Origin of the sequence: Saccharopolyspora gregorii (assembly GCF_024734405.1) — a bacterium.
In the GTDB taxonomy this organism is placed as follows: domain Bacteria; phylum Actinomycetota; class Actinomycetes; order Mycobacteriales; family Pseudonocardiaceae; genus Saccharopolyspora_C; species Saccharopolyspora_C gregorii.
Window position 1 is genome coordinate 1,777,783 of the sequence record NZ_CP059556.1, and the last position, 115,343, is coordinate 1,893,125.

Consider the following 115,343-nt stretch of genomic DNA (forward strand, 5'->3'; position numbering starts at 1 on the left):
CCGCTGACGGGTGAACGGATCGGATCCGCCGGGTCCGGTCCGCGTGGTCAGTCCTCGTTGACCGCGATGGCGGCCGCGGGGCACAGCGCGGCCGCCTGGCGCGCGGCGTCCTGGTGCTCCGGGGCGGGGAAGGCGTCGAGCAGGACCACGACGCCGTCCTCGTCGCGCTGGTCGAACACGGCCTCGGCGGCCAGCACGCACTGGCCGGCGCCGATGCACCTGTCCTCGTCGATCTCGATCTTCACGGCGTCCTCCTCGGTGGTGGGGGTTCCGGCGCCCGCTGGGCAGTCAGCCGACTGAAGGCTACGCTAGCATTTAAGTCAGACGCCTTTCTTAAAGAGGATGCGATGCGAGCCGACGACACCACCTGCCCCGTCACCGGGCACGCCACCGACCCCCTGCCCTTCCCCTTCCCGCTGCCGACCGCCCTCGAACCCCCGCCGGAATGGCGCCGGTTGCAGCAGGAGTGCCCGGTGGCCCGGGTGCGCACCGTGATCGGGGAGGACGCGCTGCTGCTGACCCGCTACGAGGACGTGCGCGCGATCCTCGCCGACCCGCGGTTCACCCGCAGGCCCCTCGACGGCGCCGAGGACGGCTCCTTCCCGAACACCATCGCCCAGGGCGAGGGGCACCTGCGGTGGCGGCGGCTGCTGAGCCGCTCGTTCACCGTCAAGCGGATGCGCGCCCTGCAACCGCGGATCGCCGGCATCGCCCACGAGCTGATCGACGAGATGCTCCGGCAGGGAGCCCCCGCCGACCTGCGCACCGCGCTCGGCTTCCCGCTGCCGGTGTACGTGATCTGCGAACTGCTCGGCGTGCCCGCCGCCGACCGCGCCAAGTTCGCCCACTGGTCCGACCACATGCTCAACCTCACCCGGTACACCGAGGACGAGGTCCGCGCCTCCGGGCAGGAGCTGTGGAACTACCTGGCCGAGCACGTCCGCGCCAAGCGCGCCGAACCCGGCGACGACCTGCTCTCCGAGCTCACCGCGATCAGCGACGCCGACGACGGCAGGCTCTCCGAGGCCGAGCTCATCGCCACCGGCCAAGCCCTGCTCATCGCCGGGCACGAGACCACCGCCAACATGATCGGCAAGATGGCCGCGATGCTGCTGTCCCGCCGGGAGCGCTGGGAGAGCCTGCTCGCCGACCCCGCGCTCGTCGACCCGGCCGTCGAAGAGGTGCTGCGCTTCGACGCGAACCTCGGCAGCACCGGCATGCACCGGCACATCACCGAACCCGTCGAGATCGGCGGCACCACCATCGAAGCGGGCAGCACCGTGCTGGCCCTCATGCAGGCGGCCAACCGGGACGAGGACGCGTTCACCGACGCCGCCGAGATGGACCTCGCCCGCACCCCGAACCCGCACCTGACCTTCGGCGCCGGACCGCACTCCTGCCTCGGGCAGTCGCTGGCCCGCGTCGAACTGCGCACCGTGCTCGGCGCGCTGCTGGAACGCGTGCCCGGCTTGGAACTGGCCGTCCCCGCCGACGACCTGCGCCGCCGGGAAGGGCTCCTGGTCGGCGGGCTCGAAGAAGTCCCGGTGCGGTGGTGAGAAGATGACCGCCGTGGACGCTCGACCCGCGCGGAACCGGACCGGCGCGCGCCCCGGTGCCCGCCGGGAACGCGCCGACGCCACCCGGGCACTGCTGCTGCGCACCGCGGAACGGCTGTTCGCCGAACGCGGGCTCTCCGAGGTGTCCAACCGGCAGATCGTCGACGCCGCCGGGCAGGCCAACAACTCCGCGCTGGCCTACCACGTCGGCACCCGCGACGACCTGCTGCGCGCCATCAGCGCCTCGCACAGCGAGCCCATCGTGCGGCACACCGGCGAGATGCTCGCCGCGGCGCGCGGATCCCGCGACCCGCGCGAGCACGTCGCATGCATGGTGCTGCCGTACGTCCGGCACCTGGCGAGCCTCGGCAACCCCAGCTGGTGCGCCCGGTACACCGCGCAGGTCGCCACCGACCCGGTCGTGCGCAGCGGGCCGATGCACGCGCCCGAGATGGAACCGCTGCTGGCCGAGGCGAACGCGGCCCTCGCCGAGCACGCCCCCGAACTCCCGCCGGAAGTCGCCGCGATCCGCCGCGACACCGCCCGGCTCGCGGTCCTGCACACCTGCGCCGAGCAGGAGCGCGCGGCCGCGGCCACCGGCATCCCCGCCGACTGGGAACTGGTCGGCACCGCCCTCACCGACGGCCTCACCGGACTGCTGCTGGCGCCCACCGGCGCCACGCCCCGCTGACCGCCGTCCGCTGACACCTCCCGCCACCACGGGCGCCGCGCGCTGCCCGGGAACAGGACTCCCCGTGAACGACCAGAACACCGACGCCCCGGCCCGCCCCGGGCTGCGCCGCCCGCTGCCCCCGGAGCTCGTCCAGCGCGGCGACCTCCCGTTCGACCCGCCCGCCGGGCTCGACCGGCTCCGCGCCGACGGGCCGGTCGCGCCGATCACCCTGCTCAACGGCGCCCGCGCGTGGATGGTCACCGGCTACCGCGAGGCCCGCGAAGCGCTCGGCGACACCCGGTTCAGCTCCGACCGGTTCCGCCACCGCGACGCGCTGCAGCTCACCCCGGAGGAGGTCGCCGCGGGCGGTTGCCCGCACGCCGCCGCGCAGGCCCCGGCCAAGCACGGGCTGTTCATCTTCATGGACCCGCCCGAGCACACCCGGCTGCGCCGGATGCTCATCGGCCAGTTCACCGTCCGCCGGATGCGCGCGCTGGAGGCACGGGTCACCGAACTGGCCGTGGACCTCGTCGAGGGGATGAGGGCGCGCGGGAACAGCGCCGACCTCGTCGCCGACTTCGCGCTGCCGCTGCCCTCGCTGGTCATCTGCGAGCTGCTCGGCGTCGACTACGCCGACCGCGACCGGTTCCAGCGGGACGCGGCGATCTCGCTGAACATCCAGGCGCCCGAGCAGGAGCGGACCGCGGCCTCGGGGCGGCTGCGCGAGTTCATGCGCGGCCTCGTCGCGGGCAAGCGCACCGCCCCCGGCGACGACCTGCTGTCCGGGCTGGTGCACGGCGACGCCGATCCGGCGCTGACCGACGACGAACTCGTCGACATCGCCACCACGCTGCTCACGGCGGGGCACGAGACGACCGCGAACATGCTCGCCCTCGGCACCTTCGCCCTGCTGGAGCACCCGGAGCAGCTCGCCGCGCTGCGCGCCGACCCGGCGCTGATCGACGGCGCCGTGGAGGAGCTGCTGCGCTACCTGTCGGTGCTGCACCTGGGCATCAGCCGGGTCGCCACCGAAGACCTGGAGCTCGGCGGCGTCCGCATCCGCGCGGGCGAGACGATCCTGGTGTCGGTGCCGGAGGCGAACCGGGACGCCGAGCAGTGGGACGACCCCGGCGAGCTCGACGTCACCCGCGGGCGCGGCGCGCACCTGTCGTTCGGGCACGGCGTCCACCAGTGCCTCGGTCAGCAGCTGGCGCGGGTGGAGATGCGCATCGGCTACGCCGAACTGCTCGACCGGCTGCCCGGGCTGCGCCTCGACGTCCCCGCCGCGGAGGTGCCGCTGCGCACCGACATGGTCATCTACGGGGTGCACCGGCTGCCGATCAGCTGGGACTGATGTGCGGCGGGCCACGCGCCCGCGGTGGCTCAGGACAGGTGGCGGGCCGCGCCTGCGGCGTGCGCGTCGGCCTCGTCGGCGGGGGCGAGGTCGGCGCCCGCGGCCGCGAGGTCGATGCGCACCAGCGCCGCGGCACCGCGCGCGGCCCCGGCGGCCAGCGCGGCGGCGGTGAGCGCGTCGCCGCGCAGCGCCGGTGCCGCCTCCGCCGCCACCTCGCCCGCCAGCGCCGCGACCTCGGCGGCGAGTTCGGCGAGCCGGGCGGGCGGACCGGCCGCGCCCGCCAGCGCCTCGGCGAGCGCCGCCGCCCGTCCCGGGTCGCCCGCCGACCGGCGCTGCGCCGCCAGCACGTCCTGGTAGGCGTCCGAATCGGCCCGCGCCAGCTCCACGGCCCGCTGCCGCAGCGCCTCGGCCCGCGAGGCCCGCGACGCGTCCCGCCGCAGCCGCGCGCACATCGCCAGCAGCCCGGCCGCCGCCGCCGTGGTCACCGCGCCGACCACCCCGCCGGTGGCGGACGGCGTCGGCGCGGCCACCTCGTCCAGGAACTCCCGCACGCTCGCGTCGAGATCGGTCAACTCAACCCCACGACCCGGCCGTGCTCGTCGATGTCGATCCGCTCCGCCGCCGGGTGCGAGCCCAGGCCGGGCATCGTGCGCACGTCCCCGCAGATCGGGTACACGAACCCGGCGCCCACCGAGGCCCGCACCTCCCGCACCGGCAACGTCCAGCCCGTCGGGGCGCCCAGCAGCTTCGGGTCCGAGCTCAGCGACAGGTGCGTCTTCGCGATGCACACCGGCAGCGAACCGAACCCGCTCGCCTCGTAGTCCCGCAGCGACCGCTCCGCCGCGGGCGCGTACGACACGCCGTCGGCGCCGTACACCCGCCGTGCCACCGTCTCGATCTTCGTGCGGAGGTCGGCGGAATCCGGGTACAGCAGCCGGAACCGGTTCGGTTCCGCGGCCGCCTCGACCACGGCCTCCGCCAGGTCCTTCGCGCCCTTGCCGCCGTCGAGGAAGTGGCTGCTCACCGCGACCCGCGCGCCCGCCGCCTCCGCCACCTCGCGGATCGCGGCGTGCTCCGACGGGTGGTCGGTGGGGAACGCGTTCACCGCCACCACCGGCGACACCCCGTGCAGCCGGATGTTCTCGATCTGCTTGCGCAGGTTGTCCGCGCCTGCGCGCACGTCGTCCGGGTTCTCCGCCAGCAGCTCCGGCGGCAGCGGCCTGCCCGCCACGATCTTGTGGTTGCCGGAGTGCGCCTTCAGCGCCCGCACCGTCGCCACCAGCACCGCGGCGTCCGGGCGCAGCCCCGAGCTGCGGCACTTGATGTTGAAGAACCGCTCGGCGCCCATGTCCGCGCCGAACCCGGCCTCGGTCACCACGTAGTCCGCGCAGCGCGCCGCGATCCGGTCGGCCACCACCGAGGAGTTGCCGTGCGCGATGTTGCCGAACGGGCCCGCGTGCACGAACACCGGAGTGTTCTCCGTGGTCTGCATCAGGTTCGGCTTGATCGCCTCCCGCATCAGCACGGTCATCGCCCCCGCCGCGCGCAGCTGCTCCGCGCTGACCGGGGTGCCGTCGCCGGTGTACCCGACGACGATGCGGCCGAGCCTGCGCCGCATGTCGTGCAGCGAGTCCGACAGCGCCAGCACCGCCATCACCTCGCTGGCCGCGGTGATGTCGAAACCGGTCTGCCGCGGCGTGCCGTCGGAGGCGCCGCCGAGTCCGGTCACGATGGAGCGCAGGTCCCGGTCGTTGACGTCGAGCACCCGCCGCCAGGTGATCCGGTTCGGGTCCAGGCCCAGCCCGTTGCCCTGGTGCAGGTGGTTGTCCACCATCGCCGACAGCAGGTCGTGCGCCGCGGTCACCGCGTGCACGTCCCCGGTCAGGTGCAGGTTCAGCGCCTCCATCGGCACCACCTGGCTGTAGCCGCCGCCCGCGGCACCGCCCTTGATGCCGAAGGTCGGGCCCATCGAAGGCTGCCGGATCGCGACCGCCGAGCGGTGCCCCAGCTGCTTCAGGCCCTGGCCGAGGCCGACGGTCGTGGTGGTCTTGCCCTCGCCGAGCGGGGTCGGCGTCACCGCGGACACCAGCACGTACTTGGCGCGCGGCCGGTCGGCGAACTCCTCGACGGCGTCCAGGGACACCTTCGCCACCTGCCTGCCGTACGGCTCCAGCAGGTGCGGGCCGATGCCGAGCTGCGCGGCCACCTCCTCGATCGGGCGCAACGCGGTGGCCCGGGAGATGTCCAGATCGGACGGGATGCTCATGCGGGGACCTCCTGGAGCCGGGCCACGGCGTCGTCGCGCCACCGAGCGGTCCGGCCGATCTCGTCGAACGTGAACAGGTGCCACCCGGCGATGCCCGGGGCGGGCTCGTCCAGGTGCGCCGACAGGCCGTCGACCAGCGCGTCCGGGGTGTACGGCACGAGCAGCCGGGTCACCACGCCGTGCTGCTTGCGCAGGAACCGCAGCGATTCGCCGAGCCCGATCTTCATCGACACCCGCAGCAGCTTCGTCACGTCCACCGCCCCGGGCAGCCCCACGTGCACCGGCAGCAGCACGCCGCGGTCGCGCAGCTCACCGAGCCAGCGGGCGATCCGCTGCGGGTCGTAGCAGATCTGCGAGACCGCGTAGTCGGCGTGCGGCGCCTTCGCCGCCAAAGCCCCGATCGTGACCGCGTCGGTGAGGAACGCGTGCCGTTCCGGGTAGGCGGTGATGCCGACCCGGCCGGGCCGCCGCCCCAGGTCCTCGATCGCCCGCAGCAGCGCGAGCGCGTCCGGGAATTCCCCGGCGGGCTCGGGGGAATCGCCGCCGACGACGAAGATCTCGTCGCTGCCCAGTGCCGCCGCCCGGTCGAGCAGCGCGGCGAGGCGGGCCCGGTCCGGGATGGACCGGGCCGCCAGGTGCGGCACCGCGTGCAGCCCCGCCGCCGCCAACCGCTCGGCCGTGTCCAGCGTCGCCTCGGGCCCTTTGGCGGGGGAGGCGGTGACGGTGACGGTGCTGCCCGCGGGCAGCACCCGCGCCCGCTCGGCGGCTCCGCGCACCGGCAGCACTTCGAACCTGCTGCGGAGCAACGTCTCCCGCAGCCGCTGCGTGCTGGTGTCCATCAGCTCGACCTCCGCCCGGTCACGCCGTCGCCGTGCGCTCGAAGCGCTTCGGGATCTCCTTGTTCGGGTCGTGGAACGGCTTCTCCACCACCAGCGCCTCCTGCGGGCCGTGCTGGGTGTGCACCACCAGTTCCGTGCCCGGCTCCTGGTAGGCGACCGGCACCATCGCGAACCCGATGTTGGCGTCCAGCCGCGGCGAGCGGCAGGCGGAGGTGACCTCGCCGATGCGCAGCCCGTGCGGGTCGTGCACGTCGAACGGTTCGATCATGCTGCCGTCGTTGAACGAACCGACGCCCGGCCCGCCGATGCGCACCCCGACGAGCTTGCGCGCCACCCCTTCCTCCTTGATGCGGGTCAACGCGTCCTTGCCGATGAAGTCGGCCTCCTGCGCCAGGTCCACCATCCACGTCTTCTCGAAGCCGTAGCCCGCCTCGAACGGGTTCGTCTCGTAGGTGATGTCGCAGCCCCAGGACAGGATTCCGGCCTCGATGCGGCGGATGTGGCACGGTCCGATCACCTGCATGCCGTGCGGGCGACCGGCCTCCCAGATCGTCTCCCACAGCTTCACGCCGTCCCGGGTGGCGTCGTGCAGGTAGATCTCGTAGCCGAGCTCCGCGGTGTAGCCGGTGCGGGAGACCACCACCCGCATCCCGTTCAGCTCGCGGTCCACCGCGTAGTAGTAGGGAACGTCCAAGATGGACTCGCCGAACAGGTCCACCATCACGTCCCGCGACTTCGGCCCCTGCACCTGCACCGGGCCCACGTCCGGTTCGCGGATCCGCACGTCCATGCCGAGGTTCTGCGCCAGGCCCTTCGCCCACAGCAGCACGTCGCTGTCGGCCAGGGACAGCCAGAAGTGGTTCTCGCCCAGCCGCAGCAGCACCGGATCGTTGATGATGCCGCCGTCCGCGGCGGTGACGAACACGTACTTGCACTGGCCGACCTTGCACTTGGTCAGGTCGCGCGGCACCAGCATGTTGGTGAACTCGAAGGCGTCCGGTCCGGTGATCTCCACCTGCCGCTCCACGCCGACGTCCCACAGCGTCACGCCCTCCAGCAGCGCCCAGTACTCGGCGATCGGGTCGCCGTAGTGGCGCGGGTGGTAGGTGTGGTTGTAGACGCTGTAGAGGCTCACCCCGTGCTGCCGGGAGGCGTGGAAGAACGGCGACTTGCGCAGCCTGGAGTACTGCAGGATTCCCGGGTTCGGATTCACGGTCATGAGCGGCGCTCCTTCTCGGTGGGTGGTGTCGAACGGCCCGGGCGGTGGCCCGGGTCGCGTCGTGCGGGTGGTGCTCAGGCGCGCATCCGCGCCATCTCGGGGTCGAAGACCGGGTCGGCGACGACCTCGGCCGGATGTCGGCGGTCGAAGTACGCCACCCGCAGCCGGGTGCCCGCCTCGGCCAGCTCGGCGGGCAGCCACGCGTAGGCGAGGCTCATGCCGGTGCTGTGGCCGTAGCCCGCGCTGGTGGTGAAACCGACGGCGTCGCGCCCGGTCTCGGTGAACACCGGTTCGGCGCCCATCAGCACCTCGCCGTCGGTGACGTGCAGGCAGCACAACCGCCGCCGCACCGGCCGGTCGCGGCGCCGCAGCAGGGCGTCACGGCCGATGAACTCGCCCTTCCCGGGTTTGACGGCGAACCCGAGACCGGCCTCGTCGGGGTCGTGCTCGCTCCACACGTCCGCGCCCCAGGCGCGGTAGCCCTTCTCCAGCCGCATCCCGTTGAACGCGGCCCGGCCCGCGGGGAAGATGCCGTGCTCGGCGCCCTGCGCGAGCAGCAGGTCCCACAGCCGCCTGCCGAACTCGGCGGAGGTGTAGAGCTCCCACCCGAGTTCGCCCACGTAGGACAGCCGCAGCGCGGTCACCGGGACCTCGCCGACGAACAGCCGCTTCGCCCGGAAGAACCGGAATGCCTCCGCGGAGACGTCCACGTCGGCCAGCGGCGCCAGCACGTCCCGCGCCCGCGGGCCCCACAGGCCCAGGCAGCAGGTCCCGCCGGTGATGTCGCGGACGGAGGTGGTGTCGTCGGCGTGCGCGCGCAGCCACGCGACGTCCCGCGGGCCGTTGCAGCCGACCTGGAACTCGGTCTCGGACAGCCGGGCCACCGTGATGTCGCCGCGCACCCCGCCGTCGTGCTGGAGCAGCAGCGTGTAGGTCACGTAACCGGGGGCGCGGTCCAGCTGCCCGGTGGTGAGGCGTTGCAGCAGTGCGAGCGCGCCGCGCCCGCTCACCTCGGCCCGTGCCAGCGAGGTCATGTCGAACAGCGCGACCCGCTCGCGGGCGGCCTGGTGCTCGGCGGCGGCGATCGGCGACCGGTAGCGGCCCGCCCACTCGCCCGGGAGCACGATTTCCCGCCCCGCCACGAGGAATTCGTTGGACTCGTACCAGTGCGGGCGCTCCCAGCCGTTGGCCTCCAGGAACACCGCGCCGAGCCGCTCCTGCCGCTCGTGGAACGGGCCGGTGCGCAGCGGGCGGGGCCGCGCGGGCGGCTGCTGCGGGTGCACCACGTCGTAGACCTCGCGGAAGCTCTGCGCGCTGCGCTCGGCGACGTAGGCGGGGCTGTGCGCGAAGTCCTCGAAGCGGCGCAGGTCGGCGGCGCGCAGGTCGATGCCGGGCGCGCCGTCGCTCATCCACTCCGCCATCGCCCGGCCCACCCCGGCGGAGTGCGTGATCCACACGGCTTCGGCGACCCAGAACCCGGCGACCTCCCGCGACGGCCCCAGCACCGGCATCCCGTCGGCGGTGAACAGGAACAGCCCGTTCATGCCCTCGGCGAGTTCGGTGCGGCGCAGCACCGGCAGCAGCTCGCAGGCGTCGTCCCAGGACCGCTTGAAGTCCTGCGGGGTGAACGGGTGCACCGAGGACATGCCCGCCCAGCCGCCGCCCCCGGACGGTGCCTCGGTGCCGTCGCCGGTGGTGCTCGCGATGTCCTCGGCGCGCACCGGGATCACCCGGTGCCGGTAGGTGCCGATGCCGTAGCGGTCGTGGACCTGCCGGAAGTACATCGAGGCGTCCTGGTGCCGCAGCACCGGCTGCGCCACCTCGGGCCCGGCCGCGGCACCGAGCCCGGCGACCGGGCCGGTCACGGCGTACTGGTGCGCCAACGGCCGCACCGGGATGGACACCCCGGCCAGCGCGCCGACCTTCGGGCCCCAGATCCCCGCGCAGCACAGCACCGATTCGACCTCGAACTCGCCGCGGTCGGTGCGGACCGAGCGGACCCGGCCGCCGGTCACGTCGAAACCGGTCACCTCGGTGCGGCCCTGGAACCGCACGCCGAGGCGTTCGGCGGCGCGGGCCATCGCGGCCGCGGCCCGGACGGGTTTGGCGACGCCGTCGCCGGGGACGTGCAGCCCGCCGCGGATCCGGGACGCGTCGACCTGCGGGATGCGGTCGGCGACCTCGCGCGGGCCGACGAGTTCGGCGGGCACGCCCCACGCGGCGGCCAGCCCGCGCTTGCGCTGGAGGTCGTTCCAGCGCTCCGCGGTGGTGGCGACCTCGATGCCGCCGACCTGGTGGAAGCAGGGTTCGCCGTCGAACTCCGCGGCGCCGAACCGCTCGACGGTGTACGCGGCCAGCCGGGTCAGCAGTTCGGAGGCGTTGGTCTGGAACACCAGCCCGGGCGCGTGCGAGGAGGAACCACCGGTCGCGAACAGCGGCCCTTGGTCCACGACGAGCACGTCGGTGATCCCGGTGCGCGCGAGGTGGTACGCCGCGGAGCAGCCGACGATGCCCGCTCCGACGATGAGCACTCGTGCCCTGCCGTCCATGTGCCGCCCCCTGGCTCATGACGCTGGTTCCGGGGCCGAGGCGGACCGGTGGCCGGCTCGGTCCCGCTCGCGGCCGGTCGAAGTGGTCCCGGAACGATCCGGGGCGGTTGTTGCGCTGTTCACAACCGGCTGCGATGTACGCAACACTGCGCCCGGACGGCGGGGCGCGTCAAGCACACGGCAGGGCGAATTCCCTTGGTGTGATCGGGTTTTCCCGTGCGCCGCCGCGACGCGCCGAGGTTCGCCGCCGGCGTGCCGGAGCGGCGCGCGGCCGGTGTGCGCGGTTCGCGAGCGGCCGGCGTTCCGAGGTGCCCCGGGTGGGGGTCCGCCGCGGCCGTCCGGTCCCGTAGCGTGGCCGCCGGCGGACGATCCGAACGGCCCCGGGCCGGGTTGTTGCGTAATCAGCAACACCGTGTATCGTTCGAGGCGGCAATTCTCCGGCAACGAATACGGGTTGAACCGTGGTCAACGCAGGACGATCCAGCAACGGTGAACGTTCCGGCGCCCTGGTGCAGTCGGTGGACCGGGCGGTAAGCGTGCTGGAACTGCTGGCCCGCCACGGCGAAGCGGGCATCACCGAGATCGCCGGCGAACTCGGCGTGCACAAGTCCACCGCCTCCCGGCTGGTCAGCGTCCTCGTCTCCCGCGGTCTCGTCGAACAGCTCGGGGAACGCGGCAAGTACGTCATCGGCTTCGGCATCGTCCGGCTCGCCGGCGCCGCCACCGACCGGATGGACCTCTCCCGGCTCGGCCGCCCCTTCTGCGAATCGCTGGCCGAAGAGCTCGGCGAGACCGTGAACATCGCCGTCCGCGACGACGAAGTGGCCATCAACATCAGCCAGGCCCGCGGCACCGCCTCCGTCACCGCGCACAACTGGGTCGGCCAGCGCACCCCGCTGCACGCCACCTCCAGCGGGAAGGTGCTGCTGGCACACGCCCCCGCCGACGACCAGGACGCGCTGCTCGACGGCGAACTCGCCCAGTACACGCCGCGGACCGTCACCGACCCCGGCGAACTGCGCGGCGGCTTCGAGCTGATCGTGCGCGACGGCTACGCCACCAGCTACGAGGAACTGGAGCTCGGGCTCAACGCCGCCGCCGTCGCCGTGCACCGGCACGACGGCGAGGTCGTCGCCGCGCTCAGCGCCTCCGGGCCGTCCTACCGGTTCTCCCGCAAGCGGATGCGCGAGGTGATCGGCGCGATGACGGTCGCCGCGAAGGAGCTCTCCGGCCAGCTCGGCTTCCTGGAGGAATGACCGGGACGCCTCGGCGGGGGCGTCATTCCCGCTGCAGCATCACGTCCTCCAGGTCCAGTTCGTGCAGCACCCGGCGCAGGACCACGTCGTCGATGCGGCCCTCGTCGCGGAACCGGACGAACACCTCGCGCTCCGCGGCGAGCATCTCGGCGCGCAACCGGCGGTACGCGGCGCCGGGGCTCTCCCCGACCTCCTCGGCGGAACGGCCCAGCCGTTCCCACGCCCGGTTGCTGCGCCGCTCCGCGGACCGCCGCAGGTGCTCGGCGACCTCGTCCGGCGGCGGATCGTCCGCCGAGAGCTCGTCCAGCCGCCGCCGCGCCGCCAACGCCGCGTTGTGCGCCGCCTCCGCCTCGGCCAGCGCATCGGTGTAGCGCTCCCCGCCGCGAACGCCGAGCGCGCGGATCACCCACGGCAACGTCAGCCCGTGCAGCAGCAGCGTCCCCAACGTCACGAAGAACGCCAGGAACAGCACCTGCGGCCGCTGCGGGAACGGCGCCCCGGTCGAGGTGAACTGCGGGATCGCCGCCGCGGCGGCCAACGACACCACGCCGCGCATCCCCGCCCAGGACACCACCGCGCCGTACCGCCACGGCGGCGCCGGACCGCGGCGCAGCAGCAGCTCCGGCAGCTGCAAGGTCGCGAACACCCACGCCGCCCGCACCAGCACCACCGTCGCCGTCAGCGCGGTCCCCACCAGCACCAGCGGCACCAGCTGCCCGGCCACGCCCTCGGTGACCGAGCGCAGCTGCAAACCGATCAGCGCGAACACCAGCGCCTCCAGCAGGGTGTCCGCGGACAGCCACACCGCCCGGTCCTGCAACCGCACCGAGGCGCTGCCCGTCGGCGAGCGCTGCCCCAGGTACAGCCCGGCGACGACCACGGCCAGCACCCCGGACGCGTTGATGCCCTCCGCCAGCAGGTACGCCGCGAACGGCACCAGCAGGCCCAGCGCGCTCTCCAGCACCCCGTCGGCCAGCGCCCGCCGCGCCCGGTGCACCGCCCAGCCCACCAGCCACCCGACGGCGAGCCCGCCGATCGTCGCCAGCAGGAACACGCCCACCCCGGCGAGCAGCGTGTACCCGGTGCCGAGCACGGTGGCCACCGCGACCCGGTACGCGGTGAGCGCGGTGGCGTCGTTGACCAGGCTCTCGCCGCTGAGCACCGTCATCACCCGGCGCGGCAGTCCCAGCCTGCGGCCGATGGAGGTGGCCGCCACCGCGTCCGGCGGGGCCACCACGGCGCCCAGCACCAACGCCGCGCCCAGCGGCATCGCGGGCACCAGCCACCACGCCACCAGTCCGATCGCCAGCGTGGTGACCAGCACCGCGCCCAGCGCCAGCGAGCCGATCGGGCGGGCGTTCGCGCGCAGGCCGATCGTCGACGAGGTCAGCGCCGCCGAGTACAGCAGCGGCGGCAGCACCAGCACCAGGATCAGCTCGGGGTCGATCGCGTAGTCCGGCACGCCCGGCACGAACGAGAGCGCGAGCCCGGCCAGCACCAGCACCAGCGGCTCGGAGAGCTCCCACCGCCGGGCGAGCGCGGTGATCACCAGCGCGACCGCGAGCAGCACCATCAGGTCCGGGAACTGGTGCATGCGGCTGCGTCTCCGTCCTGGCGGGCTTCGCGGTCGACGGAAGTGTAGGGATGATCGACGGGTGCTGCGCCTCGTCGCGTTCCCGGCGCCGGCGGGTCAGGAGCGCCGGCGGGTCAGGAGCGTCGGCGGGTCCGGAGCGCTGGCGGGTCCGGAGCGCTGGCGGGTCCGGGGCGCTGGCGGGTCCGGGGCGCTGGCGGGTCCGGGGCGCGGCCGGGCATGGTGGGGCCATCGGACGCGGAACCCGGGAGGCGGCGATGGCCGGTTGCGAGCACCTGGAAGCGGCGGCGGACCGGCGGCCCGAGCCCGGTTCCCGCTCCGGCTGCGAGGACTGCGCGCGGCTGGGGCTGCACGAATGGGCGCACCTGCGGATGTGCACCGAGTGCGGGCACGTCGGCTGCTGCGACTCCAGCCCGCGGCAGCACGCCACCGAGCACCACCGCGGCACCGGTCACCCGGTGATCCGCTCCTTCGAGCCGGGCGAGGCCTGGGCGTGGTGCTACGTGGACGAACGCCTCGGCTGAGCGGGCACCTGCCCGTCCTCGGCGGTCCCGAACCGGCGCCGGATGGCCGCCGCGAACTCGGCTTGCCCGGCCGCGTCGAACAAGGTGGCCAGCCTGTCCGCGAGCCGGTCCCGGTCGGCGTCCTCGTCGTCCGAGCTGAGTTCGTCGAGCAGCCCGCGCACGTGGTCGATGGCGGTGTGCTCGGCGTCCGCGGGCAGCTCGGCCCCCGCGGAGAGCTGCCCGTAGGAGAAGAAGCGCCCCGAGTCGAGCGTGCCGCCGAACGACAGCGAATCCCCGGGGAACGGCAGCCCGTTCGGGAACGGCGCCTGCCGCGACGACGGCACCAGGTGCCGGAACCGCTCGTCGATCTCGGTGCCGTTGGCGGCGGCGGACAGCTGCGCGAGGGTGCCGATGAGCTCGGCGGCGCGCTCCACGTCGTTCTCGTTGCGCGCCAGCCACCACACCACGGCGCTGCCGGTGTCCTGCAGCACCTCGTCGGCCAGGTAGGCGCGCTTGCTGCGCTCGTGGTCGCGCTCCCGGTGCCAGAGCTGCTCGTCCTTGCGGACCTCCGCGAGCCGGTGCAGCCGGTCCACGTCCTGCTCCGGCAGCACGAGCGTCACGTCCGCGGCCCACACCTCCACGTGCCCGTGCGGGTCGCGCTGCACCGCGCCGAGCGCGCCCGCCAGCTTGTGCGCCACCACCTCGGCGCCACCGGGGTGCTCGGTCGCGGCGATCTCCCTGGCGCGGGTGAGCAGCACGTCCACCGCCAGGCCGGCCGGGTTCTCGTGCGCGACCCCGACCGCGTCGGCGGGGCGCCGCCACCACGCGGTCGCGCCGAACACGAACCGGTAGTCGGGTTCGGAACTGGGCAGCGGCACGTCCCGCAGCAGCCGCTGCCGCGGCGGTTCCGGTTCGGGTTCGGCGGGGACCGCGGGCCGCTGCTGCTGCACGACCAGCGCCTCCCGCAGCTGCTCCTGCTGGTGCAGCCGCACCAGCCGCCGGGCGTAGGCCGCGACGCCCGCCAGCAGCGCCGCGCTGCCGAGCAGCCACGCCCACCACGGCCACCGCAGCGCGAGCACCACCACCGCGGGCACCAGGACGGCGCCGCAGGCGAGCGCGGCCAGCAAGATCTTGTTGTCGCGGCTCATCGCTCCGGCCATTCCGCATCGATCGCTAACGGGCGCCGACAACTGTATGGCGCGCGATCTTCGCGGCGGTACCCGGCGACCGGGGGAAGCGCGCCGCCCGGTGTAACCGGATCGGTCAGCGGGTAGCCGCAGAGCGTGACGACGGGCTCCGGGGGTGGGCGATGAAGCACGCGACGAAACCTGCGCCGCATCCGGTGCACACGGTCCACCGGATCGGTGCCGTGCTGCTGGGACTGGTGCTGTGGGCGTTCGGAGTGCTGGGGCTGCTGCGCGGCCTGGACTTCTTCACGACCAGCGGGCAGCCGGTGCTGGGGCTGTCCAGCAACGGGCTGCTGGCGGTGATCTCGCTGGTGGCGGGCGCGGTGCTGATCGGCTGCGCGGCGTGGGGCGGCAGGCAGGCCTCGACGGTGACCACGTTCATCGGGGTGCTGTTCCTGCTGTCCGGGCTCGTGCACCTGGCGGTCCTCAACTCGCCGTGGAACCTGCTGGCGTTCCGGCTGCCGAACGTGTTCTTCAGCCTCGTCGCCGGGCTGGTCCTGCTGTGCACCGGGCTCTACGGCCGCCTGTCCGGCGGGCTGCCGCCGGACAACCCGTACCGGCGGGAGCACCCGATGCGCACCCGCCGTCCCGACCCGGAGGAACAGCTGGCCGACGCCCGCGGCGGTGAGCCGGACGAGGACGAGCAGCGCTACCGGGAGGCGGAGATCGCGATGGGCGAAGGCCACCCCACGCCGGAGCAGACCCAGATCGTGCTGCGCGACCAGGCGCGGCGCCGCGCCGTCGAACGCGCCCGCGCCCGCCGCCGCACCGAGGGCGGCCGCGCGTGATCCTGCCGTGGCTGTGGCGCTGGCCGCCGGGACTGCTGCTGGCGGCGGTGCGCGAGCTGACCAGCGACGTGCCGGTGCACCTGGTGGACCGCGTCGAAGCGGTGCGCCCGCCGCCCGCGCCCGCCGACTGCACCGGCCTGCAGCTGCCGGAGGACGGCGTCGGCCCGCTGTTCCACCGCCGGTACTCCGCGGAGATCCAGCTGCACCTGTGCACCGCCGCCGACGTGATGGCGCTGTTCGTCGCCGCGCCCGACCGGATGGTGCCCGGCGAGGTGGCCCGCTTCGAACCCGAGGGCGACCACGCGGACCTGCGCCCCGGGGACGACCTGGTGGTCCGGATGCCCGGCCCGTGGGACGGCCCGGTGCGGGTGCTGGACGTGACGCCGACGTCGTTCCGGCTCGCCACCCGGCCCGGCCACCTGGAGGCGGGGCAGATCGAGTTCCGCGCGGACGACCGCGGAATGCGGATGCTGTTCGAGATCGAGTCCTGGGCGCGCAGCAGCAGCCGCGCCGCCGACGTGCTCTACGACCGGCTGCGGTTGTCGCGGCGGTTGCAGGCGTACCTGTGGGTGCGGTGCTGCGCGCGGGTGTGCGCGGTCGCGGGCGGGCGGCTGGTGGACGGCGTGGAGATCTACACCGGGCGCGACGAATCGGTGGTGGGGGAGCGGGTGTGACCGGACTGCGCTGCGACGACGACCCGCGGTTGCTCCGGGAGCTGGCGCGGTTCCGGGACCTGCCGGTGAACTTCGACGTGGCCGCGGTGGACCCGCTGGACCCCGGCCCGGAGTGGACGGTGGACGACCAGCGGCGGGAGCTGCCCGCGGAACCACCGGGACCGCCGCTGGTCGGTGGCCCGTGGGAACGGGCCTGCGCGCTGGTGCGGGACTACAAGTTCGCCGACCCGACGCTGGTCTCGCGCGCGTGCCGCTCCACCCGGGAGCTGGAGCCCGGCGCCGATCTGCTGCTCGAAACCTCCTTCCACGGCTTGGTGTTCCGGCTGCCGTGCCGGGTCGGCGGCATCACCGACACCACCCGGGACGGGGTGCGGGTGTGGGGCTGGAACTACCGCACGCTGCGCGGGCACCTGGAGCAGGGGCAGATGGACTTCCTGGTGCGCAAGGACATCGCCACCGGCACCGTCGAGTTCCAGGTGCGCGCGTTCTCCCGGCACGCCCACATCCCGAACCCGGTGGTGCGCCTCGGGTTCGCCGTGTTCGGCCGCAGCACCCAGCTGCGGTTCATCCGCGGCGCTGGTCACCGGATGGTCGAGCTGACCGAGCCAGTAGCGCGGCGAGCCGATCGCAATCCGCGACCGTGACCGTCACCGCCGGATGCCGCAGCAGCCCCAGCGGCTCGATGCCCGGCACCGGTTCGACGAAGCGCACGCACAACCCGCGTTCCCCGTTCGTCGCGCAGGTCAGGCCGCCGTCGGCCAGCGACACCCGCGCCGGGCCCGCCGTCCGCCACGTCCAGAACGGGCCGGTGACCGCGGTCCCCGCCACGTTGGCCCGCTCGGTGCGCACGCACCACGGCCCGAACCGCACGGTGAGCTCGCGGTCGCCGACCCGGACCCACGTCGTCACCGGGGTGATGCCGAACGGCAGCGCCGGGATCCGGTGCGCCCGGTCGAACCGGAACGGGAAGCACTCCACGGTCTGCGACTCCACACCCGCCGGATACCCCGCCCCGCCCGCCTCCACTCCAGGTCAGCGTGGCGTCAGGGCTTGCGGGCGACGGCGGCGGCGAGGCAGCGGGCCACCGGCGGCAGCGGCGTGCGGCGCGGGCCGTCCGGCCACCAGTCGTCGGCCACCACGAGACCGGGGGCCAGCGGTTCCAGCCCGGCCAGCATCGCGCCGATCTCCGCGCGGGTGCGGAAGAACCCGGTGCCGAGCCCGGCGCGCAGCATCTCCTCCACCAGCCGCGCCGGCTCCCCGTCCGCGTCCTCCGGGTCGAGGAAGTGGCTGAACGCCACGAAGGATCCGGCGGGCAGCGCCTCGACGTACTCGCCCACCAGGTCGGCGGCCGACCTGCCGCCCCGCTCCTCGTCGTAGTGGTGCAGCGTGCCGACGTGCAGCAGCGCCAGCGGACGGGTGAGGTCCAGCTCGTCCCGGACGATGCGGGACCCGAGCACCTCGGCCGGCCGGTGGATGTCCGCGTCGAGGAAGTGGCTGCCTTCCTGGTCGGCCAGCAGCGCCCTGCTGTGCGCGGCGACCGTCGGATCGTTGTCCACGTAGACCACTTGCGCTTCCGGGACGATGCGCTGGGCGACCTGGTGGGTGTTCTCCGCGGTCGGCAACCCGGATCCGCAGTCGAGGTACTGGTCGATGCCCGCTTCCCGGGCGAGGAAGCGGACGGCGCGCACCAGGAACCGGCGGTTCGCGACGGCGAGGCTGCTCGCCTCGGGCACCGCGTCGTTGATCCGGCGGGTCAGTTCGCGGTCGACCTCGAAGTGGTCCTTGCCGCCGATCGCGCAGTCGTAGACGCGCGCCGCGCTCGGCCTGCTGGTGTCGATGGTGTCCGAGGGCTCGACCGGAACAGGCATGGTCTCCTCGCAGCGGCGTCGACTCGATGATCAACGCCACTGTAGTGGCAACCACCCCTGCCGGAAGTATTCCGGCGAACGGACCTGTCCGGTGCTCCGTTCAGCGCAGCGGGCTGCTCCGGCGGAGCGAGCGCACGAAGCGGGACCACTGCGCGGAGCTGGTGGCGAGGTGCCCGCCCGCCCGGTCCTTGGTGTCGCGCACCGCGGCCCCGCCCCCGGGCAGCCGCCCGACCTCCACGCAGTTCGTCTCCTGGCTGCTGTGCGAGGACTTCCGCCAGCCGCGCGGCGCCGAGCTCACGCCGGGACCTGCTCGCGGGCGGCGATCTCGGCGATGAGCTTGCGGGAGTCCTCCCGGCTCAGCGCGATCCGCTCCAGCTCGTCGCGGGCGGCGCGGAACGCGCCCACCGAATCGTCGTCCTGCAGGAACGCCGAGGAGCGGTGGTGTTCGAGGTGCACCACCGGGTCCGCCTTGGCGAATTCGAGCAGCACGAACGGTCCGGCGTGCGCGGGCGTCCAGCCCGCCGCCGACGGGATGATGCGGAGTTCGACGTTGTCCCGCTCGGAGATCTCGTCCAGGAAGCGCAGCTGGTCGTGCAGCCCGCCGGTGCGCCCGATGGGCTGGTGCAGCACCGATTCGAGGATCAGCGCGGTGTACTTCGCGGGCGAGCGCTTGCGGGTGATGGTGTCGCGGCGGCCCTGGCGCATCGCGACCCGCTTGTTGGCCTCCTGCTCGGGAACACCGGTGGCCATGATCGCCCGGGTGTACTCGGCGGACTGGAGCAGGCCGGGCATGAGCAGCGGTGCCACGTCGGTGATCTTCGTGGCGGTGCGTTCGAATTCGAGCAGGGTGGCGAGCTGGTCGACGCCGCCCGCGGCCCCGGGGGCCTGCGAGGGCGCCGGTTCGGCGGCGGCTTCGCGGGCGAGCTTGAGCATCCGGGACCGCGCGGTGCTGCTGACGCCGAGCACCACGCACACGGCTGAGATGGATTCGGCGGACGGCACCCGGTCGCCGTGCTCCCAGCGGACCAGGACGGAGTGCGAGACGTCCAGGATCGAGGCGAGCCCGCGCAAGGTGTGCCCGCTCTTGCGGCGGGCGTCGCGCAGTTCCGCGCCGAGCACGTAGGCCCGCGGTCGTGGTGGAGTTGCGGTCATGTCGCTGAATGCTAATCCATTGTCCGCGACAACGGCGATCATCCGAATGAGTCATTGCTGCCAGGTCTCGGTACCTGGCATTCTGCTTTTCCTCCTGATCGGGAACGGGCCGAATTCGCCGCCGGCCCGGCGGGTCCGGTTCCGCGAGTCCCGTCGCAGCAGTTCGGAGCGCCTGCGCGTGCCGCGGGGAATGCCGTCCTGAAAGGACTTCCGGCGCTCTCCGGCCGTGCCGTGGCCCCGGTCCGGCGGGATGCGGGTGCGGCCGGTCCGCGGAATCCGATGCGTCCGCTCCGTCGCGGCGGCCGACCGGGGTGGTGCAAGTATTCCCACTGAATTCCGCACTGTTGCGGAATTCAGCGGGAACGTTGCATTGCCTTCCGCCTCATTTCCGGTGCCGCGAACTCACCCGCGCGGTCGTGGAATGCGCGGGGGCAGCCGGCTGCCGAGGTCGGCGAACACCTCGGTGTTGAGGTGGTAGGCGAGCCGCACCTCGGCGATGATCCGCCGCTGCTCGCGCTCGTCCCAGCCCGCGGTGTCCAGCAGCAGCCGGTAGGCGTTGCGCACCCCGGCGCTGCTGGGCACGTCGTCGAAGGTGAGGAACGCGAACCCCTTCCCGTCGGGCGGGTCCAGGCTGCGCCGCATCGCCGAGCGGATCAGCTTGCCGCCGGAGAGGTCGGCGAGGCACCGCGTGTAGTGGTGCGCCACGAACCCGCCCGGCCAGTCGAAGCACACCTCCCGCAGCCGCGCGCAGTAGCGCTCGGTGGCCGCGCTGGGCGCGATGACCTCCCGCCAGTCCGGCCCGAGGTAGTAGTGCAGGTCGGTCTCCAGGTGCGGCAGCCTGCGCAGCCGTTCGCTGACGAACGGCCCCGCGACCACGTCGCTGCGCATGGCGTCGGCGGCCTGCTCCAGCACGGAGTAGGCGAAGTAGTGCTGGCCGAGCATCACGGCGTAGGCGTCGGCTTCGAGCTCCCCGGCGAGCAGGGTCCGCAGGAACGGCAGGGACTGGACGTGGTCGTGGTCGGCGCGGGTGCCGGACCGGAGTCTGGCGGCGAAGTCACTGCGTACCGGTTGCTGTGCGGGCGAGGACACTCGAACCTCCGGGCAGTTAGGTAAGGCTTACTTAATCTCAGGGATCGTGGCACGCCGCGGGCCCCGATGCCAAGAGGTGGTCGCCACTCCGCCCGGAGCGGTGTCAGCTGCGGCCCTCGCGCCAATAGCCCATGAACGCCACGCAGCTGCGCGGCACCCGGTGGTCCTGCACCAGCACCCGGCGCAGCCGCTTGATCACCGCCGCCTCCCCGGCCAGCCAGCCGTAGACCTCGCCGCCTGCGGTGTCCGGTTCGGGCACCTCCCAGAGCGTCGTCGTGTCCACGTCCACGTCGTCCAGGCCGGCCTCGGAACCGCCGCGCGAGCCGAGTTCGCCGAGCGCGCCGGTCACCGATTCCTCCAGCAGCGACCCGATCGGCGCGGTCCCCTCCGGCCGCTGCCGGATCAGCCAGCGGACCTCGACGCCGCTCGGCGCGCGCCAGGTCTGGACGTCCTCGGCCGTCGGTACCTCCGCGCAGACCACGCCGCGCGAGTCGGCGGGCAGCGCCTCGACGATCGCGGCCATCGCGGGGACCGCCGTCTCGTCCCCGGCCAGCACCAGCTGCCGGGCCGTCTCCGGCGGGGACCACTCGCAGCCCCACATCCGGCCGCTGCCCGGCCGGTCCGGGCCGAGCAGCAGCGCCTCGTCGCCGGGGGCGGCCGCCGCGGCCCAGGCGGAGGCGGGGCCGCTGTGGCCGGAGTCGACGCCGTGCAGCACGAAGTCGATGTCCAGCTCGAACGGGTCCTCCCGGTAGGCGCGCACGGTGTAGGTGCGCAGCGTCGGGCGGATCTCGTCCGGCATCGCCTGCCAGCGCGGGTACCAGCCGTCGCCGCCGGGCATGTCGCTCAGCGGCCTGCCGGGCTGCGGCAGGATCAGCTTCACCCGCTGGTCGTCGCCGCCGATGCCGAAGCGGTGCAGGTCCTCACCGGTGAAGGTGATCCGCACGAAGCTGGGGCCGAGCCGTTGGGCGCGCGCCACCCGGGTCCGGAACATCACGTACTGGGGGCGGCGCACTTCGGTCCGCTCGGCCATCTCGCACCTCTTCTGCCCATCGACTCGACTGACCCGTAGGCTAGCCTAACCTCATACTGAGGGGAGATTCGCTGATGGTGAGCAGGACGCGCGCAGCCGGGTTGCTCGTGGCGGTGGCCGCGCTGGCGGGGTGCTCGGCGCCCGCGCCGCAGGACGCGGCGGGCGGCTGGAGCTTCGTCGACGACCGCGGGGTGCCGGTGCGGCGGGACGAGGTGCCGGAACGGATCATCGCGCAGGTCTCGGCCGCGGGCGCGTTGCACGACTTCGGGGTGCCGGTGGTCGGCACCTTCGGCCCGCTGGTCCGCGACGACGGCAGCACCGAACCGGAAGCGGGCAGCGTCGACCCGGCGGCGGTCACCGACGTCACCGGCCCCGGGTACGGGGAGCTGAACCTGGAATCCGCGGCCGGGCTGCGCCCCGACCTGCTGGTCAGCGGCAAGTACGCCGAGTTCGACGGGCTCTGGCACCTGACCGCCGAGCAGGAGGAGAAGGTGCGGGCGTTCGTGCCCACCGTCGGCGTCGAGCAGTCCGGGCGTTCGCTGCCGGAGACCATCGGCGCCTACAAGGAGCTCGCCCGCGCGCTCGGGTCCGATGTGGACTCGGAGCGGATCCGGGCGGACCAGGCGCGGTTCGACGCCGCCGCCGACCGGCTGCGCGGCATCGGCGCCCGGCTGCGCGCGGAGGGGCGCAGCATCCTGGTGGTCGGCGGTACGAAGCAGGAGTTCTTCGTCGTGGTGCCGGGCCGCAACCCGGACCTGGACTACTACGTGCGCGAACTGGGCCTGCCGATCCGGACCCCGGCGCACCCGGACACCGCGGGCGGCGGCTACTTCGAGCGGCTGGCGTGGGAGAACGCCGGTGCCTACACGGGCGACGTGCTGATGTGGGACACCCGCGAGGCCTCGCTGCCGCCGGAGCAGCTCAAGCGCAACCCGGTGTTCGCGGCGCAGGAATCCGCGCGGGCGAACCGGTTCGTCGAGTGGGACGCGGTCGCCCCGTTCAGCTACGCGAGCTACGCGGACATCATGACCCGGCTCGCCGACCACCTCGAAGAGCAGTCGCCCGCCGCGAACTGACGCCCGGCCGCGGTCGACGACACCGGCTACCGCCGGGACATCAAAGCACCGGCCAACCTCCAGGAAGGCCGCCATGCGCTGGCCCGGCGGATCTTCCACGGTCAGCGCGGCGAACTGCGGCAGCGCTACTACGAAGGCATGGAAGATCAGCTCGGCGCCCTCGGCCTTGTGCTCAACGCGATCGTGCTGTTCAACCGCGAACGACTAGCTCTTCGGTTCCGGTGTTCGCGCGTTGTTCAACGCTGCCAACACCGGAGCCGAAAGCAAGTCAAGCGAGGTGGTAGTCAGGGTGCGGCTGCTGGAGTCGGCCTCGCCCAAGGACGAATAGCCCCGCTCAGTCGAGGTAGTTGCTCAGCTTGATCAGGTTTTTGTCGGGGTCGCGCAGATGGAGGCTGTAGATCGGGCCGAGTGCACCGGTATGGCCGACCGGGCCCGCCTCGATGTCCATCCCCGCCTGCTCCCTGAGCTCGTCGATCAGGAGCAGCACCGGGGTGTCCACGACGAAGCACAGCTCGGCGGTGCCCGGAGCGGGGTGGACGGCCGAAAACACCTCGGTATCCTCTCCGGCCACGCGTAGGTCGATCTTGCTGTGGCCGAAGGTCAGCGCCGTGCGACCGTTGTCGGAGGTAGCCACCCCCATGCCCAGCACCCGGGTGTAGAAATCGATCGTGGCGTCCTGGTCGGCGACGGTCAGCACCAGGTGGTCGAGTCGGTCGATGCGCATGAGGCGCGGCCACGTGTCGGCTGCGGTCACCTGGTGGAGCGGTGCATCGTCGGGGCGAGTATGAGGTGCCGGCTCGGTGTCCTGGTATCCCTGTTCGTGGATGACATCGTGGGTTTTCCATCGGTTGAAGGCATCTCGAGCGCTTGCTACCAGGGCACCGAAGCTGGGGTACGGCGAAGGATAGGAGCCGTCGCCAGTCGCCCACTCGTACGCGGTCCATTCCCCGTTCGGCCCGATCGTGGTCGGGTCCAGCAGCCAGTAGACAGCGCAGTCGGACCAGTCTGACACCATCAAGCACGGCTTGACCTGCTCCACGAGACCCTCGAGCCCCGCCTCGGTCCAGGCGGTCAGCAGTTCGGGATCTTTCTCAGCGAACCAACCGATCTCGTCGATCCGGAACAGCTCGCTCAACTCGGGGTCGATGTCGCGCCAGCCGTTGCTGGCGAGCAGGAAGTTGCGGTAGCTCGGCGGCAGCCGCACATCCAGGCGTTTCTCGGCGCCACGGAGGGCCTCCTCACTGGCCGGTTCGTAGCCCAGCCACCGATTCTCCCGCTGGACGTCGTCGAGGCGTGCCGCCTCCTCATCCGTGGCCATCCGCAGATAGTCATCGCTATAGCCGCGGAGGAACTGCTGCCACTCGAGCAACGTCACCGGCACACTCTGGCTCATGTTCCTGATCATGACAGTGGCCGGGTGCAGCCACTGTCGCCGACTGTGTGAATTGGGGCGACGGGGAACCTCGCGTGCACGGTCGGCTCCGAGACCGAGTCAGCTTTGTGCCTTCATCGCCGCCTGGCCGCCCGGAACCCGGCCCTGCTGCCAGCGAGCCAAAGCCTCGGCTGAGACTCGCGCGTACCGTGCGAGGGAACCGACCGAGGTGTGCCCGGAGTACGACGGCAAGTGGAGCTGTTGGCGCCGTCCTCGGCAGCATGGGTCAACGCCGAGTGCCGGAGTTGGTGCAGCGTCCACGGCCCACCGGTCAGGTCCTTGCCGGCGTGCTCGAAGGTCTCGGCGGCACGTCGGTAGGACGACCGGGCCCTGCCGGAGCGGTCCGCGGCGACGATCCGGCCGCCGTGTCCGTGCGGGGTTCGCTGTTCCTGGTCGCATCGGTGATCTCCGGTCGCGACTCCGACCGGGCGGAATCGGCGTCGCGGCTGCGACGGGCCGGAGATCTCGCCGCTGCGCTGGGGCGCGACGGGAACCACGCGTGGACGGCGTTCGGACCGACGAACGTCGCGATCCACGCGGTGTCCGCCGCGGTCGAGTCGGGGCAGGCGAAGCTGGCGGTCGCGCTCGCCGAAGACCTCGACACCACCGGATTCCCGGACGGCCTGCGCAGCAGGCGCGCGCAGCTGAACGTCGATCTCGCCCGCGCGCACGCGCAGCTGCGGGAGGATGCGGCCGCGGTGGTGAACCTGCTGGAGGCCGAGCGGATCGCACCGGAAGTGCCGCGGTGCAACGTGATCGTGCGAGATCTGCTCGGCGAGCTGCTGAAGCGGGAGCGGCGATCGGCGACGCCCGGGCTTCGTGCGGTGGCGGCGCGGGCCGGGGCGCGCCGGTGAGCGGGCGGGTGCTGTACCTGGTCGGAACAGCGGCGCCGCCGGTGCGGCAGCTGCCCGAGCTGGCGGGACTGCTGCGCGCCGGCGGGTGGACCGTGTGCCCGGTGCTGTCCGAGGCCGCCGCGGAGTGGCTCGACCCGGCGGAGCTGGAATCCGCGACGGGCCTGCCGCCGCGGATCCACCCGCGCTGGCCGGGTGAACCGGATCCGTTCCCCGCCGCGGACGCGGTGCTGGTGGCGCCGCTGACCTTCAACACGCTGAACCTGTGGGGCGCGGGCGCGAACGGGACGGCGCTGCTGGGCGTGCTGAACGAACTGCTCTGCGCGGAGGTGCCGATCGTGGCGGCCACCTGCGTGAAGTCGGTGCTGCGGCGGCATCTCGCCTACGCCGCCCACCACGCGCTGCTGGCGGGCAGCGGTGTCCGGTTCCTCCCGCCGGAGGAGGTGCTGCACCGCGATCCCGATGGCATCGCCACCTTCGACCTGACCGCCCTCCGCGCCGCCCTGCCGAGCTGATCTGCCGGTCGATGGCCCATTCGACCACGAAGAACGGGCGGGTGGGCCATTCACCTGGGGCCGGGGTCAGTCGCGGCGGGCGACGAGGACGACACCGGGGCCGGTGTGCTCGTCGGCGGGCAGGCGGAGTTCGGCGGTGGGGTGCAGGCCCGCCTGCTCGACGAGCGCGGTGAGCTGCTCGGGCCGCCACTGGTACGTGGTCCAGCGGACCGGGACGCCGTAGTAGGCCTTGGTGCGCTGCACGTCGTCGTCGCCGACGTGCGTCGCGATGATCAGCTGACCGCCCGGGACGAGCGCGCTCGCGAACGACGACAGCACGCCCGGCAGCACCTCGCGCGGCAGGTTGAACAGCGACCACCAGCCGAGCAGCCCGCCGAAGGACGAGTCCGCCAGGTCGAGCTCGGTGGCGGAGCCGACGCGGAACGAGCACCCCGGATGCAGCCGCCGCGCGTGCTCGACCATCCGGGGCGACAGGTCCACGCCCGACACGTCGAGCCCGCGTTCGGCCAGGTAGCCGGTGACCGTGCCCGGCCCGCAACCGATGTCGAGCACCGGGCCGAGCCCGGCGACCTGATCGGCGAACACGTCCATCGCGGCGCGCAGCCACGGGTGGGCGCGGACGTCGCCGATGCCCGTCGTGGTCACCATGTCCACGTAGTTGTCGGCCACGCGGTCGTAGGACTCCCGGACGACGTCGAGATCAGGAACCGGAACACCCATCCCGGCACCCTATGCCGCGGTGACGGCCCGGCGGGGCGGAACCCGCGGGCCGCCCGCCGAGTCCCCGGCGGGCGGCCCGATCCGTCAGTCCCAGGTGAGGGAGGAGCCGGACTGGTATTCGGTGACGCGGGTCTCGAAGAAGTTCTTCTCCTTCTTCAGGTCCATCGCCTCCGACATCCACGGGAACGGGTTCTCGACCTCGGCGAACACCGGGGTGAGGCCCAGCTGCGCGCAGCGGCGGTTGGTGATGAAGTGCATGTACTGCTCGCACAGCTCGGCGTTGATGCCGAGGATGCCGCGGGGCATGGTGTCCCGGCCGTAGGCGACCTCCAGGCGGCACGCGTCGGCGAGCATGCCGCGCACCTCCTCCTGGAACTCGGCGCTCCACAGGTGCGGGTTCTCCAGCTTGATCTGGTTGATGCAGTCGATGCCGAAGTTCAGGTGGATCGACTCGTCGCGCAGGATGTACTGGTACTGCTCGGCGATGCCGACCATCTTGTTCCGCCTGCCCAGCGACAGGATCTGCGCGAAACCGGTGTAGAACCACATGCCCTCGAAGATCACGTAGAAGGCGATGAGGTCGCGCAGGAACGCCTGGTCGCGCTCCGGTCCGCCGGTGGCGAACTCGGGGTTCTCCAGGTTCTGGGTGTGCCGCAGCGCCCACTCGTCCTTCTCCGAGATGGACGGGATCTCGCGGTAGGCGTTGAACAGCTCGCCCTCGTCGAGGCCCAGGCTCTCGCAGATGTACTGGAAGGTGTGCGTGTGCACGGCCTCCTCGAACGCCTGGCGCAGCAGGTACTGGCGGCACTCGGGGTTGGTGATGTGCCGGTACACGGCGAGCACGATGTTGTTGGCCACCAACGACTCCGCCGTGGCGAAGAACCCGAGGTTGCGCTTGAGCATCAGCCGCTCGTCCTCGGTGAGCCCGTCGCGGGAGCGCCACAGGGCGATGTCGGCGTGCATGGACACCTCGGTGGGCATCCAGTGGTTGTTGCAGCCGGCGAGGTACTTCTCCCACGCCCAGCCGTACTTCAGCGGCAGCAGCTGGTTCACGTCCGCCTGCGCGTTGATCATCGCCTTGTCGTCGACGTTGATCCGGCCCGCGCCGCGGTCGATCTCGCCGAGCCCGGTGGCGTCGGTCGTGTGCACGGAAGTCATGAGTCCTCCAAGGGGAACGGGGCGGTCACTGGCAGGCTTCGCAGTCCGGGTCGTCGATCGCGCACGCCTGCGGCTGCGGCGACGGGGCCGGGGCCGGGGCGGCGGCGGGGGAGACCGCGTTGAGCTTGCCGTCGGTGCCGCGCAGCGTGGACTTCTCCACGTGCGTCGCACTGCTGGACCGCAGGTAGTAGGTGGTCTTGAGGCCCTTGCGCCACGCCAGCCGGTACAGCTCGTCGAGCTTGCGGCCGCTCGGCGCCGCCATGTACAGGTTCAGCGACTGCGCCTGGTCGATCCACTTCTGGCGGCGGGACGCGGCCTCGACCAGCCAGCGCGGCTCGATCTCGAACGCGGTGGCGTACAACGACTTCAGCTCCGCGGGCACCCGGTCGATCGGGGCCAGGTCGCCGTCGAAGTACTTCAGGTCCTGCACCATCGCCTCGTCCCACACCCCGGCGGCCTTGAGGTCCCGCACCAGGTCGGCGTTGAGCACGGTGAAGTCGCCCGACATGTTCGACTTCACGTACAGGTTCCGGTACAGCGGCTCGATGGACTGGCCGACGCCGCAGATGTTCGAGATCGTCGCCGTCGGGGCGATGGCCAGCACGTTCGAGTTGCGCATGCCGTTCGCGCGCACCCGCTCCCGCAGCCCGTCCCAGTCCAGTGTGGACGAACGGTCCAGGTCGACGCCGGTCTCGCGGGCCTGCGCCAGCAGCTCCAGCGAGTCGATCGGCAGCACGCCCCGGCTCCACAGCGAACCCTCGAACGACTCGTAGCGCCCGCGCTCGGCGGCCAGCTCGGAGGACGCGGCGATCGCGTGGAAGCTGATGTGCTCCATGCTCAGGTCCGCGAACTCCACCGCCGCCTGCGAGGACATCGGGATGCGCTGCGCGAACAGCGCGTCCGAGAAGCCCATCAGGCCCAGGCCCACCGGGCGGTGCCGCAGGTTCGAGGCCCGCGCCTCCGGGATCGTGTAGAAGTTCACGTCGATGACGTTGTCCAGCATCCGCACCGCCGTGCGGGTCGTGCGCCGCAGCCGCTCCACGTCCAGGCCCTCGGCCGTCACGTGCCGCGCGAGGTTGATGGAACCGAGGTTGCAGACCGCGACCTCGTCCTCGCTCGTGTTCAGCGTGATCTCGGTGCACAGGTTCGAGGAGTGCACCACGCCCGCGTGCTGCTGCGGCGACCGCAGGTTGCACGGGTCCTTGAAGGTGATCCACGGGTGCCCGGTCTCGAACAGCATCGTCAGCATCCGGCGCCACAGATCCACCGCGCGGACCTGGCGGAACACCTTCAGCTCACCGCGCTCGGCGGCCGCCTCGTACTCCCGGTAGCGCTGCGCGAACGCGGTGCCGTACAGGTCGTGCAGGTCCGGCACCTCGTCCGGGGAGAACAGGGTCCACGGCTCGTCGGCCTCGACCCGGCGCAGGAACTCGTCCGGCACCCAGTTCGCCGTGTTCATGTCGTGCGTGCGGCGCCGGTCGTCCCCGGTGTTCTTGCGCAGGTCGAGGAATTCCTCGACGTCCACGTGCCAGGTCTCCAGGTACGCGCACACCGCGCCCTTGCGCTTGCCGCCCTGGTTCACCGCGACCGCCGTGTCGTTGGCGATCTTCAGGAACGGCACCACGCCCTGCGAGGAACCGTTGGTCCCCTTGATGTGCGCGCCCGTGCCCCGCACCGGGGTCCAGTCGTTGCCGAGCCCGCCCGCGTACTTCGACAGCAGCGCGTTGTTGCTGATGCCGTGGAAGATCCCGTGCAGGTCGTCGTCCACAGTGGTCAGGAAGCAGGACGACAGCTGCGGGCGGGTGGTGCCCGCGTTGAACAGCGTCGGCGTCGAGCACATGAAGTCGAACGAGGAGATCAGGTCGTAGAACTCGATCGCCCGCGCCTCCCGGTCGTCCTCGCGCAGCGCCACGCCCATCGCGACCCGCATGAAGAACGCCTGCGGCAGCTCGAACCGCACCCCGTCCTCGTGCAGCAGGTAGCGGTCGTAGAGCGTCTGCAGGCCGAGGAAGCCGAACGCGATGTCCCGGTCCGCGTCCAGCGCCGCGCCCAGCCGCTCCAGGTCGAAGCGGGCCAGCTCCGGGGCCAGCTGCTCCAGCTCGATGCCGCGGCGCACGTAGTCGGCGAAGTAACCGGCGTAGCGGTCCCGCATCTGCACCTGGTCGGCCTCGGCCGGCTCGCCCGCGACGAAGCTCAGCGCCTCCCGGCGCAGCTTGTCCAGCAGCAGCCGCGACGTCACCAGCGAGTAGTTCGGCTCCGCCTCCACGAAGGTGCGCGCCGCCATCGTCAGCGACTCGGCCAGCTCCGCGGAGCTGATGCCGTCGTAGACGTTGCGCCGCACCTCGCGCAGCACCTGGTCGGCGCGCACGTCGTCGAGGTCCGAGCAGGCCTGCTCGACGACGGTCGACACCCGCTCCCAGTCCAGCGGCACCCGGGTGCCGTCCGGCGCGGTCATCTCCAGGACGGGCGCGGCGTCCTCGGTCCGCCGCGCCTCGGCTTCGCGGGCCTGCGCGTGCTCCTCCCGGTAGAGCACGTAGGCGCGGGCGACGCCGTGGTGCCCGCCGCGCATCAGCGCCAGCTCCACCACGTCCTGGATCTGCTCGATGTGCACCAGGCCCTCGGGGCCGGCGTGGCGCAGCACTCCCTGCGCGGCCTGCTCCGTCAACTCCGCGACGACCTGGTGCAACCGCGACGACGACGCGGCCGAATCCCCCTCGGCCGCCAGGAACGCCTTGGTCAACGCCACGGAGATCTTCGTTTCGTCCCAACCGGAAACGGTTCCGTCGCGCCGCAGCACCCGCACTCCTGCCGGTACCACCGCGGTCGCTGACGGCCGGGTCGTGGACTCGGTCACTGGCTCTCTCCTCGCAAGCTCGGACACCTGCCCGGAACTCCTCGGAACGCGCCAGGACCCGCGGCGCGCACGGCACCGCTCGTCCCACGACCCTCCCGCGAGGTCCCGGACGGCGCGCACCCCTCGTGCGCGCACCGATGGCAGGTCTTCGGACTCACGGGCGACCGGTGCTCGGCACCGGGCCTACTGGCCGTCGCTTCCCGGACGCCGAGCGTCCAGTGCTGCACCACCGGGAGGTGGTGACGGCGGTCGTTCCCGTTCACCGCTGCGGGGCAGTCCCGGATTCGCACCGGGTTCCCTGTTGTCACGCCGGGCGGACCGGCGAACCATCAGCGGGCGCCACACTACATCTTGGGTTCGGCGGTGATCCGGACCCCATCATCATCGGCGTGGCGGTGCCGGTGCGGAGGCGCTCGGTAGTCGTCCGCGCACTCCTCGGCCGCATCCTGCCCGGCCGCGGGCGGCTCCGCACGACCGCGAGGTGTGACGCGGAATCGGTGGTGGTCGGCAGCGGGCCCGGGCAGACTGCCTCCCGAGATCACCACCTGGGAGGAAGACCGAACCATGCGTGCCCACCGCGTGCGACGCGGACTCGCCGTCGCCGCCACCGCACTGGCCACCGCGGCCACGGCCACCGGGGCCACCGCCGGCGCCGCGCCGCAGGACCCGCCCGCGACCACCGACGTCCGGCTGATCACCTTCAACGACCTGCACGGCAACCTCGAACCGCCCACCGGGTCCTCCGGGCAGATCGAGCTCGACGACGGCCGGACCGTCGACGCCGGCGGCGCCGCCTACCTCGCCACCCACCTGCAGCGGCTGCGCGACGAGGTGCCGAACTCGCTGGTCTTCTCGACCGGCGACAGCGTCGGCGCCTCGCCGGTGAACTCCGCGCTGTTCCACGACGAACCCACCGTCGACTTCCTCAACTCGCAGGACGTGCGCGGCCACGTCGTCGGCAACCACGAGTTCGACGAGGGCTACCAGGAACTCCAACGGCTGCAGACCGGCGGCTGCCACCCGCAGGACGGTTGCGAGTTCCGGGATTCCTTCGCCGGCGCGGACTTCCCGTACCTCGGCGCCAACGTCACCTTCGAGGACGGCGGTGCCCCCGCGCTGCTGCCGTTCACCGTGCAGGTCTCCGGCGGGGTGCCGATCGGCGTGATCGGCGCGACCCTGCAGGACCTGCCCGACGTGGTCAGCCCCGAAGCGGTGCGCGGACTCCGGTTCGGCGACGAGGTCGAAGCCATCGACCGCACCTCCGACGCGCTGGAGCGCTTCGGCGTCAAGGCGCAGGTCGTGCTGCTGCACCAGGGCGATGAAGCCGACGGCGGCGGCCCGAACTCCTGCCAGGTCACCCCCGGCGGCCCCGCGAGCCGCATCGCGGAACAGGTCTCCCCGCAGGTCGACGCCGTGTTCAGCGCGCACAGCCACCAGCAGTACACCTGCACCGCCACCGACCCGGCGGGCGACCCGCGTCCCCTCGTGCAAGGCGCCTCCTACGGCAGGCTGCTGTCGGTGCTGGACCTGCGCGTCGACCGCGACACCCGCGAAGTGGTGCGGGAGAGCAGCACCGCGCGCAACGAGGTCGTGACCCGCGACGTCGAACCCGACGCCGAGACGGCCGCGCTCGTCGAGGAAGCCCGCGCGAAGGCGGCGCCGATCGCGAACCGCGCCGTCGGCACCGCCACCGGCGACCTGCTGAAGACCCCGGCGCCGTCCGGGGAATCCGGCCTCGGCAGCGTCATCGCCGACGCGCAGCTCGCCGCCACCCGCGACACGGGGGCGCAGCTCGCGCTGACCAACCCCGGCGGGGTGCGCGCCGACCTGCCGCACGCCTCTTCCCCGGCGGGCGAAGGCGACGGCGTCATCACCTACGGCGAAGCGTTCGCGGTGCAGCCCTTCGGCAACACCATGCAGACCATGACCCTCACCGGCGCGCAGCTGCGGGACGTGCTGGAGCAGCAGTGGAGCCCGGAGGGCGAGAACGTGCTGCAGGTGTCGGCGGGCCTGCACTACGAGTACTCGCGGTCCGCGCCCATCGGGTCGAAGGTCTCCGGGCTCACCCTCGACGGCGCACCGGTGGACCCGGCCGCGCCGTACCGGGTGGCGGTGAACAACTTCCTCGCCGGCGGCGGGGACGGGTTCAGCGGCTTCACCGAGGGCACCGACGTCGCGGGCGGGCCGGTGGACCTGGACGCGCTGCTGGGCTACCTGGCGGAGCACCCCGACGTGGTGCCGCCGGCGCCGGACCGCATCACCGCGAAGGATTGAGCCGAGGTCCCGGCGGCGCACCTCGCGCCGCCGGGACCTCCTTCCGCACGGCCACTTCCTCCCGCCGTTCCGCCGGAGGTCCGCCGCACCGTCAGCGGGGGACCGGCCGGGGTGCGATGACCCCGTCGATGCCGAGCGCCAGCTCCTCCGCGCAGTCGCGCCAGGCGTGGCGCGCGCCCACCAGCTCCGCGCAGCGGCGGCGCAGCCCGGCGAGCCTGCCGCGCAGCCGGGCGCTGCGCACCCCGCCGGCCAGCAGCACCGCCCGGCGCCCGTGCCGCACCGCCGACGCGTGGTCGCCGAGCGCGAACTTCGCCTCCGCCAGGCTCGCCAGCTCGAACACCGCGGACCGCACCTCCCCGGGCGCGCGGGCGGCCACCGCCCGGGACAGGTGCAGCGCCGCGGATTCGTGCTCGCCCACCACCAGCTGCACCGAGCCGGTCAAGCCCAGCACGTCCGCTTCCCCGAACCAGCGGAACATCGGGTAGTCGGCCTCGATCTCGGCGGTGGCGTGCAGCGCGCGCCCCTGGTCGAGCATCCGCCGCACCGAGCCGCGGCGTTCGCCGTGCGCCGCAGCCCACGCCGAGTTCAGCTGCAGCACCGAGCTCACCAGCGGCGAGGCTTCGGCCCGGATCGACCCCAGCTGGAACAGCTTCAGCGCCGAGTTCGGATCGCCGAAGTCCAGTTCGGCGCGCCCCGCCGCGTACAGCGTCCGCGCGATCGCCAGCGGATCCGCCCCGTCCCGGCCGAAGTCCAGCGCCCGCCCGTAGTGCGCGTTCCCGCTGGCGAGCAGCCCGTTCTCCACCGCCGTCCAGCCCGCGGTGGCGTGCAGCTTGCACAGCGCGCCCAGCAGGTCGCTGCGCACCGCCTCGCTCATCGAGGCCTCCAGCATCCGCTCGGCGCGCCGGGCGGCGGCCGCGACGGTGCCGTACTGGCCGACTCCGCCGTAGCGCTGGTCTATCTGCCGCAGCGAACCCATCAGCACGTCGAGCGCCGCGACGTCGGAGCTGCCGACCCGGCCCGGCGGGGTCGGCGGCAGCTCGCCGAACCGGCGCAGCTCGGCGGCGAACAGGTCGGCGGAGCCGGACACGTCGACCTCCGCGCCCAGCACCAGCGAACCGGCGTAGGACAGGAAGCGGCGGCGTTTCGCCTTCTCGTCCTCCTCGACCGCCGGGTCGGTGCCCTCCGCGGCCGGGTCCGGTTCCCCGGCCATGCCCATCCAGCCGCGCGGTATCCCGAGCCCGGTGGCTATCCGGGCCAGCAACTCGTAGCTGCGCACGGCGCGGCCGTTGAGCACGTCGCTGACCTCGCTCTGGGCCTGCCCGGTGAGCTGGGCGATGCGGCTCTGCGAGACGCCGTGCTCGCGCAGCACCCGGTAGACCGTGCCGATGTCGCGCACCGCCAGGGCGTCGCGGACTTCCGCGCTCCGCCAGACCGCCGGCGGAATGTCCTCTGTTGACACCAGGCCACCGTATACTGAAAGTGATCAATTGAGTGCGTAGAGTGAAAAGATCACCGGATCGGAGCGCCGGTGGACGGCAACCGGCGGCCGTTCCGCCGAATGCCACTCGAAGCAACACGAAACAACATCCCGCCATTGTGCCGCGCTGATCGTCGCCGGTAGCCTCGCCGGGCGGGGACTTCACGGGGGCGGGAAGCGAGACGCGGATGTACGCCGAGGAACGGCACTGGGCGATCTTGGAGCTGGCGCGGAAGGAAGGCCGGGTCGACGTGGCGGCGCTCGCATCGCGCTTCGACATGACCACGGAGACCGTGCGCCGCGACCTGACCGTGCTGGAGCGCCGCGGCGTGCTGCGCAGGGTGCACGGTGGCGCGATCCCCGTGGAGCGGCTGGGATTCGAGCCGAACGTGCCCGCCAGGGACTCGGTGATGACCGCCGAGAAGAACCGCATCGCGAAAGCGGCGCTGGAACTGGTGCCGGACGAGGGCGCGATCCTGCTCGACGCCGGCACCACGGTCGCGCGGATGGCGAACATCCTCCCCGTCGACCGGGAACTGACCGTGGTCACGCACTCGCCGACGACGGCGCTCACCCTCTCCGGCCGCGGCAACATCACCCTGATGCTGGTCGGCGGCAGGCTGCGCGGCCGCACGCTGGCGGCGGTGGACGGCTGGGCGCTGCACGCGCTCGGCGACATCTACGTGGACGTGGCGTTCATGGCGACCAACGGGCTGTCCCTGGAACGCGGCCTCACGACACCGGATTCGGCCGAGTCGATGGTGAAGCGGGCGGCGATCTCGGCGGCGCGGCGCACCATCGTGCTCGCCGACCACACCAAGATCGGCAACGACCACTTCGCGCGGTTCGGCGACCTCGCCGACGTGGACACGCTGATCACCGACGACGGCATCGACGAGCAGGTGGCGGAGGAACTCCGGCGCGCGGGGCCACGCGTCGAGGCGGTCTGACCGCCCGCCGCGCGAACCCGCCGCGCGGCACCGCAGCATTCGGCATTCCGTACGCCTGGGGGCGGACCGGGAGGAACCCCGCATGGTGGCTGACCAAGGCGTGCAGAGCGGCCCGCCGGGCCGGCTGGTCGGACGCGAGCCCGAGCTCGCGCGGATCGCCGACGCCGCCCGGGCCGCGCGGGGCGGTTCGGGCCGGGCCGTCCTGCTGCGCGGGCCGGCGGGCATCGGCAAGACCGAGGTGTTGTTCAGCGCCCTGGCCGAACTCGACGGCCGCGCCACCCGCGTCCTGTTCGCGCACTGCCCGGAGACCGGCACCGGTGCCTACGCGGCCGTGCGCGCGCTGCTGGCGCCGGTGCACGACCCGGAGCCGACCGGCAGCGCCCGCCTCGCACTGCCCGCCCTCTCCCCGGAGCGCGCCGGGGACGGCGCCGCGACCGGCACCTACGCCGTGCTGCACGGGCTGCACTGGCTGGTCGCCGACCTCACCGGCGACGGGCCGCTGGTGCTGGCCGTCGACGACGTGCAGTGGTGCGACGAGAACTCCCTGCGGTTCCTGGCCTTCCTGCTGCGCCGCGCCGAGGAACTGCCGCTGCTGGTGCTGCTGGCCCAGCGCACCGGGGGGACCGCGCCGGGCGAGGCGCTGGGGGAGATCGCGGCGATGCCGTGGTGCGACACCGTGGACCTGCCCGCGCTGGGCGAGGGGCCGGTCGCCGAACTCCTCGACGCCGAGCTGCCCGCGCCGCCCGGCCCGGAGTTGGCCGCTCGTTGCGCCCAGGTCACCGGGGGCAACCCGTTCCTGCTCGGCAGGGTGCTGCGCCGGTTGCGGGAGGCGCCCGCGGAGGACGCCGCGGAACGGCTGGACGAGCTGCACCGCACCGTCGTGCTGCGTTCGCTGCTGGACCGGTTGTCGGAGCGCGGCGTGGCGGTGGCCCGCGCGGTCGCGACCCTGCCCGGCGAGCGGCTGGAGCTGATCGCGGCGCTGGCCGGGATCCACCAGCGGATGGCCGTCGTCGCGCTGCGCGAACTGCGGGATCGGGACCTGGTGGGGACCGGCGGCGGCATCGGGTTCGTGCACGACTTCGTCCGGCAGGCGGTGCTGGACCGCACCCCGCCTGCCGAGCTGGAACGGCTCCGGGAACGGGCCGCGATGCTGCTCAACGACGCGGGCCGGCCGGCGGAGGAGGTCGCGGTGCTGCTGCTGCAGCTGCCGGGCGCGCCGCAGCCCTGGATGGCGGGGGTGCTGCTCGACGCGGCCACCCGGGCCGAGCAGCGCGGCGCGCCCGGCACGGCGGCCCGCTGCCTGGACCGGGTGCTGGTGGTGCAGGGCACCGACGTGGCGGTGCTCGCGCAGGCCGCGCGGGTGGCGGACCCGGTGACGGGGTTGCGCTACCTGGAGCGGGCGCTGGAGCTCGTCGACGATCCGCGGGCGCGGCTCCCGATCGCGGTGCAGTACGCGGTGGCGTCGCTGTCGGCGCAGAACTCGACGCGCGCCTTCGAGGTGGTCTCGGCCGCGCTGGACGAGCTGGACGCCGCGCTGGGGCCGGGCCTCGGGGACGCGGACCGGACGTTGCGCACGCTGGCCGAATCGATGCTGCTGGTCTCCGGCATGGACGAGAAGTCGACGCTGCCGCGGGTGGGGGCCCGGTTCCGCGACGTGGCGCCGCCCGCGGGCGACACCGCGGAGGAGCGCCAGCTGCTGGGGATGCTGGCTTCGCTGGGCGCGCTGCTGAACCGGCCCGCCGCGGAGGTCGCCGCGCAGGCCCGGTCGGTGCTGCGGATCAACGACGTGGAGGGCGACGGCTTCGCGCTGCTGGGGGCGTCGCTGCCGCTGTACCTGGCCGACGACAACGAGTCGGCGCTGGCGGCGCTGGACCTGCTGGTCGGGCACGCCCAGCGCTCCGGGCAGGCGTGGGCGTACTGCCTGGCCAGCAGCACCCGCGCGCTGGTGCACCACTGGACGGGCGACCTGGTGGAGGCGCTGGCGGACGCGCAGAGCTGCTACGACGTGCTGGAGCAGGAGTCCTGGACCGGCTCGATGACGATGCCGCAGATCGCGCTGGCGACCTCGCTGACCAGCCAGGGCGAGCCGGAGCGGGCGACGGCGGTGCTGGCGGAGATCTCCCGCGCCCGCTTCGAGGACTTCGCCTTGGAGTACCACCAGTTCCTGATGGCCCGGGCCCGCGCGCTGGAGGCCGCGGGAGATCCGGATGGCGCGCTGGAGCAGCTGTTCCGCTGCGCGCAGAGCCTGCGGGAGGCGGGCATCGACAACCCGGTGTTCGCGCCGTGGTGGTTCGACGCGGCCTGCCTGCTCGGCGACCTGGGCCGGGCGGAGGAGGGGGCGCGCGCCGCCGAGCACGGCGCGGTGCTGGCGCGGAAGTGGGGAACGCGGCGGGCGCGGGGCATGGCGCTGGCGGCGCGCGGGGCGGTGGCGGCGGGCCGCGCGGCGGTGCCGGTGCTGTCGGAGGCGGTGCGGGTGCTGTCGGCTTCGCCGGCGAAGCGGGAGCAGGCGAAGGCGGAGCACCTGCTGGGGCGGGCCCTGCTGCGCGCGGGCGAGCCGGAGGGCGCGCGCGAGCACCTGCGGTCGGCGCTGGACCTGTCGGTGCTGCACCGCGATCACCGGCAGGTGTCGGCGTCCTCGGCGGCGCTGCTGGAGGCGGGCGGCCGGTTGCGGCACGGGACGGACTCGCCGGTGCACACCTTGAGCGGCAGCGAGCGGCGGGTGGCGGTCCGGGCGGCGGCGGGGGCGACGAACCGGGAGATCGCGGAGTCGTTGTTCCTCACGGTCCGGACGGTGGAGCTGCACCTGACCAGCGCCTACCGGAAGCTCGGCGTGCGGGGGCGCGCGGAGCTCCCGGCGGCGCTGGCGGTGGACCCGGAGGCCCCGGTTCCGTGAGTTCCCGTCCCGCTCCGCGGGAGGCGCGGGCCGGGCTCTTTCCCTGAATCGATCGTTCCCGGCACGATCGGCCCGATCATGTCGTCTCGTGTGGGATTGTTTTGCTTTGCTTGCGAGAGAATGCGGTTGCTCACACCTTTGGGTGATACGCTCAGTGTTGTTCCGGCCCTAGCTTCATCTTTTCGAGTTAAGGGAGGTTGGTATGGGCGATCTCCCTCCTGGCGCGGTGAACGCGGCACTGCGCCGCAGGCCTGCGCGGATTCGGAAAGGGGCTGCGCCGCCAGTGATGATGACGGTGCGTGATGGCGAACGGGTCGACCGGCACCTGCGCTTTGGTCCGAATACTTTTCATGTTCGCCGGATTCCCGTCCCGGATCCGGTGAACGGTGCGCTCGCACCATTCGGAGCGTGCTGATGGTCGCGGTCCACGACGCCCCCGGCCGAAGTTCCGCGGCGCCGCGACAGCACGAGCTGGTCGGGCGCGACGACGAGTTGCGGGTGGTCGGCGGACTCGTCGCCGACCTCGCCCGCGGCCGCTCCGGTCTGCTCACCATCAACGGCGCCCCCGGTTCCGGCCGCAGCGCCCTGCTGGAAGCGATGCTCGCCGACGCGCGCGCCGCCGGGCTCAACACGGCCGCCGCGCAGAGCTCACCGCTGGAGACCGACGTCCCCTACAGCACCGCCGCCCAGCAGATCGCCCTGCTCTGCCCACCCGAGCAGCTCACCCGGATCAGCTCCGCGTGGGCCGAGGGCGCCGCCACCAACGCACCGATCCCGTTCCTGCGCAAGCAGATCCTGGACGTGGCGGCGCGGCGGCCGCTGCTGCTCGCCGTGGACGACCACCAGTGGATCGACCCGTGGTCGCTGGCCTGGTGCCACGCCATGCTGCGGCACCTGGACCGGGCGCCGGTCCTGATGGTGCGGACCGTGCGCGACACCGCCCCCGAGACCGACGGCGGCGCCCGCTGGGACGAGACGGTGCCGGTGCCGCCGCGACGGGTCCGGCTCGGCCCGCTCGCCGTCCCGGACGTCGCCGAACTGCTGTCCCGGTACGGCCCCGCCGACCGGGACTTCGCCGCCGCCGCCACGACCGAGACCTCGGGCAACCCGGCGGTGCTGCGGCTCGTGCTGGAGGAGTTCCACCGCGCGGGGCTCGGCTTCGAATCCCGCCACGTCCCCCGGCTGCGGGTGCACGCCGCCGACGCCGTCGCGCACCTGGTGGGCCGAACGCTGCGCGGACTGCCCGCCGACCACGTGGAGCTGCTGCGCGCGATCACCCTCTGCGGTGGGGAGTTCGACTTCGAGCTGGCCTGCGCGCTCGCCGGTCTGCACGGCCACGCCGCGGCCCGGGCCCGCACCTCGCTGCGGCACCTCGGGCTCATCTGCGAGTCCACAGAGGACGGCGTGCCGCGCGCGTCCAGCCCCGCCGTGGCCACCGGGGTGCTGGCCGAGATGGAACCGGCCGAACGGGAGGAGCTGCACGGCCGCGCCGCCGAGATCGGCCACCGCGCCGCCGTCGAACCCTGCGCGCTGGCCGACATGCTGCTCAACGCACCGCAGATGCGCCGCCGCTGGGTGGTGGAAACGCTCGTCGAAGCCGCCGAGCGGCACCGCCAGGAGGGCAGGCACGAGCGCGCCACCGAACTGCTGCGCCGCGCCCTGCGCGAACCCGTGCCCGGCGACTGCAGGCAGCGGCTGCTGACCCGGCTCGCCGCGATCGAAGTGGCGCACGCCCCCGCCGCCAGCGACGGGCGGTTGCGCCAGGTGCTCACCGACGCGGTCGGCACCGGCGACACGGCGCTGCTCGTGCAGGCCGCGGACCTGCTCGTCGCCCGCGGGGACTCGGAGACCGGGCGCCGCGAGCTCGCGACCGTCTGCGCCCGGGTGCGCAGTCCCGCGCTGGACGCGCTCGGCCTGCTGGCCGACGAACTGTGCGCGCCCGCCCCGGAACCGCTCGCCGTCCGGCTGCCGCCGGTGCCGGAGGAAGCCGCCGACCCGGCGCAGGCGGGTCTGCTGGCGTGGCGCTGCGCCCGGCTCGGCCGCCGCCCCGACCTGGTGCGCACCCTCGCGCGGGAGGCGCTCGCCGACCGCGACCCCGAACTGCCGCTGGCCACCCGGATCGCGGCCTGCCACGCGCTGGCCTGCCGGGACGACGCGGCCGAGGCCGCGGCCGGGCTCACCGCCGTGATCTTCGACGCGGGCCGCCGCGGGGCGCGGGCCGCCGCCGCGTACGCGCTGGTGCAGCGGGCCGTGCTCGCCGCCAAGGACGAACGCTGCCCGGCGGCGGGCGCCGACCTGGCCGCCGCCGTGCGGCAGCTGCCGCTGCACTGCTGGCACCCGGCGCTGCTGCCGCACTACCTGGCCGCGCGGATCGGTGCGCTGCTGCGGCTGGAGGACGTAGCCGGCGCCGAGCGGGTGGCCGCCGCGGAGCTGCCGCTGGGTGCGGAGCGCGGCATGGGCTTCGCCTACCTGCTGCACGCCCGCGGTGAACTGCGCCTCGCGACGGGAGATCCGGCGACCGCGCTCGGCTACTTCCAGGAGTGCGGCCGGATGCTGCGCGCCAAGGAGTGGCTGAACCCGGCGGTGCTGTCCTGGCGGATGCCCGCCGCGATCGCGCAGGGCCGCCTCGGCGCGGCCCGCGCGGCGACCCGGCTCATCGGGGAGGAACTGGAGCTGGCCGAGCGCTGGGGCATGCCGGGGCTGCTGGAACCGGTGCACCGCAAGGCGTTGTCCGCGCTGGCGCTGGCCGGTTCGGGCCCGGCCGGCCCGGGAGCCGCGGGCATCCCGCGGATGGGGGCGGCGCTGCCCGCCGCGCTCTCGGTGCCCGAGCGCCGGGCCGCGAGCCTCGCCGCGCGGGGTCTGTCCAACAAGGACATCGCGCAGGAACTGGGCGTGACGGTGCGGACCGTCGAGCTCCGGCTGACCAAGTCCTACCGCAAGCTCGGCATCGAAGGCCGCGCGCAGCTCCCCCCAGACCTGGCCGAGTGAGGCCCGCCGGATGCTGGTCGAACGCGAGTGGGAGCTCGCCGTGCTGGAGTCCGCCGTCCGCCAGGTCGGCCGCGGGACCGGTTCGCTCGTGCTCATCAGCGGGATGCCCGGCAGCGGCCGCAGCGCGCTGCTGAGCAGGTTGCGCGAGCTCGCCACCGCGAGCGGGGCCCGGGTGCTCGGCGCGGGCGGCGCGGCCAGCGAGCGCTCGTTCCGGTTCGGGCTCGTGCGGCGGCTGCTGCACGACCTCACCGCTCCGGCCCCGGGACGGCCGCCCGCCGAGGCGCTGCCGCCCGCCGACGAGGCGCACGTCGACGACCCGGGCGCGGTTCCGGTCGGCGTGCTGCACGCGCTGCACGCCCTGCTGGTCGGGGCGAGCGCGCGGTGCCCGCTGGTGCTGGCCGTGGACGACCTTTGGTGGGCCGACGAGGCCTCGTTGCGCTGCCTGGCCTACCTCATCGGCCGGTTGCGGGGGATGCGGGTGCTGGTCGCGGTGGTGCTGGACCCGGACTCGGGCCGGGATCGGGGCGCGCTGGTCCGCGAGATCACCGCCGCCGCCGCGCACCGGGTGCGGCCCGGCCGGTTGTCGGTGGCCGCGACCGCGGAACTCGTCCGCGACCGGTTGTGCGCCGAGCCGGGCCCGGACGCCGACCCGGACGGGTTCGCCGCGGTGTGCCACGAGCTGACCGGCGGGCACCCGGGCGACCTGGTGAGCCTGCTGGACCAGGCCGCCGAGCAGGGGCTGCGCCCGGTGCCCGCGTCGCTGCCGGTGCTGCGCGCGCTCGCCGAGGGCGACCGCAGGCGGCGGCTGGTGCGGGCCCTGTCCGGCGGGGAGTTCGCCGCCGACGTCGCCCGCGCCGTCGTCGTCCTCGGCGAGCACGCGGACCCCACGCTGGTGCAGCGGCTGTCCGGGCTGACGCCGAGCCGCTACGAGCGGGCGCTGCGGGCGCTGGAACCGTGGTTCCGGGTCCACCCGGACCGGATCGAGGTGGCGGTGCCCGGCGAACGCGGCGAGCTGGCCGCGGAACTGCTGGTGGACGACGTGATCGCCGCGGTCGAGGAGTCCACCGCCGAGCACGACAGCACCCGGCTGCACCTGCGGGCGGCGGCCTTGCTGCACGGCCACGGCTATCCCCCGGAACCGGTGGGCGACCAGTTGCTGCTGGTGAACTCGACGCTGTCCAGCTGGGGCGTGCAGCGGTTGCGGGAAGCGGCCCACGCCGTGCTGCCGCGGTCCCCGGAGGTCGCGGCCCGCTACCTGCGGCGCGCCCTGCTGGACCTGGAGTCCGGCGGGATGGGCCGGGCGCGGTTGCTCGCCGAGCTCGGCTCGGTGGAGCTGGCGTTCGACCTGCCCGCCGCGGTGCGCCACATCGGCCAGTCGGTGCCGCAGCTGCGCGAGCCGCGCGACCGCGCCCGCGTGCTGGGGCGGCTGCCGCTGACCGTGACCGGCGCGGGCCCGCGGGTGGCCGAGCTGATCCGCGAGGTGGCCGCCGAGCACGGTCCCGCCGACGAGCTGGAGGGCGCGGACCGGGAGCTGGCGCTGCGGCTGGAGGCGCGGACCCGCTACCTGGCGCTGGAGGACCCGGCGGCGCACGCCGCGGTCCCGGGGCGGATGGCCGAGCTCGACGCTCGCCAGTGCGCGCCCGGCCCCGCCGAGCGGGAACTGCGCGTGGTGCTGCTGGCCTCGATGGCGCTGACCGGCACGCCGCGGGCGTCGGAGGTCGCGTCGATGGCGCGGGAGCTGCTGGCGCAGGAACCGGCGAACGTCACCTCGGAGACGCATTCGGTGCTGCGCTACCTGCCGTCGATCCTGCTGGCGGCCGGCGCCCCGGAAGGCCTGGACTCGTGGCTGGCGCTGGCGGCCGACCACGCGCGCAGGCAGGGCGCCACCGCGGCGGAGGCGCTGGTCGCCGCGCAGCACAGCCTGGTGCACCTGGACTCCGGCCAGCTCGTGCAGGCCCGGCGCAGCGCGACGGCCGCCCTGGACCTGGTCGAGCCGGACACGCCGGAGTCGATGGCCGCGCCGGTGTTCGCGATGGGCGCGGTGGCCCGCAGGCTGCGGGACCGGGAACTGGCCGAGCGGGTGCTGCTGCTGCCGCATTCGCCGGACGACCTGCAGGTGGTGGCGCTGCGGCGGTTGGTGCAGAGCAACCTCGCGATGCAGGACGGCGATCCGGTGACGGCGCTGACGCACCTGCTGGACTGCGGCAGGCGCCTGGAGCAGGCCGGCTGGTTCGGCCCGGCGGCCTGCTCGTGGCGGCCCACCGCGGCGCTGCTGCGGCACCGGCTCGGCGACGTCCGGGCGGCGGTCGAGCTCGCGGAGGAGGAGTACCAGCGCGCCCGCGACTGGGGCGCCCCGACGCCGCTGGGCCGGGCGCTGCGGGTGCGCGCGGTGGTCACCGGGGGCGGTCGCCGGGTGGAGCTGCTGCGGGAAGCGGTGCAGGTGCTGCGGCCCGCGGCGGACCGGCTGGAGCTGGCGGGCGCGCTGGCCGCGCTCGGCGAGGCGTTGCGGGACCGGGCTCCGGCGGAGGCGGAGCTGGTGCTGGCCGAGAGCGCCCAGGTCGCGGCCCGCAGCGGCGCACCGCCGCACGCGACCGGCGCCCCGGGGCCCGGAGGCGGGCGCGGGAACGGCCCGTCGGAACCGGCCGCGGTGCTGACCCGGGCGGAAGAAGCGGTCGCGGAATCGGCGGCGCTGGGCCGCACCAACCAGGAGATCGCCGACGAGCTCCGGGTGAGCAGGCGAGCGGTCGAGAAGCACCTCACCGCGGCCTACCGAAAATTGGGGATCGACGGCAGGGCGGATCTCGCGAATTCACTTCTCCCGCGCGGGGCGGGCGGCTGAACGCGATTCGGTACCGCGCCGCGTTCGCGCAGGGTGATCACGGCGGTCACGCTTGGTCGCGGACCGCTGCCTGCGGAAGGGCGGAATGTGGTGGGGGATTCACGTGATGTTGGTTCGTGCCCGTCCCTGTGGTGGCGGGTGGGGGCCTGAGCCGTACCCGAACCCACCCCCGCGATGTGGTTCGGTGCGGTCGTTCGGTCGTGAAATACCTGGTAGATCGGCACCGAACCGAATCGGGCCGAACCGAACCGAACCAGCGGGCGGCTTGACCGCAGGCTTAAGGACGGCGCTGGCCCGCTGTTGACTTGGTTGGTTTTGAATCCATAGCCTTGTGGTGTCGTTGAATTCCGGTAATGCCTCCAACCGATGCCGGATCTGCGTTTCTCGCGAGCCAGAGAGGAATGGTCGAATTCTGATGACATCCAGCGGCACGATGCGAGCGCGACCCACGCCTGCCGGGGCGTCCGAAGAATCCGGTGAAGATTATCGGGACATTTACAGATCGTTGTTCGAGCAGTCCGGGATGTGCATGGCGAACCTCGATTCGAGCATGCGCGTGCTGGAGGCGAACAAGTACTTCTTCAAGCAGTTCGGGCGCGGTGCCGCCGACGTGCGGGGGCGCAGCTTCTACGACTTCCTGCACCCCAGCGTGCGCGGGAAGTTCCAGTACCAGTTCGCCCGCCTCACCGAGGGCCGCAACCCGCGGTTCGTGGAGCACGCGGTCGCCGTCGGCGCGAAGGAAGCGCTGTTCGGCGGGGAGCTGACCGGCATCGCGGTGCCCGGCCGCTCCGGTCGCGTGGAGGGCGTCATGGTCGTGCTGCAGCCGGACGAGGGACAGCGGGCCGCGATGGTCGGCGGCAAGGAGAAGCTGCTCAGCGAGGTCGACGCCCGGATCCTGGAGGGCGTCGCGGCCGGGGAGTCCACCGTGCAGCTGGCCGCGAAGCTCTACCTCAGCCGGGGCGGCGTCGAGTACCACGTGACGACGCTGCTGCGGAAGCTCAAGGTCACCAACCGCCCGGCGCTGGTCTCGAAGGGCTACTCGATGGGAATCCTCGGCGTCGGCCAGTGGCCGCCGCGGGTGCTGCCCGAGTACGTGAAGTGAGCGGCGGCCCTCCGCCGGGGTGCCGGCCCGGTGGTGGTCCGAGCTCGTTCCCGTCGATCGGCCCGCATAGCGGAGATCTTCCGGGAAAACCTTGAACTCGCCGTGCGATGGTTGCCACCGGGGCGACCTCCGTGCAAGATCGATTTTTCTCCGGTGCCGGGCTCCGCGCGGAGCCGCCGACCCGGCGACCACCTGGACCAGGGGAGGGCTGTGCGCGTGATCGTCACCGTCACGGCGAACCCCAGCCTCGACCGCACCGTGCAGGTGCGCAAACTGGTGCGCGGCGGCCTGAACCGCGCCTCCTCGATCCGCGTCGACCCGGGCGGCAAGGGCATCAACGTGGCCCGCGCTCTCGCCCAGCACGGCGTCGACGTCCGCGCGGTCGTGGCGGCGGGCGGCATCGAGGGCCAGCAGCTCGTGGCGTTGCTGGCCGGCCTGAGCATCGACGTGCTGCGGGTGCCCGCGGTGGGCCCGGTCCGCATCAACATGAGCGTCGTCGAACCCGACGCGACCGTCACCAAGTTCAACGAGCCGGGGGCGCTGCTGGACGCGGGCGACGCCCGCGCCCTGTGCGAGGCGGTGCTGCGCAGCGCGGACGGCGCGAACTGGGTGGTGATCGCGGGCAGCCTGCCGCCGGGGGTGAGCAGCGCCTACTACGCGGGGCTGATCCGGATGATCGGCTCGCTGGGCGTCCCGGTGGTGGTGGACACGAGCGGGCCCGCGCTGCACGAGGCCGTGCAGGCCCGGCCGACGTTGGTGAAGCCCAATCTCCGGGAACTGGAGGAGACGGTAGGTCACTCGATTACAACGATCGGTGGCGTCGTCGATGCCGCCGACGAGATCCTCGAACTCGGGGCGGACACCGTGCTGGCCAGCCTCGGGGCCGATGGGGCCCTGCTGCGCGGGCACGACGGCTGCGGTTACGCCGAGGCGCCGGTGACCGCGCAGAACGCTGTCGGCGCGGGGGACGCTTTACTCGCCGGATATCTTTCCGAAGGCTGCGGAGGTCTGCCCGCCCTGGTCACCGCGGTGGCCTGGGGCGCGGCAGCGGCCTCGCTGCCGGGTAGCGCCATGCCACAACCGCACGACCTGCGCCCGGACTTGGTGCGCGTCGAGTCCCGGGTGCCCTGGGACCGGCGGCTGCACCGGGACCCCTGACGCGGGGAGGCGGTCGGCGAGGCAGAGGGACAACGGCGTCGGCGAGGTACGGAGTGACAACCATGTCAGGGACGGCCACGGAGGAATCGAGTTCTCGAGCACAGGCGCAGCGCGCCCGCGTCGTGGTGCAGCGGTTCGGCGGGCAGCTGGCCGGCATGGTCATGCCCAACATCGGCGCGTTCATCGCCTGGGGCCTGATCAGCGCGCTGTTCATCCCGGAGGGCTGGTGGCCCAACGCCCAGCTGGCGCAGCTGAAAGAACCGATGATCACGCTGCTGCTGCCGGTGCTGATCGGCTACACCGGCGGCAGGCAGGTGCACGGGCAGCGCGGCGCGGTCGTCGGCGCGGTCGCCACCATCGGCATCGCGATCGGGGCCGAGGTCCCGATGTTCCTGGGCGCGATGATCGTCGGCCCGCTCGCGGGCTGGGTGCTGAGACGGTTCGACCGCTCGGTGGGCAAACGGGTGCCTCCGGCGTTCAAGATGCTGGTGGACAACTTCGCGGCCGGGATCATCGGCGGGCTCTTCGCCATCGCCGGGCTGCTGGCGATCGGTCCCGCCATCGAGAGCGTGACCATCGCGCTCGGCCACGGCGTGCAGGCGCTGCTGGACCTGCACCTGCTGCCGCTGGTGGCGATCATCGTGGAACCGGCGAAGGTGCTGTTCCTCAACAACGCCGTCAACCACGGCGTGCTCGGGCCGCTGGGCGTGTCCGAGTCGCTGGACCACGGCAAGGCCATCGAGTTCCTGGTCGAGCCGAACCCGGGACCGGGCTTCGGGGTGCTGCTGGCGATCACCGTGTTCGGGCCGCCCGCGATGCGCGCGACCGCGCCCGGCGCGCTGGTCATCCAGTTCCTCGGCGGCATCCACGAGATCTACTTCCCGTACGTGCTGGCCGCGCCGCGGCTGCTGCTGGCGACGATCTCCGGCAGCGCGGCGGGGCTGTTCGTCTTCAGCATCACCGGTGCGGGCCTGGTCGCCACGCCGTCGCCGGGCAGCGTGGTCGCGCTGCTGGCGGTGACCCCGAAGGGCGGCTACGTCGGCGTGATCGCCGGGATCGCCGCGTCGGCGGTGGTGGCGTTCGTGGTCGCCTCGCTGGTGCTGAAGCTGTGGCGACGACCCGACGAGGTCGAGACCGGTGGAGCGGTCCGATGAGCCGCGGGTCGGCGGCCTCCCGCTGGTGGCGCGCGATCGGCTTCGCCCAGCGCCGGGTGCTCGGATCGCACGACGAACTGCGGGAGGAACCGGTGCCGCCGAGCGAGGTCGAGAGCGCGCGGCAGGCAGGAGAGGAGCGCTCGATGGGCACGATCAACGGGTCGGCGGTGCGCAAGGTCGTCATCGCCTGCGACGCGGGCATGGGCAGCAGCGCCATGGTCGCCGCCCAGCTGGCGGGCAGGCTCAAGCCGTACGACGTGAAGGTCTCGCACGCCTCGGTCACCGAGATCCCGCCGGACGCGGATCTGGTGCTGTGCCAGGAAACCCTGCTGGAGCGGGCGCGGCGGGAGGACACCGGTTCGGCGGTGATCCTCGGTTTCCGCAGCTTCCTCGGCGACCCGGTGTTCGACGAGGTCGAGCAGGCCGTCCGGGAAGGTGAACCCCTTGGTGGTTGAGGCGGGCCCGCCCCGGCCGCTGGCGGTGCGGCTCGGCCGCACCGCCGCGGGATTCGCGGACGCCATCGACCAGTGCGGCCGCCTGCTGGTGGAGACCGGCGCGGTCGAGGAACCCTACGTCGCCGCGATGCACGAGCGGGAGCGGTCGCTGACGACCCACCTCGGCGAAGGCGTCGCGATCCCGCACGGCACCACCGAATCCCGCCGCTTCGTGCGGCGCAGCGCCCTGGTGGTGGTGCAGTTCCCCGGCGGGGTGCGGTGGAGCGACGGCGGCGAGGTGAGCCTGTGCGTGGCGATCGCCGCGGGCGCCCGGCGCGCCGACGGTTCGCCGGATGCGGCGGGCGCGCAGCACTTGGGCGTGCTGTCGGCCCTGGCCACGGTCCTGATGGATCCGGTGCGGGCGCGCGAGCTGCGCGAAGCACCGGACGAGGCGACGGTCGACCGGCTGTTGCGGTCCGTTGAGGAGGACAGGTGAAGGTCGCACGTTTCTACGCCCCGGGTGACATCCGCATCGAGCAGGCCCCGGAACCGGAACCCGGCCCGGGCGAACTGAAGCTGCGGGTCCGCAACTGCTCCACCTGCGGAACCGATCTGAAGATCATGCGGCACGGGCACCACCACATCGACCCGCCACGGGTCATCGGCCACGAGATCGCCGGGGAGGTGGTCGGCATCGGCGACGGCGCCAGCGGTTTCGCCGAGGGCGACCGGGTGCAGGTGATCGCGGCGATCCCCTGCGGCGAGTGCGGCTACTGCGAGCGCGGCAGGCAGACGGTGTGCCCGAACCAGCGCTCGATGGGCTACCACTTCGACGGTGGTTTCGCCGAATTCCTCACCGTCCCCGAGCAGGTGCTGCGGGTCGACGGGGTGAACCTGCTGCCCGGCGGGGTCGACTTCGCGGCCGCGTCGGTCGCCGAACCGCTCGCCTGCGTCCTCAACGGCCAGGAGCTCGCGCGGGTCGGCCCGGGGGACGTGGTCGTGGTCGTCGGCTCCGGCCCGATCGGCTGCCTGCACACCCGGCTGGCGCGGGCCCGCGGCGCGGCCGCGGTGTACCTGGTGGAGCTCAACGCCGCCCGGCTGGAGCAGGCGGCCGAGCTGGTGGGCCCGGATGCCGCGATCCTCGCCTCCGCCACCGATCCGGTCGCGGAGGTGCTGCGCCGCACCGGCGGTGTCGGCGCCGACGTGGTGATCACCGCGGCCGCTTCCGGCGAAGCGCAGGAGCAGGCGCTGCGGATGGCCGCGCGCGGCGGCCGGATCAGTTTTTTCGGTGGTTTGCCCAAGGATTCGCCGATCATCGACTGCGATTCGAACGCGGTGCACTACCGTGAGTTGACCATCGTCGGTGCCAACGGCTCCACCCCGGAGCACAACCGGCGGGCGCTGCGGCTGATCGCCTCCGGTGACGTCCCGGTGCACGACCTGATCACCCACCGGTTGCCGCTGGACGGGGTGCTGGAAGCGATCCGCACGGTCAGCACGGGCGACGCGATCAAGGTGACCATCGAGCAGTGACGGTGCCGGAACCCGCCTCGCGACGTGCGGCGGGACCCGGGGCGCAACGGAGGAGTGCCGCGTGGTGCTGCGGGAACGGGAGAACGAGACCGAGCTGCTGAGCGCCGCGCTGGACCGGGCGAGCGAGGGCGGCGGTGCCCTGCTGGCGTTCTCCGGCCCCTTCGGCATCGGCCGCTCCGCGGTGCTGGCGGCCGCGGCGGCCGCCGCCCGGGACCGGGGCGCCCGGGTGCTGCGGGCGTTGGCGACCACCGCGGAGCGCGACATCCCGTTCGGCGTGCTGAGCCAGTTCTCCTGCTGCGCCACCGATTCCGAGACCGGGCCGGACTTCGGCACGATGCGCGGCGGGCTGCTCGCCTCGCCCGACCCGGTGCTGCTGGTGGTGGACGACCTGCAGCGCGCGGACGTGGAATCGCTGCGCTGGCTGGACCGGTTGTGCGCCGCCGTCGCGGATTCCGCGGTGCTGGTGGTCGTCGCGCACCGGGACGGGGAGCAGGCCGCCGATCCGGAGACCTTCCAGCGGTTGCTGGGCCGCGCCGCGCGGCGCGGTGAACTCCGGCCGCTGAGCCCCGGCGGGGTGGCCGCCGTGGTGCGGGACGTGTTCGGCGTGCCCGGCGACGAGCGGTTCACCGCCGCCTGCCACCGTGCGTCGCACGGCAGGCCGTTCCTGCTCAACGCGATCGCGCACGGCCTGCGCGACAGCGGCAGGCGCCCGCAGGAGTCCGATGTGGACGCCGTGTGGTCGTTGCGGCCCTCCGTGGTGGCCGAGCGGGCCGGCGCGGTGCTGCGCCCGCAGCCGGAACCGGTGCTGGCCGCCGCCCGAGCGGTGGCGCTGCTCGACGGTGCCGAGCCGGACCAGCTCGCCGACCTGGCCGGGCTGGCCCCCGCCGAGTGCGCCGGGGCGCTCGCCGCCCTCGCCGCGCTCGGCGTCCTCGTCGAACCGGCGCGGCCCCGCTTCGCGCACCCGGTGATCCGCGAGGTCGTGGAGAACACCCTGGAACCACCGGAACTCGCCGAGTGGCACCGCAGGGCGGCGCGGCTGCTGCAGCGGGCCGACCGGCCCGCCGAAGCGGTCGCCGAACACCTGCTGGCCTCGGACGCGACCCAGGGCGAGTGGACCACCGGGGTGCTGCACGCCGCGGGCCGGCGGGCCCTGGACCGCGGCGACGTGGCCACCGCCATCCGCTGCCTGCGCCGCGCGCTGCTGGCCTGCCCCACCGCGGGCACCGAGCGGTCCGTGCTGCTCGCCGACCTCGCCGAGGCGGAGCGCTCCGGGGCACCGGTCGCCTCGATGCGGCACCTGTCGCAGGCGCTGCCCAAGTTCGACTCGGACCGGCGGCGAGCCGAGGCGCTCGCCGACGTGCCGCCGATGCTGCTGGCGGTGGCACCGCTGTCGCTGCTCGCCGAACTGGAGGAATTCCGCGCGCGGGAGGAGCTGGATCCGGCCGTGCTGCGGGCCATCGACACCCGCATCCGCCTCGCCCGGCTCGGCGATCCCGCCTGGTGCGCCGACACCCGCGAGCTGTTCGACTCCCTCGTCCCCGGCGAGCACGTCGACCCGGAGCGGGTCTCGGTGCTGCTGCACTCGGCGACGCTCACCGGCGGCGACGCCGAATCGGTGCTGCCGTGGGCGAAGCGGGCCGTCGCCGGGGAGCACGGGCCGGGCGCCGCGTTCGGCGCGGTGGCGCTGGCGGCGCGGACCCTCGCGGCCTGCGACGAGGTGCGGGCCGCGGAGCAGTGGCTGGCGGAGGTGACCGCGGCGCTCGGCGCGCGCGGCGACCGCGCCGCGGAACGCCTCATCGTCGACGCCGAACGGGCGTTCACCGTGGTCCGCTCCTGCCGCTACCCGGAGGCGGTGGCGCTGGCGGAGAGCGCGCTGCGCCGTTGCGACCCGGGGCTGATCCCGGTGGTGGAGCGGTGCTTCGAGGTGCTGTCCATCGCCGTGCTCGACTCGGCCGACACCGGTTCCGCGGCGCGGGCGCTGGGGCGCCACCGCGAGTGGGACCACGCGGTGCAGCCGTGGGTGCGGGAGCTGCGCGACGCCGCGCTCGCCGTCAGCGTGCGCGACACCGTCGGCGGGCTCGAACACCTGCTGGAGTGCGGGCGGGAGCGGGACCGGCTCGGCTGGTCCAACCCGTGCCTGCTGCCCTGGCGCGGCTGGGCGGCGCTGCTGTACCACCGCGTGCAGCGGCCCGGCCCGGCCGCCGAGCTGATCGCCGAGGAGTACCGGCGGGCGGTGGCCTGGGGCGCGCCCAGCGGGGTCGGTCGCGCGCTGCGCGTGTGGGGCGCGATCACCGAGGGGGAGCCGGGCGTGGAGCTGCTGCGCCGGGCCGTCGAAGCGCTCGACGGCCGCGGTCCGGCCGGCACGGTGGAACTCGCCAAGGCGCACCTGATGCTGGGGCGCAGGCTGCTGTGCTCCGACCGGGCGGAGGCCGCCGCCCGGTTGAACGAGGGCGACGAGCTCGCCGCCGCCTGCGGGGTCCCGCGGCTGCGCGCCGCCGAGGAGATCGCGGCCGAAGGCGGTGGGGCGCAGGCGGAACTGACCCGCGCCGAACTGCGCATCGCGCGGCTGGTGGCGGGCGGGCTCGGCAACCAGCAGGTGGCCACCGAGCTGGGGGTGAGCTCCCGGGCCGTCGAGAAGCACCTCACCAAGGTCTACCGCAAGCTCGGCGTCACCGGCAGAGCAGGACTGACCGACCTCGCGGACTCCCTGGACCCGGCCTGATTCCTCCCGGTCCTCTTGCGTGGGTGGCGGAACCTCAGCGGGATTCTCGCTGCGGGATCGTGGTCACCGGTGGCTCCGCCACGGGCGACGACGCCGTCCTCGCGAGAATCACGCTGAGAACCCGCGGCGGTGCCGGTGCCTCAGGTGGTCGCCGCTCAGCGGCTTCGCCGCTGACAGGACAACGGCGTGGACGCGGGCGAGAACGTGGATCTGCGGTCCGGCGAGTGGCGGGTTCGTCCGGGCACGTCGGGCGGGTCACTCGCCTGGCGGGATTCGCAGGGTGAGTTCCGCTGCGAGTTCTGCGTTGACCTGCGGTGCGTGCTCGACGAGGTAGAAGTGGCCGCCGCGGAAGCCGCGCAGCCGGAACGCGCCGGAGGTGTGCTCCTTCCAGCGCAACGATTCGTCTACTGTGGACTTCGGGTCGTCGTCGCCGATGAGCACCGAGATCGGGCAGGACACCACCCGGCCCGGCCGCGGCGGGTAGGTCTCCACCGCGCGGTAGTCGTTGCGGATCGCGGGCAGCGACATGCGCACCACGTCCTCGTCGTCCAGCGCCGACTCCGCCCCGTTCAACGCGCGCACGTCCGCCAGCAGGCCTTCGTCGTCGAGCAGGTGCACCCGCTCGTCCCGCACCGTGCCCGGGGCGCGGCGCCCCGAGACGACCAGCGAGCGCGGCGGCCGGCCCGCGCCGCGCTCCAGCCGGTGCGCCACCTCGAAGCCGAGCAGCGCGCCCATGCTGTGCCCGAAGAACACCGTCGGCAGCTCCGGCTCCGCCGCCAGCACCGCCGTGATCGCCTCCGCGTACTCGTCGATGCCGCCGAGCAGCGGTTCGCGGTGCCGGTCCTGCCTGCCCGGGTACTGCAGCACGACGACGTCGGCGCCGGGGGAGTGGGCGGCCGAGACCGGCCGGTAGAAGCTGGCCGAGCCGCCCGCGTGCGGGAAGCACACCAGCCGGACCGGCGCGGCCGGTGCGGGGTGGTAGCGGCGCAGCCACTTGCCGGGGTCGAGATCGGTCACGGCTCCTCCTCCGAGCGCTGGACCTCCGCGGCGGGCGGCGCCCGCGCGGCCAGTACAGCACCGCGCGGTGCGGAGAACCCCTAGTCCGGATTCCGCGCCACGACGGAGAACTCGGCGAATCCCTAGGGTGTGCCGCTTTCCTTTGACACCGCCGACGATCGGCTGCCAGCGTCGGATCCGGCCCGATCCGGGGCTCCCGGCAGGTGCCGATCCGACCGCTGCCGGTGCCCGGTGCGCCACCGCGCGCGTTCCCGTGCCGCCCACGCGGTCGGCACGGGCGCTGTCGGCATCAGGTGGTGGAAGGGGAAGCACATGTCCAGGCGAGCGCTGATCACCGGGATCACCGGGCAGGACGGTTCCTACCTGGCCGAGCACCTGCTCGCGCAGGGATACCAGGTGTGGGGCCTGATCCGGGGGCAGGCGAACCCGCGCAAGTCCCGGCTGAGCAGGCTGGCCACCGATCTGTCCTTCGTGGACGGTGATCTAATGGACCAGGGCAGCCTGGTCTCGGCGGTGGACCTGGTGCAACCGCACGAGGTCTACAACCTGGGCGCCATCTCGTTCGTGCCGATGTCCTGGCAGCAGGCGGAACTCGTCACCGAGGTGAACGGGATGGGCGTGCTGCGGATGCTGGAGGCGATCCGCATCGTCAGCGGCCTGCACGGTTCCGGTGGTTCCGGCGGGGAACGCATCCGGTTCTACCAGGCGTCGTCCTCGGAGATGTTCGGCAAGGTCGCCGAGACGCCGCAGAGCGAGCGCACCACCTTCCACCCGCGCAGCCCGTACGGCGTCGCCAAGACCTACGGGCACTACATCACGCAGAACTACCGCGAGTCCTACGGCGTGTGGGGCGTGTCCGGCATCCTGTTCAACCACGAATCACCGCGCCGCGGCGCCGAATTCGTCACCCGCAAGATCTCGCTGGCCGTCGCGCAGATCAAGCTCGGCCTGCAGGACAAGCTCTACCTCGGCAACCTGGAGGCGGTGCGGGACTGGGGATTCGCCGGGGACTACGTGCGCGCGATGCACCTGATGCTCCAGCAGGACGAGCCGTCCGACTACGTCGTCGGGACCGGCCGGATGCACTCGGTGCGGGACGCGGTGCGCATCGCCTTCGACGCGGCGGGCCTGCACTGGGAGGACCACGTCGAGATCGATCCGACGCTGGTGCGCCCCGCCGAGGTCGAGACGCTGTGCGCCGATTCCGGGCGGGCGCGCCGGGAACTGGGCTGGGAACCGAGCGTCGACTTCACCGAGCTGATGACGATGATGGTCGAGGCCGACCTGCGGCAGGCCTCCCGCGAGCGCGACTACGCCGAGGTGCTCTCCGCGTCCAGCTGGTGACGCCCTCCGGGCGGACGGTGGCCGTTCGCCCTTCCAGGACTGGGGAATTCCCGGGCGGGTGCTGGTGAGACTGAGCTCCGTCCGGTCGACGCAGGTGGGGTGGAGATGGACAACGAGCAGAAGCTCCGGGACTACCTGAAGCGCGCGAGCGCGGACCTGAAGCGGTCCCGGGCGCGCGTGCAGGAGCTGGAGGACGCGGCCCGCGAGCCCATCGCCATCGTCGGCATGAGCTGCCGCTACCCCGGCGACGTGACCGGCCCCGAGGACCTGTGGTGGCTGGTCGCCGAGGGCCGCGACGGCATCACCGGGTTCCCCGCCGACCGGGGCTGGGAGCTCGCCGACGCCGACACGGCCACCCGCTCCGGCGGATTCCTGCACGACGCGGCCGAATTCGACGCGGACTTCTTCGGCATCTCCCCGCGCGAGGCGCTGGCGATGGACCCGCAGCAGCGGGTGCTGCTGGAAGCCACCTGGGAGGCGTTCGAGCACGCGGGCGTCGACCCGGCGGCGGTGCGGGGCAGCCGCACCGGCGTGTTCATGGGTGCGATGGCGCAGGACTACCGGGTCGGCGCGGCCGACGACGTGGACGGGTTCCGGCTGACCGGCAACAGCGGCAGCGTGCTCTCCGGCAGGCTCGCCTACACCTTCGGCGCGGTGGGGCCGGCCGTCACGGTGGACACCGCCTGCTCGTCCTCGCTGGTGGCGCTGCACCTGGCGGCGCACTCGCTGCGTGCCGGGGAGTGCTCGCTGGCGCTGGCGGGCGGGGTCACCGTGATGTCCGGACCGGCGACGTTCCTGGAGTTCTCCCGGCAGGGCGGGCTGTCCGCGGACGGCCGCTGCCGCTCCTTCGCCGATGCGGCGGACGGGACCGGCTGGGGCGAGGGCGTCGGCGTCCTGGTGCTGGAGCGGCTCTCCGACGCGCGGCGCAACGGGCACGACGTGCTCGCGGTGGTGCGCGGGAGCGCGGTGAACCAGGACGGCGCGTCCAACGGGCTGACCGCGCCGAACGGGCCCTCGCAGCAGCGCGTCATCCAGCAGGCGCTGGTGAACGCGCGGCTGACTCCGTCCGAAGTGGACGTCGTGGAGGCGCACGGCACCGGTACCGCGCTCGGCGACCCGGTCGAGGCGCAGGCGCTGCTGGCGACCTACGGGCAGGACCGGGAGCACCCGCTGCTGCTGGGTTCGATCAAGTCGAACCTCGGGCACACCCAGGCCGCGGCCGGGGTCGCCGGGGTCATCAAGGTGGTGCAGGCGATGCGGCACGGCCTGCTGCCGCGGACCCTGCACGTGGACGAGCCGTCCACGCACGTCGACTGGAACTCCGGGCAGGTGCGGCTGCTCACCGGCGCCGAACCCTGGCCGGTCGCCGACCGGCCGCGCCGCGCGGGCGTGTCCTCGTTCGGCATCAGCGGCACCAACGCGCACACCATCGTCGAGCAGGCACCCGAACCGGAACCCGCGGCCGAGCCGGTGGAACCCGGGACGATCCCGGTGCTGCTGTCGGCGAAGACGGCGGCGGCACTGCGCGAGCAGGCCGCCCGTCTGCTGTCCACCGTGGACACCGACGGGCCGCGGCCGCTGGACGTCGGCTTCACCACCGCCGCCCGCGGCGGGCTGGAGCACCGCGCGGTGCTCACCGCGACCGACGAGGCGGAGCTGCGCGCGGGCCTGCGCGCCCTCGCCGCCGACGAGGACGCCCCGGCGCTCGTGCGCGGATCCTCCCGCGCCGCGGGGAAGACGGCGTTCCTGTTCACCGGGCAGGGCGGGCAGCGGCTCGGCGCCGGCCGCGAACTACACGCGCGGTTCCCGGCGTTCGCCACCGCCTTCGACGAGGTGGTGACCGCCCTCGACCGGCACCTGGACCGGCCGCTGCGGGAGGTGCTGTTCGCCGAACCGGACAGCCCCGAAGCCGCGCTGCTGGACGAGACCGGCTACGCCCAGCCCGCGCTGTTCGCCGTCGAAGTGGCGCTGCACCGGCTCGCCGAGTCGTGGGGGCTGCGGCCCGACCACCTCGCCGGGCACTCCGTCGGCGAGATCGCCGCCGCGCACGTGGCGGGCGTGTTCACGCTCGACGACGCGGCCGCGCTGGTGTGCGCGCGGGGCCGGTTGATGCAGGCGCTGCCCGCCGGTGGCGCGATGATCTCGGTGCGGGCCACCGAGGACGAAGTGCTCCCGCTGCTCACCGGACGGGTGTCGCTGGCCGCGATCAACGGGCCCGAGTCGGTGGTCGTATCCGGGGACGCCGCCGAAGCCGAGGCGATCGCCGCGCACTTCGCCGAGCTGGGGCGCCGCACCACGCGGTTGCCGGTGAGCCACGCGTTCCACTCGCCGCTGGTGGAACCGATGCTCGACGAGTTCCGCGCCGTCGTCGCCGGGCTCTCCCCGCGCGAACCGCTGCTGCCGCTGGTGTCCACCGCCACCGGCGAGTCCGCGACCGCCCGCGACCTCGCCTCCCCCGACCACTGGGTGGAGCACGCGCGCCGCCCGGTGCGGTTCGGCGCCGCCGTCCGCCGCCTCGGCGAACTCGGGGTGCGGACCTTCGCCGAACTCGGCCCGGACGCGGTGCTCAGCGCGCTCGTCCCGGCGAACCTCGACCACGAGGCGCTGGTGGTCCCGCTGCTGCGCGGTGACCGGTCCGAGACCACCGCCGTCGCGCAGGCGCTCGCCGCGCTGCACGCGCACGGCGTCTCCCCGGACTGGCCCGAGTTCTTCGCCGGCACCGGCGCCCACCGCGTCGCGCTGCCCGGCTACCCGTTCCAGCGCCGCCGGTTCTGGCCGAGGAGCACCGGCGACGGTGACGTGCGCGCGGCCGGGCTCGGCGCCGCGCACCACCCGCTGCTGGCGGCGGCGGTATCGCTGGCGAACTCGGACGGGGTGCTGCTCACCGGCAGGTTGTCGGTGCGCTCGCACCCGTGGCTGGCCGAGCACGCGGTCGGCGGCGAGATCCTGCTGCCCGGCACCGCGTTCGTCGAGCTGGCGCTGCGCGCCGGGGACGAAGCGGGCTGCGACCGGGTGCGGGAGCTGACGCTGGCCGCGCCGCTGGTGCTGCCCGAGCAGGGCGCGGTGCAGGTGCAGGTGTGGCTCGGCGGGCCCGACGACACCGGGAGCCGGGAGCTGAGCCTCTACTCCCGCCCCGACGGCGCCGAGGAGCAGCCGTGGACGCGGCACGCCACCGGCGTGCTCGACACCGCGCGCGGCACCCCGGCGGACTTCGGCCCGGAGTGGCCGCCCGCCGGGTCGCGACCCGTGGACCTCGACGGGCTCTACGAGCGGTTCGCCGCGGCCGGATTGGACTACGGTCCGGCCTTCCGCGGCCTGCGCGCGGCCTGGCGGCGCGGCGACGAGGTGTTCGCCGAGGTGGAGCTGCCCGTGGCCGCCGCCGAAGCCGAGGCGTTCGGGGTGCACCCGGCGCTGCTGGACGCCGCGCTGCACGCCGCCGCCGGAGCCGGTGACGCCGCGGAACCGGCGCTGCCGTTCGCCTGGGAGGGCGTCACCCTGCACGCCACCGGCGCGACCGCGGCCCGGGTGCGGCTGGCACCCGCCGGGCCGGACGCGGTCGCGGTGTCGGTGGCCGACCCGGCCGGGGAACCGGTGGCCGAGGTGGAATCGCTGGTGCTGCGCCCGCTCGCGGCCCGCACTCCCGCCGCTGCCCGGGACGCGCTGTTCCGGCTGGACTGGACGCCGATCGCGGCCACCGCCGATCCGGGCTCGGTGGCGGTGCTCCCGCCCGTCGGCGAGGTGCCCTGGGACGCACTCCCGTCCGGTGCGGTGGAGGTCGCCGACCTGGACGCGGTGCCCGCGGACACCGAGGTCGTCGTGCTGCCGGTGCGCTCGCCCGCGGCGGCACCCGAGCAGGTGCACGCGTGCACCGCCCGCGTGCTCGAACAGGCCCAGCGGGTGCTCGACGCCGACGTCGCGGCCCGGCTGGTGGTCGTCACCCGCGGCGCCCGCGACGGCGCCGACCTGGCCGCCGCCGCGGTGTGGGGCCTGGTCCGCACTGCGCAGGCCGAACACCCCGGCCGGTTCGGGCTGGTCGACCTCGACACCGCCGCCGCCGCGGCGCAGCTGCCCGCGGCGCTCGCGCTCGCCGACGAACCCCAGCTGTCCATCGTGGACGGACGGCTGCACGCGGCGCGGCTGGCCCGCGCCCCGATCTCCGCCGATGCCGAGGACGCCGCACCGGAACGCGACCCGGACGGCACCGTGCTCATCACCGGCGGCACCGGCGGGCTCGGTGCCCTGTTCGCCCACCACCTCGTCGCCGAGCACGGCGTGCGGCACCTGCTGCTGACCAGCCGCCGCGGCCCGGACGCCGAGGGCGTGGACCGGCTCGTCGCCGACCTCGCCGAGCACGGCGCCCAGGTGCGCGTCGCCGCCTGCGACGCCGCCGACCGGGACGCCCTCGCCGCGCTGCTGGCCGAGATCCCCGCCGCGCACCCGCTGACCTCGGTGCTGCACGCCGCCGGAGTCCTCGACGACGCGTTGCTCGACGCGCTCACCCCGGAACGGCTCGCGGCCGTGCTGCGGCCGAAGGTCGACGCCGCCTGGAACCTGCACGAGCTGACCCGGGACCACCCGCTCGCCGAGTTCACCACCTTCTCCTCGCTGGCCGGCGTCGTCGGCGCCGCGGGGCAGGCGAACTACTCGGCCGCCAACGCCTACCTGGACGCGCTCGCCGCGCACCGCCGCGCCGCCGGGCTCCCGGCGGTCTCGCTGGCCTGGGGCCCGTGGGCGTCCACCGGGGGCATGACCGGGGAGCTGGCCGAGGCCGAGCTGCGCCGGCTCACCGCCACCGGCACCCCGCCGCTGGAACCCGCGCAGGGGATCGCGCTGTTCGACGCGGCCACCGCCACCGGGGAAGCGGTGCTCGCCCCGGTGCGGCTGGACCTCGCGGTGCTGCGTTCCCGCGGTGAGGTCCCCGCCTTCCTGCGCGGCCTGATCCGCACCCCGGTCCGGCGGGCCGCCACCGGCTCCGCCGCGTCGGCCGGGCTCGCGCGGCGGCTCGGCGCGCTGGGGGCGGCCGACCGCGCCGCGGCGGTGCTCGAGCTGGTGCGCACCCAGGTCGCCGCCGTGCTCGGGCACACCGCGGCGTCCGATGTGGACCCGGACCGCGCGTTCCAGGAACTCGGGTTCGACTCGCTGACCGCCGTGGAGCTGCGCAACCGGCTGGCCACCGCCACCGGGCTGCGCACCTCGGCGACCGCCGTGTTCGACCACCCGACGGCGCGGGCGCTGGCCGCGCACGTGCGCACCGAACTGCTCGGCGAGGACGACGCCGCCACCGGGGAGGCCGACGCGGTCGCGGTGTCCGGCGATCCCATCGCGATCGTCGGCATGGCCTGCCGCTACCCGGGCGGGGTGACCTCGCCGGACGAGCTGTGGCGGCTGGTGTCCGAGGGCACCGACGCGATCAGCGGGCTCCCGGTGGACCGCGGCTGGGACCTCGACGCGCTCTACGACCCGGACCCGGACCGCACCGGTACCTCCTACGCCCGCTCCGGCGGGTTCCTGCACGACGCGGCCGAATTCGACCCGGGCTTCTTCGGGATGAGCCCGCGCGAGGCGATCTCCACCGACCCGCAGCAGCGGCTGCTGCTGGAGACCTCCTGGTCCGCGATCGAGCAGGCCGGGATCGACCCGGCCGCGCTGCGCGGCAGCCGGACCGGTGTGTTCGCCGGGGTGATGTACAACGACTACGGCGCGGTGCTCGCCGGCGGCGACTTCGAAGGGCACCAGGGCAGCGGAACCTCGCCGAGCGTCGCCTCCGGGCGGGTGTCCTACGCGCTGGGCCTGGAAGGACCGGCGGTCACCGTGGACACCGCCTGCTCGTCCTCCCTGGTGGCGATGCACTGGGCGATGCAGGCGCTGCGGGCGGGGGAGTGCTCGCTGGCGCTCGCGGGCGGCGTGACGGTGATGTCCACCCCGGCGGCGCTGATCGAGTTCTCCCGGCAGCGCGGACTGTCCCCGGACGGGCGGTGCAAGGCGTTCTCCGCCGACGCGGACGGGGTCGGCTGGGCGGAGGGCGTCGGCATCGTCGTGCTGGAGCGGCTCTCCGACGCGCGGCGCCACGGGCACGAGGTGCTCGCGGTGGTGCGCGGCAGCGCCGTCAACCAGGACGGGGCCTCGAACGGGCTCACCGCGCCGAACGGGCCCGCGCAGCAGCGGGTGATCCGGCAGGCCCTCGCCGCGGCCGATCTGTCCACTTCGGACATCGATCTCGTCGAGGCGCACGGCACCGGCACCTCGCTCGGCGACCCGATCGAAGCGCAGGCGCTGCTGGCCACCTACGGGCAGGACCGCGCGGAGCCGCTGCGGCTCGGGTCGATCAAGTCGAACCTCGGGCACACCCAGGCCGCCGCCGGGGTCGCGGGCGTGATCAAGGTGGTGCAGGCGATGCGGCACGGCGTGCTGCCCCGCACCCTGCACGCGGATACGCCCTCCACCCACGTGGACTGGGCGGACGGCGCGGTGGAACTGCTCACCGCCGACGTCCCCTGGCCGGAGACCGGGCGGCCCCGCCGCGCCGCCGTGTCCGCGTTCGGCATCAGCGGCACCAACGCGCACCTCGTGCTGGAACGGCCCGAGCCCGCGGCCGCTCCGGAACCCGGGGCCGACCCGGAACCCGGGGCCGCTTCGGAACTCGCGGCCGCTCCGGAACCCGACGGCGCCCCGGAAGTCGCGGGCGCCCCGAAACCCGCGGACGGGACCGAGGTGCCGGTGGCCTGGCCGCTGTCCGGCAAGACCCGCGCCGCGCTGCGCTCCCAGGCCGCCCGGCTCGCCACCTTCCTCGACGAGCACCCCGGCCACCGGCCCGCCGACGTCGCGCGCTCGCTGGCCACCACCCGCACCGCGTTCCCGCAGCGCGCCGTCGTGCTCGGCACCGGCCGGGACGCGCTGCTCGACTCGCTGCGCGCCCTCGCCGCCGACCGCCCCGACCCCGGGATCGTGACCGGGGAGGCCGGGGAGCCGGGCGGGCTCACCGCGCTGTTCACCGGCCAGGGCAGCCAGCGCGCCGGGATGGGCGCCGAACTGCACGGGCGGTACCCCGAGTTCGCCACCGCGCTCGACGAGGTGCTCGGGCACTTCGACCCCGCGGTGCGCGAGCTGCTGCTGGCCCGCGCCGCAGACCTGGACGACACCGCCGACCTGGACGACACCGGCTACGCCCAACCCGCGCTGTTCGCGCTGGAAGTGGCGCTGTACCGGCTCGTCGAGGCCCGCGGCGCGGTGCCCGACCGGCTCGCCGGGCACTCCGTCGGCGAGCTCGCCGCCGCCCACGTCGCCGGGGTGCTGTCGCTGCCCGACGCGTGCGCCCTGGTCGCCGCCCGCGCCCGGCTGATGGCCGCGCTGCCGCCCGGCGGCGCGATGATCTCGTTGCGCGCCACCGAGGACGAGGTGGCGCCGCTGCTCACCGAGCGGGTCTCGATCGCCGCCGTGAACGGCCCGGCCTCCGTGGTCATCTCCGGCGACGAGGCCGAAGCGGTGGCGCTCGCCGAGCGGTTCGCCGACCGCGGCACCAAGCGGCTCAGCGTCAGCCACGCGTTCCACTCGCCGCTGGTCGACCCGATGGTCGACGAGTTCCGGCAGGTCGCCGAAGGCCTCGACTACCGGGCCCCGCGGATCCCGCTGATCTCCGCCGTCACCGGCGAGCTCGCCGGGGACGAGGTGCGCACCCCCGAGCACTGGGTGCGGCACGCCCGCGCCACCGTCCGGTTCGCCGACGCGGTCCGCACCGCCGCGGACGCGGGCACCCGCACCTACCTGGAACTGGGCCCGGACGGAGTGCTGTCCGCGATGGCGCAGGACGTGCTCGGTGACGACGCCGAGTTCGTGCCCGCGCTGCGCGCCGACCGCGGCGAGGACCTGTCGGTGACCACCGCGCTGGCCCGGCTGCACGTCCGCGGCACCCCGGTCGACCTGGCCGCCGCGCACCCCGGCGCGCGCCGCGTCGCCCTGCCCACCTACGCGTTCCAGCGCGAGCGGTACTGGCCGGAGACCACCGCCGCGGTCCCCGCCACGGACCCGGCCGACGAGCGGCTGTGGACGGCGGTGGACCGCGGCGCGGGCGAGGAGCTCGCCGACCTGCTGGGCCTCGCCGACTCGCAGCACGCCGCGCTGTACGCGCTGCTGCCCGCGCTCGCGTCCTGGCGGCAGCGCAGGCACGAGCGGGAACTGCTGGACTCCTGGCGCTACCGGGTGGACTGGCACCCGCTGAGCACGCCCGCCCCGGCGGTGCTCACCGGGACCTGGCTGCTCGTCGGCACCGGGGCGACCGGTACGGGCCCGGTCGCGGCCGCGCTGCGCGCGCACGGCGCGGACGTCGACGAACTGCTGCTGGAGCCCGGTGCCGACCGGGAGACCATCGCCGCACTCCTCGGCGAGCCGTCGCGCACCGGCGTCGTGTCGGTGCTGGCCGCCGACGAACGCCCGCACCCGGTGCACCCGGCGCTGAGCACCGGGCTGGTGCTCAACGCCGCGCTCGCGCAGGCCCTCGGCGACGCCGGGCACGAGGCTCCACTGTGGATGATCACGTCGCGTGCGGTGTCGACCGGCGCCGACGACCCGATCGCGAGCCCGGTCCAGGCCGCCACCTGGGGGCTCGGCCGCGTCATCGCGCTGGAGCACCCGCAGCGCTGGGGCGGGCTCGTCGACCTGCCCGCCGACCCGGAACGGCAGGCCGGTGCCCGGCTCGCCCGCGTGCTCGGCGGACTCGACGGCGAGGACCAGGTCGCGGTGCGCGCCACCGGCCTCGCCGGGCGCAGGCTGCTGCACCACCCGATCTCCGCCGCGGCCACCGGGTTCACGACGCGCGGCACCGTGCTCATCACCGGCGGCACCGGCGCGCTCGGCGCCCGCATCGCCCGCTCGCTCGCCGGAGCCGGCGCGGAACGGCTGGTCCTCACCGGACGCCGCGGACCCGACGCGCCCGGCGCCGCCGAGCTCGCCGACGACCTGCGCGGGCTCGGCGCCGAGGTGCGGATCGCGGCCTGCGACGTGACCGACCGGGACGCCGTCGCCGCGCTGCTCGCCGAGCTCCCCGAGCTCACCGGAGTGGTGCACGCCGCCGGAACCGGGCAGGCCACCCCGCTGCAGGACACCGCGCCCGCCGAGTTCGCGGCCGTCGCCGCTGCGAAGATCGCCGGGGCCGTGCACCTGGACGCCCTGCTCGGCGACCGCGAGCTCGACTTCTTCCTGCTGCTGTCGTCCATCGCCGGCACCTGGGGCAGCGGCGGGCAGAGCGCCTACGCGGCGGCGAACGCCCAGCTCGACGCGCTCGCCGAGCACCGCCGCGCCCGCGGCCTGCCCGCCACCGCGCTCGCCTTCGGGCCGTGGGCCGAGGCGGGCATGGCCACCGACGAGGCCGTCGCCGATCAGCTGCGCCGCAGCGGCCTCGGCACGCTCGACCCGGACACCGCCGTCGCCGAGGTGCACCGCGCCCTCGCCCACGACGACACCACCGCCACCGTCGCCGACGTGGACTGGGCGCGCTACCACCCGATCTTCACGGCGGCCCGGCCCAGCCCGCTGCTGTCCGAGCTGCCCGAGGTCCGCGCGCTCGGGCGGGCGGGTACCGAGCAGGCCGAGCCGGACGGGGAGCTGGCCGCGCGGCTGCGCGGGCTCGACCCGGACGCCCAGCGGGACCTGCTGCTGGAACTGGTGCGCGCCGAATCCGCCGCCGTGCTCGGCCACTCCGGCGCCGGGGCGGTCCCGCAGCGCCGCGCGTTCCGCGAACTCGGCTTCGACTCGCTCACCGCCGTCGAACTACGCACCCGGCTCGCCGCCGCCACCGGGCTCGCGCTGCCCAGCACCCTCGCCTTCGACCACCCGAACGCGGCGGCGCTCGCCGAGCACCTGCGCGCCGAACTGGTCGGCGCCGGTGCGAGCACCACGACCGCGGCGGCGGCCGGCGACACCGGCGAGCCGATCGCCATCATCGGCATGGCCTGCCGCTTCCCCGGCGGCGCCGACACGCCCGAGCGGTTCTGGGAGCTGCTCACCGACGGGGCCGACGCCATCACCGAGTTCCCCACCGATCGCGGCTGGGACGCCGACCGGCTCTACGACCCCGACCCCGACCGCGCCGGGACCACCTACGCCACGCAGGGCGGGTTCCTGCACGACGCGGGCGAATTCGACCCGGCGTTCTTCGGCATCTCCCGCGCGAAGCGCTCGCGATGGACCCGCAGCAGCGGCTGCTGCTGGAGACCGCGTGGGAATCCTTCGAGCGCGCGGGCATCGACCCCGGGGCGCTGCGCGGCAGCCGCACCGGCACCTACATCGGCTCCAGCTTCCAGGACTACGGCAGCGGCTCCGCCGACGGTTCCGAAGGCCACGCCGTCACCGGCACCAGCCCCAGCGTGCTGTCCGGGCGGCTGTCCTACCTGTTCGGGCTGGAAGGCCCCGCCGTCACCGTGGACACCGCCTGCTCGTCTTCGCTGGTCGCGCTGCACCTGGCCTGCCAGTCGCTGCGCACCGGGGAGAGCGACCTGGCGCTGGCCGGCGGAGCGACCGTGATGGCCGACCCGGCCGCGTTCGTCGCGTTCAGCCGCCAGCGCGCGCTGGCCCGCGACGGGCGCTGCAAGGCGTTCGGCGACGGGGCCGACGGCATGGCGCTGTCCGAAGGCGTCGGCGTGCTGCTGGTCGAACGGCTCTCCGACGCGCGGCGCCGGGGGCACCCGGTGCTGGCCGTGGTGCGCGGCAGCGCCGTCAACCAGGACGGCGCCTCCAACGGGCTCAGCGCACCCAACGGGCCCGCGCAGCAGCGCGTCATCCGGCAGGCCCTCGCCAACGCCGAACTGTCCACATCGGACGTGCAGGCGGTGGAGGCGCACGGCACCGGCACCGCCCTCGGCGACCCCATCGAAGCCCAAGCGCTGCAACGGACCTACGGTCACGACCGCGATCCGGACGCGCCGCTGCTGCTCGGCTCCGCCAAGTCCAACCTCGGGCACGCCCAGTCCGCGGCGGGCGTCGTCGGCGTGATCAAGGTGGTGCTGGCGATGCGGCACGGCCTGCTGCCGCGCACCCTGCACGCCGACCGGCCGTCCACGCACGTCGACTGGACCGCGGGTGGCGTGGAACTGCTGCACGAGAACACCGGCTGGCCGGAGACCGGCGGGCCGCGCCGCGCCGCCGTGTCCTCCTTCGGGATCAGCGGCACCAACGCGCACGCCGTCCTGGAGCACGAACCCGAACCCGAACCCGCGACCGAGCAGGCGCCCGCCGGGCCGGTGCCGTGGGTGCTGTCCGCCCGCACCGAACCGGCGCTGCGCGCCCAGGCCGCCCGGCTCGCCGCGATCGAGCACCCGGCCGCCGACGTCGCGCACTCGCTGCTCGGCACCCGCGCCCGGTTCGAGCACCGCGCCGTCCTCGTCGGCGACGACCCCGCCGCGCTGCGGGCCGCGCTCGCCGAGTTCGCCGCCGGCCGCCCCGCCGCCGGGCTCGTGCAGGGCACCGCCACCGCCGCCGGGCGCACCGTGTTCGTGTTCCCCGGGCAGGGCTCGCAGTGGGCCGGGATGGGCGCCCGGCTGCTCGACGAATCGCCCGTGTTCGCCGCGCGGATCGCCGACTGCGCCGCCGCGCTCGCCCCGCACGTGGACTGGTCGCTGCTCGACGTGCTGCGCGCGGCACCCGACGCGCCGTCGCTGGACCGGGTGGACGTGGTGCAGCCCGCCTCGTTCGCCGTGATGGTGTCGCTCGCCGAGCTGTGGCGGCACCACGGGGTGCGGCCGGACGCGGTGCTCGGGCACTCCCAGGGCGAGATCGCCGCCGCCTGCGTCTCCGGGGCGCTCGACCTGGACGACGCGGCGCGGGTCGTCGCGCTGCGCAGCCGCGCCATCGCCGCCGGGCTCGCCGGGGCGGGCGGCATGCTGTCCGTCGCGCTCGGCGCCGAGCAGGTGCGGGAGCGGATCGGCGACGGGGTGTCCATCGCCGCGATCAACGGGCCGGGCTCCACCGTCGTCTCCGGCGACCCGAACGCGCTCGACGCGCTGCACGAACGCCTCACCGCCGAGGAGGTGCGGGCCCGCCGGGTGGCCGTCGACTACGCCTCGCACTCCGCGCACGTCGAAGCCCTCGAAGCGGAACTGCTCGACGTGCTCGCCCCGATCCGCCCCGCCACCGCCGAGGTCCCGTTCTTCTCCACCGTCACCGGGGACTGGCTGGACACCACCGGGATGGACGCGGCGTACTGGTACCGGAACCTGCGCGGCACCGTCGGCTTCGAACCCGCCGTGCGCGCCCTCGCCGAGCAGGGCCACGGGGTCTTCGTCGAGATCAGCCCGCACCCGGTGCTCACCGCCGCCGTGCAGGAGACCGCCGAGCAGGCCGCGACCGACGTGATCACCGGCGGCACGCTGCGCCGCGACCACGGCGGCCTGGACCGGTTCCTGCTCTCCGCAGGCGAGCTGCTGGCCCGCGGCGTCGAGGTCGACTTCACCCCGCTGCTCGGCGGGGCGCGCCGCGTCGAGCTGCCCACCTACGCCTTCCAGCACGAACACCTGTGGGCGCTGTCCGCCGCGCCGCGGACCGCCGCCGGTGAGGTCGGCGCCGCTGAAGCCGGGTTCTGGGCCGACGTCGAGCAGCAGGACCTCGACGCGCTCACCGACCGGCTCGACGTGGACGCCGGCCCGCTGGCCGCGGTGCTGCCCGCGCTGTCCAGCTGGCACCGCGGCCGCGCCGAAGCGTCCACAGCGGACTCCTGGCGGTACCGCGCGACCTGGACACCGTTGCGCGGCACCGGGAACGGCGAGCTCACCGGCACCTGGCTGCTCGTCGGCACCGGCGGCGCCGAGGACGCCGAAGTGGCCGCGGTGCTCGCCGCGCACGGCGCCACCGCGCAGCGCGTCGAGCTGGACGACGAGCACCTCGACCGGGAACGCCTCGCCGCGCTGCTCGCCGAGACCGAGGCGGCCGGCGTCGTCTCGCTGCTGGCGCTGGACGAGACGCCCTGCCCCGGGCACCCCGAGCTCGCCCGCGGCCTCGCGCTGAGCCTCGTGCTCGTGCAGGCCCTCGGCGACGCCGGGATCGACGCCCCGCTGTGGGCGCTGACCCGCGGCGCCGTCGCCACCGGCCGCGCCGACCAGGTCACCCGCCCCGCGCAGGCGCAGGTGCACGGCTTCGGCTGGACCACCGCGCTGGAGCACCCGCAGCGCTGGGGCGGCGTCGTCGACCTGCCGGCGGAGCTCGACGAGCGCGCCGGGCAGCGGCTCGCCGCGGTGCTCGCCGGGACGACGGGGGAGGACCAGCTCGCGATCCGCGCCTCCGGCGTGCACGCGCGCCGCATCGTGCCCGCGCCCGTCGGCGACCGCGCCCCGGCCCGGAGCTGGCGGCCGCGCGGCACCACCCTGATCACCGGCGGCACCGGCACCCTCGCCCCGCACCTGGCGCGCTGGCTGGCGCGGCAGGGCGCCGAGCACGTGGTGCTCACCAGCCGCCGCGGCGCCGACGCGCCCGGGGCGGCCGAGCTGGTCGCCGAACTCGCCGAGCTCGGCACCGACGCCGAGGTGCTGCCCTGCGACCTCGCCGACCGGGACTCGGTGCGCGGCCTGCTGTCCGGGCTCGCCGCCGACGGCCGCACCGTGCGCACCGTGCTGCACACCGCCGCGTTCATCGGCCTGGAGCCCGTCGACGAGGCCACCCCCGAGTCCTTCGCCGACGTGCTGCGCGCCAAGGTCGTCGGCGCGCGGCTGCTGGACGAACTGCTCGACCCGGACCACCCCGACCAGCCCGCCGAACTCGACGCGTTCGTGCTGTTCTCCTCGACAGCGGGCATGTGGGGCAGCGGGCAGCACGCCGCCTACGTCGCGGGCAACGCCCACCTGGCCGCGCTCGCCGAGCACCGCCGCGCCCGCGGCCTGCCCGCCACCTCCGTGTCCTGGGGGATCTGGGCCGACGACCAGAAGCTCGGCCGCGTCGACCCGGAGGCCATCCGCCGCAGCGGCCTCGTGTTCATGCCGCCGGAGACCGCGCTGACCGGGCTGCACGCCGCCCTGGACCACGACGACACCGCGCTCGCCGTCGCCGACGTGGACTGGGCGCGCTACCACCCGGTGTTCGCCGCGGCCCGGACCACCGCGCTGTTCGACGAGATCCCCGCCGTGCGCGAGATCCGGCGGCAGCAGGCCGAGCGGACCGGCGCGGGCGGCGAGTTCGCGGCCCGGCTGCACGCGCTGCCCGCCGCCGAGCAGCGGCGGCTGCTGCTGGACCTGGTGCGCGCCGAGGCCGCCACCGCGCTCGGGCACACCTCCGCCGACGCGCTCGACGAGCAGCGGGCCTTCCGCGACATCGGCTTCGACTCGGTCACCGCCGTCGACCTGCGCAACCGGATCGCCGCCGCCACCGGGCTCGTGCTGCCCGCCACGATGGTCTTCGACCACCCGAACCCGCGGGCGCTGGTGGAGTTCCTGCGCGGCGAGCTCGCCGGTTCCGCGGGCACCGGCGGCCCGGCCGAGGTGCGGCCGGTGGACGACGAACCGATCGCCATCATCGGCATGAGCTGCCGCTACCCGGGTGGCGCGGCCACCCCGGAACAGCTGTGGGATCTGGTGCTGCGCGGCGAGGACGTGATCTCCGAGTTCCCCGCCGACCGCGGCTGGGACGCCGACGGGCTCTACGACCCGGACCCGGACCGGGCGGGCAAGACCTACTCCACGCGGGGCGGGTTCCTGCACGACGTGGCCGACTTCGACGCGGGCTTCTTCGGGATCTCGCCGCGCGAAGCGCTCGCGATGGACCCGCAGCAGCGGCTGCTGCTGGAGGCCGCGTGGGAGGCGTTCGAGCGGGCGGGGATCGACCCGGCGGCGCTGCGCGGCAGCAGTACCGGGGCGTTCATCGGCGCCAGCTACCAGGACTACCAGGCGCACACCGCCGACGGCTCCGAAGGCCACCTGATCACCGGTGCGCTGTCGAGCATCCTGTCCGGCCGGTTGTCCTACCTGTTCGGGCTGGAGGGCCCCGCGGTCACGCTGGACACCGCCTGCTCGTCCTCGCTGGTGGCGCTGCACCTGGCCTGCCGGTCGCTGCGCAGCGGGGAGAGCTCGCTGGCGCTGGCCGGCGGCGTGTCGGTGATGTCCACGCCGAGCGCGTTCGTCGGGTTCAGCCGTCAGCGGGCGATGGCCGCCGACGGCCGCTGCAAGGCCTACTCGGACGACGCCGACGGGATGAGCCTCGCCGAGGGCATCGGGCTGGTGCTGGTGGAACGGCTGTCCGACGCGCGCCGCAACGGGCACGAGGTGCTGGCCGTGGTGCGCGGCTCCGCGATCAACCAGGACGGCGCCTCCAACGGCCTGACCGCGCCGAACGGGCCGGCGCAGCAGCGGGTCATCCGCGCCGCGCTGGCCGACGCGGGACTCGCACCGTCCGAAGTGGACGTGGTGGAGGGGCACGGCACCGGTACCGCGCTCGGCGATCCGATCGAGGCGCAGGCGCTGCTGGCGACCTACGGCCAGGAGCGGGAGCACCCGCTGCTGCTGGGCTCGATCAAGTCGAACATCGGGCACGCCCAGATGGCCTCCGGTGTCGCCGGCGTGATCAAGGTGGTGCAGGCGCTGCGGCACGGCCTCGTCCCGCGGACCTTGCACGTCGCCGAACCGTCCTCGCACGTGGACTGGACGTCCGGGGCGATCGAGCTGCCCGTCGACCAGGTCCCGTGGCCCGACAGCGGGCGCCCGCGCCGGGCCGCGGTGTCCTCGTTCGGGCTGAGCGGCACCAACGCGCACACCGTCCTCGAACAGGCTCCGCCCGTCGAGGTCGAGGCCCGCGAGCCGCGCCGCGGCGTGGTGCCGGTGCTGCTGTCCGGCCGGGGGGAGGCGGCACTGCGCGCCCAGGCGGACCAAGTCCTGTCCGTTGTGGACGGTGCGGAACCGCTGGACCTGGCCTACTCGCTGGCCACCGGGCGCGGCCGGTTCGAGCAGCGGGCCGCCGTGCTCGCGGCCGACCGGGACGAGCTGCGGCGCGGCCTCACCGCGCTGCGCGACGGCGCACCGGCCGCGAACCTGCTGCGCGGCGCGGATGCCGGAGCGGGGCGCACCGCGTTCCTGTTCACCGGTCAGGGCAGCCAGCGCCCGGGCACCGGCCGTGAGCTGCACGCGCGGTTCCCGGTGTTCGCCGACGCCTTCGACGAGGTGCTGGCGCACTTCGACGCCGTGCTGGACCGGCCGCTGCGCGACATCGCGTTCGCCGAGCCCGGCAGCCCGGAGGCGGAGCTGCTGGACCGCACCGACTGCACCCAGCCCGCGCTGTTCGCGCTGGAAGTGGCGCTGCACCGGCTCGTCGAGTCCTGCGGAATCGTGCCGGACCACGTCACCGGGCACTCCGTCGGCGAGATCGTGGCCGCGCACGTGGCCGGGGTGCTGTCGCTGCCGGACGCGTGCGCGCTGGTGGCCGCCCGCGGCCGGTTGATGCAGGCGCTGCCCGCCGGTGGCGCGATGATCTCGGTGCGGGCGGCGGAAGAAGAGGTCCTCCCGCTGCTGACCGAGCAGGTGTCGCTGGCCGCGATCAACGGCCCCGAGTCGGTCGTGGTCTCGGGCGCCGCCGCCGAGGCCGAGCGGGTCGCCGCGCACTTCGCCGAGCTCGGGCGCAGCACCACGCGGCTGCCGGTGAGCCACGCGTTCCACTCGCCGCTGATGGAGCCGATGCTCGCGGAGTTCCGCACCGTCGCCGACTCCCTCACCCACCACGCCCCGGCGATCCCGGTCGTGTCCAACCTGACCGGCGCGCCCGCGCGGATCGACGCCGAGCACTGGGTGGCGCACGTGCGGGAGGCGGTGCGCTTCGCCGACGGCGCCCGGTGGCTCGCCGACGCGGGCGTGCGGACCTTCCTGGAACTCGGACCGGACGGGGTGCTCACCGCGCTGGCCCGGGAGGTGGTTCCCGCCGAGGCGGTGCTGCAACCGCTGCTGCGCCGGGACCGCGACGAGGTGGCCGCGGTCAGCACCGCGCTGGCCCGGCTGCACGTCACCGGCACCCCGGTGGAGTGGGGCGGGTGCTTCGCGGGCACCGGCGCGCGCCGGATCGACCTGCCCACCTACCCGTTCCAGCACGAGCGCTACTGGCCCGAACCGGCCGCCGCACCGGTGACCGCCGCCGACCCGGTGGACGCCGAGTTCTGGTCCGCCGTCGACCGCGCCGACACCGGGGCGCTGCGCGCGCAGCTCGACCTGGACGACGACACCGCGGCCGCGGTGGTGCCCGCGCTCGCCGAGTGGCGGCGCAAGCGGCGGGAGACCACGGCCGTCGACGGCTGGCGCTACCGCACCGAATGGCGTCCGGTCCGCGGCGACGGCACCGCACCGGCCGGGCCGTGGCTGGTGCTCACCGCGCAGGACGCCGACGCCGCCGCCACGGCCGGCGTGCTGGCCGCGCTCGGCGCGGACGCGGTGCGCGTCGAGGTGCACCGCGCGGACCGCGCCGAACTGGCCTGGCGGCTGCGCGCCGAAGCCGAGGACGCCGGATTCCCGGAGCGCGGCGCCGGATTCGCCGGAGTCGTCTCGCTGCTGTCCTGGGACGCGCAACCGCACCCGGACGCCCCCGAGGTACCCGGCGGGCTGCCGCTCACCACCGCCGCGGTGCACGCCCTCGCCGACGCCGACATCGACGCTCCGCTGTGGATCGTGACGCGGGGTGCGGTGCGGGTCGGCCGCGCCGACCCGGCCCCCGATCCGGCGCAGGCCGCGCTGTCCGGGCTCGGCCGCGTCCTCGCGCTGGAGCAGCCCGCCCGCTGGGGCGGCCTGGTCGACCTGCCCGCCGACGGCGCGGGCGCCGACCGGCTCCGCGCCGCGCTCGGCGGACCCGAGGACCAGCTGGCGCTGCGCCCGGCGGGCACGTTCGCCCGCCGCCTGGTGCCCGCACCCGCCACCGGGGAGGCGGCACCGCCGATCGGCGCCGGGACCGTGCTCATCACCGGCGGCACCGGCGGGCTCGGCGGGCACGTCGCCCACTCCTTCGCCGCCGCGGGCGCCGGGCACCTGCTGCTGCTCAGCCGCCGCGGCGCCGACGCGCCCGGCGCCGCGGAGCTGCGCGCCGAACTCGCCGGGCACGGCGCCCGCGTCACCCTCGCCGCCTGCGACGTGGCCGACCGGGACGCGCTGGCCGCCGTCCTCGCCGAAGTCCCCGCCGAACTGCCGCTGCGCGCCGTGGTGCACACCGCCGGGGTCGTCGCCGACGGCGTCCTCGACTCGCTCACGCCCGAGCGGTTCGCCGACGTGTGGCGGGCGAAGGTCCGCGCCGCGCGGCACCTCGACGAGCTCACCGCGGACGCCGAGCTCGACGCGTTCGTGCTGTTCTCCTCCACCGCGGGCACCTTCGGCGCCGCCGGACAGGGCAACTACGCGGCCGCGAACGCCGCCCTGGACGCGCTCGCCGAAGCCCGCCGCGCCGCCGGCCGTCCCGCGACCTCGCTCGCCTGGGGCCCCTGGGCCGACGCGGGCATGGCCGCCGACGCGGACGGCGTGCGGCAGCGGGTGCGCCGCGGCGGGTTCACCCCGATGGAGCCGCGGCGAGCGGTCGCCGCGCTGCACCGGGCGCTGGAGCAGCAGGACACCGCGCTCGCCGTCGCCGACATCGACTGGGAGCGGTTCACCGCCGCGTTCCCCGCCTCCCGCGCGCTCGTCGCCGAGATCCCCGCGGTGCGGCGGCTGGACCGGCCCGAACCGGCGACCGCGCCGGACGCACCGGGACTGCGGGCCACCCTCGCCGCGCTGCCCGAAGCCGACCGCGGGCAGGCCGTGCTGGACCTGCTGCTCGCGCAGGTCGCCGCGGTGCTCGGCCACGCCACCGCCGCCGACGTCCCCGCCGACCGGGCGTTCCAGGACCTCGGTTTCGACTCGCTGACCACCGTCGAGCTGCGCAACGCGCTCAGCGCCGCCACCGGCCTGGCGCTGCCGGCCACGCTCGTCTACGACCACCCGAACCCGGTGGCGCTGCGGGACTTCCTGCTCGCCGAACTGCTGGGCTCGCTGCCCGCGTCCGCGCCGGTGCCGGTCGCGCGGGCCGCCGCGGACGATCCGGTCGTCGTGGTCGGCATCGGCTGCCGCTTCCCCGGCGGGGTCCGCGGACCCGAGGACCTGTGGACGCTGCTGGCGGACGGGACCGACGCGATCGGGCCGTTCCCCACCGACCGCGGCTGGGACCTGGCCGCCCTCGCCGCCGGGGACTCCGCCACCCGGGAAGGCGGCTTCCTGGACGGGGTCGCCGACTTCGACGCGCCGTTCTTCGGGATCTCGCCGCGCGAAGCGCTCGCGATGGACCCGCAGCAGCGGCTGCTGCTGGAGACCACCTGGGAATCGCTGGAGCGCGCCGGGATCGCCCCGGACGGGCTGCGCGGCAGCGCCACCGGCGTGTTCATCGGCACCAACGGGCAGGACTACCCGCAGCTGCTGCGCGCCGCCGGGGCCGACGTGCGCGGGCACGTGGCCACCGGCAACACCGCCAGCGTGCTCTCCGGCAGGTTGTCCTACTCGCTCGGGCTGGAAGGACCGGCGGTCACCGTCGACACGGCCTGCTCGTCCTCGCTGGTGGCGCTGCACTGGGCGGTGCGGGCGCTGCGCTCCGGGGAGTGCTCGCTGGCGCTGGCCGGGGGCGTCTCGGTGATGTCCGGACCGGACTCGTTCGTCGAGTTCAGCGCGCAGAGCGGGCTCGCCCCGGACGGGCGCTGCAAGGCGTTCGGCGCGGACGCCGACGGCACCGCCTGGTCGGAAGGCGTCGGAGTGCTCGTGCTGGAACGGCTCTCCGACGCGCGGCGGCACGGCCACGAGGTGTGGGGCGTGGTGCGCGGCGGAGCGGTCAACCAGGACGGCGCGTCGAACGGGCTCACCGCCCCGAACGGGCCGTCCCAGCAGCGGGTGATCCGGCAGGCCCTCGCCGACGCCGGGCTCACCGCCGCCGACGTGGACGCGGTCGAGGCGCACGGCACCGGCACCGCCCTCGGCGACCCGATCGAAGCCGGGGCGTTGCAGGCCACCTACGGCCGCGACCGGACCGAACCGCTGCACCTCGGCGCGATCAAGTCGAACCTGGGCCACACCCAGGCCGCCGCCGGTGTCGCGGGAGTGGTGAAGGTGCTGCTGGCCATGCGGCACGGGGTGCTGCCGAAGACGCTGCACGCCGAGCGGCCCAGCCCGCACGTGGACTGGGACGCCGCCGGAATGGCGCTGCTCGCCGAACCGCGGCCGTGGCCGGAGACCGGCCGGCCGCGCCGCGCCGGGGTCTCCGCGTTCGGCGTGAGCGGCACCAACGCGCACGTCGTCCTCGAACAGGCACCCGTGCCCGAACCCGAGCCGGACGTGCCGGTGCGGCCGCGGATCGTGCCGTGGCCGGTGTCGGCCCGCACCCGGGAGGCGCTGGACGAGCAGCTCGCGCGGCTCACCGGCGCCACCACTGGAACCGATGTGTCCACTGTGGATGTCGGTTTCTCGCTGGCCACCGGGCGCGCCGCGTTGCGGCACCGGGCGGTGCTGCTGGCCGGGCCGGACGGCGCGGTGGAGGTCGCGCGCGGCACCGACGCCGGACCCGGCAAGCTCGCGTTCCTGTTCTCGGGTCAGGGTGCGCAGCGGGCCGGGATGGGGCGTGAGTTGTCGGGCCGGTTCCCGGTGTTCGCGGCCGCGCTGGAGGAGGTGTGCGCGCACCTGGACCTCGAACTGGACCGGCCGCTGCGTGAGATCATGTTCGCCGAGCCCGGCAGCGCCGATGCGGTGTTGCTCGACGAGACCGGGTTCACCCAGCCCGCGCTGTTCGCCTTCGAGGTCGCGCTGTACCGGCTGCTCGAATCCTGGGGGCTGCGCCCCGACCTGCTCACCGGGCATTCCATCGGCGAACTGGCCGCCGCGCACGTCGCGGGCGTGTTCTCGCTGCCGGACGCCGCGAAGCTCGTCGGCGCCCGGGCCCGGCTGATGCAGGCGCTGCCCGCCGGCGGCGCGATGATCTCGGTGCAGGCCACCGAGGACGAGGTGACCGCGCTGCTCACCGAGCGGGTCGCGATCGCCGCCGTCAACGGGCCCGACTCCGTCGTCGTCTCCGGGGACGCCGCGGACGCACGCCGCATCGCCGCGCACTTCGGCGAGCTCGGCCGCCGCACCCGCGAGCTGACCGTCAGCCACGCCTTCCACTCGCCGCTGATGCACCCGGTGCTCGACGAGTTCCGCCGCACCGCCGCCGGGATCCGGTTCCACGCTCCCGAGATCCCGGTGGTGTCCGACCTGACCGGAGCCGTCGCCGACCCCGCCGAGCTCGGCACCGCCGACTACTGGGTGCGGCACCTGCGCGAGCCCGTGCGGTTCGCCGACGCCGTCCGCACCCTGCACGAGGCGGGCACCACCCGGTTCGTGGAACTCGGGCCGGACGGGGTGCTCGCCGCGCTCGCCCGGCAGTCGCTGCCCGCGGACGGGCCGCTGGTCGTGGCCACCCAGCGCGCCGACCGCGACGAGGAGACCGCGCTCGGCACCGCCGTGGCCCGGCTGCACGTCCACGGCCGCAGCCCGGACTGGGCGGAGCACTTCGCGGGCACCGGGGCGCGCCGGATCGCGCTGCCCACCTACCCGTTCCAGCGGGAGCGCTACTGGCCCGAACCGGGCGCCGCCACCGGCACCGACCCGGCGGACGCCGAGTTCTGGTCCGCCATCGAACGGGAGGACCTGACCGCGCTGGCCGGTTCCCTCGACGTCGACGACGCGTCGCTGTCCGCGGTGGTGCCCGCGCTGTCGGACTGGCGCCGCCACCGCCGCGAGCACGCCGCCGTGGACGGCTGGCGCTACGCGATCGGCTGGAAGCCGATCACCACCACCCGCCGGTCCACCGGCCCCTGGCTGGTGCTCGTCCCCGCGGCGGAGCGGGACGCCGACTGGACCACCGCGGTGCTGGACGCCCTGCCCGGCGCCGACGTCCGCGACCCCGCCGCCACCGGCGGGCTCGGCGACGACTACGCGGCGGTCGTCGCCCTGCCCGGCACCGATCCGCTGGCCCTGCTGCCCGCGCTGCGCGAAGCCGGGATCACCGCACCGCTGTGGTGCCTCACCCGCGGCGCCGTCGCCGTCGGCCGCGCCGAGCTGCCGGAGGTCGAGGCCGCCGCGCTGTGGGGCCGCGGTCGCGTGCTCGCGCTGGACGAACCCGAAGCCTGGGGCGGGCTCGTGGACCTGCCCGCGACCGCGGACCGGCGCGCCGCGGACCGGCTGCCCGCCGTCCTCGGCGGCACCGAGGACCAGGTCGCGCTGCGCGCCGCGGGCGCCTACGGGCGCAGGCTCCGGCCCGCGTCCGCGCCCGCCGACCCGTGGCGACCGCACGGCACCGTCCTCGTCGTCGGGGACGACGACTCCGCCGAGCACCTGAGCCGCCGGTTCGCCGCCGACGGCGCCGAGCACGTGCTGCGCGCGGGCACCGCCGACCTCCGCGAAGTCCTCGACGCCGCACCCGGCCCGATCACCACCGTCGTGCAAGCCGCCGCCGGGGACGACCCGGTCGCGGACGCCGAGCGGCTGGTGGCGCTGCTCGCCGGGCAGCCCCTCGACGCGGTCGTGCTCATGACGTCGATCGCCGCGGTGTGGGGCGTGCGCGGGCAGCAGCAGGCCGCCGCGGACGGCGCCCGGCTCGACGCGCTGGTGCACCGCCTGACCGCCGACGGCGTTCCCGCCCGGCTGCTCGCCTGGAGCGCCTGGGAGTCCACTTCGGACGGGTCGGCGGCGCACCGCCGGGCCAACGGGCTCCCCGCGCTGGACCCGGACCTGGCCGCCACCGCGCTCGGCCGCGCCCTGGGCGGACCGGAGCGCTCGCTCGTGCTCGCCGACGTGCGGTGGGAGACCTTCGCGCCCGCGTTCAGCGCGACGCGGCGCAGCGCGCTGTTCGACGACATCCCCGCGGCCGCGCTCGGCGACACCGCGACCGAGGACGGCGGCTCGCTGCGCGAGGAACTCGCCGCGCTCGGCGAACCGGAGCGCGCCGAGCGGCTGCTCGCCCTGGTGCGCACCGCCGCCGCGGACGTCCTCGGGCACGGCGGCGCCGACGCCGTCGAACCGGACCTGCCGTTCCGGGACCTCGGCTTCGACTCGCTCACCGCCGTGGACCTGCGCGGCGCCCTCGGCGCGGCCACCGGCCTCGCCCTGCCCGCGACGCTGGTGTTCGACCACCCGACGCCGGACGCGCTCGCCGCGCACCTGCTCGCCGAGCTCACCGGCACCCGTCCCGGCACCGAGCCCGTCGCGGCCGTCGCGGCACCGGACGACGACCCGATCGCCATCGTCGGCATGAGCTGCCGCTACCCGGGCGGCGTCCGCTCGCCCGAGGACCTGTGGCGGCTGCTGCTCGACGAGACCGACGCCATCGGTCCCGCGCCCACCGGCCGCGGCTGGGACCTGACCGCGCTGGGCACCAAGGAAGGCGGATTCCTCCACGACGTCGCCGACTTCGACCCCGGCTTCTTCGGCATCTCGCCGCGCGAAGCGATGGTGATGGACCCGCAGCAGCGCATCGTGCTGGAAGCCGCGTGGGAGGCGTGGGAACGCGCCGGGATCGACCCGGCGCAGCTGCGCGGCACCGACGCCGGCGTGTTCGTCGGCGGCGGCTCCGGCGACTACCGGCCACCGGCGGGGCAGGTCGGGCACGCCCAGACCGCGCAGTCCGCCAGCCTCATCTCCGGGCGGCTCGCCTACACCTTCGGGCTGGAAGGCCCCGCCGTCACCGTGGACACCGCCTGCTCGTCCTCGCTGGTCGCCCTGCACCAGGCGGTGCAGGCGCTGCGCACCGGGGAGTGCTCGGTCGCGCTCGCCGGCGGCGTGACGGTGATGTCCACCCCGGTCGGCTTCGTCGAGTTCGGCGAGTTGGGCGCGTTGTCCCCGGACGGGCGCTGCCGCGCCTTCGCCGACACCGCCGACGGCACCGGCTGGTCCGAAGGCGTCGGGATGCTCGTCGTGGAACGGCTCTCCGACGCGCGGCGGCACGGGCACCAGGTGCTGGCGGTGCTGCGCGGGTCCGCGGTCAACTCGGACGGGGCCTCGAACGGGCTCACCGCGCCGAACGGGCTGTCCCAGCAGCGGGTGATCCGCAAGGCGCTCGCCGCCGCCGGCCTCGCACCGTCCGATGTGGACGCCGTCGAGGCGCACGGCACCGGTACCTCGCTCGGCGATCCGATCGAGGCGCAGGCGCTGCTGGCCACCTACGGCCAGGACCGGGACGCCCCGCTGCTGCTCGGCTCGATCAAGTCGAACATCGGGCACACCCAGGCCGCTTCCGGCGTCGCGGGCGTCATCAAGTCGGTGCTGGCGATGCGGCACGGCGAACTGCCGAGGACGCTGCACGTGGACCGGCCCTCCACGCACGTCGACTGGTCCTCGGGAGCGGTGGAACTGCTCACCGGACGCACCGGGTGGCCGAGCACCGGTCGCCCGCGCCGCGCCGCCGTGTCCTCCTTCGGTGCCAGCGGCACCAACGCGCACGTGGTCCTCGAACAGGCCCCGGACGCCGGGGCGCCGCCGGAACCGGTCGCGGACCCCGGCCCGCTGCCCGTCGTCGTCTCCGCGCGCACCCCGGAAGCCCTGCGGGCGCAGGCGGAACTGCTGCTGGGCACCGAGACCGACCTGGCCGACCTGGCGTGCTCGCTGGCCACCACCCGCGCGCACTTCGAACACCGGGCCGCCGTGCTCGCCACCGACCGCACCGAGTTGCGCGCCGGGCTCACCGCGCTCGCCGGCGGTGGCACCGCGCCGAACCTGCTGCGCGGCGGCGGCGCCAAACCCGGCAAGCTCGCGTTCCTGTTCTCCGGTCAGGGCGCGCAGCGCGCCGGGATGGGCCGCGAGCTGGCCGCCCGGTTCCCGGTGTTCGCGGCCGCGCTGGAGGAGGTGTGCGCGCACTTCGACTTGGAGTTGGAGCGGCCGTTGCGCGAGATCATGTTCGCCGATCCGGGCAGCGCCGATGCGGTGTTGCTCGACGAGACCGGGTTCACCCAGCCCGCGCTGTTCGCGTTCGAGGTCGCGCTCTACCGGCTGCTCGAATCCTGGGGCGTGCGACCGGACTTCCTCACCGGGCACTCCATCGGCGAACTGGCCGCCGCGCACGTCGCGGGCGTGTTCTCGCTGCCGGACGCCGCGAAGCTCGTCGGCGCCCGGGCCCGGCTGATGCAGGCGCTGCCCGCCGGCGGGGCGATGATCTCGGTGCAGGCCACCGAGGAGGAGGTCGTGCCGCTGCTCACCGAGCGGGTCGCGATCGCCGCCGTCAACGGCCCGACCGCGCTGGTGCTCGCCGGGGACGAGCCGGACGTGCGCGAGCTCGCCGAGGGGTTCGCGGCGAACGGGCGAAAGACTAAGCGTTTGCGAGTCAGCCATGCGTTTCACTCACCTCTGATGGACACCATGCTGGAGGAATTCGGCCGCACCGCGCGGGAAGTCGGCTACGCCGTCCCGGCGATCCCCGTCGTGTCGAACCTGACCGGTGGGGTCGCCACCGCCGAGCAGCTGTGCGACCCCGGCTACTGGGTGGACCACGTGCGCCACGCCGTGCGGTTTACCGACGGCGTCCGCACCCTCGCCGACCGCGGCGTCGGCACCTGGTGCGAAGTGGGGCCGGACGCGGTGCTCTCCGCACTGGTCACCGGAACCCTCGACGGCGAGGGCGACGTGGTCCCCGCGCAGCGCGCCGGGTGGGACGAGGCGCAGACCGCGATCACCGCGCTGGCCCGGCTGCACACCAGCGGGACCACGCCGCGGTGGACCGAGTTCTTCGCGGGCAGCGGCGCCCGCCGCGCCGACCTGCCGACCTACCCGTTCCAGCACGAGCGCTTCTGGCCGGAGACCACGGCTCCCGCGCTGGAGAACCCCGCTGCCGCAGCGGCATCCGACACCGCGTTCTGGAGCGCGGTCGCCGACGCCGACTACGACGAGCTCGCCGCCGAACTCGACGTGCCCGGCACCGCGCTGTCCGCGGTGCTGCCCGCGCTGTCCGGCTGGCGGGAACGGCAGCAGGAGCAGTCGATCGTCGACTCCTGGCGGCACCGCTTCGGCTGGAAGGCGCTCACCGCATCGACGGCACGGCCCACCGGGACCTGGCTGCTGGTGCTGCCCGCGGGCGGCGCCGAGCAGGTCGCCGACGTGCTCGGCGCGTTCGACGACGCGGTGCGCGTCGAACTCGACGCCCCTGACCGGGCCGCCTGGACCGGCCTGCTTCGCGAGGCGACCGGCGGACGCGCCATCGACGGCGTGGTCTCGCTGCTCGCCACCACCGACACCGGGCGCGCCGCGCCGGTCGGGCCCGCGCGCACCGCGACCCTGCTGCAAGCCCTCGGTGACGCCGGACTCGACGCGCCGCTGTGGACGGTCACCCGGGGTGCCGTCGCCACCGGGCGCGGCGAACCCGTGCCGCACCCGGCCCAGGCCGCCGCGTGGGGGCTCGGCCGCGTCGCCGCGCTCGAACACCCCGACCGCTGGGGCGGGCTGATCGACCTGCCCGCGGAGCTCGACGCGGACACCGCCGGACGGTTCGCGGCGGTGCTCGCCGGGCTCGACGGCGAGGACCAGGTCGCGGTGCGGCCAGGTGCCACCCTCGGCCGCCGGCTGCTGCCCGCGCCCGAACGGCCCGCGCAGCGGTGGAACCCCACCGGCACCGTGCTCGTCACCGGCGGCACCGGCGCCCTCGGCGCCCAGGTCGCCCGGCACCTCGCCGCGGCCGGCGCGCAGCACCTGGTGCTGCTCAGCCGCAGCGGTGCGGCCGCGCCCGGGGCCGTGGAACTCCGCGCCGAACTCGCCGAGCTCGGCACCTCCGCCACCGTCGAAGCCTGCGACGTCGCCGACCGGGACGCGCTGGCCGCCGTGCTCGACGGCATCCCCGCCGCGCACCCGCTGACCGGCGTGGTGCACGCGGCCGGGGTGCTCGACGACGGGGTGCTCGACGGGCTCACCCCCGACCGGTTCGACGCGGTGCTGCGCACCAAGGTCACCGGCGCGCTGCTGCTCGACGAGCTCACCCGCGAGCACGAGCCGACCGCGTTCGTGCTGTTCTCCTCCGCCTCGGCCGCCGTCGGCAACGCCGGGCAGGCCGGGTACGCCGCCGCGAACGCGGTGCTCGACGCGCTCGCCGAGCAGCGGCACGCCGCCGGGCTGCCCGCCACCTCCATCGCCTGGGGCGCCTGGGCCGGTGCGGGGATGGCCGCCGGGCAGGACGCGGCGGACGGCGCCCAGCGCGGTGGCGTGGACGCCATGCGGCCCGACCTGGCGCTGCGGGCGCTCGACGAACTCGCCACCGGGCCGGAACCGGCACCGCTGGTCGCCGCGGTCGGCGAGCGGTTCGCCCGCGCGTTCACCGCGACCCGCCCCAGCCCGCTGCTGCGCGAACTGCCCGGCCACGCCGAGCACGCCGCACCGGCACCCGCCGACCGCGGCTCGCTGCGCGCCGAGCTCGCCGAACTGCCCGCTGGGCGCCGCCGGGACGTGCTGCTGGACCTGGTCCGCGAGCACAGCGCCGACATCCTCGGGCACCCCGGCCCGGACTCCGTCGGCCCCGACCGGGCGTTCCGGGAACTCGGCTTCGACTCGCTGGCCGCCGTGGAGCTGCGCAACCGGCTCGGTGCCGCGAGCGGCCTGCGGCTCGGCGCGACGATGGTCTTCGACCACCCGACGCCCGCCGACCTGGCCGAGCACCTGCTCGCCGAGCTCGGCATCGGCGGCGACCCGGCCGCGGACGACGCGGACGAGGCGCGGATCCGGCGGCTGCTGGCCACCGCACCGCTGTCCGCGCTGCGCGCCGCCGGCGTCCTGGAGGCGCTGGACGGGCTGGACGGGCCGGACGGCGAGCACGCCGACGGCACCGAGACCGGATCCGACGAGTCGATCGACGCGATGGCACTCGACGACCTCGTGCAGGCGGCGCTCGACGGTGCCGTCGAGACCGACTGATGTCGAGACCGACCCACGGAGTTGATGATGACCTCTGGCGAGCACGCCTCGGTGGACCGGCAGGCGCAGGTCGAAAAGGCACTCCGCGCGTCGATGAAGGAGACCGAGCGGCTGCGCAGGCAGAACCACCGGCTCCTCGCGCAGCGGTCCGAGCCGATCGCGATCGTGTCGATGGGCTGCCGCTACCCGGGCGGGATCCGCTCCCCGGAGCAGCTGTGGGAACTGGTCGACTCGGGCGGTGACGCCATCGGCGAGTTCCCCGCGGACCGCGGCTGGGACCTGGCGGAGCTGCGGGACGCGGGCACCGACGCGCGCGGCAACGAGGTGACCCGACGCGGCGGTTTCCTCGACGGCGTCGCCGACTTCGACCCCGGCTTCTTCGGCATCTCGCCCCGCGAGGCGCTGTCCATGGACCCGCAGCAGCGGCTGCTGCTGGAGGTGTCCTGGGAGGCCGTCGAACGCGCCGGGATCGACCCGGCCGCGCTGCGCGGCACCCGCACCGGCGCGTTCATCGGCACCAACGGGCAGGACTACGCCTACCTGGTGGTGCGCTCGCTGGCCGACGCCGACGGCGACGTGGGCACCGGCATCGCGGCAGGCGCCGTGTCCGGCCGGTTGTCCTACGAGCTGGGGCTGGAAGGCCCGGCGGTCACCGTGGACACCGCCTGCTCGTCCTCGCTGGTGGCCGTGCACCAGGCGGTGCACGCGCTGCGGGCCGAGGAGTGCTCGCTGGCGCTGGCCGGGGGCGTGAACGTGATGTGCACGCCGGGCGCGCTGCTGGAGTTCAGCAGGCAGGGCGGGCTCGCCACCGACGGCCGGTGCAAGGCGTTCTCCGACGCCGCGGACGGCACCGGCTGGGCCGAGGGCGTCGGGGTGCTGGTGCTGGAGCGGCTCTCCGACGCGCGCCGCAACGGGCACCCGGTGCTGGCGCTGGTGCGCGGCTCCGCGGTGAACTCCGACGGTGCCTCGAACGGGTTCACCGCCCCGAGCGGGCGTGCCCAGCAGCGGGTGATCCGGCAGGCCCTCTCCGCCGCCGAACTGTCCACTTCGGACGTCGATCTGGTGGAGGCGCACGGCACCGGCACCTCGCTGGGCGACCCGATCGAGGCGAGCAGCCTGCTGGCGACCTACGGGCAGGATCGAGCCGAACCGCTGCGACTGGGGTCGATCAAGTCCAACCTCGGGCACGCGCAGGCCGCCGCGGGCGTCGCCGGGGTGATCAAAGTGGTGCAGGCGATGCGGCACGGCGTGCTGCCCCGCACGCTGCACTGCGATCCGCCGTCCTCGCACGTGGACTGGTCGTCCGGCGCCGTCGAACTGCTCGCGGCCGCCGAACCGTGGCCGGAGACCGGCAGGCCGCGCCGTGCGGCGGTGTCCTCGTTCGGGGTCAGCGGGACCAACGCCCACGCGATCCTGGAGCAGGCCCCGGAGGACACCGCGGACGCCGCCGAAACGCCGCCGGACGACGCCCCGTCCGGGGACGGCCGAGCCGGTGCGCTCGCGGACGCCGGTTCCGCCGTCGCCGCGTCCGCTGGTGGTCCCGCCGCTGCCCCGCCCGGCCCGGTGCCGTGGCTGGTCTCCGGCCGCACCGAGCAGGCGCTGCGCGACCAGGTGGGCGCGCTGCTCGCGCACCTCGACGCGCACCCGGGCGCCCGCGCCGAGGACGTGGCGTTCTCGCTGGCCACCACCCGCACCGCCTGCGAGCACCGGCTGGCCGCGGTCGGTGCCGACCGGACCGAGCTGCGGGACGCGCTCGCTGGGTGGCTCGACGGCACCGCGGCCGGCGCGCACCGCGGGCTGGTGGAGCGACCGGCGAAGCTCGCCGTGCTGTTCTCCGGGCAGGGCGCCCAGCGCGCCGGCGCCGGGCGGGAGCTCGCCGCGCGGTTCCCCGCGTTCGCCGAAGCGCTGGCGGAAGTGCTCGCCGAACTCGACCCGCACCTGGACCGGCCGCTGCGCGAGCTGCTGTTCGCCGAGCCCGGCAGCGCCGACGCCGCGCTGCTGGACCGCACCGGATACGCCCAGCCCGCGCTGTTCGCCGTCGAGGTGGCGTTGCACCGGCTGCTCGAATCCTGGGGCGTCACCGCCGGTTTCGTGGCCGGGCACTCCCTCGGCGAGATCATCGCGGCGCACGTCGCCGGGGTGTTGTCGCTGCCGGACGCCGCCGCGCTCGTCGCCGCCCGCGGCCGCCTCATGCAGGCGTTGCCCGACGGCGGCGCGATGCTCGCGGTCCGCGCCACCGAGGACGAGGTGGCGCCGCTGCTGACCGACCGGGTCGCGGTGGCCGCGGTGAACGCCCCCGGCTCGGTGGTGCTCTCCGGCGCCGCGGACGAGCTGGACGCGGTGCGGCAGCGGCTCGACGCGGACGGCCGCACGACCACCCGGCTCGCGGTCAGCCACGCGTTCCACTCGCCGCTGGTGGACCCGGTGCTCGACGAGTTCCGGGCCGTGGTGCGGCGCTGCACCTTCGGCCGGCCGCGGCTGCCGCTGGTGTCGAACCTGACCGGCCGGACCGCCACCGCCGCGGAGCTCGCCGACCCGGAGCACTGGGTCCGGCACGTGCGCGAACCGGTGCGGTTCGCGGACGGGGTGCGCGCGCTCGCCGCCGACGGCGCCTCGGTGTTCCTGGAGGTGGGCCCGGACAGCGCGCTGTGCTCGATGGCGCAGGAGACCCTGGACCCGGACACCCCGGTGATCCCGGTGCTGCGCCGCGACCGCGACGACCGCACCAACGCGGCGACCGCGCTGGCCCGGCTGCACGTGGCCGGGGTCCCGGTCGACTGGGCCGAGTTCTTCGCCGGTGGCGCCGAGCGCGTCGCGCTGCCGACCTACGCGTTCCAGCACGAGCGGTACTGGCCGGACGCCGCGCCGCGAGCCGGGGACGCCGCCGGGCTGGGGCTGGCCGAGGCCGAGCACCCGCTGCTGGGGGCCGCGGTGGACGAGGCCGACGGCGGCGGAGTGCTGTTCACCGGCAGGCTCTCGCTGGCCACCCACCCGTGGCTGGCCGACCACGTGGTCGGCGGTCAGGTGTTCTTCCCCGGCACCGGTTTCCTGGAGCTCGCGGTGCGCGCCGCCGACCAGGTGGGCTGCGCCCAGGTCGAGGACCTGACGCTGGCCGCGCCGCTGGTGCTGCCGGCACCCGGAGCGGTGCAGGTGCAGCTGCGGGTGGACGCGGCCGACGACGCGGGCCGCCGCGAACTGCGGCTGCACTCCCGGCCCGCCGACGACCCGGGCGCGCCGTGGACCCGGCACGCCACCGGGCTGCTCGCCGAACCGGAGCACGTGCTCGACTTCGACGCCTCCGCCTGGCCGCCGCCCGGCTCGTCCGAGGTGAACATCGCGTCGCTGTACGACGACTACGCCGCGACCGGGCTCGACTACGGGCCGGTGTTCCGCGGGCTGCGCGCGGTGTGGCGGCGCGGCGAGGAGCACTTCGCGGAGGTGCGGCTGCCCGCGGAGGTCCGCGACGCCGAGTCCTACGGCCTGCACCCGGCGCTGCTGGACGCGGTGCTGCACGCCACGGTGTTCGCCGCCGCCGAGCACGACGGCCGCGGGTTGCTGCCGTTCTCCTGGAGCGGTGCCTCGCTGCACGCCTCCGGTGCCGCGGTGCTGCGGGTGCGGATCACCCGCAGCGGCCGGGATTCCGTGCGGCTGGTCGCCGCCGACCCGCAGGGCATCCCGGTGCTGTCGGTGGACTCCCTGGTGCTGCGCGAGGCCGGCCCGGCTGCGGCGGCACCCGCCGGGCAGGACGAGCTGAACTCGCTGTTCCACGTCGACTGGGTGCCGCACCGCGGCGCCGCCGCGATCCCGCCCGCCGCGCGCTGGGCGGTGCTGGGCCCGGACGAGTTCGGTCTCGGCGTCCCGGAGGTGATCGCCTCCCTCGCCGAGCTGCCGGACCCGGTACCGGACTTCGTGGCGGTCCCGCTGCGCGGTGCGCGGACGAGCCCGGACGAGGTGCGCGCGTTGAACGGACGGGTGCTGGAGCTGGTCCGGCAGTGGCTCGCGGAGGACCGGTTCGCGGCCGCCCGGCTGGTGTTCGTCACCCGCGGCGCGGTGGCCGACGGCCCCGGCGCGGACCTCGCGGCGGCTTCCGCGTGGGGCCTGGTGCGGTCCGCGCAGGCCGAGCACCCGGGCCGGTTCCTGCTGCTCGACCTGGACGACCTGGACGACCTGGGCGACCTGGGTGAGCCGGGCGGCGCGGGCGGCCTGGACGGCTCGGGCGAGCTGAGCGACTCGGACGACCTGGGCACCGCGAGTGGCGCGGCGCGCAGCGGTGCCGGACCGGACGGCGCGGTGCCCGGCGGTTCCGCCGCCGAGGTGCCCGCGGTGGTACCGGGGCTGGTCGCCGCCGACGAACCGCAAGCCGTGCTCCGCGGCGGCGAACCGCACGTGGCGCGGCTGGCGCCGCTGGCCACCGCGGGCTCGCTCGTCCCGCCCGCCGGGACGCCCTGGCACCTGGACAGCGCGGCCGGGGGCAGCCTGGACGACCTCGAACTCGTCCCGTTCCCGCAGGCCGCGGAACCGCTGACCGGCCGGGACGTGCGGGTGCGGATCGAAGCCGCCGGGGTGAACTTCCGGGACGTGCTCAACGCGCTCGGCATGTACCCGGGCGAGACGGGCCCGTTCGGCTCGGAGGCGGCCGGGGTCGTGGTGGACACCGGCCCCGAAGTCGTCGACCTGCGGCCCGGAGATCGGGTGCTGGGCATGGTCTTCGGCGGTTTCGGTCCACTGGGGACGGTCGACGAGCGGTTCCTGGCGCGGGTACCCGCGGCGTGGTCCTGGCCGACCGCCGCTTCGGTTCCGCTGGTCTTCCTCACCGTCTACCACGGCCTGGTGGATCTGGCGGGCCTGCGCGCCGGCGAGAAGGTGCTCGTGCACGCGGGAGCGGGCGGCGTGGGCATGGCGGCGATCCAGCTGGCCCACCACCTCGGGGCGGAGGTGTTCGCCACCGCCAGCGAGGGCAAGCAGCACGTGCTGCGGTCGCTGGGCGTCGCGGACGACCACATCGCCTCCTCCCGCGACACCGCGTTCGAGGCGGCGTTCGCGCGGGTCGCCGGGGACGGCGGCATCGACGTGGTGCTCAACGCGCTGTCCGGGGAGTTCATCGACGCCTCGCTGCGGTTGCAGCCCAGCGGCGGCCGGTTCGTCGAGATGGGCAAGACGGATCTGCGCGCGGACGTGCCCGGGGTGCGGTACCGCTCGTTCGACCTCGGGCTGGTCGACCCGGACCGCATCCAGGAGATGCTGCGCGCGGTGCTCGGCCTGTTCGACTCCGGCGCGCTGCGGCCGCTGCCGGTGCGGACCTGGGACGTGCGGCGGGCGCCGGAGGCGTTCCGGCACATGAGCCTCGCCCGGCACACCGGCAAGATCGTGCTCACCGTCCCGCGCGGCTGGGACCCGGACGGCACCGTGCTGATCACCGGAGGCACCGGCGGGCTCGGGGCGGAACTCGCCCGGCACCTCGTCGCCGAACGCGGCGTCCGGCACCTGCTGCTGGCGAGCCGCCGCGGCCCGGAGGCGCCCGGGGCGGCGGAGCTGCGCGCCGAACTCGCCGAGCACGGCGCCGAGGTCGTCCTCGCCGCCTGCGACGTGGCGGACCGGGACGCCGCCCGCGAGCTGGTGGGCGCGGTGCCCGCCGCGCACCCGCTGACCGCGGTGGTGCACACCGCGGGCGTCCTCGACGACGGGATCGTCGACGCGTTGACCCCGCAGCGGCTGGACGCGGTGCTGCGGCCGAAGGTGGACGGGGCGTGGCACCTGCACGAGCTCACCGCCGACCTGGACCTGGCGGCGTTCGTCGTCTACTCCTCGGTGTCCGGGGTGCTGGGCAGCGCCGGGCAGGCCAACTACGCGGCGGGCAACGTGTTCCTGGACGCCCTCGCCCGGTACCGCCGGTCGCGCGGGCTGCCCGCGACGTCCCTCGCGTGGGGGGCGTGGGAGCAGGGCGCCGGCATGACCGCGGGGCTCGACGAGCGGGACCTGCGCCGCATCGGCGACAACGGGATGCCGCCGCTGCCGGTCGAGCGCGGGCTGGCCCTGTTCGACACCGCGATCGGCGCGGACGAACCGCTGGTGGTGCCGCTGGGCATCGGCTCGGCCGCGCCCCGCGCCCAGGGAGAGGTGCCCGCGCTGCTGCGCGGACTGGTGCGCTCGACGCGCCGGTCGGCGGCGGCCGCGGACCCCGCCGCGGAGCGGGCCGGGCTCGCCGAGCGCCTCGCCGGACTGCGCGGCCCGGAGCGCGAGCAGGAGCTGGTGCTGCTGGTCCGCGATGCGGCCGCCGCGGTGCTCGGCCACGGCTCGGCGGCGGAGATCGGTGCGGAGCGGGAGTTCCGCCGCATCGGGTTCGACTCGCTCACCGCCGTGGAACTGCGCAACCGGCTCGCCGCGACGACCGGGGTGCGGCTGCCCTCCACGCTGGTCTTCGACCACCCGACGCCGCTCGCGGTGGCGGGAGTGCTCGCCGCCGAGCTCGGCGGCGCGGACGACGCCGACCACGCGGGCGGACCCGCCGGACCCGGCGGGCCGAACCGCTCCGCCGGACTGGGCGGGACGGCGCTGCTCGCCGAGCTGGACCACCTGGAGCACGCCCTCGCCGCCTCCGAGTCCGGCGCCGAGGTCCGCCGCGAGGTCACCACCCGGTTGCACGGCCTGCTGGAGCGCTACGGCGACACCGCGCGGCACGGCGACGAGGAGACCGCGGAACCCGCGGTGGGCGAGCGCATCCAAGGGGCGAGCGCCGACGACCTGCTGACGTTCATCGACAACGAGCTCGGCAGGCGCACCCAGCCCTGACCGCAGCCCGCCGACACCGAACCGGACCCGTGCCGTGGCGCCGCGCGCGCCACCGCGGTCGTTCGCAGAGAGGAACCGACGATGCCGGACGAAAGCACTCTCGTCGATTACCTGAAGTGGGTCACCGCTGATCTGCACGAGACGCGCCAACGCCTGCACGAGGCGGAGACCGGCAGGCACGAGCCGGTGGCGATCGTCGGCATGGCCTGCCGGTTCCCCGGCGCCGACTCGCCGGAGCGGCTGTGGGAGCTGCTGTCGGCGGGCGAGGACGCGATCTCCGGGTTCCCCGCCGACCGCGGCTGGGACCTGGCGGCGCTCGGCCAGGGGCGCAGTGCCACCGGCCGCGGCGGGTTCCTGCCCGGTGCCGCCGACTTCGACCCGGGTTTCTTCGACATCTCCCCGCGCGAGGCGCTCGCGATGGACCCGCAGCAGCGGCACGCGCTGGAGGTGTCCTGGGAAGCGCTGGAGCGGGCGGGGATCGACCCGAAGTCGTTGCGGGGCAGCCGGACCGGCGTGTTCGTCGGCACCACCGGGCAGGACTACATCCACCTGGTGCTCGCCTCCGGGGAGGACCTGGAGGGGCACGCCTCGACCGGGATGGCGGCCAGCGTGCTCTCCGGCCGGGTGGCGTTCGCGCTGGGGTTGGAGGGCCCGGCGCTGACCGTGGACACCGCCTGTTCGTCCTCGCTGGTGGCGCTGCACCTGGCCGCGCAGGCGGTGCGCACCGGGGAGTGCTCGCTGGCGCTGGCCGGCGGCGTCACGATCATGACGACCGCGGCGAACTTCTCCTCGTTCAGCAGGCAGGGCGGGCTGGCGCCGGACGGGTTGTGCAAGGCGTTCTCCACCGACGCGGACGGCACCGCCTGGTCCGAGGGCGTCGGGATGCTCGCGGTCGAAACCCTCTCCGAAGCGCGGCGGCACGGGCACCGGGTGCTGGCGGTGCTGCGGGGCAGCGCGGTGAACCAGGACGGCGCGTCGAACGGCCTGACCGCGCCGAACGGACCCGCTCAGCAGCGGGTGATCCGCCAGGCCCTCGCCGGCGCCGACCTGTCCACTTCGGACGTGGACGTGGTGGAGGCGCACGGCACCGGGACCCGGCTGGGCGACCCGATCGAGGCGCAGGCGCTGCTGGCCACCTACGGGCGGGACCGGGAGCGGCCGCTGCTGCTGGGGTCGATCAAGTCGAACCTGGGGCACACCCAGGCCGCCGCCGGCGTCGCGGGCGTGATCAAGGTGGTGCAGGCGATGCGGCACGGCGAGCTGCCACCGACGCTGCACGTGCGCAGCCCGTCCGAGCACGTGGACTGGGACACCGGTGCCGTCGAGCTGGCGACCGGCCGCACCGCGTGGCCCGCCACCGGGCATCCGCGCCGCGCCGGGGTGTCCTCGTTCGGGATCAGCGGCACCAACGCGCACGTGGTCCTGGAGCAGGCACCGGAGCCGCCGGAACCGGAACCCGAGCAGGTGCCGCGCCCGGCCGCGGTGCCGTGGCCGGTGTCAGGCCGCACCCCGGTCGCGTTGCGGGCCCAGCTGGACCGGCTCGCCGACTTCCGCGCCGAGCACCCGGGGTGCGACCGCCTCGACGTGGCGCGGTCGCTGGCGACCGGCCGGTCCGCCTTCGAACACCGGGCGGTGCTGCTGGCCACCGACGACGGCGTCGAGGAGGTGGCGCGCGGGGCGGTGGCCGCCGATCCGGGCAAGCTGGCGGTGCTGTTCTCCGGGCAGGGTTCGCAGCGGCTCGGCATGGGCCGCGAGCTGCACGCCCGGTTCCCGGTGTTCGCCGCGGCGCTGGACGCCGTGCTGGCGGAGCTGGACCGGCACCGCGACGACCCGCTGCGCGAGGTGATCTGGGGCGACGACCCGGCGGCGCTGGCGGACACCGGCAACACCCAGCCCGCGCTGTTCGCCGTCGAGGTGGCGCTGTACCGGCTGGCCGAGTCCTTCGGCGTGCGGGCCGACCTGCTCGGCGGCCACTCGGTGGGGGAGATCGCGGCCGCGCACGTCGCTGGCGTGTTCGCGCTCCCGGACGCCGCGAAGCTGGTGTCCGCCCGAGCCCGGCTGATGAGCCGGTTGCCCGCCGGGGGCGCGATGGTCGCGGTGCAGGCGAGCGAGACCGAAGTCGCGCCGTGGTGCACCGGCGCCACCGCGATCGCCGCGATCAACGGGCCGCGGTCGACCGTGGTGTCCGGTGACGAGCGGGGCGTGCAGCACGTGATCGACCGGGCGCGGGCCGACGGGCGCGCGGCGAAGCGGCTCCGCGTCAGCCACGCGTTCCACTCGCCGCTGGTGGACCCGGTGCTGGCCGAGTTCCGCGCGGTGGTGCGGGAGTTGTCGTTCGCCCCGGCGGAGATCCCGGTCGTGTCCAACCTGACCGGTGAGCGGGCCACCGACGAGCTGAGCACCCCGGAGTACTGGGTGCGCCACGTCCGGGAGGCGGTGCGCTTCGCCGACGGGGTGCGGGCGCTGTCCGAGGCGGGCGCGCAGACCTTCCTGGAACTGGGGCCGGACGGCTCGCTGTGCGCGATGGCCCAGGAATCGCTGCCCACGACCGCGGTGGAGGTGCCCGCGCTGCGCCGGGACCGCCCGGAGGAGGCGGCGTTCATGACCGCGCTCTCCCGGTTGCACGTGCGCGGACTGCGGGTGGATTGGGCGGAGCTGTTCGCCGGTACCGGGGCGCGCCGCGTCGACCTGCCCACCTACGCCTTCCAGCACGAGCGGTTCTGGCCCGCGCCGTCGGCCGGAGCCGCGGACGCGGCCGGGCTGGGGTTGCGCGCGGTGCACCACCCGGTGCTCGGCGCCGCGGTGGGGCTGGCCGGTTCCGGCGCGGTGGTGCTGACCGGCCGGATCGCGGCGGACGCGGCGCGCGGCGTCGTGCCGGCGGCCGCGTTCGCGGAGCTGGCGCTGCGGGCGGCCGACGAGGTGGGCTGCGACCAGGTGGCCGAGCTGGTGCTGGGCGCCGAACCGATGTCCGCGGCGGAACCGGTCGCGGTGCAGCTGCGGATCGAGGAGGCCGACAGGTCCGGCCACCGGGAGTTCGCGGTGCACACCCGGCCCGCGGCGGCCGAGGACGCCGAGTGGGTCGAGCGCGGCACCGGCGTGCTGGCTATCGCGGCCGCACCGGAGGTCGACTTCGACGGGAAGGTGCCTGCCGGGGCCGAACCGCTGCCGCAGGACGAGCCGTCCGAGGTGCTGCACCGGGACGGCGCCGTGTTCGCCGAGGTCGCGCTGCCCGCCGGGGTGCCCGCCGCGGGCCATGACCTGCACCCCGCGCTGCTGGACGCGGTGACCCGCGTCGCCGCGGCCGTGCCCGGTGCGGGCGGCGCGCGCGCCACCCGCTGGAGCGGGATGTCCTTGCACGCCACCGCTGCCGAGGTGCTGCGCGTGCGGGCGCGCCCCGGCGCGGACGGGACCGAGGTCGTCGCCGTCGACGGGCGGGGGAACCCGGTGCTGGTGGTGGCCTCGCTGCACCACGACGGGGAAACCCCGGCCGCTCCCCGGGAACCGGACACCGCCGCGGCCGCCGCGGACGTGGACGTGTCCCGCTCGCTGTTCGGGCTGAACTGGGTTCCCGGCCCCGCGCCGGAGCCGGTCGGCGGGCGGCGCTGGGCGATCGTCGGCGGCGACGAGTTCGACCTGGCGTACGCGCTGCACCGCGCGGACGAGGCGGTGGTGGGCTACGGCGAGTCGCTGTCGGACCTGACGCGCGGCGGCACCGCACCGGACGTGTTCCTGGTCCCGGTGACCGGCGGTGCCGCGGCGGAACCGGACGCGGTGCACGAGCTGGCCCGCCGTGCGCTCGCCCTGCTCCAGGAGTGGCAGTCCGACCGGCGGCTCACCGGTTCGCACCTGGTGTTCGTCACCCGGGGCGCGGTGTCGGTGTCCGGCGAGGCGCTCGCGGACGTGGCCGCGGCGGCGGTGTGGGGCCTGGTGCGGTCCGCGCAGGCCGAGGAGCCCGCGGGGCGGTTGCTGCTGATCGACCTGGACGACGCGTTCACCTCGGCGGCGGTGCTGCCCGGGTTGCTGGGCGCCGAGGAGCCGCAGCTCGCGGTGCGGCAGCGGGAGGTCCGGGTGGCCCGCCTGGTGCCGCTGCCCGCGGCCGGGCACGCTGTGGAGTCCACAGTGGACGATACTGGTGGCGGCGCGGGCGCGGCGAACGGCGGTGGCTCGACGGCCGCGCGGCGTCGCGACCCGGCGGCACCCGCGAACTGGCATCCCGAGGGCACCGTGCTCATCACCGGCGGCACCGGTGGGCTCGGCGCGGAACTGGCCCGGCACCTGGTCGCCGAGCACGGCATCCGGCACCTGGTGCTGGCGAGCCGCCGCGGTCCGGCGGCACCGGGTGCGCTGGAACTGCGCGCGGAGCTCACCGCGCACGGCGCCGAGGTGCGGATCGCCGCCTGCGACGCGGCGGACGCGGCGGCGGTGGCCGGGCTGCTGGCCGAGATCCCCGCCGCGCACCCGCTCACCGCCGTGGTGCACACCGCGGGCGTGCTGGACGACGGCGCGATCGGCTCGCTCACCGCCGAGCGGCTGGACCGGGTGCTGCGGCCGAAGGTGGATGCCGCGTGGCGGCTGCACGAGGCGACCCGGGACCGGGACCTGGCCGCGTTCCTGCTGTACTCCTCGGTCTCCGGCGTGATGGGCGGCCCCGGCCAGGGGAACTACGCGGCCGCCAACGCCTTCCTGGACGCCCTGGCGCAGCACCGCCGCGCGCAGGGCCTGCCCGCGCAGTCGCTCGCCTGGGGGCCGTGGGCGCCGGCGAGCGGGATGACCGCCGCGCTCACCGAGGCAGACCTGGAGCGGATGGCCGGGTCCGGGCTGCCGCCGCTGTCCGCGGCGCAGGGCCTGGCGCTGTTCGACGCCGCGCGCACCCGGGACGAGGCCCTGGTGGTGCCGATCCGCACGAACGCCGCGGGCATGCGCGGGCAGGGGCACCTGCCGCCGGTGCTGCGGGAGCTGATCCCCGCGGCCCGCCGTCCCGTCGCCGCGGCGCGCCGTTCCGCTGGCTCGCGGGGCGAGCGGATCGCCGCGGCCGACGGCGCGGACCGGCACCGGCTGCTCACCGAGCTGGTGGTGGAGCACGCCGCCGCCGTGCTCGGGCACCGGGACGTGGCCGCGGTCGACCCGGAGCGGGACTTCCTGGAACTGGGCTTCGATTCGCTGATCGCCGTCGAGCTGCGCAACCGGGTGGGGGAGGAGCTGGACCTGCGGCTGGCGGCCTCGGTCGTGTTCGACGCCAGGACCCCGGACGCGCTGGCCCGGTGGCTGGGCGGCGAACTCGACGCGCGGGTCGCGCCCGCCGCGGGCGGGGCCCGGTCCCAGGGCGGGCCGAACGACGGCCTGGTGAACCTGTTCCTGTCCGGCGTGCACTGCGGCAAGCGCAAGGAGTCGATGCGGATGCTGGGCGCGGTCGCCGCGACCCGCCCGACCTTCGAGACGCCCGCCGAACTGGCCGAACTGCCCGAGCCGGTGACGCTCGCCGACGGCCCGACCGATCCGCGGCTGATCTGCGTGAGCTCGCCGGGCGCGACCGGCGGGGTGCACCAGTACGCGCGGATCGCCGCGCACTTCCGCGGGATCCGGCACGTCTCGGCGCTGCCGCTGGTCGGTTTCGAACCGGGGGAGGCGCTGCCGGAGCACGGCGCCGCGGCGGTCCGCTCGGTCGCGGAGAGCGCGCTGCACGGCAGCGACGGGGATCCGTTCGTGCTGATCGGGCACTCCACCGGCGGCACCATCGCCTACCAAGCGGCGGGCCTGCTGGAGGACACCTGGGGCGTGCGCCCGGAGGCGGTGGTCCTGCTGGACACGCTGAGCCTGCGCTACGACGACAACGACGACATCGACTACGACGAGGTGGCGAACTACTACCTGGCCGACATCGACACCCCGTCGGTGAACCTCAACAGCGCCCGGCTCTCGGCGATGGTGCACTGGTACAACAAGGTCGCCGCGTTCGCGGACGCCCCGGTGACCACCGCACCGACCCTGCTGGTGCGCTGCTCGGTGCCCGTCCCGGGCAGCCGCGGCACGAAGGCGCCGCCGGTGATCGACACCGATGCGGTGCGCACCATCGAGGCCGACCACCTCTCGCTGGCCAAGGAGCACTCGGAGCTGACCGCGCAGGTGGTGCGCGACTGGCTCGCCGAGCTGGTGCCCGCCCGAACCTGATCCCCTCGCCGGTCCGCCGCTCCCCGCGCGGCGGCCCGCAGGTTGTCCGCGCAGTCGATCCGTACAGCGGAGGAATCGCCCATGAGTCAATCCCTCGACCTGCCGAAGCTGGGCACCGGTCCCTCGGCCATGCTCCGCCCGCCGAAGGAGCTGCGGGACCTGCAGGAACAGGCTCCGGTCTGCAAGGTGCGCACGCCCGCCGGGGACGAGGCGTGGCTGGTGACCCGGCACGAAGAGGTCAAGCAGCTGCTCAAGGACGAGCGGATCAACCGCTCGCACCCCGATCCGCCCTCGGCGCCCCGCTACGTGGACACCCCGTTCTTCAACCTGCTGATCACCGATTCCGACCCGGCGGAGGCGACCCGGCTGCACCGGGAGATGCGGTCGCTGCTGACACCGAGCTTCTCCGCCCGCAGGCTGGCCCGGCTGCGCCCGAAGGTGGTGGAGCTGGCCGAGGAGATGGTGCAGGCGCTGGTGGACAAGGGTCCGCCGGTCGACCTGCACGCCGAGTTCTCCCAGCCGTTCGCGCTGCAGGTGCTCTACGAGCTGATCGGCGTGCCGCCGGAGGACCGGATGCACATCGTGCGGATGCTGGGCCGGATGGCGGTGCTCGGCGACCCCGCGGCGGCGGAGGAGGGCGCCGCCGAGCTGTTCGGCTACATCTCCGAGCTGGTGGGCCGCAAGCGCGGCGACCCGGGCGAGGACGTGATCTCCCGGCTCTGCGAGGCGGGCCTGGACGACGAGCGGATCGGCACCCTCGCCGCCGGCGTGCTGTTCGCCGGATTGGACAGCGTGATCAGCCACATCGACGTCGGCGTGCTGGTGCTGGCGGGCAACCCGGACAAGCGGGACGCCGCGATGCGCGACGCCGGCACGATGGCGATCGCGGTCGAGGAGGTGCTGCGCGCGGCGAAGGCGGGCAGCTCGATGCTGCCGCGCTGGGCGGCCGAGGACGTGGAGATCGGCGGGGTGACGATCCGGACCGGCGAGCTGGTGCTGCTGGACTTCACGCTGTCCAACTTCGACGAGCGCGCCTTCGACGACCCGGAGCGCTTCGACGTGGGCCGGGTGCCGAACCCGCACCTGACCTTCGGGCACGGGGTGTGGCACTGCATCGGGGCCCCGCTGGCGCGCGTGGAGCTGCAGACGGCGTTCAGCACGCTGTTCGGCCGCATCCCGAACCTGCAGGTCGCGGTCGCGCCGGAGGACCTGAAGCTGGAGAGCGGCCAGCTCTCCGGCGGCGTCCTGGAACTGCCGATCACCTGGTGAGCGGGCGGGCGGTGCCGCGGCGGAACGCCCCGCCGCGGCGCTGTCGGGCCGGCGCGGTGGCGCCGCGCGGCCGATGCGGACACGACCGGCGAGTGCCCGGTCGGCGAGTGCCCAGCCGACGGGTGCCCAGCCGAAGAGTTCGCGGCCGACGGGTGCCCGGCCGAGGGCGGCAGGGCCGACGAGGGTGCGGGCGAAGGCGCGGACGAGGTGCCGCGCGGCGAGTGCGGTGCTCCGGAGATCCATACCTCCGATGCTGCCCGCGTCGAACACGGGTTCGCATCGCTGGATCGGGCGTGACTCGGACGGGGGACGGCCCACCCGCCGCAACGGGTGGGCCGCCCACCTGCGGTGGAGCCTCAGGCCTCTTCGACGGTGATCGCCTGCGACGGGCAGATCAGGGCCGCCTGGCGCACGTCGTCCGCGTGCTCCGCGCCGGGCGTCTCGTCGAGCAGCGTCACGACGCCGTCGTCGTCCTGGTCGAACACGTCGGGCGCGGACAGTACGCACTGTCCGGCACCGACGCAGCGGTCCTTGTCCGCGGTGATCTTGAGCATGGCTGTCTCCTTCGGGAACGGTGCGTGGTCACCAGCGGACCGGCAGCGAGTGCAGCCCGAACAGCACGCCGTCGTACTTGAAGGGCAGCTCCGCCACCGGTACCGCCGGTTCCAGCTTAGGGATGCGCTCGAACAGGACCCGGTACGCGAGGTCCATCTCCCCGCGCACCAGGTTCTGCCCGAGGCACTGGTGCACCCCGTAGCCGAAGGCCACGTGGTGCCGCGCGGCGCGCGTCGGGTCGAAGCGGTGCGGGCAGCCGAAGGCGGCCTCGTCGTGGTTGGCGGCGGCGACCAGCGGGACGATGCCCTCGCCCTTCGCGATGCGCTGGCCGCTGATCTCCAGGTCGTCGACGGCGACCCGCAGCGCCACCAGGTCGGCCACCGAGTGCAGCCGCAGCAGCTCCTCGACGATGCCGTCGGCGCCGATCCACTCGGGGTGCAGCAGCAGCGTCAGCACGCCCAGCGAGATGTTGTTCGCGGTCGTCTCGTGCCCGGCGATGAGCAGCAGCATCGCGACGCCGGACAGCTCGGCCGCGGACATGGTGCCCACCGCGAGCAGCCGGCTGATCAGGTCGTCGCCCGGCCGCTTCTCCTTGATCGAGATGAGCCTGCCGAGGTAGCGCAGCAGCTCCGTGGTGGCGGCCTCGCGCTTCTGGTCGGTGGCGGTGGTGCTGACCAGCGTCCGGGTCTTCGCCTCGAAGAAGTCCCGGTCCGCCTTCGGTACCCCGAGCAGGCTGGAGATCACCAGCGACGGCACCGGCAGCGCGAAGTCCGCCACCAGGTCCGCGGTATCGCCCGCGGCGAGCATGGCGTCCACCCGGTCCTGCACCACCTGCTCGATGGCGGGGCGCATGTCCCGGATGCGGCGCACCGAGAACTCGGAGATCAGCGTCTTGCGGAACCGGTCGTGGTCGGGCGGGTCGAGCGCCACGAACCAGCCGGGCATGGTGTCGGGGGAGGGCACGCCACCGGTCTTGCCGAGCAGGCTGGGGAACCCCTCGTGCGTCGGGTTGGAGCTGACGCGCGGGTCGGTGAGCACGGTGCGCACGTCCTCGTGCCGCGTCACCAGCCACACAACGGCGCCGGTGGGCAGCCGGGCGCGCACCAGCCCGGGCCGCGCGCGGAAGTCGGCGTACTCGGCGGGCGGGAACGACGCGCCGGGGCGGCGCATCGGGAAGTCGACCACGTCGGACATGATCCGCACTCCATCGTCGTCTGCTGGTGGTCAGTTCCGGCCGTAGAACTCGCGGATGCGGGCCACGACGTGCTCCTGGTCGGCGGCGGTGAGCCCGGTGTAGGTGGGCAGGTAGAGCCCGTCCGCGCTGAACCGGGCGGCGTTGAGCTCGGGCCAGGCGGCGTCGAAGTACCCGGGCTGGTGGCTCATCGGCTTGAAGAACAACCGGGTCTCGATGCCGTGCCCGGCGAGGTGGGCGCGCAGCCCCTCGCGGTCGCGGGCGCGCAGGTCGTACATCCACAGCACGTCGCGCGGCGGCATCAGCCCGATGCCGTCGACGTCGCGCAACCCCTCGTCGTAGCGCTGCTCGATCTCCTTCCGCAGCGCGAGGATCTCGTCGAGCCGTTCGGTCTGGGCGAGCGCGACGGCGGCCTGCATCGCGGTCATCCGGAAGTTGTAGGCCAGCTTCTTGTGCAGGAAGCTGTGATCCGCGGTGAAGGCCATGCCGCGCAGGTGCGCGAGCTGCCCGGCCAGCCACGGGTCGCCGGTGAGGCAGATCCCGCCCTCCCCGGCCGTGATGATCTTGTTGGCGAACAGCGAGAAGCAGGCGATGTCGGCGACCGGCGGCACCCCGTGCGCCTCCGCGGAGTCCTCCACGACGCGCAGGCCGTACTGGTGCGCCAACTCCATGATCGGGTCCATCGCGCAGCGCCTGCCGTACACGTGCACCGGCATGATCACCTTGGTGTGCGGGGTGATCTTCTCCTCGATGCGGTCCACGTCGATGTTCAGGTCGTCGCCGCAGTCCACGAACACCGGGGTCGCGCCGTGGTAGGTGACCGCCCAGGCGGAGGCGATCATGGTGAACTCGGGGACGATGACCTCGTCGCCGGGCCCGACCCCGAGCGCGCGCAGCGCCAGCGTCAGCGCCGTGGTGCCCGAGGAGCAGGCCACGCCGTGCGCGGAGCCGTGCCTGCGGGCGAACTCCTCCTCGAAGCGCGGCACGAACGGGCCTTGCGAGGAGATCCAGCCCCCGGCGACGGCCTCGGTGACGTACTCCTGCTCGCGACCCTGCAACCAGGGCTGGGAGACCGGAACGCGCATCACAGCCCCGCCTTCTGCGCGGCGAGCGCGGGCAGTTCGGCCAGCAGGTCCGCGGCCGCCTCCCGGCCACCCGCGTCGCGCAGCAGCTGCCCGAACACCTCGGCGCGGTCCCGGAACGAGCGCTCGTCGAGCACCCGGGTGAGCTTGTCCAGCACGTCCGCGACGTCGATCGTCTCCGGCCGGTCCAGGGTGAGGCTCACCCCGAAGTCGCGGCCGCGCACCGCCTGGTCGTCGCAGTCCACCCACAGCGGCCGGACCACCAGCGGCTTGCCGAAGTGCAGGCCTTCGTGGAAGCCGTTGCCGCCCGCGTGCGTGAAGAACAGCCGCACCGAGGGGTGCGCGAGCACGTCCAGCTGCGAGGGCACCCAGGCCTCCACCCGCAGGTTCGCGGGCAGCTCGGCCGCGGGCGGTAGCAGGTGCTGCTGCTCGGCGGGCAGCTTCCACAGCACGTCGGTGCCGCGCTCGCCGAGCCTGCGGGTGACCTCCAGCAGCGAGCGCACCTGTTCGGCGGTGAGCCGCGTGATGGTGCCGAAACCCATGTACACCACGGAATCCCGCGCGGACAGCCAGGCGGCGAGCCCGTCGTCCTCGGGCGCCTGCGGCAGCGGCGGCACCATCGTGCCGACCAGCCGCAGGTGCTCGGGGGCGGAGAACGGGTAGTCCAGTTCGGCGACGGAGTAGCACAGCACCAGCTCCGCGTGCTCGATGCGGGACATGAACCCGCCCGCCTCCGGCGCGATGCCCAGCTCGTCGCGGATCCGCTGGTCCCGGGCGGCGCGTTCGCGCAGCTCCTTGGTGAGGAACATGCCGAGCGTGCGGAACTTGAACACCCGGTTCGCGAGCCGCTGCCACGGCGACATCTCGTAGGGCAACCCGGAGTGCGGGACGGGGAAGTCCGGTCCGGTGTAGGACTTCGCGAACGGGATGTGCGAGGTGAGCACGTTGCTCGGCATGAACGGCACGCCCAGCACGAACGGGATGCCCTTGGTGATGGCCAGTTCGCAGCCGTAGGAGCACATGCTCTCCACGACCAGCAGCGCCGGGCGGATCTCCTCGACGGCGGCCTCCAGCGCGCGGTACTTGTCGATGCGCGCCTCGGGGGAGAAGGTGTGCCGGATGACCGCGCGGTGCGCCTTGAAGCGGGACCGCTGCGTGACCTCCCGGTACACCTCGTCGTCCCAGGTGACCGCGGACATCTCCGGGACGACCGGGCCGAGCGGGACGAAGTGCACCGGGCTGTCCACCTGCTGCGCCGCCACCTCGTCGCGCCGGTTGTCGTCGGTGGCGAAGTGCAGGTCGGCGACACCGCGCCGGGACAGCTCCTGCGCCAGCACGAGCAGCGGGTTGAGCAGCCCGCTCTCCGGGTAGCTGACGAACAGGATCGGCCGCCGGGTCGATTCCATGGGCACACCCTCCAGAGTCGGCGTCCCGGCCGGGACGGGGAACTTTCTCCCACAGCGGGGTGCGGGGAATCCTTAGTCCTGCGCCCGCTTCCAGCCCCGCGACCTGCGGCTCTAGGGAAAAGTACAGCGAATCGGCACCTACGCTGCGCACTCGAATGGTGCAGTCCCGCCCGACTTCTCCTGAGGTGGTGCAGCGCATGACGATCCGGCGCACGACGAGCCCGGCCGGTGCCGATCCCGGTGGCGCGGCCGATCCGATCGCGGTGGTGTCGATGGCGTGCCGGTTCCCCGGTGGGGTGCGGTCCCCGGAGGACCTGTGGGAGCTGGTGGGCTCCGATTCCGGTGCGGCGTCGGCGTTTCCGCTCGACCGGGGCTGGGACGTGGACGCGCTGCGCGCGGCCTGCGCGGTGGAGACCGGGGGTTTCCTGCCGGACGCGGCCGGGTTCGACGCGGAGTTCTTCGGGATCTCGCCGCGGGAGGCGCTGGCGATGGACCCGCAGCAGCGGGTGCTGCTGGAGGTCGTCTGGGAGGCGCTGGAGCGCGCCGGGATCGACCCGGAGTCGTTGCGCGGCAGCCGGACCGGCGTGTTCGCGGGCCTGCACGGCCAGGACTACGCGGTGGCCGCGGAAGGCGCGGCGGAGGACGTGAGCGGGCACGCGGTGACCGGGTTCTCGCCCGCGGTCGCCGCCGGCCGGGTGGCGTACCTGCTGGGGTTGTCCGGTCCGGCGCTGGCGGTGGACACGGCGTCCTCGTCGTCGCTCGTGGCCGTGCACGTGGCGGCGCGGTCGCTGGCGGCGGGCGAGTGCGAGCTGGCGCTGGTGGCGGGGGTGTCGGTGATGTCGACGCCCGCCGCGTTCGTCGGCTACTCGCGGCAGGGCGGGCTGGCCGCCGACGGTCGCTGCAAGCCGTTCTCCGCCGACGCGGACGGCACGGCCTGGTCGGAGGGCGCCGGGGTGGTGCTGCTGGAACCGCTGTCGCGGGCGCGCGAGCACGGGCACGAGGTGCTGGCGCTGCTGCGCGGGTCGGCGGTGAACTCCGACGGCGCCTCGACCGGTCTGACCGCGCCGAGCGGTGCGGCGCAGCGCGCGGTGATCCGGGACGCGCTCGCCGCCGCCGGACTCGCACCGTCCGATGTGGACGTGGTGGAGGCGCACGGCACCGGGACCCCCGTGGGCGATCCGGTGGAGGCCGAGGCGCTGCTGGCGACCTACGGGCAGGACCGGGAGGTGCCGCTGCTGCTGGGATCGCTGAAGGGCCACCTGGGGCACGCGCAGGCCGCCGCCGGCATGGCCGGGTTGATCAAATCGGTGCTGGCGCTGAGCCGGGACCGGCTGCCGGGCATCCGGAACCTGCGCGCCCCGACCACCGAGGTGGACTGGACGGCGGGTGCGGTGGAGGTGCTGGCCGGGCCCGCGCCGTGGCCGCGCACCGACCGGGTGCGCCGCGCCGGGGTGTCCTCGTTCGGCATCAGCGGGACGAACGCGCACGTCATCGTGGAACGACCGGAGCCGGTCGAGCAGGCGGAGCCGGCAGCCGAGATCGAGCCGGCGGCGGTGCCGCTGCCGGTGTCGGCGCGCTCGGCCGGGGCGTTGGAGGAGCTGGTCGGCCAGGTCGCGGACCTGGCCGACGGGAGCTCGGGCCCCCCGGTGGACCTGGGCTGGTCGCTGGCGACGCGGCGGCACCTCTTCGAGCGGCGCGCGGTGCTGCTGAGCACCGCGGACGGCACGGCCGAGGTGGCGCGCGGGACCGCCGAGGACGGGCCGCTGGCGGTGCTGTTCTCCGGGCAGGGTTCGCAGCGGCTCGGCATGGGCCGCGAGCTGCACGCCCGGTTCCCGGTGTTCGCCGCGGCCTTCGACGAGGTCCTCGCCGAGCTGGACCCGCACCTGGAGCGGCCGCTGCGCGAGGTGGTGTGGGGCGACGACCAAGCCGCGCTGGACGGGACGGGGTGCGCGCAGCCCGCGCTGTTCGCGGTCGAGGTCGCGCTGTTCCGCCTCGCCGAGTCGCACGGCATCCGCCCCGGCCACGTGGGTGGCCATTCGGTCGGCGAGGTGACCGCCGCGCACGTCTCCGGTGCGCTGCCGCTGCCGGACGCGGCGGCGCTGATCGCGGCCCGGGGCCGGTTGATGCAGGCACTGCCGCCCGGCGGCGCGATGGCCGCGGTGCAGGCGGCGGAGGCGGAGGTGGCCCCGCTGCTCACGGACCGGCTGGGTGTGGCCGCGGTGAACGCGCCGGACGCGGTGGTCGTCTCCGGTGCCGCCGAGCAGGTGGCCGCGCTGGCCGAGCACTTCACCGACCTGGGCCGCAAGACGAACCGGCTGCGGGTGTCGCACGCCTTCCACTCGCCGCTGATGGAGCCGATGCTGGCCGAGTTCCGCGAGGTCGTCGGGGGCCTGTCGGTGGCGGAGCCGTCGATCCCGGTGGTGTCCAACCGGACCGGCGCGCTGGCCGGACCGGGCGAGCTGTCCGATCCGGAGCACTGGGTGCGGCACGTGCGGGAACCGGTGCGGTTCGCCGACGGTGTCGCCGCGCTGCACGCGGCGGGGGTGCGGCGGTTCCTGGAGCTGGGGCCGGACGGCGTGCTGTCCGGGCTGGTGCCGGAGTCGGTGCCGGACGGCCGCGCGGTCGTCGTGCCCGCGTTGCGCCGGGATCGGGACGAGGAGGCGGCGTGGGTGACCGCGCTGGCCCGGCTGCACGTCACCGGCGTCCCGGTGGACTGGTCCGCGGTGTTCGCCGGTACCGGGCCGCGTCCGGTGGCGCTGCCGACCTACCCGTTCCAGCACGAGCGGTTCTGGCCGACGAGGACGACCGCGGGCCCGGTCGCGGCGAGCGCTGCGGGAACCACGGCGCCGCAACGGGTTCCGGAGGTGCCGGACCGGTTCGCCGAGCTGCCGGAGCGCAAGCGGGTTCCGTTCCTGCTGGACCTGGTGCGCGCCGAGGCCGCCGCGGTCCTCGGGCACCGCGACCTCGACCGGGTGGGCGCGGACCGGGTGTTCAAGGAGGCGGGCTTCGAGTCGCTGACCGGCGTGGAGCTGCGGGACCGGCTGGGAGCCGCGACGGGCCTGCGGCTGCCGACCTCGCTGGCGTTCGACCGCCCCACCCCGCGCGCGGTGGCCGAGCACCTCGCCGGGCTGCTCGCCGCGGACCTCCCGACGACGGACCTGACCACCGAGCTGGCCGACTGGGAACGCCGCCTGGCCGACGCTCCCGCGGACCCGGCGGAGCGGGAACGACTGGCGGCCCACCTGGACCGCCTCGCCGCGCGCCTCCGCGGGTCCCCGCCCCACGACGACCGGACCGACGACGACATAGCCGAAGTACCCCTGGACCGCCTCCTCGACCTAATAGACGAAGAGTTCGTCGCCTGACCCACCGCCCCCCGTTCTTCCTGTCAGCGGCGAAGTCGCTGAGCAGCGACCGCGCACGTAGCAGGACCACCCGCGGGTTCTCAGCGCTTCCCTCGCGAGGACAGCGTTTTCTCCTGTGGCGGAGCCACCGGTGAAAACGATCCCGCAGCGAGGGAAGCGCTGAGGTTCCGCCACCGGACCCGCAGAGCACGACGAGCCCGGAGACAAGCCGAGCAAAGGACTGACCGGTGCAGGATGACCAGCAGGACAAAGTCGTCGACTACTTGCGGCGGCTCACCGTCGACCTGCGCCACGCGCGCAGGCGCATCGAGGAGCTGGAGGACCGCGAGCGGGAACCGATCGCGGTGGTCGGCATGGCGTGCCGCTACCCGGGCGGGGTGCGTTCGCCGGAGGACCTGTGGCAGCTGGTGGCGGCGGGCGCGGACGCGGTGTCGGACTTCCCCGCGGACCGCGGCTGGGACCTGGCGGCGCTGCGCCGCGACAGCACCACCACGACCGGCGGTTTCCTGGACGACGCGGCGGGGTTCGACGCGGAGTTCTTCGGGATCTCCCCGCGCGAGGCGCAGGCGATGGACCCGCAGCAGCGGCTGCTGCTGGAGGTGTGCTGGGAGGCGGTGGAGCGCGCCGGGGTGGTACCGGCGGCGTTGCGCGGCACCCGGGCCGGGGTGTTCGTCGGCTCCTACCACTGGGGCCGGTCGCAGGCGGTGGCCGCGGACCTGGGCGGGCACACGATGACGGGTACGGCGGCGAGCGTGCTGTCCGGCAGGCTCGCGTACGCGCTGGGCCTGGAGGGCCCGGCGCTGACGGTGGACACGGCGTGCTCGTCGTCGCTGGTGGCGCTGCACCTGGCGGCGCGGTCGCTGCGCGCGGAGGAGTCGTCGCTGGCGATCGTCGGCGGGGTGACGGTGCTGTCCGACCCGTCGTTGTTCGTGGAGTTCAGCAGGCAGGGTGGGTTGTCGGCGGACGGACGCTGCAAGGCGTTCTCGGCGGACGCGGACGGCACGGGCTGGGCGGAGGGGGCCGGGGTGCTGGTGCTGCAACGGCTCGCCGACGCGCGGCGGGAGGGGCGCGAGGTGCTGGCGGTGCTGCGCGGCAGCGCGGTGAACCAGGACGGCGCGTCGAACGGGCTGACGGCGCCGAACGGCCCGGCGCAGCGGCGGGTGATCGAGCGGGCGCTGGCGAGCGCCGGGCTCGAGCCGTCCGATGTGGACGCCGTCGAGGCGCACGGCACGGGTACTCCGCTGGGTGATCCGATCGAGGCGCAGGCGCTGCTGGAGGCCTACGGGACCGGCCGGGACCGGCCGCTGTGGCTGGGTTCGTTGAAGTCGAACATCGGGCACGCGCAGGCCGCCGCCGGCGTCGGTGGCGTGATCAAGGTGGTGCAGGCGATGCGGCACGGCGTGCTGCCGCGCACCTTGCACGCGGCGGAACCGTCACCGCACGTGGACTGGAGCGCCGGTTCGCTGCGCCTGCTGACCGAGCAGGTGGACTGGCCGGGCACCGATCGGCCGCGGCGGGCCGCGGTGTCCTCGTTCGGGGTGAGCGGCACCAACGCGCACGCCGTGCTGGAGCAGGCGCCGCCGGTGGCGGCCGGCGAGCCCGGCGACGCGGCACCGGAGTCCGGTGGCACCGTCCCGTGGGTGCTCTCCGCCCGCACCGAGCGGGCGTTGCGCGCGCAGGCCGAGCGGCTGGCCGACCACCTCGGCTCCGCCGAGCCGGATCCGGTGGACGTCGGGCATGCGCTGGTGCGCACCCGCTCGTCGTTCGAGCACCGCGCCACCGTGCTCGGCGCGGACCGGGAGCGGCTGCTGTCCGGGTTGCGCTCGCTCGCCGCGGACACCCCGGACCCGTCGGTCGTGCGGGGCGTCGCGGACGTCGGCGCCGACGGCGGGATCGTGTTCGTCTTCCCCGGCCAGGGCGCCGCGTGGGCCGGGATGGGTCGCGCGCTGCTGGCCGAGTCACCGGTGTTCGCGGCGCGCATCGCCGAGTGCGAGCAGGTGTTCGCCGAGTTCGTGGACTGGTCGCTGGTGGCGGTGCTGCGCGGCGCGGACGGCGCCCCGTCGCTGGAGCGCGACGACGTGCAGCAGCCGGCGACGTTCGCGGTGATGGTGGCGCTGGCCGAGCTGTGGCGGTCCCGCGGCGTCGAACCCGATGCGGTGGTGGGCCATTCGCAGGGCGAGATCGCGGCCGCGGTGGTGGCCGGGGCGCTGTCGTTGCGGGACGGCGCGCAGCTGGTCGCGCGGCGCGGGAAGGTCATCGGCGAACGGCTCGCGGGCACCGGCGGCCTGCTCTCGGTGGCGCTGCCGCGCGACGAGGTGCAGCGCCGGATCGAGGGCCGGGAGCTGTCGCTGGCCGCGGTGAACGGCCCGGCGTCGGTGGCGGTGTCCGGTTCGGAGGCAGAGCTGGACGCGCTGGCCGCGGAGCTCGTCGCGGAGGACGTGCGGGTCCGCCGGGTCCCGATGGACTACCCGTCGCACTCCGCGCACGTGGAGCCGCTGCGGGAGGAACTGCTCGCCGGGTTCGCCGGGATCACCCCGCTGGTGCCGCGGGTCCCGTTCCGCTCCACCGTCACCGGCGAGTGGTGCACCGCGGCGGACACCGGACCCGAGCACTGGTTCCGGAACATGCGCGGCACCGTGCTGTTCGCCCCGGCCGTGGACGCCCTGCTGGCGGACGGTTTCCGGGTGTTCCTGGAGGTCGGGGCGCACCCGGTGCTGACCGCGGCCGTCCAGGACCTGATCGAGCGGCACGAGGTGCCCGCCGTCGCCACCGGCACGCTGCGCCGCGACGACGGCGGGCTCGACCGGTTCCTGACCGCGGCGGCCGAGGTGTTCGTCCGCGGCGCCGGGGTGGACTGGTCCCGCGACCTGCCCGGTGGCCGGGTGGTGGACCTGCCGACCTACGCCTTCCAGCACCAGCGGTTCTGGACCGGGCCGTCGCGGGCGGGCGATGCGGTGGACGCGGAGTTCTGGGCGGCGGTGGAGCAGCGGGACGCGCGGGCGCTGACCGCGAGCCCGGACGTGGACGAGCGGGCGCTGGCCGCGGTGCTGCCCGCGCTCTCGGCGTGGCGGGAGCAGCGCCGCGCGGCCTCGGCGGCCGACGCGTGGCGCTACGAGGTGGCCTGGACGCCGGTGGACGACCTGGGCGGGGTCCCGCCGGGCCGCTGGCTGCTGGTCGGCGCCGGCGAAGACGACGAGGTGGCGGACGCGCTCGCCGGGTGCGGCGTCCGGGTCGAGCGGCTGGTGCTCGACGAGTCCCACCTGGACCGGGACGTGCTCGCCGCCGGGCTGGCCGGTGCGGGCGGGGTCGCGGGCGTCGTCTCCACGCTCGCCGGCCACGAGGAGCCGGGGGAGCGGTACCCGGACCTGCCGCTGGGCTTGGCGTTGACCGTCTCCCTGGTGCAGGCGCTCGGCGACGCGGGAATCGACGCTCCGATGTGGACGGTCACCCGGGACGCGGTGGCCGCGGCCGCGGACGACGCGGTGGCGAACCCGGTGCAGGCGCAGGTGCAGGCCGTGTCCTGGACGGCGGCGCTGGAACATCCGCTGCGCTGGGGCGGGACCGTGGACCTGCCCGCGCGACCGGGCGAGCGGGACGCGTCGCTGCTGGCGGCGGTGCTCGCCGACCCGCGCGGTGAGGACCAGCTGGCCGTCCGGGACGGCGCGGTGCTGGCCCGCCGCGTGGTGCGCGCCGCCGCACCGCACCCGGTGCGCAGCTGGGAACCGCGCGGCACGGTGTTGATCACCGGCGGCACCGGCGCGATCGGGCCCGGCCTGGCGCGCTGGCTCGCCGAGCGGGGCGCGGCGCGCATCGTGCTCACCTCGCGGCGCGGCCCGGACGCCGAGGGCGTGCCGGAGCTGGTCGCGGAACTGGCCGAGCTCGGCACCGAGGTCACCGTCGAGTCCTGCGACGTGGCCGACCGGGACGCGCTCGCCGCGTTGCTGGACCGGCTCGCCGCCGCGGGCCACGAGATCCGCACCGCGGTGCACGCGGCCGTCACCATCGAGCTGGGCGCGCTCGACGAGCTCGACCTGGACTCGGTGCAGCGGGTGGTGCGCGCCAAGGTCGCCGGGGCGCGGCACCTGGACGCGCTGCTGGGCGACGACCTCGACGCGTTCGTGCTGTACTCCTCGATCGCCGGGATGTGGGGCAGCGGGTCGCACGCCGCCTACGCGGCCGGGAACGCCTACCTGGCGGCGCTGGCGCAGCAGCGGCGCGCTCGCGGGCTGACCGCCACCTCGTTGCACTGGGGGAAGTGGCCGGACTCCCCGGAGCTGGCCGCCGCCGACCGGCACGGGGCGCGCCGCAGCGGGCTGCGCATCCTCGACCCGGCCACCGCGTTCACCGCGCTGCACCGGGCGCTGGACGAGGACGCCGCGGTGCTCGCGCTGACCGACGTGGACTGGGCCGAGTACCACCAGGTGTTCAGCGCCGCCCGGCCCACCACCCTGTTCGACGACCTGCCCGAGGTGCGGGACCGGGCGGACGCTCCGGCCGAGACCGGCGGGTTCGCCGAGCGGCTGCGCGCGCTGCCCGCCGAGGAGCGGGCCGCGCTGCTGCTGGACCTGGTGCGCGCCGAGGCGAGCGCCGCGCTCGGCGGCTCCGGTGCGCTCGCCGACCACCGCGCGTTCCGCGAGGTCGGCTTCGACTCGGTGACCACCGTGGAGCTGCGGAACCGGCTGGTGCGCGCCACCGGACTCGCGCTGCCCAGCACCGTCGTGTTCGACCACCCGTCGCCCGCGGCGCTCGCCGACCACCTCGGGACCTGGTTCGACGGGGCCGGGCAGGCCCGCGTCGAGGTCCGCGGGCCCGCGGACGAACCGATCGCGATCATCGGCACCGGCTGCCGGCTGCCCGGTGGCGTCACCGGTCCCGACGAGCTGTGGCGGCTGGTGCGCGACGGCGTCGACGCGATCGGGCGAGCGCCGCAGGACCGCGGCTGGGACCTGGCCGAGCGCTACGACCCGGACCCGCAGCGGGCCGGGCGCACCTACTCGCTGCTCGGCGGTTTCCTGGACGACGCGGCGGGGTTCGACGCGGAGTTCTTCGGGATCTCCCCGCGCGAGGCGCAGGCGATGGACCCGCAGCAGCGGCTGCTGCTGGAAACCGGCTGGGAAGCGCTGGAACGCGCAGGCATCGACCCGGCGTCGCTGCGCGGCACGGCCACCGGCACCTTCGTCGGCGCCACCCACCAGGGCTACAGCGCGAGCACCTTCGGCATCGACGACGGCACCGAGGGCCAGTACATCACCGGTGCCGCGGCGAGCGTGCTCTCCGGCAGGCTCGCCTACCTGCTCGGCCTGGAGGGACCGGCGCTGACCGTGGACACCGCGTGCTCGGCGTCGCTGGTGGCGCTGCACCTGGCGTGCCGCTCGCTGCGCTCCGGGGAGAGCTCGCTGGCGCTGGCCGCCGGATCGACCGTGATGGCCGGGCCGCAGGACTTCCTCGGGTTCAGCAGGCTGGGCGCGCTGGCCGCGGACGGGCGCTGCAAGGCGTTCGCGGCGGGCGCCGACGGGATGAGCCTCGCCGAAGGCGTCGGCGTCCTCGTGCTGGAACGGCTGTCCGACGCGCGCCGCAACGGGCACCCGGTGCTGGCGGTGGTGCGCGGCTCGGCCACGAACCAGGACGGCGCCTCGAACGGGCTGACCGCGCCGAACGGGCCCGCGCAGCAGCGGGTCATCCGCGCCGCCCTCGCCGACGCCGGACTCGAACCGTCCGAAGTGGACGCCGTCGAGGCGCACGGCACCGGCACCGCCCTCGGCGATCCGATCGAGGCGCAGGCGCTGCTGGCCACCTACGGCGCGGCCGAGCGGACCTCGCCGCTGTGGCTGGGGTCGCTGAAGACGAACATCGGGCACTCGCAGGCCACCGCGGGCATCGCGGGCGTGCTCAAGGTGGTGGAGGCGATGCGGCACGGTGTGCTGCCGCGCACCCTGCACGCCGCCGAACCGACCGGGCACGTCGACTGGTCCGCGGGCCGGGTGCGGCTGCTCACCGACGAGGTCGAGTGGAACCCGGGACGGCCGCGGCGGGCCGGCGTGTCCGCGTTCGGCATCAGCGGCACCAACGCGCACGTCGTCCTGGAGCAGGCCCCGGCGGAACCCGCCGCCGAGCAGGAACCGCCCGGCAGCCGCGACGGGATCGTGCCGTGGGTGCTGTCGGCGAAGTCCGAGGCCGCGCTGCGCGAGCAGGCCGCCCGGCTCGCCCCGGTCGCGCCCGACGCCGACCCGGCGGAGCTCGCGTGGTCGCTGCTGACGACCCGCGCCCGGTTCGAGCACCGCGCGGTGGTGCTCGGTGCGGACGCCGGCGAACTGGCCGCCGGGCTGGACGCGCTCGCCGCCGGTGGCGCCGGGGACGCGGTGCGCGGCAGCGACGTCGGCGGCCCCGGCCCGGTGTTCGTCTACCCGGGGCAGGGTTCGCAGTGGCGCGGCATGGGGCGCGCGCTGCTCGCCACCTCCGCGGTGTTCGCGGACGCGGTCGACGAGTGCGAGCGCGCGCTGGCGCCGCACGTGGACTGGTCGCTGCGCGAAGTGCTCGACGGCACCGCCGCCCCCGAGCTGGCCGAGCGGGTCGACGTGGTGCAGCCCGCGCTGTTCGCCACCATGATCGCGCTCACCGAGCTGTGGCGGGCGCACGGCTGCACGCCGTCCGCGGTGATCGGGCACTCGCAGGGCGAGATCGCCGCGGCCTGCGCGGCGGGCGCGCTGTCCCTGCCGGACGCGGCGCGGGTCGTGGCGCTGCGCAGCAAGGCGCTGCTGGCGCTGGCCGGGCAGGGCGGCATGGTGTCGCTGGCCGTGTCCGCGGAGCGCGCCACCGAGCTGCTCGAACCGTGGGCGCAGCGGGTGTCGCTGGCCGTGGTCAACGGGCCGTCCTCGGTGGTGGTCTCCGGTGAACCCGGTGCGCTGGAGGAGCTGCTCGCCGAGTGCGGGCGCCGCGAGATCCGCGCCCGGAAGGTCAACGTGGACTACGCCTCGCACGGCCCGCACGTCGAGCAGGTGCGGGCGGAGCTGGCCGAGGTGCTGGCCCCGATCACCCCGCGCCCGGCCGCGGTGCCGTTCTACTCCACCGTCACCGGGCAGCGGATGGACACGACCGGCCTGGACGCCGACTACTGGTTCGAGAACCTGCGCCGCACCGTGCGGATGGCCGAGGCGACGCGCGCCCTGCTGGCCGACGGCCGCCGCGCGTTCGTCGAGATCAGCCCGCACCCGGTGCTGGCCGCGGCCGTCGAGGAGACGGTCGAGGACGCCTGCCCGGAACCGGCGGTGGTGCTCGGCACGCTGCGCCGCGACGACGGCGGGCCGCGCCGGTTCCTGCGCTCGCTGGCGGAGGCGCACGCGCACGGCGTCGAGGTGGACTGGACGCGCACCCTCACCGGCGCGCCCGCCCGGGCCGTGCCGCTGCCGACCTACCCGTTCCAGCACCGGCAGTACTGGTGGGCGCGGCGCGCGGAACGCGGCGGCGCACCCGATTCCGCGTTCTGGGAGCTGGTCGACCGCGGCGATCCGGCGGCGCTGTCCGCGGAACTCGGCGTGGACGGCGCGGCGGTGCTGCCCGCGCTGGCCCGCTGGCGGGATCGGTCCCGGCACCGCGCCGAGGCCGAGGAGCTGCGCTACCGGATCGGCTGGACCCGGCTGCCCGCGGCCGAGCGCGCGGGCACCCGGCTGGTGGTGGTGCCCGATTCCGCGGACGAGTGGACGTCGGCGGTGCTCGACGCGCTCGGGCCGGACGTCGACGTGCTCCGCACCAGCGCCGCGGACCGCGCCGAGCTCGCCGCCGAACTGCGCGCGGCCACCACGGACCGCGAGTTCCGCTCGGTGCTCTCGCTGCTCGCCGCGGCCGCGGCCGACCCGGCGCGCGCCGCGCTGCTGCAGGTGCAGGCGTTCGCCGACGCCGGTCCGGCCGCGCCGCTGTGGTGCGCGACCCGGGCCGCGGTGTCCGTGGCCGGTGAGGACGTGCGCCCCGAGCAGACCGCCGCGTGGGGCCTGGGCCGCGTCGCCGCGCTGGAGCTCCCGGACCGGTGGGGCGGCCTGCTGGACCTGCCGGAGGAGCTGGACGAGGCGACCGCGCGGCTGCTGCCCGGCGCCGCGTCCGGGGCGGAGGACCAGGTGGCGCTGCGCGGCGGGCTGGCGCACGGCCGCAGGTTGCTGCGCCCCGCCCCCGCGTCCGGCGACGGGTTCCGCACCGGCGGGACCGCGCTGATCACCGGTGGCACCGGTGGCGTCGGCTCGTTCGTCGCGAAGTGGGTCGTGGAGCGCGGCGCCGAGCACGTGGTGCTCGCCGGTCGCCGCGGCCCCGACGCGCCCGGCGCGGACCGGCTCGCCGCCGAACTGCGGGAACTGGGCGCGCGGGTCACCGTCGCCGCCTGCGACGTGGCCGACCGGGACGCGTTGGGGAAGCTGCTGGCCGAGGTCGGCGAGCTCCGCTCGGTGTTCCACGCCGCCGGGGTCGCCGACGGCGACGCCCCGGTGCTCGAACTCACCGGGCAGCGGCTGGACGCGCTGCTGCGCGCCAAGCGGGACGCGGCGCGGCACCTGCACGAGCTCACCGCCGGGCACCCGCTGGACGCGTTCGTGCTGTTCTCCTCCGGCGCCGCCGCCTGGGGCAGCGGCGGGCAGCCGGGGTACGCGGCGGCGAACGCCTTCCTCGACGGCCTGGCCGAGCACCGCCGCGCGCGCGGGCTGCCCGCCACGTCGGTGGCCTGGGGCACCTGGGGCGCGGCCGGGATGGCGGCCGACGACGCGACGGGCGACCGGTTGCGCAGGCAGGGGGTGCCCGCGATGCGGCCGGACGTCGCGCTCGGCGGACTCGACCGGTCCATCGTGGACGGTGCGGCGACGGCGGTGGTCTCCGCGCTGGACTGGGAGAAGTTCGCCCCCGGCTTCACCGCCGCCCGGCCGAGCCCGCTGCTGGCCGAGCTCCCCGAGGCCCGCGCGGTGCTGGACACCGCACCCGCGGCCGCCGGCTCCGGCGGGCTGCGGGACCGGTTGCGGAGCCTGCCCGCCACCGAACGCGCCAAGGCGCTGCTGGAGGTGGTGCGCGGCGAAGCCGCCGCCACCCTCGGCCACGACGGCGCGCACGCCGTGCCCGCGTCCCGCGCGTTCAAGGACGTCGGCTTCGACTCGGTGACCGCGGTGGAGCTGCGCAACCGGCTGCGCACCGCCACCGGGCTGCCGCTGCCCGCGGCGCTGGTGTTCGACCACCCGACCCCGTCGGCGCTGGCCGCGCACCTGGCCGCCGAGCTGTTCGGCGACGCCGCGGACCGGCCGGACGATCCGGACGACCGCATCCGCGAGGTCCTCAGCACCATCCCGCTCGGCAGGCTGCGCCAGGCGGGCCTGCTGGACGTGGTGCTGCGGCTGGCCGAGGACGACCCGGAGCCCGCCGCGGCCGAACCCGCCGCGGCCGCGGACTCCATCGACGACATGGACGCCGAGAGCCTGCTGCGGCTGGCGACCGGCACCAGCGAGTGAACCGGGGGAACGGGATGACCGACTCCAACGCCCAGTACGTCGAAGCGCTGCGTTCCTCGCTGAAGGAGGTCGAGCGGCTGCGCGAGCAGAACCAGCGGCTGGTGTCCGCGGCGGCCGAACCGATCGCCGTCGTCGGCATCGGCTGCCGGTTCCCCGGCGGCGTCGGCACGCCCGAGCAGCTGTGGGACCTCGTCGCGGCCGAACGCGACGCGATCGGGCCGTTCCCCACCGACCGCGGCTGGGACCTGGAGCGGCTGCGCGGCGAGGGGCCCGGTTCCAGCCTCGCGCTCGAAGGCGGCTTCCTGGACGGCATGGCGGAGTTCGACGCCGAGTTCTTCGGCATCGCCCCGCGCGAGGCGGTCGCGATGGACCCGCAGCAGCGGCTGCTGCTGGAGACCGCGTGGGAGGCGCTGGAACGCGCCGGGATCGACCCGGCTTCGCTGCGCGGCTCGGCGACGGGCGTGTTCGCCGGCACCACCGGGCAGGACTACGGCAAGGTCCTCGACGCCTCCGACGAGGACGTGGAGGTGTACTCGACGACCGGGCACGCGGCCTGCGTGCTGTCCGGGCGGTTGTCCTACCTGCTGGGTCTGGAGGGTCCGGCGATCACGGTGGACACCGGCTGCTCGTCCTCCCTGGTGGCGCTGCACCAGGCGGTGCAGGCGCTGCGGTCGGGGGAGTGCTCGCTGGCGCTGATTGGCGGTGCCTCGGTGATGGCGACTCCGGGCCCGTTCACCTCGTTCACCGCGCAGCACGGGCTGGCCGCCGACGGCCGGTGCAAGCCGTTCGCGGCGGGTGCCGACGGGACCGGCTGGGGCGAGGGCGCCGGGGTGCTGGTGCTGGAGCGGCTGTCCGACGCGCGCCGGAACGGCCGCGAGGTGCTGGCGGTGGTGCGCGGCAGCGCGGTCAACCAGGACGGCGGTTCGAACGGGCTGACCGCGCCGAACGGTCCGGCGCAGCAGCGCGTCATCCGCGCGGCGCTGGAGAACGCCCGCCTCGCACCGTCCGATGTGGACGTGGTGGAGGCGCACGGGACCGGGACCTCGCTGGGCGATCCGATCGAGGCGCAGGCGCTGCTGGCGACCTACGGGCAGGACCGGGACGAACCGCTGTGGCTGGGCTCGGTGAAGTCGAACATCGGCCACACCCAGGCCGCCGCGGGCGTCGCCGGCGTGATCAAGGTGGTGCTGGCGATGCGGCACGGCGTGCTGCCGCGCAGCCTGCACGCCGACGCGCCCTCCGGCGACGTGGACTGGTCCGCGGGCGAGGTCCGGCTGCTCACCGGACGCCGGGACTGGCCGCAGCGGGACCGGGCGCGCCGCGCGGGCGTGTCGTCCTTCGGGATCAGCGGCACCAACGCGCACGTCGTCGTCGAGCAGGCCCCGCCGGTCGAGCCCGCCCCGCGCGAGCGGCAGGTGGTGCCCGGCGCGGTGGCGCTGCCGGTGTCCGCCCGCGACCCGGAGGCCCTGTCCGCGCAGCTGGACCGGCTCGACGCGCACCTCGCCGCGCACCCCGACCTGGAACCGCTGGACGTGGCGCTGACCCTCGCCTCGGCGCGGTCCGCGTTCGAGCACCGCGCGGTGCGGCTCGCCGGACCGGACGGCGTGGTCGCGGTCGCGGAGGGCGAAGCGGCACCGGAGTGCGCGTCCGCCTTCCTGTTCGCCGGGCAGGGCGCGCAGCGGCTCGGCATGGGCCGTGAGCTGCACGTGCGGTTCCCGGTGTTCGCGGACGCGCTCGACGCGGTGTGCGCCGAGCTCGATCCGCACCTGCGACGCCCGTTGCGGGAGGTGCTGTGGGGCGAGGACGCGGACCCGCTGAACCGCACCGAGTTCGCCCAGCCCGCGCTGTTCGCCGTCGAGGTGGCCCTGTTCCGGCTGCTGGAGAGCCACGGCGTGCACCCGGACCACCTGGTCGGCCACTCCATCGGCGAGATCGCCGCCGCGCACGTGGCCGACGTGCTGTCGCTGCCGGACGCGGCGAAGCTCGTCGCCGCCCGCGGCCGGGTGCTGCAGGCACTGCCCGCCGGGGGCGGGATGCTCGCGGTGCGGGCCACCGAGGACGAGGTCGCGGACCTGCTCGACGAGCGGGTGGGC

53 protein-coding genes, 6 pseudogenes and 1 riboswitch (1 of these 60 running past the window's edge) are annotated in these 115,343 nt (G+C 74.9%); of the genes and pseudogenes, 35 read left to right on the forward strand and 24 right to left on the reverse strand.

Annotated features, from left to right (window positions below; genetic code table 11):
- Positions 1-47: 47 nt before the first annotated feature.
- Complete coding sequence (locus H1226_RS07845) at positions 48-245, reverse strand: ferredoxin (RefSeq protein WP_258348109.1); 198 nt, start codon at positions 243-245, stop codon at positions 48-50.
- 102 nt (positions 246-347) lie between these two features.
- Between H1226_RS07845 and H1226_RS07850 the strand changes: the two genes are divergently transcribed.
- The 3 genes from H1226_RS07850 (at position 348) to H1226_RS07860 (ending at position 3,583) form a co-directional block, all read left to right on the forward strand.
- Positions 348-1,556 (forward strand): cytochrome P450, encoded by a 1,209-nt coding sequence (locus tag H1226_RS07850; RefSeq protein WP_258348110.1) that lies wholly within the window; start codon positions 348-350, stop codon positions 1,554-1,556.
- Between the two features lie 4 nt (positions 1,557-1,560).
- Complete coding sequence (locus H1226_RS07855) at positions 1,561-2,247, forward strand: TetR/AcrR family transcriptional regulator (RefSeq protein WP_258348111.1); 687 nt, start codon at positions 1,561-1,563, stop codon at positions 2,245-2,247.
- A 64-nt stretch (positions 2,248-2,311) separates the two neighbouring features.
- Positions 2,312-3,583, forward strand: coding sequence for a cytochrome P450 (locus tag H1226_RS07860; protein ID WP_224978438.1), 1,272 nt, complete (start codon positions 2,312-2,314; stop codon positions 3,581-3,583).
- A gap of 29 nt (positions 3,584-3,612) precedes the next feature.
- Here H1226_RS07860 and H1226_RS07865 read toward each other — a convergent pair whose 3' ends face one another.
- The 5 genes from H1226_RS07865 to H1226_RS07885 form a co-directional block, all read right to left on the reverse strand.
- The gene (locus tag H1226_RS07865) at positions 3,613-4,155 is read right to left on the reverse strand and encodes a cyclodeaminase/cyclohydrolase family protein (protein ID WP_258348112.1); all 543 of its coding nucleotides are present in this window, start codon (positions 4,153-4,155) and stop codon (positions 3,613-3,615) included.
- Positions 4,152-5,849: a formate--tetrahydrofolate ligase gene (locus tag H1226_RS07870; protein ID WP_258348113.1), complete on the reverse strand. Its 1,698-nt coding sequence runs from the start codon at positions 5,847-5,849 to the stop codon at positions 4,152-4,154. Before H1226_RS07870 ends, H1226_RS07865 begins: the two co-directional genes overlap by 4 nt.
- Complete coding sequence (locus tag H1226_RS07875) at positions 5,846-6,688, reverse strand: methylenetetrahydrofolate reductase (protein ID WP_224966403.1); 843 nt, start codon at positions 6,686-6,688, stop codon at positions 5,846-5,848. Before H1226_RS07875 ends, H1226_RS07870 begins: the two co-directional genes overlap by 4 nt.
- 19 nt (positions 6,689-6,707) lie before the next feature.
- On the reverse strand, positions 6,708-7,907 hold the full coding sequence (locus H1226_RS07880) for a glycine cleavage T C-terminal barrel domain-containing protein (RefSeq protein WP_258348116.1): 1,200 nt from the start codon (positions 7,905-7,907) through the stop codon (positions 6,708-6,710).
- Positions 7,908-7,981: 74 nt separating this feature from the next.
- Positions 7,982-10,456 carry a GcvT family protein gene (locus H1226_RS07885; RefSeq protein ID WP_258348118.1) on the reverse strand — a complete coding sequence of 825 codons (2,475 nt, stop codon included), beginning with the start codon at positions 10,454-10,456 and terminating at the stop codon, positions 7,982-7,984.
- A gap of 509 nt (positions 10,457-10,965) precedes the next feature.
- Here H1226_RS07885 and H1226_RS07890 point away from each other — a divergent pair.
- A complete protein-coding gene (locus H1226_RS07890; protein WP_224959712.1) occupies positions 10,966-11,712 on the forward strand; it encodes an IclR family transcriptional regulator in 747 nt (248 codons plus the stop codon).
- Positions 11,713-11,734: 22 nt separating this feature from the next.
- Here H1226_RS07890 and H1226_RS07895 read toward each other — a convergent pair whose 3' ends face one another.
- Entirely contained in the window at positions 11,735-13,306 is a 1,572-nt protein-coding gene (locus H1226_RS07895) for a Na+/H+ antiporter (RefSeq protein WP_258348119.1), read from the reverse strand.
- A 254-nt stretch (positions 13,307-13,560) separates the two neighbouring features.
- On the opposite strand from H1226_RS07895, the gene H1226_RS07900 reads away from it, so the two are divergent.
- Positions 13,561-13,827, forward strand: a complete 267-nt coding sequence (locus tag H1226_RS07900; protein ID WP_258348120.1) for a UBP-type zinc finger domain-containing protein — start codon at positions 13,561-13,563, stop codon at positions 13,825-13,827.
- Here H1226_RS07900 and H1226_RS07905 read toward each other — a convergent pair.
- Positions 13,803-14,954: a hypothetical protein gene (locus tag H1226_RS07905; protein ID WP_258348121.1), complete on the reverse strand. Its 1,152-nt coding sequence runs from the start codon at positions 14,952-14,954 to the stop codon at positions 13,803-13,805. The genes H1226_RS07900 and H1226_RS07905 overlap by 25 nt on opposite strands.
- 194 nt (positions 14,955-15,148) lie before the next feature.
- On the opposite strand from H1226_RS07905, the gene H1226_RS07910 reads away from it, so the two are divergent.
- Genes H1226_RS07910 through H1226_RS07920 form a run of 3 tightly spaced genes read left to right on the forward strand, consistent with a single transcriptional unit; the run spans position 15,149 to position 17,099 of the window.
- On the forward strand, positions 15,149-15,781 hold the full coding sequence (locus H1226_RS07910) for a DUF4383 domain-containing protein (RefSeq protein ID WP_258348122.1): 633 nt from the start codon (positions 15,149-15,151) through the stop codon (positions 15,779-15,781).
- Entirely contained in the window at positions 15,778-16,455 is a 678-nt protein-coding gene (locus H1226_RS07915) for a DUF1990 domain-containing protein (RefSeq protein WP_258348123.1), read from the forward strand. The genes H1226_RS07910 and H1226_RS07915 overlap by 4 nt, the downstream gene beginning before the upstream one ends.
- Positions 16,452-17,099: a DUF1990 domain-containing protein gene (locus H1226_RS07920; protein WP_258348124.1), complete on the forward strand. Its 648-nt coding sequence runs from the start codon at positions 16,452-16,454 to the stop codon at positions 17,097-17,099. The genes H1226_RS07915 and H1226_RS07920 overlap by 4 nt, the downstream gene beginning before the upstream one ends.
- On the opposite strand, the gene H1226_RS07925 is transcribed toward H1226_RS07920, so the two are convergent.
- The 6 genes from H1226_RS07925 to H1226_RS07950 all read right to left on the reverse strand — a co-directional run bounded on the left by H1226_RS07925 (position 17,020) and on the right by H1226_RS07950 (position 21,594).
- A complete protein-coding gene (locus tag H1226_RS07925; RefSeq protein ID WP_224959682.1) occupies positions 17,020-17,448 on the reverse strand; it encodes a hypothetical protein in 429 nt (142 codons plus the stop codon). The two genes, H1226_RS07920 and H1226_RS07925, sit on opposite strands and share 80 nt — an antisense overlap.
- Before the next feature lie 50 nt (positions 17,449-17,498).
- Positions 17,499-18,323: an SAM-dependent methyltransferase gene (locus H1226_RS07930; protein ID WP_258348125.1), complete on the reverse strand. Its 825-nt coding sequence runs from the start codon at positions 18,321-18,323 to the stop codon at positions 17,499-17,501.
- Positions 18,324-18,423: 100 nt separating this feature from the next.
- On the reverse strand, positions 18,424-18,621 hold the full coding sequence (locus tag H1226_RS07935; RefSeq protein ID WP_224959685.1) for a DUF397 domain-containing protein: 198 nt from the start codon (positions 18,619-18,621) through the stop codon (positions 18,424-18,426).
- Complete coding sequence (locus H1226_RS07940) at positions 18,618-19,475, reverse strand: helix-turn-helix domain-containing protein (protein ID WP_258348126.1); 858 nt, start codon at positions 19,473-19,475, stop codon at positions 18,618-18,620. The genes H1226_RS07935 and H1226_RS07940 overlap by 4 nt, the downstream gene beginning before the upstream one ends.
- A 402-nt stretch (positions 19,476-19,877) precedes the next feature.
- Positions 19,878-20,564, reverse strand: coding sequence for a biliverdin-producing heme oxygenase (locus tag H1226_RS07945; protein ID WP_258348127.1), 687 nt, complete (start codon positions 20,562-20,564; stop codon positions 19,878-19,880).
- Positions 20,565-20,667: 103 nt separating this feature from the next.
- Positions 20,668-21,594: a siderophore-interacting protein gene (locus H1226_RS07950; RefSeq protein ID WP_258348129.1), complete on the reverse strand. Its 927-nt coding sequence runs from the start codon at positions 21,592-21,594 to the stop codon at positions 20,668-20,670.
- A 74-nt stretch (positions 21,595-21,668) separates the two neighbouring features.
- Here H1226_RS07950 and H1226_RS07955 point away from each other — a divergent pair, with 74 nt between their 5' ends.
- Together H1226_RS07955 and H1226_RS28255 are read left to right on the forward strand one after the other, a co-directional pair.
- Positions 21,669-22,670 (forward strand): ABC transporter substrate-binding protein, encoded by a 1,002-nt coding sequence (locus H1226_RS07955; RefSeq protein WP_258348131.1) that lies wholly within the window; start codon positions 21,669-21,671, stop codon positions 22,668-22,670.
- A gap of 12 nt (positions 22,671-22,682) precedes the next feature.
- Positions 22,683-22,865: pseudogene (locus tag H1226_RS28255) on the forward strand (Tn3 family transposase); the annotation flags it as partial.
- A 139-nt stretch (positions 22,866-23,004) separates the two neighbouring features.
- On the opposite strand, the gene H1226_RS07965 reads toward H1226_RS28255, so the two are convergent.
- Positions 23,005-24,063 carry an SMI1/KNR4 family protein gene (locus tag H1226_RS07965; RefSeq protein WP_258348132.1) on the reverse strand — a complete coding sequence of 353 codons (1,059 nt, stop codon included), beginning with the start codon at positions 24,061-24,063 and terminating at the stop codon, positions 23,005-23,007.
- A gap of 404 nt (positions 24,064-24,467) precedes the next feature.
- Between H1226_RS07965 and H1226_RS07970 the strand changes: the two genes are divergently transcribed.
- Together H1226_RS07970 and H1226_RS07975 are read left to right on the forward strand one after the other, a co-directional pair.
- The gene (locus H1226_RS07970) at positions 24,468-24,956 is read left to right on the forward strand and encodes a hypothetical protein (protein ID WP_258348133.1); all 489 of its coding nucleotides are present in this window, start codon (positions 24,468-24,470) and stop codon (positions 24,954-24,956) included.
- Entirely contained in the window at positions 24,953-25,468 is a 516-nt protein-coding gene (locus H1226_RS07975) for a flavoprotein (protein WP_258348134.1), read from the forward strand. Before H1226_RS07970 ends, H1226_RS07975 begins: the two co-directional genes overlap by 4 nt.
- 66 nt (positions 25,469-25,534) lie before the next feature.
- Here H1226_RS07975 and H1226_RS07980 read toward each other — a convergent pair whose 3' ends face one another.
- The 3 genes from H1226_RS07980 to H1226_RS07990 form a co-directional block, all read right to left on the reverse strand.
- Positions 25,535-26,188 (reverse strand): class I SAM-dependent DNA methyltransferase, encoded by a 654-nt coding sequence (locus tag H1226_RS07980; RefSeq protein WP_258348135.1) that lies wholly within the window; start codon positions 26,186-26,188, stop codon positions 25,535-25,537.
- Positions 26,189-26,272: 84 nt separating this feature from the next.
- A complete protein-coding gene (locus H1226_RS07985) occupies positions 26,273-27,346 on the reverse strand; it encodes a ribonucleotide-diphosphate reductase subunit beta (RefSeq protein ID WP_258348136.1) in 1,074 nt (357 codons plus the stop codon).
- Between the two features lie 25 nt (positions 27,347-27,371).
- The gene (locus H1226_RS07990; RefSeq protein ID WP_258348137.1) at positions 27,372-30,200 is read right to left on the reverse strand and encodes a ribonucleoside-diphosphate reductase subunit alpha; all 2,829 of its coding nucleotides are present in this window, start codon (positions 30,198-30,200) and stop codon (positions 27,372-27,374) included.
- 122 nt (positions 30,201-30,322) lie between these two features.
- Positions 30,323-30,546, reverse strand: a riboswitch (cobalamin riboswitch).
- Positions 30,547-30,764: 218 nt separating this feature from the next.
- Between H1226_RS07990 and H1226_RS07995 the strand changes: the two genes are divergently transcribed.
- Positions 30,765-32,474, forward strand: coding sequence for a bifunctional metallophosphatase/5'-nucleotidase (locus H1226_RS07995; protein WP_258348138.1), 1,710 nt, complete (start codon positions 30,765-30,767; stop codon positions 32,472-32,474).
- 91 nt (positions 32,475-32,565) lie between these two features.
- Here the strand turns inward: H1226_RS07995 and H1226_RS08000 are convergent, their stop codons facing one another.
- On the reverse strand, positions 32,566-33,933 hold the full coding sequence (locus H1226_RS08000) for a helix-turn-helix domain-containing protein (protein WP_258348139.1): 1,368 nt from the start codon (positions 33,931-33,933) through the stop codon (positions 32,566-32,568).
- Between the two features lie 206 nt (positions 33,934-34,139).
- Here H1226_RS08000 and H1226_RS08005 point away from each other — a divergent pair, with 206 nt between their 5' ends.
- The 11 genes from H1226_RS08005 (at position 34,140) to H1226_RS08055 (ending at position 51,724) form a co-directional block, all read left to right on the forward strand.
- Positions 34,140-34,901, forward strand: a complete 762-nt coding sequence (locus tag H1226_RS08005) for a DeoR/GlpR family DNA-binding transcription regulator (RefSeq protein ID WP_258348141.1) — start codon at positions 34,140-34,142, stop codon at positions 34,899-34,901.
- A gap of 82 nt (positions 34,902-34,983) precedes the next feature.
- Positions 34,984-37,794, forward strand: a complete 2,811-nt coding sequence (locus H1226_RS08010; RefSeq protein WP_258348142.1) for an ATP-binding protein — start codon at positions 34,984-34,986, stop codon at positions 37,792-37,794.
- Positions 37,795-38,208: 414 nt separating this feature from the next.
- On the forward strand, positions 38,209-40,782 hold the full coding sequence (locus tag H1226_RS08015) for an AAA family ATPase (RefSeq protein WP_258349368.1): 2,574 nt from the start codon (positions 38,209-38,211) through the stop codon (positions 40,780-40,782).
- Positions 40,783-40,792: 10 nt separating this feature from the next.
- A complete protein-coding gene (locus tag H1226_RS08020; RefSeq protein WP_258348143.1) occupies positions 40,793-43,621 on the forward strand; it encodes an AAA family ATPase in 2,829 nt (942 codons plus the stop codon).
- A gap of 433 nt (positions 43,622-44,054) precedes the next feature.
- Positions 44,055-44,723, forward strand: a complete 669-nt coding sequence (locus tag H1226_RS08025; RefSeq protein ID WP_224963153.1) for a helix-turn-helix transcriptional regulator — start codon at positions 44,055-44,057, stop codon at positions 44,721-44,723.
- Between the two features lie 216 nt (positions 44,724-44,939).
- Positions 44,940-45,881 (forward strand): 1-phosphofructokinase family hexose kinase, encoded by a 942-nt coding sequence (locus H1226_RS08030; protein ID WP_258348145.1) that lies wholly within the window; start codon positions 44,940-44,942, stop codon positions 45,879-45,881.
- A 62-nt stretch (positions 45,882-45,943) separates the two neighbouring features.
- Positions 45,944-47,035: a PTS mannitol transporter subunit IICB gene (locus tag H1226_RS08035; RefSeq protein ID WP_258348146.1), complete on the forward strand. Its 1,092-nt coding sequence runs from the start codon at positions 45,944-45,946 to the stop codon at positions 47,033-47,035.
- Complete coding sequence (locus H1226_RS08040) at positions 47,032-47,490, forward strand: PTS sugar transporter subunit IIB (protein ID WP_224963160.1); 459 nt, start codon at positions 47,032-47,034, stop codon at positions 47,488-47,490. The genes H1226_RS08035 and H1226_RS08040 overlap by 4 nt, the downstream gene beginning before the upstream one ends.
- Positions 47,483-47,965, forward strand: a complete 483-nt coding sequence (locus H1226_RS08045; RefSeq protein ID WP_258348148.1) for a PTS sugar transporter subunit IIA — start codon at positions 47,483-47,485, stop codon at positions 47,963-47,965. The genes H1226_RS08040 and H1226_RS08045 overlap by 8 nt, the downstream gene beginning before the upstream one ends.
- A complete protein-coding gene (locus H1226_RS08050) occupies positions 47,962-49,002 on the forward strand; it encodes an alcohol dehydrogenase catalytic domain-containing protein (protein WP_224959382.1) in 1,041 nt (346 codons plus the stop codon). The genes H1226_RS08045 and H1226_RS08050 overlap by 4 nt, the downstream gene beginning before the upstream one ends.
- A 61-nt stretch (positions 49,003-49,063) precedes the next feature.
- Positions 49,064-51,724 (forward strand): LuxR C-terminal-related transcriptional regulator, encoded by a 2,661-nt coding sequence (locus H1226_RS08055; RefSeq protein WP_258348150.1) that lies wholly within the window; start codon positions 49,064-49,066, stop codon positions 51,722-51,724.
- 255 nt (positions 51,725-51,979) lie between these two features.
- Here the strand turns inward: H1226_RS08055 and H1226_RS08060 are convergent, their stop codons facing one another.
- The gene (locus H1226_RS08060; protein ID WP_258348151.1) at positions 51,980-52,741 is read right to left on the reverse strand and encodes a thioesterase II family protein; all 762 of its coding nucleotides are present in this window, start codon (positions 52,739-52,741) and stop codon (positions 51,980-51,982) included.
- Positions 52,742-53,053: 312 nt separating this feature from the next.
- On the opposite strand from H1226_RS08060, the gene H1226_RS08065 reads away from it, so the two are divergent.
- The 8 genes and pseudogenes from H1226_RS08065 to H1226_RS08090 all read left to right on the forward strand — a co-directional run bounded on the left by H1226_RS08065 (position 53,054) and on the right by H1226_RS08090 (position 96,177).
- Positions 53,054-54,085 (forward strand): GDP-mannose 4,6-dehydratase, encoded by a 1,032-nt coding sequence (locus H1226_RS08065; RefSeq protein WP_258348152.1) that lies wholly within the window; start codon positions 53,054-53,056, stop codon positions 54,083-54,085.
- Between the two features lie 105 nt (positions 54,086-54,190).
- Positions 54,191-63,895: pseudogene (locus H1226_RS28260) on the forward strand (type I polyketide synthase); the annotation flags it as partial.
- 168 nt (positions 63,896-64,063) lie between these two features.
- A pseudogene (locus H1226_RS28265) lies at positions 64,064-72,975 on the forward strand (type I polyketide synthase); the annotation flags it as partial.
- A 171-nt stretch (positions 72,976-73,146) separates the two neighbouring features.
- Positions 73,147-75,747 (forward strand): annotated as a pseudogene (locus H1226_RS28420) (type I polyketide synthase); the annotation flags it as partial.
- A gap of 843 nt (positions 75,748-76,590) precedes the next feature.
- The gene (locus H1226_RS28425) at positions 76,591-81,951 is read left to right on the forward strand and encodes a type I polyketide synthase (protein WP_455363831.1); all 5,361 of its coding nucleotides are present in this window, start codon (positions 76,591-76,593) and stop codon (positions 81,949-81,951) included.
- Between the two features lie 93 nt (positions 81,952-82,044).
- Positions 82,045-88,740 (forward strand): annotated as a pseudogene (locus tag H1226_RS08080) (SDR family NAD(P)-dependent oxidoreductase); the annotation flags it as partial.
- A gap of 99 nt (positions 88,741-88,839) precedes the next feature.
- Positions 88,840-94,908: pseudogene (locus tag H1226_RS08085) on the forward strand (SDR family NAD(P)-dependent oxidoreductase); the annotation flags it as partial.
- 81 nt (positions 94,909-94,989) lie between these two features.
- Entirely contained in the window at positions 94,990-96,177 is a 1,188-nt protein-coding gene (locus H1226_RS08090; protein WP_258348155.1) for a cytochrome P450, read from the forward strand.
- Positions 96,178-96,533: 356 nt separating this feature from the next.
- On the opposite strand, the gene H1226_RS08095 is transcribed toward H1226_RS08090, so the two are convergent.
- The 4 genes from H1226_RS08095 to H1226_RS08110 are packed head-to-tail and all read right to left on the reverse strand — an operon-like array spanning position 96,534 to position 100,412.
- A complete protein-coding gene (locus H1226_RS08095; RefSeq protein ID WP_224959396.1) occupies positions 96,534-96,731 on the reverse strand; it encodes a ferredoxin in 198 nt (65 codons plus the stop codon).
- A 28-nt stretch (positions 96,732-96,759) separates the two neighbouring features.
- The gene (locus tag H1226_RS08100; protein ID WP_258348157.1) at positions 96,760-97,926 is read right to left on the reverse strand and encodes a cytochrome P450; all 1,167 of its coding nucleotides are present in this window, start codon (positions 97,924-97,926) and stop codon (positions 96,760-96,762) included.
- A gap of 30 nt (positions 97,927-97,956) precedes the next feature.
- Positions 97,957-99,009 (reverse strand): DegT/DnrJ/EryC1/StrS family aminotransferase, encoded by a 1,053-nt coding sequence (locus H1226_RS08105; protein WP_258348159.1) that lies wholly within the window; start codon positions 99,007-99,009, stop codon positions 97,957-97,959.
- The gene (locus H1226_RS08110) at positions 99,009-100,412 is read right to left on the reverse strand and encodes a glycosyltransferase (RefSeq protein ID WP_258348161.1); all 1,404 of its coding nucleotides are present in this window, start codon (positions 100,410-100,412) and stop codon (positions 99,009-99,011) included. The genes H1226_RS08105 and H1226_RS08110 overlap by 1 nt, the downstream gene beginning before the upstream one ends.
- Before the next feature lie 188 nt (positions 100,413-100,600).
- On the opposite strand from H1226_RS08110, the gene H1226_RS08115 reads away from it, so the two are divergent.
- From H1226_RS08115 to H1226_RS08125, 3 genes are all read left to right on the forward strand, one after another.
- Positions 100,601-103,777 (forward strand): type I polyketide synthase, encoded by a 3,177-nt coding sequence (locus H1226_RS08115; RefSeq protein WP_407074028.1) that lies wholly within the window; start codon positions 100,601-100,603, stop codon positions 103,775-103,777.
- A 227-nt stretch (positions 103,778-104,004) separates the two neighbouring features.
- Complete coding sequence (locus H1226_RS08120) at positions 104,005-113,250, forward strand: type I polyketide synthase (protein WP_258348163.1); 9,246 nt, start codon at positions 104,005-104,007, stop codon at positions 113,248-113,250.
- Positions 113,251-113,264: 14 nt separating this feature from the next.
- A protein-coding gene (locus H1226_RS08125) for a type I polyketide synthase (protein ID WP_258348166.1) crosses the window boundary here: on the forward strand, positions 113,265-115,343 show its 5' portion. The gene runs 18,456 nt beyond the window's last position; only the first 2,079 of its 20,535 coding nucleotides appear in the window; its start codon is at positions 113,265-113,267; the stop codon falls past the right edge of the window.

Bases quoted from the DNA above. Each gene is read 5' to 3' on its own strand.
- H1226_RS07850 (WP_258348110.1), top strand. From the start codon at position 348: ATGCGAGCCGACGACACCACCTGCCCCGTCACCGGGCACGCCACCGAC.
- H1226_RS07855 (WP_258348111.1), top strand. From the start codon at position 1,561: ATGACCGCCGTGGACGCTCGACCCGCGCGGAACCGGACCGGCGCGCGC.
- H1226_RS07870 (WP_258348113.1), bottom strand. From the start codon at position 5,849: ATGAGCATCCCGTCCGATCTGGACATCTCCCGGGCCACCGCGTTGCGC.
- H1226_RS07875 (WP_224966403.1), bottom strand. From the start codon at position 6,688: ATGGACACCAGCACGCAGCGGCTGCGGGAGACGTTGCTCCGCAGCAGG.
- H1226_RS07880 (WP_258348116.1), bottom strand. From the start codon at position 7,907: ATGACCGTGAATCCGAACCCGGGAATCCTGCAGTACTCCAGGCTGCGC.
- H1226_RS07885 (WP_258348118.1), bottom strand. From the start codon at position 10,456: ATGGACGGCAGGGCACGAGTGCTCATCGTCGGAGCGGGCATCGTCGGC.
- H1226_RS07895 (WP_258348119.1), bottom strand. From the start codon at position 13,306: ATGCACCAGTTCCCGGACCTGATGGTGCTGCTCGCGGTCGCGCTGGTG.
- H1226_RS07900 (WP_258348120.1), top strand. From the start codon at position 13,561: ATGGCCGGTTGCGAGCACCTGGAAGCGGCGGCGGACCGGCGGCCCGAG.
- H1226_RS07905 (WP_258348121.1), bottom strand. From the start codon at position 14,954: ATGAGCCGCGACAACAAGATCTTGCTGGCCGCGCTCGCCTGCGGCGCC.
- H1226_RS07930 (WP_258348125.1), bottom strand. From the start codon at position 18,323: ATGCCTGTTCCGGTCGAGCCCTCGGACACCATCGACACCAGCAGGCCG.
- H1226_RS07940 (WP_258348126.1), bottom strand. From the start codon at position 19,475: ATGACCGCAACTCCACCACGACCGCGGGCCTACGTGCTCGGCGCGGAA.
- H1226_RS07950 (WP_258348129.1), bottom strand. From the start codon at position 21,594: ATGGCCGAGCGGACCGAAGTGCGCCGCCCCCAGTACGTGATGTTCCGG.
- H1226_RS07955 (WP_258348131.1), top strand. From the start codon at position 21,669: ATGGTGAGCAGGACGCGCGCAGCCGGGTTGCTCGTGGCGGTGGCCGCG.
- H1226_RS07965 (WP_258348132.1), bottom strand. From the start codon at position 24,063: ATGAGCCAGAGTGTGCCGGTGACGTTGCTCGAGTGGCAGCAGTTCCTC.
- H1226_RS07980 (WP_258348135.1), bottom strand. From the start codon at position 26,188: ATGGGTGTTCCGGTTCCTGATCTCGACGTCGTCCGGGAGTCCTACGAC.
- H1226_RS07985 (WP_258348136.1), bottom strand. From the start codon at position 27,346: ATGACTTCCGTGCACACGACCGACGCCACCGGGCTCGGCGAGATCGAC.
- H1226_RS07995 (WP_258348138.1), top strand. From the start codon at position 30,765: ATGCGTGCCCACCGCGTGCGACGCGGACTCGCCGTCGCCGCCACCGCA.
- H1226_RS08005 (WP_258348141.1), top strand. From the start codon at position 34,140: ATGTACGCCGAGGAACGGCACTGGGCGATCTTGGAGCTGGCGCGGAAG.
- H1226_RS08010 (WP_258348142.1), top strand. From the start codon at position 34,984: ATGGTGGCTGACCAAGGCGTGCAGAGCGGCCCGCCGGGCCGGCTGGTC.
- H1226_RS08015 (WP_258349368.1), top strand. From the start codon at position 38,209: ATGGTCGCGGTCCACGACGCCCCCGGCCGAAGTTCCGCGGCGCCGCGA.
- H1226_RS08020 (WP_258348143.1), top strand. From the start codon at position 40,793: ATGCTGGTCGAACGCGAGTGGGAGCTCGCCGTGCTGGAGTCCGCCGTC.
- H1226_RS08025 (WP_224963153.1), top strand. From the start codon at position 44,055: ATGCGAGCGCGACCCACGCCTGCCGGGGCGTCCGAAGAATCCGGTGAA.
- H1226_RS08035 (WP_258348146.1), top strand. From the start codon at position 45,944: ATGTCAGGGACGGCCACGGAGGAATCGAGTTCTCGAGCACAGGCGCAG.
- H1226_RS08040 (WP_224963160.1), top strand. From the start codon at position 47,032: ATGAGCCGCGGGTCGGCGGCCTCCCGCTGGTGGCGCGCGATCGGCTTC.
- H1226_RS08065 (WP_258348152.1), top strand. From the start codon at position 53,054: ATGTCCAGGCGAGCGCTGATCACCGGGATCACCGGGCAGGACGGTTCC.
- H1226_RS08090 (WP_258348155.1), top strand. From the start codon at position 94,990: ATGAGTCAATCCCTCGACCTGCCGAAGCTGGGCACCGGTCCCTCGGCC.
- H1226_RS08095 (WP_224959396.1), bottom strand. From the start codon at position 96,731: ATGCTCAAGATCACCGCGGACAAGGACCGCTGCGTCGGTGCCGGACAG.
- H1226_RS08100 (WP_258348157.1), bottom strand. From the start codon at position 97,926: ATGTCCGACGTGGTCGACTTCCCGATGCGCCGCCCCGGCGCGTCGTTC.
- H1226_RS08105 (WP_258348159.1), bottom strand. From the start codon at position 99,009: ATGCGCGTTCCGGTCTCCCAGCCCTGGTTGCAGGGTCGCGAGCAGGAG.
- H1226_RS08110 (WP_258348161.1), bottom strand. From the start codon at position 100,412: ATGGAATCGACCCGGCGGCCGATCCTGTTCGTCAGCTACCCGGAGAGC.